General features: G+C 63.6%; 104 protein-coding genes, 1 pseudogene and 1 riboswitch (2 of these 106 cut by a window edge). Of the genes and pseudogenes, 33 read left to right on the plus strand and 72 right to left on the minus strand.

Annotated features, from left to right (window positions below; all coding sequences use genetic code 11):
* The 5 genes in view from ACN9MW_RS29145 to ACN9MW_RS29165 are tightly spaced (at most 4 nt apart) and all read left to right on the plus strand, a layout consistent with a single transcriptional unit that may run on beyond the window.
* A protein-coding gene (locus ACN9MW_RS29145; RefSeq protein ID WP_426165502.1) for a hypothetical protein crosses the window boundary here: on the plus strand, positions 1-622 show its 3' portion. The gene continues 449 nt to the left of window position 1, outside the view; the window shows 622 of its 1,071 coding nt (coding positions 450-1,071); its start codon lies off the left edge, out of view; the stop codon is at positions 620-622.
* On the plus strand, positions 612-1,835 hold the full coding sequence (locus ACN9MW_RS29150) for an AGE family epimerase/isomerase (protein ID WP_426165504.1): 1,224 nt from the start codon (positions 612-614) through the stop codon (positions 1,833-1,835). Before ACN9MW_RS29145 ends, ACN9MW_RS29150 begins: the two co-directional genes overlap by 11 nt.
* The gene (locus ACN9MW_RS29155; protein ID WP_426165506.1) at positions 1,832-2,797 is read left to right on the plus strand and encodes a carbohydrate kinase family protein; all 966 of its coding nucleotides are present in this window, start codon (positions 1,832-1,834) and stop codon (positions 2,795-2,797) included. The genes ACN9MW_RS29150 and ACN9MW_RS29155 overlap by 4 nt, the downstream gene beginning before the upstream one ends.
* 4 nt (positions 2,798-2,801) lie before the next feature.
* Positions 2,802-4,046, plus strand: coding sequence for an oligosaccharide MFS transporter (locus ACN9MW_RS29160; protein ID WP_426165508.1), 1,245 nt, complete (start codon positions 2,802-2,804; stop codon positions 4,044-4,046).
* Complete coding sequence (locus ACN9MW_RS29165) at positions 4,043-5,245, plus strand: glycoside hydrolase family 88 protein (protein WP_426165510.1); 1,203 nt, start codon at positions 4,043-4,045, stop codon at positions 5,243-5,245. Before ACN9MW_RS29160 ends, ACN9MW_RS29165 begins: the two co-directional genes overlap by 4 nt.
* Here ACN9MW_RS29165 and ACN9MW_RS29170 read toward each other — a convergent pair.
* Both ACN9MW_RS29170 and ACN9MW_RS29175 read right to left on the minus strand, forming a co-directional pair.
* On the minus strand, positions 5,236-6,303 hold the full coding sequence (locus tag ACN9MW_RS29170; RefSeq protein ID WP_426165512.1) for a LacI family DNA-binding transcriptional regulator: 1,068 nt from the start codon (positions 6,301-6,303) through the stop codon (positions 5,236-5,238). The genes ACN9MW_RS29165 and ACN9MW_RS29170 overlap by 10 nt on opposite strands.
* Before the next feature lie 20 nt (positions 6,304-6,323).
* Positions 6,324-7,781: a flavin-containing monooxygenase gene (locus ACN9MW_RS29175; protein ID WP_426165514.1), complete on the minus strand. Its 1,458-nt coding sequence runs from the start codon at positions 7,779-7,781 to the stop codon at positions 6,324-6,326.
* A gap of 68 nt (positions 7,782-7,849) precedes the next feature.
* On the opposite strand from ACN9MW_RS29175, the gene ACN9MW_RS29180 reads away from it, so the two are divergent.
* Positions 7,850-8,788, plus strand: a complete 939-nt coding sequence (locus tag ACN9MW_RS29180) for an alpha/beta fold hydrolase (protein WP_426165516.1) — start codon at positions 7,850-7,852, stop codon at positions 8,786-8,788.
* Here the strand turns inward: ACN9MW_RS29180 and ACN9MW_RS29185 are convergent.
* The 10 genes from ACN9MW_RS29185 to ACN9MW_RS29230 all read right to left on the minus strand — a co-directional run bounded on the left by ACN9MW_RS29185 (position 8,745) and on the right by ACN9MW_RS29230 (position 19,362).
* Positions 8,745-9,524 (minus strand): tetratricopeptide repeat protein, encoded by a 780-nt coding sequence (locus ACN9MW_RS29185; RefSeq protein ID WP_426165518.1) that lies wholly within the window; start codon positions 9,522-9,524, stop codon positions 8,745-8,747. The genes ACN9MW_RS29180 and ACN9MW_RS29185 overlap by 44 nt on opposite strands.
* A 31-nt stretch (positions 9,525-9,555) precedes the next feature.
* Complete coding sequence (locus ACN9MW_RS29190; RefSeq protein WP_426165520.1) at positions 9,556-10,212, minus strand: carbonic anhydrase; 657 nt, start codon at positions 10,210-10,212, stop codon at positions 9,556-9,558.
* A gap of 5 nt (positions 10,213-10,217) precedes the next feature.
* Entirely contained in the window at positions 10,218-11,336 is a 1,119-nt protein-coding gene (gene dnaJ, locus ACN9MW_RS29195; protein WP_426165522.1) for a molecular chaperone DnaJ, read from the minus strand.
* 85 nt (positions 11,337-11,421) lie between these two features.
* Positions 11,422-13,359, minus strand: coding sequence for a molecular chaperone DnaK (gene dnaK, locus ACN9MW_RS29200; RefSeq protein WP_426165524.1), 1,938 nt, complete (start codon positions 13,357-13,359; stop codon positions 11,422-11,424).
* A gap of 70 nt (positions 13,360-13,429) precedes the next feature.
* The gene (gene grpE / locus ACN9MW_RS29205) at positions 13,430-13,975 is read right to left on the minus strand and encodes a nucleotide exchange factor GrpE (protein ID WP_426165526.1); all 546 of its coding nucleotides are present in this window, start codon (positions 13,973-13,975) and stop codon (positions 13,430-13,432) included.
* Positions 13,976-14,363: 388 nt separating this feature from the next.
* Entirely contained in the window at positions 14,364-15,416 is a 1,053-nt protein-coding gene (hemH, locus tag ACN9MW_RS29210) for a ferrochelatase (protein WP_426165528.1), read from the minus strand.
* Between the two features lie 131 nt (positions 15,417-15,547).
* On the minus strand, positions 15,548-15,946 hold the full coding sequence (locus tag ACN9MW_RS29215; protein ID WP_426165530.1) for a VOC family protein: 399 nt from the start codon (positions 15,944-15,946) through the stop codon (positions 15,548-15,550).
* 83 nt (positions 15,947-16,029) lie between these two features.
* Positions 16,030-16,782, minus strand: a complete 753-nt coding sequence (locus ACN9MW_RS29220; RefSeq protein WP_426165532.1) for a hypothetical protein — start codon at positions 16,780-16,782, stop codon at positions 16,030-16,032.
* A gap of 34 nt (positions 16,783-16,816) precedes the next feature.
* Complete coding sequence (gene recN / locus ACN9MW_RS29225) at positions 16,817-18,463, minus strand: DNA repair protein RecN (RefSeq protein ID WP_426165534.1); 1,647 nt, start codon at positions 18,461-18,463, stop codon at positions 16,817-16,819.
* Positions 18,463-19,362 carry an NAD kinase gene (locus tag ACN9MW_RS29230; protein ID WP_426165536.1) on the minus strand — a complete coding sequence of 300 codons (900 nt, stop codon included), beginning with the start codon at positions 19,360-19,362 and terminating at the stop codon, positions 18,463-18,465. The genes recN and ACN9MW_RS29230 overlap by 1 nt, the downstream gene beginning before the upstream one ends.
* 139 nt (positions 19,363-19,501) lie before the next feature.
* Here ACN9MW_RS29230 and ACN9MW_RS29235 point away from each other — a divergent pair, with 139 nt between their 5' ends.
* From ACN9MW_RS29235 to ACN9MW_RS29250, 4 genes are all read left to right on the plus strand, one after another.
* Positions 19,502-19,879 carry a VOC family protein gene (locus ACN9MW_RS29235; RefSeq protein ID WP_426165538.1) on the plus strand — a complete coding sequence of 126 codons (378 nt, stop codon included), beginning with the start codon at positions 19,502-19,504 and terminating at the stop codon, positions 19,877-19,879.
* A gap of 196 nt (positions 19,880-20,075) precedes the next feature.
* On the plus strand, positions 20,076-20,480 hold the full coding sequence (locus tag ACN9MW_RS29240; RefSeq protein ID WP_426165540.1) for a hypothetical protein: 405 nt from the start codon (positions 20,076-20,078) through the stop codon (positions 20,478-20,480).
* Positions 20,481-20,486: 6 nt separating this feature from the next.
* Complete coding sequence (locus ACN9MW_RS29245; RefSeq protein WP_426165542.1) at positions 20,487-20,897, plus strand: hypothetical protein; 411 nt, start codon at positions 20,487-20,489, stop codon at positions 20,895-20,897.
* A gap of 34 nt (positions 20,898-20,931) precedes the next feature.
* The gene (locus ACN9MW_RS29250) at positions 20,932-21,576 is read left to right on the plus strand and encodes an alpha/beta fold hydrolase (RefSeq protein WP_426165544.1); all 645 of its coding nucleotides are present in this window, start codon (positions 20,932-20,934) and stop codon (positions 21,574-21,576) included.
* Here the strand turns inward: ACN9MW_RS29250 and ACN9MW_RS29255 are convergent.
* Positions 21,560-22,441 carry a DUF3667 domain-containing protein gene (locus ACN9MW_RS29255; RefSeq protein ID WP_426165546.1) on the minus strand — a complete coding sequence of 294 codons (882 nt, stop codon included), beginning with the start codon at positions 22,439-22,441 and terminating at the stop codon, positions 21,560-21,562. The two genes, ACN9MW_RS29250 and ACN9MW_RS29255, sit on opposite strands and share 17 nt — an antisense overlap.
* 89 nt (positions 22,442-22,530) lie before the next feature.
* Between ACN9MW_RS29255 and ACN9MW_RS29260 the strand changes: the two genes are divergently transcribed.
* From ACN9MW_RS29260 to gloA, 3 genes are read left to right on the plus strand one after another with little or no spacing between them, the layout of a single operon-like run.
* A complete protein-coding gene (locus ACN9MW_RS29260) occupies positions 22,531-22,791 on the plus strand; it encodes a hypothetical protein (RefSeq protein WP_426165548.1) in 261 nt (86 codons plus the stop codon).
* Positions 22,792-22,799: 8 nt separating this feature from the next.
* On the plus strand, positions 22,800-24,101 hold the full coding sequence (locus tag ACN9MW_RS29265; protein ID WP_426165550.1) for a PQQ-dependent sugar dehydrogenase: 1,302 nt from the start codon (positions 22,800-22,802) through the stop codon (positions 24,099-24,101).
* A 12-nt stretch (positions 24,102-24,113) separates the two neighbouring features.
* Entirely contained in the window at positions 24,114-24,524 is a 411-nt protein-coding gene (gene gloA, locus ACN9MW_RS29270) for a lactoylglutathione lyase (protein WP_082565302.1), read from the plus strand.
* A gap of 48 nt (positions 24,525-24,572) precedes the next feature.
* On the opposite strand, the gene ACN9MW_RS29275 is transcribed toward gloA, so the two are convergent.
* From ACN9MW_RS29275 to ACN9MW_RS29290, 4 genes are all read right to left on the minus strand, one after another.
* Entirely contained in the window at positions 24,573-25,886 is a 1,314-nt protein-coding gene (locus tag ACN9MW_RS29275) for a TolC family outer membrane protein (RefSeq protein ID WP_426165552.1), read from the minus strand.
* Between the two features lie 43 nt (positions 25,887-25,929).
* The gene (locus ACN9MW_RS29280; RefSeq protein ID WP_426165554.1) at positions 25,930-26,253 is read right to left on the minus strand and encodes a rhodanese-like domain-containing protein; all 324 of its coding nucleotides are present in this window, start codon (positions 26,251-26,253) and stop codon (positions 25,930-25,932) included.
* A 9-nt stretch (positions 26,254-26,262) separates the two neighbouring features.
* A complete protein-coding gene (locus ACN9MW_RS29285) occupies positions 26,263-26,916 on the minus strand; it encodes a protein-L-isoaspartate O-methyltransferase family protein (protein WP_426165556.1) in 654 nt (217 codons plus the stop codon).
* Between the two features lie 143 nt (positions 26,917-27,059).
* On the minus strand, positions 27,060-27,710 hold the full coding sequence (locus ACN9MW_RS29290) for a TetR/AcrR family transcriptional regulator (RefSeq protein ID WP_426165558.1): 651 nt from the start codon (positions 27,708-27,710) through the stop codon (positions 27,060-27,062).
* A gap of 141 nt (positions 27,711-27,851) precedes the next feature.
* Here ACN9MW_RS29290 and ACN9MW_RS29295 point away from each other — a divergent pair, with 141 nt between their 5' ends.
* On the plus strand, positions 27,852-28,583 hold the full coding sequence (locus tag ACN9MW_RS29295) for a substrate-binding periplasmic protein (protein ID WP_426165560.1): 732 nt from the start codon (positions 27,852-27,854) through the stop codon (positions 28,581-28,583).
* Here ACN9MW_RS29295 and ACN9MW_RS29300 read toward each other — a convergent pair.
* From ACN9MW_RS29300 to ACN9MW_RS29310, 3 genes are all read right to left on the minus strand, one after another.
* Positions 28,580-29,485 (minus strand): M28 family peptidase, encoded by a 906-nt coding sequence (locus ACN9MW_RS29300; protein ID WP_426165562.1) that lies wholly within the window; start codon positions 29,483-29,485, stop codon positions 28,580-28,582. The genes ACN9MW_RS29295 and ACN9MW_RS29300 overlap by 4 nt on opposite strands.
* Before the next feature lie 96 nt (positions 29,486-29,581).
* Positions 29,582-30,496, minus strand: coding sequence for a delta(1)-pyrroline-2-carboxylate reductase family protein (locus ACN9MW_RS29305; RefSeq protein ID WP_426165564.1), 915 nt, complete (start codon positions 30,494-30,496; stop codon positions 29,582-29,584).
* 4 nt (positions 30,497-30,500) lie between these two features.
* Entirely contained in the window at positions 30,501-31,511 is a 1,011-nt protein-coding gene (locus ACN9MW_RS29310; protein ID WP_426165566.1) for a proline racemase family protein, read from the minus strand.
* Between the two features lie 66 nt (positions 31,512-31,577).
* Between ACN9MW_RS29310 and ACN9MW_RS29315 the strand changes: the two genes are divergently transcribed.
* Positions 31,578-32,294 carry a FadR/GntR family transcriptional regulator gene (locus tag ACN9MW_RS29315; protein ID WP_426165568.1) on the plus strand — a complete coding sequence of 239 codons (717 nt, stop codon included), beginning with the start codon at positions 31,578-31,580 and terminating at the stop codon, positions 32,292-32,294.
* Here the strand turns inward: ACN9MW_RS29315 and ACN9MW_RS29320 are convergent.
* The 3 genes from ACN9MW_RS29320 to ACN9MW_RS29330 are packed head-to-tail and all read right to left on the minus strand — an operon-like array spanning position 32,291 to position 37,601.
* A complete protein-coding gene (locus tag ACN9MW_RS29320; protein ID WP_426165570.1) occupies positions 32,291-32,650 on the minus strand; it encodes a hypothetical protein in 360 nt (119 codons plus the stop codon). The genes ACN9MW_RS29315 and ACN9MW_RS29320 overlap by 4 nt on opposite strands.
* Positions 32,647-33,090, minus strand: a complete 444-nt coding sequence (locus ACN9MW_RS29325) for a MotA/TolQ/ExbB proton channel family protein (protein WP_426165572.1) — start codon at positions 33,088-33,090, stop codon at positions 32,647-32,649. The genes ACN9MW_RS29320 and ACN9MW_RS29325 overlap by 4 nt, the downstream gene beginning before the upstream one ends.
* The gene (locus tag ACN9MW_RS29330; RefSeq protein WP_426165574.1) at positions 33,087-37,601 is read right to left on the minus strand and encodes a cobaltochelatase subunit CobN; all 4,515 of its coding nucleotides are present in this window, start codon (positions 37,599-37,601) and stop codon (positions 33,087-33,089) included. Before ACN9MW_RS29330 ends, ACN9MW_RS29325 begins: the two co-directional genes overlap by 4 nt.
* 40 nt (positions 37,602-37,641) lie before the next feature.
* A riboswitch (cobalamin riboswitch) is annotated at positions 37,642-37,858 on the minus strand.
* Between the two features lie 150 nt (positions 37,859-38,008).
* Here ACN9MW_RS29330 and ACN9MW_RS29335 point away from each other — a divergent pair.
* The 3 genes from ACN9MW_RS29335 to ACN9MW_RS29345 are packed head-to-tail and all read left to right on the plus strand — an operon-like array spanning position 38,009 to position 38,871.
* Positions 38,009-38,314: a hypothetical protein gene (locus tag ACN9MW_RS29335; protein WP_426165576.1), complete on the plus strand. Its 306-nt coding sequence runs from the start codon at positions 38,009-38,011 to the stop codon at positions 38,312-38,314.
* Positions 38,315-38,353: 39 nt separating this feature from the next.
* The gene (locus ACN9MW_RS29340) at positions 38,354-38,596 is read left to right on the plus strand and encodes a YkgJ family cysteine cluster protein (protein ID WP_426172329.1); all 243 of its coding nucleotides are present in this window, start codon (positions 38,354-38,356) and stop codon (positions 38,594-38,596) included.
* A gap of 14 nt (positions 38,597-38,610) precedes the next feature.
* A complete protein-coding gene (locus ACN9MW_RS29345; RefSeq protein ID WP_426165578.1) occupies positions 38,611-38,871 on the plus strand; it encodes a YkgJ family cysteine cluster protein in 261 nt (86 codons plus the stop codon).
* 4 nt (positions 38,872-38,875) lie between these two features.
* Here ACN9MW_RS29345 and ACN9MW_RS29350 read toward each other — a convergent pair whose 3' ends face one another.
* A complete protein-coding gene (locus tag ACN9MW_RS29350) occupies positions 38,876-39,829 on the minus strand; it encodes a hypothetical protein (RefSeq protein ID WP_426165580.1) in 954 nt (317 codons plus the stop codon).
* A 95-nt stretch (positions 39,830-39,924) separates the two neighbouring features.
* On the opposite strand from ACN9MW_RS29350, the gene ACN9MW_RS29355 reads away from it, so the two are divergent.
* From ACN9MW_RS29355 to recQ, 3 genes are all read left to right on the plus strand, one after another.
* Positions 39,925-41,067, plus strand: a complete 1,143-nt coding sequence (locus ACN9MW_RS29355) for an MFS transporter (protein WP_426165582.1) — start codon at positions 39,925-39,927, stop codon at positions 41,065-41,067.
* 135 nt (positions 41,068-41,202) lie between these two features.
* On the plus strand, positions 41,203-42,036 hold the full coding sequence (locus tag ACN9MW_RS29360) for an undecaprenyl-diphosphate phosphatase (protein WP_426165584.1): 834 nt from the start codon (positions 41,203-41,205) through the stop codon (positions 42,034-42,036).
* Positions 42,037-42,040: 4 nt separating this feature from the next.
* A complete protein-coding gene (gene recQ / locus ACN9MW_RS29365) occupies positions 42,041-43,861 on the plus strand; it encodes a DNA helicase RecQ (RefSeq protein ID WP_426165586.1) in 1,821 nt (606 codons plus the stop codon).
* Here the strand turns inward: recQ and ACN9MW_RS29370 are convergent.
* The 3 genes from ACN9MW_RS29370 to ACN9MW_RS29380 form a co-directional block, all read right to left on the minus strand.
* Complete coding sequence (locus ACN9MW_RS29370) at positions 43,836-45,869, minus strand: PEP-CTERM sorting domain-containing protein (protein WP_426165588.1); 2,034 nt, start codon at positions 45,867-45,869, stop codon at positions 43,836-43,838. The genes recQ and ACN9MW_RS29370 overlap by 26 nt on opposite strands.
* Before the next feature lie 66 nt (positions 45,870-45,935).
* Positions 45,936-46,751 carry a hypothetical protein gene (locus ACN9MW_RS29375; RefSeq protein ID WP_426165590.1) on the minus strand — a complete coding sequence of 272 codons (816 nt, stop codon included), beginning with the start codon at positions 46,749-46,751 and terminating at the stop codon, positions 45,936-45,938.
* Positions 46,752-46,873: 122 nt separating this feature from the next.
* Entirely contained in the window at positions 46,874-47,749 is an 876-nt protein-coding gene (locus ACN9MW_RS29380; RefSeq protein ID WP_426172331.1) for a helix-turn-helix domain-containing protein, read from the minus strand.
* A 332-nt stretch (positions 47,750-48,081) separates the two neighbouring features.
* Here ACN9MW_RS29380 and ACN9MW_RS29385 point away from each other — a divergent pair, with 332 nt between their 5' ends.
* The 3 genes from ACN9MW_RS29385 to ACN9MW_RS29395 all read left to right on the plus strand — a co-directional run bounded on the left by ACN9MW_RS29385 (position 48,082) and on the right by ACN9MW_RS29395 (position 49,890).
* Positions 48,082-48,651 (plus strand): PEP-CTERM sorting domain-containing protein, encoded by a 570-nt coding sequence (locus ACN9MW_RS29385; RefSeq protein ID WP_426165592.1) that lies wholly within the window; start codon positions 48,082-48,084, stop codon positions 48,649-48,651.
* A 91-nt stretch (positions 48,652-48,742) separates the two neighbouring features.
* Positions 48,743-48,931: a DUF1737 domain-containing protein gene (locus ACN9MW_RS29390; RefSeq protein ID WP_426165594.1), complete on the plus strand. Its 189-nt coding sequence runs from the start codon at positions 48,743-48,745 to the stop codon at positions 48,929-48,931.
* A gap of 62 nt (positions 48,932-48,993) precedes the next feature.
* On the plus strand, positions 48,994-49,890 hold the full coding sequence (locus tag ACN9MW_RS29395) for a DMT family transporter (protein ID WP_426165596.1): 897 nt from the start codon (positions 48,994-48,996) through the stop codon (positions 49,888-49,890).
* A gap of 1 nt (position 49,891) precedes the next feature.
* Here ACN9MW_RS29395 and trmB read toward each other — a convergent pair whose 3' ends face one another.
* Positions 49,892-50,572 carry a tRNA (guanosine(46)-N7)-methyltransferase TrmB gene (gene trmB / locus ACN9MW_RS29400; protein WP_426172332.1) on the minus strand — a complete coding sequence of 227 codons (681 nt, stop codon included), beginning with the start codon at positions 50,570-50,572 and terminating at the stop codon, positions 49,892-49,894.
* A 126-nt stretch (positions 50,573-50,698) separates the two neighbouring features.
* Between trmB and ACN9MW_RS29405 the strand changes: the two genes are divergently transcribed.
* The 3 genes from ACN9MW_RS29405 (at position 50,699) to ACN9MW_RS29415 (ending at position 52,326) form a co-directional block, all read left to right on the plus strand.
* Positions 50,699-51,202, plus strand: coding sequence for a hypothetical protein (locus tag ACN9MW_RS29405; RefSeq protein WP_426165598.1), 504 nt, complete (start codon positions 50,699-50,701; stop codon positions 51,200-51,202).
* A 103-nt stretch (positions 51,203-51,305) separates the two neighbouring features.
* Positions 51,306-52,031 (plus strand): hypothetical protein, encoded by a 726-nt coding sequence (locus tag ACN9MW_RS29410; RefSeq protein ID WP_426165600.1) that lies wholly within the window; start codon positions 51,306-51,308, stop codon positions 52,029-52,031.
* A gap of 61 nt (positions 52,032-52,092) precedes the next feature.
* The gene (locus ACN9MW_RS29415) at positions 52,093-52,326 is read left to right on the plus strand and encodes a hypothetical protein (protein ID WP_426165602.1); all 234 of its coding nucleotides are present in this window, start codon (positions 52,093-52,095) and stop codon (positions 52,324-52,326) included.
* On the opposite strand, the gene ACN9MW_RS29420 is transcribed toward ACN9MW_RS29415, so the two are convergent.
* The 28 genes from ACN9MW_RS29420 to ACN9MW_RS29555 form a co-directional block, all read right to left on the minus strand.
* A complete protein-coding gene (locus ACN9MW_RS29420; RefSeq protein WP_426165604.1) occupies positions 52,319-53,008 on the minus strand; it encodes a DUF4197 domain-containing protein in 690 nt (229 codons plus the stop codon). The genes ACN9MW_RS29415 and ACN9MW_RS29420 overlap by 8 nt on opposite strands.
* A 17-nt stretch (positions 53,009-53,025) precedes the next feature.
* Entirely contained in the window at positions 53,026-55,053 is a 2,028-nt protein-coding gene (gene flhA / locus ACN9MW_RS29425; RefSeq protein WP_426165606.1) for a flagellar biosynthesis protein FlhA, read from the minus strand.
* Positions 55,053-56,138, minus strand: coding sequence for an EscU/YscU/HrcU family type III secretion system export apparatus switch protein (locus tag ACN9MW_RS29430; protein ID WP_426165608.1), 1,086 nt, complete (start codon positions 56,136-56,138; stop codon positions 55,053-55,055). Before ACN9MW_RS29430 ends, flhA begins: the two co-directional genes overlap by 1 nt.
* A complete protein-coding gene (locus ACN9MW_RS29435) occupies positions 56,138-56,899 on the minus strand; it encodes a flagellar biosynthetic protein FliR (RefSeq protein WP_426165610.1) in 762 nt (253 codons plus the stop codon). Before ACN9MW_RS29435 ends, ACN9MW_RS29430 begins: the two co-directional genes overlap by 1 nt.
* A gap of 8 nt (positions 56,900-56,907) precedes the next feature.
* Complete coding sequence (locus ACN9MW_RS29440; protein WP_426165612.1) at positions 56,908-57,174, minus strand: flagellar biosynthetic protein FliQ; 267 nt, start codon at positions 57,172-57,174, stop codon at positions 56,908-56,910.
* On the minus strand, positions 57,164-57,547 hold the full coding sequence (locus tag ACN9MW_RS29445; RefSeq protein WP_426165614.1) for a hypothetical protein: 384 nt from the start codon (positions 57,545-57,547) through the stop codon (positions 57,164-57,166). Before ACN9MW_RS29445 ends, ACN9MW_RS29440 begins: the two co-directional genes overlap by 11 nt.
* A gap of 12 nt (positions 57,548-57,559) precedes the next feature.
* Complete coding sequence (locus ACN9MW_RS29450) at positions 57,560-58,264, minus strand: sigma-70 family RNA polymerase sigma factor (protein WP_426165616.1); 705 nt, start codon at positions 58,262-58,264, stop codon at positions 57,560-57,562.
* An 11-nt stretch (positions 58,265-58,275) separates the two neighbouring features.
* Complete coding sequence (gene fliP / locus ACN9MW_RS29455; RefSeq protein WP_426165618.1) at positions 58,276-59,025, minus strand: flagellar type III secretion system pore protein FliP; 750 nt, start codon at positions 59,023-59,025, stop codon at positions 58,276-58,278.
* The gene (locus tag ACN9MW_RS29460; protein ID WP_426165620.1) at positions 59,022-59,378 is read right to left on the minus strand and encodes a flagellar biosynthetic protein FliO; all 357 of its coding nucleotides are present in this window, start codon (positions 59,376-59,378) and stop codon (positions 59,022-59,024) included. The genes fliP and ACN9MW_RS29460 overlap by 4 nt, the downstream gene beginning before the upstream one ends.
* Positions 59,371-59,715 (minus strand): FliM/FliN family flagellar motor switch protein, encoded by a 345-nt coding sequence (locus ACN9MW_RS29465; RefSeq protein WP_426165622.1) that lies wholly within the window; start codon positions 59,713-59,715, stop codon positions 59,371-59,373. Before ACN9MW_RS29465 ends, ACN9MW_RS29460 begins: the two co-directional genes overlap by 8 nt.
* Positions 59,716-59,734: 19 nt before the next feature.
* Positions 59,735-60,484: a FliM/FliN family flagellar motor switch protein gene (locus ACN9MW_RS29470; protein WP_426165624.1), complete on the minus strand. Its 750-nt coding sequence runs from the start codon at positions 60,482-60,484 to the stop codon at positions 59,735-59,737.
* Complete coding sequence (locus tag ACN9MW_RS29475) at positions 60,484-61,671, minus strand: flagellar hook protein FlgE (RefSeq protein WP_426165626.1); 1,188 nt, start codon at positions 61,669-61,671, stop codon at positions 60,484-60,486. Before ACN9MW_RS29475 ends, ACN9MW_RS29470 begins: the two co-directional genes overlap by 1 nt.
* A gap of 9 nt (positions 61,672-61,680) precedes the next feature.
* Positions 61,681-62,088: a flagellar hook assembly protein FlgD gene (locus ACN9MW_RS29480; protein WP_426165628.1), complete on the minus strand. Its 408-nt coding sequence runs from the start codon at positions 62,086-62,088 to the stop codon at positions 61,681-61,683.
* Between the two features lie 3 nt (positions 62,089-62,091).
* Positions 62,092-62,943 carry a hypothetical protein gene (locus tag ACN9MW_RS29485; RefSeq protein WP_426165630.1) on the minus strand — a complete coding sequence of 284 codons (852 nt, stop codon included), beginning with the start codon at positions 62,941-62,943 and terminating at the stop codon, positions 62,092-62,094.
* Entirely contained in the window at positions 62,933-63,403 is a 471-nt protein-coding gene (locus tag ACN9MW_RS29490; RefSeq protein ID WP_426165632.1) for a hypothetical protein, read from the minus strand. Before ACN9MW_RS29490 ends, ACN9MW_RS29485 begins: the two co-directional genes overlap by 11 nt.
* Positions 63,400-64,707 (minus strand): FliI/YscN family ATPase, encoded by a 1,308-nt coding sequence (locus tag ACN9MW_RS29495; RefSeq protein WP_426165634.1) that lies wholly within the window; start codon positions 64,705-64,707, stop codon positions 63,400-63,402. Before ACN9MW_RS29495 ends, ACN9MW_RS29490 begins: the two co-directional genes overlap by 4 nt.
* Entirely contained in the window at positions 64,707-65,621 is a 915-nt protein-coding gene (locus tag ACN9MW_RS29500) for a FliH/SctL family protein (protein ID WP_426165636.1), read from the minus strand. Before ACN9MW_RS29500 ends, ACN9MW_RS29495 begins: the two co-directional genes overlap by 1 nt.
* The gene (locus ACN9MW_RS29505; protein ID WP_426165638.1) at positions 65,609-66,082 is read right to left on the minus strand and encodes a hypothetical protein; all 474 of its coding nucleotides are present in this window, start codon (positions 66,080-66,082) and stop codon (positions 65,609-65,611) included. Before ACN9MW_RS29505 ends, ACN9MW_RS29500 begins: the two co-directional genes overlap by 13 nt.
* Entirely contained in the window at positions 66,079-67,497 is a 1,419-nt protein-coding gene (fliF, locus tag ACN9MW_RS29510; protein ID WP_426172334.1) for a flagellar basal-body MS-ring/collar protein FliF, read from the minus strand. The genes ACN9MW_RS29505 and fliF overlap by 4 nt, the downstream gene beginning before the upstream one ends.
* A gap of 18 nt (positions 67,498-67,515) precedes the next feature.
* The gene (fliE, locus tag ACN9MW_RS29515; RefSeq protein WP_426165640.1) at positions 67,516-67,821 is read right to left on the minus strand and encodes a flagellar hook-basal body complex protein FliE; all 306 of its coding nucleotides are present in this window, start codon (positions 67,819-67,821) and stop codon (positions 67,516-67,518) included.
* Positions 67,818-68,243 carry a flagellar basal body rod protein FlgC gene (gene flgC / locus ACN9MW_RS29520; RefSeq protein ID WP_426165642.1) on the minus strand — a complete coding sequence of 142 codons (426 nt, stop codon included), beginning with the start codon at positions 68,241-68,243 and terminating at the stop codon, positions 67,818-67,820. The genes fliE and flgC overlap by 4 nt, the downstream gene beginning before the upstream one ends.
* Complete coding sequence (locus tag ACN9MW_RS29525; RefSeq protein WP_426165644.1) at positions 68,243-68,623, minus strand: flagellar basal body rod protein FlgB; 381 nt, start codon at positions 68,621-68,623, stop codon at positions 68,243-68,245. Before ACN9MW_RS29525 ends, flgC begins: the two co-directional genes overlap by 1 nt.
* A 14-nt stretch (positions 68,624-68,637) precedes the next feature.
* Positions 68,638-69,756, minus strand: coding sequence for a flagellar basal body P-ring protein FlgI (locus ACN9MW_RS29530; protein ID WP_426165646.1), 1,119 nt, complete (start codon positions 69,754-69,756; stop codon positions 68,638-68,640).
* Between the two features lies 1 nt (position 69,757).
* Entirely contained in the window at positions 69,758-70,336 is a 579-nt protein-coding gene (locus tag ACN9MW_RS29535) for a flagellar basal body L-ring protein FlgH (protein WP_426165648.1), read from the minus strand.
* An 8-nt stretch (positions 70,337-70,344) separates the two neighbouring features.
* Entirely contained in the window at positions 70,345-71,265 is a 921-nt protein-coding gene (gene flgA, locus ACN9MW_RS29540; protein ID WP_426165650.1) for a flagellar basal body P-ring formation chaperone FlgA, read from the minus strand.
* A gap of 3 nt (positions 71,266-71,268) precedes the next feature.
* On the minus strand, positions 71,269-72,060 hold the full coding sequence (flgG, locus tag ACN9MW_RS29545; RefSeq protein ID WP_426165652.1) for a flagellar basal-body rod protein FlgG: 792 nt from the start codon (positions 72,058-72,060) through the stop codon (positions 71,269-71,271).
* 3 nt (positions 72,061-72,063) lie between these two features.
* Positions 72,064-72,789, minus strand: coding sequence for a flagellar hook-basal body protein (locus tag ACN9MW_RS29550; protein WP_426165654.1), 726 nt, complete (start codon positions 72,787-72,789; stop codon positions 72,064-72,066).
* 114 nt (positions 72,790-72,903) lie between these two features.
* Positions 72,904-74,085, minus strand: coding sequence for a glycosyltransferase (locus tag ACN9MW_RS29555; RefSeq protein WP_426165656.1), 1,182 nt, complete (start codon positions 74,083-74,085; stop codon positions 72,904-72,906).
* Positions 74,086-74,166: 81 nt separating this feature from the next.
* On the opposite strand from ACN9MW_RS29555, the gene ACN9MW_RS29560 reads away from it, so the two are divergent.
* Both ACN9MW_RS29560 and ACN9MW_RS29565 read left to right on the plus strand, forming a co-directional pair.
* Positions 74,167-75,318: a tetratricopeptide repeat protein gene (locus ACN9MW_RS29560; protein ID WP_426165658.1), complete on the plus strand. Its 1,152-nt coding sequence runs from the start codon at positions 74,167-74,169 to the stop codon at positions 75,316-75,318.
* Between the two features lie 15 nt (positions 75,319-75,333).
* Positions 75,334-75,909: a tetratricopeptide repeat protein gene (locus ACN9MW_RS29565; protein WP_426165660.1), complete on the plus strand. Its 576-nt coding sequence runs from the start codon at positions 75,334-75,336 to the stop codon at positions 75,907-75,909.
* Here the strand turns inward: ACN9MW_RS29565 and ACN9MW_RS29570 are convergent, their stop codons facing one another.
* Positions 75,910-76,530, minus strand: a complete 621-nt coding sequence (locus ACN9MW_RS29570) for a PEP-CTERM sorting domain-containing protein (RefSeq protein ID WP_426165662.1) — start codon at positions 76,528-76,530, stop codon at positions 75,910-75,912. It abuts the gene before it with no gap.
* A gap of 111 nt (positions 76,531-76,641) precedes the next feature.
* Between ACN9MW_RS29570 and ACN9MW_RS29575 the strand changes: the two genes are divergently transcribed.
* Together ACN9MW_RS29575 and ACN9MW_RS29580 are read left to right on the plus strand one after the other, a co-directional pair.
* Positions 76,642-77,127: a tetratricopeptide repeat protein gene (locus ACN9MW_RS29575; protein WP_426165664.1), complete on the plus strand. Its 486-nt coding sequence runs from the start codon at positions 76,642-76,644 to the stop codon at positions 77,125-77,127.
* Positions 77,124-77,864, plus strand: a complete 741-nt coding sequence (locus ACN9MW_RS29580; RefSeq protein WP_426165666.1) for a radical SAM protein — start codon at positions 77,124-77,126, stop codon at positions 77,862-77,864. Before ACN9MW_RS29575 ends, ACN9MW_RS29580 begins: the two co-directional genes overlap by 4 nt.
* 3 nt (positions 77,865-77,867) lie before the next feature.
* Here ACN9MW_RS29580 and ACN9MW_RS29585 read toward each other — a convergent pair whose 3' ends face one another.
* From ACN9MW_RS29585 to ACN9MW_RS29600, 4 genes are all read right to left on the minus strand, one after another.
* Positions 77,868-78,779, minus strand: coding sequence for a hypothetical protein (locus ACN9MW_RS29585; protein WP_426165668.1), 912 nt, complete (start codon positions 78,777-78,779; stop codon positions 77,868-77,870).
* Positions 78,780-78,837: 58 nt separating this feature from the next.
* A complete protein-coding gene (locus ACN9MW_RS29590; protein WP_426165670.1) occupies positions 78,838-79,671 on the minus strand; it encodes a hypothetical protein in 834 nt (277 codons plus the stop codon).
* A gap of 592 nt (positions 79,672-80,263) precedes the next feature.
* The gene (locus tag ACN9MW_RS29595; RefSeq protein ID WP_426165672.1) at positions 80,264-80,887 is read right to left on the minus strand and encodes a GAD-like domain-containing protein; all 624 of its coding nucleotides are present in this window, start codon (positions 80,885-80,887) and stop codon (positions 80,264-80,266) included.
* A 9-nt stretch (positions 80,888-80,896) separates the two neighbouring features.
* A complete protein-coding gene (locus tag ACN9MW_RS29600) occupies positions 80,897-82,831 on the minus strand; it encodes a polymorphic toxin type 15 domain-containing protein (protein ID WP_426165674.1) in 1,935 nt (644 codons plus the stop codon).
* A gap of 40 nt (positions 82,832-82,871) precedes the next feature.
* Between ACN9MW_RS29600 and ACN9MW_RS29605 the strand changes: the two genes are divergently transcribed.
* Both ACN9MW_RS29605 and ACN9MW_RS29610 read left to right on the plus strand, forming a co-directional pair.
* A complete protein-coding gene (locus ACN9MW_RS29605; RefSeq protein WP_426165676.1) occupies positions 82,872-83,786 on the plus strand; it encodes a DDE-type integrase/transposase/recombinase in 915 nt (304 codons plus the stop codon).
* The gene (locus tag ACN9MW_RS29610; protein ID WP_426165678.1) at positions 83,783-84,607 is read left to right on the plus strand and encodes an ExeA family protein; all 825 of its coding nucleotides are present in this window, start codon (positions 83,783-83,785) and stop codon (positions 84,605-84,607) included. The genes ACN9MW_RS29605 and ACN9MW_RS29610 overlap by 4 nt, the downstream gene beginning before the upstream one ends.
* Positions 84,608-84,772: 165 nt before the next feature.
* Here ACN9MW_RS29610 and tnpB read toward each other — a convergent pair whose 3' ends face one another.
* From tnpB to ACN9MW_RS29665, 11 genes and pseudogenes are all read right to left on the minus strand, one after another.
* The gene (gene tnpB, locus ACN9MW_RS29615) at positions 84,773-85,084 is read right to left on the minus strand and encodes an IS66 family insertion sequence element accessory protein TnpB (RefSeq protein ID WP_426165680.1); all 312 of its coding nucleotides are present in this window, start codon (positions 85,082-85,084) and stop codon (positions 84,773-84,775) included.
* 112 nt (positions 85,085-85,196) lie between these two features.
* A pseudogene (gene tnpA / locus ACN9MW_RS29620) lies at positions 85,197-85,376 on the minus strand (IS66 family insertion sequence element accessory protein TnpA); the annotation flags it as partial.
* Between the two features lie 562 nt (positions 85,377-85,938).
* Positions 85,939-86,400 (minus strand): hypothetical protein, encoded by a 462-nt coding sequence (locus ACN9MW_RS29625; RefSeq protein WP_426165682.1) that lies wholly within the window; start codon positions 86,398-86,400, stop codon positions 85,939-85,941.
* A 12-nt stretch (positions 86,401-86,412) separates the two neighbouring features.
* The gene (locus ACN9MW_RS29630) at positions 86,413-87,336 is read right to left on the minus strand and encodes an immunity protein Imm33 domain-containing protein (protein WP_426165684.1); all 924 of its coding nucleotides are present in this window, start codon (positions 87,334-87,336) and stop codon (positions 86,413-86,415) included.
* Between the two features lie 2 nt (positions 87,337-87,338).
* Positions 87,339-94,391 (minus strand): LysM peptidoglycan-binding domain-containing protein, encoded by a 7,053-nt coding sequence (locus tag ACN9MW_RS29635; protein ID WP_426165686.1) that lies wholly within the window; start codon positions 94,389-94,391, stop codon positions 87,339-87,341.
* 340 nt (positions 94,392-94,731) lie between these two features.
* A protein-coding gene (locus tag ACN9MW_RS29640) for an IS3 family transposase (RefSeq protein WP_426165688.1) occupies positions 94,732-96,299 on the minus strand; the annotation gives its coding sequence in 2 pieces (ribosomal slippage) (positions 94,732-95,861 and positions 95,861-96,299; 1,569 coding nt in all).
* 571 nt (positions 96,300-96,870) lie between these two features.
* Positions 96,871-97,308, minus strand: coding sequence for a tetratricopeptide repeat protein (locus tag ACN9MW_RS29645; RefSeq protein ID WP_426165690.1), 438 nt, complete (start codon positions 97,306-97,308; stop codon positions 96,871-96,873).
* 67 nt (positions 97,309-97,375) lie between these two features.
* Positions 97,376-97,807, minus strand: a complete 432-nt coding sequence (locus ACN9MW_RS29650) for a hypothetical protein (RefSeq protein ID WP_426165692.1) — start codon at positions 97,805-97,807, stop codon at positions 97,376-97,378.
* 104 nt (positions 97,808-97,911) lie between these two features.
* A complete protein-coding gene (locus ACN9MW_RS29655; RefSeq protein ID WP_426165694.1) occupies positions 97,912-98,940 on the minus strand; it encodes a hypothetical protein in 1,029 nt (342 codons plus the stop codon).
* Between the two features lie 140 nt (positions 98,941-99,080).
* The gene (locus ACN9MW_RS29660) at positions 99,081-99,488 is read right to left on the minus strand and encodes a hypothetical protein (protein ID WP_426165696.1); all 408 of its coding nucleotides are present in this window, start codon (positions 99,486-99,488) and stop codon (positions 99,081-99,083) included.
* A gap of 367 nt (positions 99,489-99,855) precedes the next feature.
* Positions 99,856-113,242, minus strand: partial view of a LysM peptidoglycan-binding domain-containing protein gene (locus ACN9MW_RS29665; protein ID WP_426165698.1) — the final stretch only. It continues 18,092 nt past the right edge of the window; 13,387 of the gene's 31,479 nt are visible here — the last part of the coding sequence; its start codon lies beyond the right edge, outside the window; its stop codon occupies positions 99,856-99,858.

Consider the following 113,242-nt stretch of genomic DNA (forward strand, 5'->3'; position numbering starts at 1 on the left):
TATCGGGCTGACGGTATGGGCGCGGCGCCCGGCCCGGCTGCCGCTCGGACTGCACCCCACATTCAGACTGCCGCCGGCGGCGCAGCGCGTACGCGTCATGCTGGGCCGCCACGACGGCATCCACAGCTACCCCGCCCTAGCCAGCGATTCGGTGACGCGGCTGCAGCCCGACACCTGTTCGGCGGACCTGTCGGCGCTGGCCGGCATCGACGGCCCGCTCGACCTGGCGCGATTGCCGGCACACGGCGTGTTTGAAGAATTGCTGCAGGCGCGTGCCGTGCAAAGCGCCAAGGAAGGCGCGCCGCCGTTCGCCCTGCATTACCTCGATTACGATGCCTGCGTCGGCCTGTGGTGGGACACCGCGCAATTGCCCGACCTGATGCTGTGGGTCAGCAACGGCGGGCGCCAGCGTTTTCCCTGGCAGGGCCGCCATCTGGCGCTCGGCGCGGAACCGGTCAACAGCCTGTTCGACCTGGGCCGCGTAGCCAAGGCGCCGCCCGGCCATCCGCTGGCCGACCGCACCGGCATTGCGCTCGATCCCGCCACGCCATGGCACACCCGTTACCGTATCGCCGCCTGGCAGCAGGCGGCCCATCCAGACGCCGACCACCATGCCTTATAAACCCGTGCCGTTCCGTTCGCGCCCAATGCTGCTGGCCCATATCCGCCACACCATGGGCTTCTACCATCCGCGCTGCATCGATCCGAGCGGCGGCTTCTATCATTTCTTCCTCGACGACGGCACGGTGTACGACCGCAGCACGCGCCACCTGGTCAGCAGCACCCGCTTCATCTTCAACTACGCCATGGCCTACCGCCACTTCGGCGACCCCGCATACCTGCAGGCGCTGCGCCATGGCCTGGCTTTCCTGCGCGACGTGCAGCGCGATCCGCAGACCGGCGGCTATGCCTGGCAGCTGGAATGGCAGGATGGCCGCAAGCGCATCATCGACAGCGACAACCATTGCTACGGCCTGGCCTTCGTGCTGCTGGCCTATGCCCATGCCAGCATGGCCGGCGTGGCGGAAGCGCGGCCCCATATCGAAGAGACTTTCGCGCTGATGGAGCGCCGCTTCTGGCAGCCGCAGCACGGCCTGTACGCCGACCAGGCCAGCGCCGACTGGTCGGTGCTCGATCCGTATCGCGGCCAGAACGCCAATATGCACGCGTGCGAGGCGCTGCTGGCGGCTTATTCGGCCACCGGCGAACTGCGCTACCTGCACCGCGCCGAAACCGTGGCGCGCAATATCACGCAGCGCCAGGCCGGCCTGGCCGGCGGCTTTATCTGGGAGCACTACCGCGAAGACTGGTCGGTGGACTGGGACTACAACCGCCACGACAAGAGCAATATCTTCCGCCCCTGGGGCTACCAGCCGGGTCACTTTACCGAGTGGGCCAAGCTGTTGTTGCTGCTGGAGCGCGAAGCGCCGCAACTGGCCGGCCCAGGCGACTGGCTGCTGCCGCGCGCCAGGCAATTGTTCCAGGTCGCGCTGGAGCGGGCCTGGGACACGCAGCATGGCGGCATCGTCTACGGTTTCGGCCCGGATGGCGAAATCTGCGACGGCGACAAGTACTTTTGGGTGCAGGCGGAAAGCCTGGCCGCAGCAGCAGTGCTGGGCGCCCGGACCGACGACACCAGCTACTGGGACTGGTACGACAGGATCTGGGACTACAGCTGGCGCCACATGGTCGACCACGAGCACGGCGCGTGGTACCGCTTGCTCAGCCGCGACAACGTCAAGCAAAGCACGGAAAAGAGCCCGGCCGGCAAGACCGATTACCACACCATGGGCGCCTGTTATGAAGTGCTGGGCGCACTGGAGGCGGCGCCATGAGCGCACTGCCCCACTTCGTCGCCGCCGGCGAAGCGCTGACCGACCTGCTGCGCAGCGGCCCTCACGGTTGGACCAGCCAGGTGGGCGGTTCGACCTGGAACGTGGCGCGCGTGGTGGCCCGCCTCGGCATGCCCAGCGCCTTTGCCGGTGCCGTCAGTCGCGACGTATTCGGCGCGGCGCTGGCCACAGCCAGTGAGGCGGCCGGCCTGGATCGCCGCTTCCTGCAGCAGCTGGACCGCTCGCCGCTGCTGGCCGTAGTGCACGAACTGGACCCGCCGCGCTATTTCTTCGTAGGCGACGACAGCGCCGACCTGCATTTCGACGCGGCGCAACTGCCGGCCGGATGGCAGGCCGCTGCACGCTGGGTGCATTTCGGCGGCATCAGCCTGGCGCGCGAACCGCTGGCCGGCAAGCTGGTGGCGCTGGCGGCCGAACTGAAGGCGCAGGGTGTGTCGATCAGCTACGACCCTAATTTCCGCAGCCTGATGGACCAGCGCTACGACGCCACGCTGCGCCGCATGACCACCCTGGCCGACGTGATCAAGGTATCCGACGAAGACCTGCACGGACTGTTCCGCCATAACGACAGCGCGGCCTCGCTGGCTGCCATGCGCACGCTCAATCCCGGCGCCACCATCCTGTACACCCAGGGTGCGCAAGGCGCCACCCTGCTCAAGAAAGACAGTAGCTGGCATGCCAAGCCGCCCGCCGTGACTGTGGCCGACACCGTCGGCGCCGGCGACGCAAGCATCGGGGCCCTGGTCTACAGCCTGCTGCGCCATCCCGAGCGCGATGGCGGCGAACACCTGCGTTTCGCCGTCGCTGCCGGCGCCGCAGCCTGCACCGCGCCAGGCGCCACGCCGCCCGCGCTGGAGCAGGTGGCGGGCCTGCTGGCGGCGACAGCGGTGCAGGAAACCGGCGCCCCGAACCGGCCAACCCAATCTTTTACCCCGGCAGGATGACACCATGAACAGCCAGCAGTCGCATTTCCGCTTCCTGTGCAGCTTTGTCTTCATCTTCTTCTTTGCGCAGGCGATGGCTATCTCGCTTCTGGCCCTGTGGCTGCGCAGCAGCCTGCAATTGAGCGGCACCGAAGCGGGCATCGTCTTTTCCGCCAACTTCATCGCGGCCATGTGCTCGCAGCCGGTGTACGGCTTCGTCTCCGACCGGGTCGGCATGCGCAAGCACGTTCTGTGGCTGGTGGCCGGCCTGGTCACCCTTTGCGGCCTGTTCTTCAGCTTCGTGTACGCCCCGCTGCTGAAGGCAAATATCGTGGCCGGCGCGGTGCTGGGCGGTGCCTACCTGGGCGTAACCTTCATCGCAGGCAGCTATGCGCTGGAATCGTATGTGGACCGCATCGGCCGCCGCCACGGCTTCGAATACAGCCGCGTAAGGCTGTTCGGATCGCTGGGCTTTGCCAGCGCCGCCCTGGTGAGCGGCCGCCTGTTCAATGTCGACCCGGCCATCAACTTCTTCCTGGCCTCGGCCGCCGGCCTGCTGCTGCTTGGCCTGCTCCTGTTCTGGCGCACAGATGCCGCCGCCGGCGCAACGGACGCGCAGGCGCCGGCGCACAAGGTGCATCTGGCGGAAGCGCTGGCCCTGCTGCGCAACGGCCAGTTCTGGCGCTTCATGGTGTTCATCCTCGGTGTCACCAACCTGTACCTGGTATTCGACCAGCAGTTTCCCAGCTATTTCACCAGCCTGTTCGCCGACAAGGAAACCGGCGCCGCCATGTTCGGCTACCTCAATTCGCTGCAGATCTTCATCGAAGCCGGCGGCCTGTTCCTGTCGCCACTGCTGGTCAAGCGCATCGGCGCCAAGCGCGGCCTGCTGCTGGCCGGCGGCATCATGCTGGTGCGCATTGCCGGCTCCGGCCTTGCGGTCGGCCCGCTCAGCATCTCGGCGATGAAGCTGCTGCATTCAGTGGAGCTGCCGATCCTGGTGGTGTCGGTGTTCCGCTATATCGCCTGCCACTTCGACAACCGCCTGGCCTCCACCATCTACATGGTCGGCGTCAGCTTCGGCCATTCGCTCGGCCTGGCGATCCTGTCGCCGATCGCCGGCAAAGGCTACGACCTGCTCGGCTTCCCTGCCACCTACCTGTTGATGGCAGCTTTGGGCCTGGTGTTCCTGCTGCTGTCGGCATGGCTGCTGTCGCCCACTGCGCCGGAAATCGCCACACGCAACAAGCCCCAAGGAGTTACCGCATGACCCAAGCCCTGAACAGCGCGCGCCTGGAAGCGCTGGACGTCGAACGCCTGCCGCCGCACTGGGACGGCAGCATCGACAGCGTGCTGCTGCAGCGCGCCACCGCCCAGGCCCTGCTGTCCATCGACCGCAACCTGCGCCACTTCGGCGACAACTTTCCCGCACCATCGAGCAGCGGCCTGCAATACCCGGCAATCGGCAATATCGAATGGACCAACGGCTTCTGGACAGGCATGCTGTGGCTGGCCTATGAGCTGACCGGCGCACCGCATTACCGCGCCGGCGCCGAACGCCAGGTGCGCAGTTTTCATGCGCGCCAAGCCGGGCGCCAGCACACCAGCCACCACGACCTGGGCTTCCTGTACAGCCTTTCCTGCGTGGCCTCGCATCGCGTGACCGGCGACCCACTGGCAGCGGAAGCGGCGCTGGGTGCGGCACGCCTGCTGCTGGAACGCTACCTGCCGCACGCCGGCATCATCCAGGCCTGGGGCGAGCTGTGCGACCCGGCGCAGCAGGGCCGCATGATCATCGACTGCAACCTGAACCTGCCCTTGCTGTACTGGGCCAGCGAGCATAGCGGCGAGGCGGCGTTCCGCATCGCCGCCGACAGCCATATCGAGGCAGCGGCGCGCCATATCGTGCGGCCGGATGGTTCCACCTTCCACACCTTCTTCTTCGATCCCGCCAGCGGCCGTCCGCTGCAGGGCAATACCCATCAGGGCTTTGCCGACGATTCGTGCTGGGCGCGCGGGCAGGCCTGGGGCATCTCGGGCTTCCCGCTGGTGTACCGCTACAACGGCAATGCGCGCCTGCTGGACCTGGCCAAGGTGCTGGCCAACTACTTCCTGAACCGGTTGCCCGCAGACGGCATCTGCTACTGGGACCTGGTGTTCACTTCCGGCAGCGAAGAGCGCGACAGTTCTGCTGCGGCCATCGCTGCCTGCGGCCTGCTGGAGCTGGAGGCGAGCCTGGCGGCCGACGACCCGCTGCGCCCGGCCTACCGGCGCGCCGCCATCGGCATCGTGCAGGAACTGTCGGCCAGCTACCTGGTCCGGGATACGGCGCCGGGCAGCGGCCTGCTGCAGCATGCGGTGTACCACAAGCCGCAAGGCATCGGCGTGGACGAATGCTGCATCTGGGGCGATTACTTCTACCTGGAGGCGCTCACCAGGCTGCAGCGCAACTGGCGGCCTTACTGGTAAGGAGCCGGGCTGCCGGCCGAGGATTCGCGCGTAACGAGGGTGTACGGCAGCAGGCGATGCGGCACGTGGCGCGACTCGCCCGCGCGGCGGCTGCGCACCTGGTCGACCAGCAGGTCGACCGCCAGGCGCGCCATGTCGCCGATCGGCTGGTGGATGGTGGTCAGTTCCGGCCAGACGGTGGTGGCCACCGGCGTATCGTCGAAACCGCACACCGTCAGGTCTTCCGGCACCTGCAGGTGCATGCCGTGGGCCACGGCGATCACGGCGGCCGCCATGTCGTCGTTGCTGGCGAAGATGGCTGTCGGCCGCGGCTCCTGCGCCAGCAGGCTGCGTGCCGCAGTCAAGCCGGAGCGGTAGGTGAACAGGCCCTGCGCCACGCGCTGCGGCGGCACCGCCAGGCCGGCTTCCTCCATTGTGTCCATGAAGGCCTGGTAGCGCAGTTGGGCCGGGGTGTGCTCAGGGTCGCCCTTGATGAAGGCGATGTTCTTGTGGCCCAGCGACAGCAGGTAGCGCGTCATGGTGCGAGCGCCTTCGTAGTCGTCGATGCGCACCGCTGCCACGCCGGTCAGCGGGCGCGCAGTGGCTACTGCCACCGTCGGGATGCCGATTTCATCGAGCTGGCGCAGCGCCTCTTCGGCGTCGCACAGGGGCGGCGGCACCAGGATGCCGTCGGCGCCTTCGGCGATCAGCCTTTCGATAGCCTTGCGCTGGCTGGACAGGCCGTCGCAGCGTTCCAGCAGCAACTGGGCGCCATTCTGGCCGCACTGGTCCATCGCGCCGACCAGCAGGGCGCTCAGGAAGGCGGCGCTGGGATTGCTGTACAGCAGGCCAACGCGCAGCGTACCGATGCGGGCCGCGCGTGCCGCATGGTTCACCTGGTATTTGAGCGAGGCGATGGCGGCCAGCACCTTGTCGCGCGTGGCCTCGCTGACATGGGAATTGCCGTTGATGACGCGCGAAACCGTCATGGCCGACACCCCGGCCGCGCGTGCCACGTCATATACGGTGGCGCCGCCAGTGGCGCGCGCCTGTTTGCTTACATCGTCCATTTTGTCCATGCCTGCTTCAACCCGACTGATTATCGCATCGAACGGCGCACGATGTAGCTGCCGATATCGAAGCGCCTGGTGATATGGCGGTAATGGAAGGTGAAGCCAGGCCAGATCACCAGATTGCGACCGCGCGAATCGAGGTACCAGCTCTTGCAGCCCGTATGCCATACGGTGCCCTTGAGCTTTTGCTGCAGCCGGCGGTTGTAGGCGCCCTGCACCTCCGGCTTCACCTCGACCGAGTGCAGGCCATCGCGCAGCACGCGCCGCACGCCATCCGCGGCGTAGCGCACGCCGGATTCGATCATGTAGAGCATTGAATTGTGGCCCAGCAGGGTATTCGGCCCGGTGATCATGAAGAAGTTCGGAAACCCTGCCACAGTGGCGCCTTTGTAAGCGCCTGCGCCATCCTCCAGCGCCTGGCCGAAACTGCGGCCGCCGCGCCCGCGCAGTTCGATCGGGCCGTAGGCATGTTCGACGTCGAAACCGGTGGCGTAGATGATCACATCGACCGGGCGCTCCTCACCGCTGCCGGTGACGATGCTGTGCTCACGCACTTCGCGGATGCCGTCTTTCAGCACGGCGACGTTGGGCTGCGCCAGCGCGGGATAGTAATCGTTGGTCAGCAGCACGCGCTTGCAGCCCAGCGTGTACTCCGGCGCCAGCTTGGCGCGCAGCTGCGGATCGGCAACCTGCTGCTTCAGGTGGCGCATGGCCTGCCATTGCATGAGCTTGGCCAGCGCGGGCAGGAAAATGAATAGCACGACACGCGATTCGAACTGCACATAGTGCTTGGCGCGGAACAGCAGCTGCAGCGGGCGCACGCGATCGAGCAGCCATCGCTCGACGCGGGTGACGGCACGGTCGGGGCGCGGCAGCACCCAGTGTGCCGTACGCTGGAAGTGGTCCAGCTGCCGCACCAGCGGCTGTATCTCCGGCACGAACTGCACCGCGCTGGCGCCGCTGCCGATCACGGCCACGCGCTTGCCGCGCAAGTCGATGCTGTGGTCCCATTGCGCGGAATGGAAGGCCTGGCCGCGGAAACGCTCGATGCCTGGAAAGTGCGGCACGCTTGGGCGTCCCAGCAGGCCGATGGCGAAGATCACCGTGCGGGCGGTCATGTCGCCTTTGCTGGTGGCGATGCGCCAAGTGCCCGTGGCCTCATCGAACTGCGCCGAACGCAGCGCAGTGCCGAGGCGCAGGTGCCGCTCCAGGTCGAATTCGCGCACGACGCGCAAGGTGTATTCGAGCAGTTCGTCCTGGCGCGGGAACAGGCGGCTCCAGTGCGCGTTCTGCGCAAAGGAAAACGAGTACAGGTGGCTGGGAATATCGCAGGCTGCGCCGGGATAGGTGTTGACGCGCCAGGTGCCGCCGAACACTTCATCCTTTTCCAGCATGACGAAGTTGTCGATGCCTGCTTCCTTCAGCTTGATTGCGCTGCATATGCCGCCAAAGCCGCTGCCCACGATCACAACGTCATAGTCCATTGCCGCCCCCCTGGATGGTTTGGCAGACTATAATTTTGCATTAATAACAAGTCAATACGGAGGCGGGGATGTTCTTCTTTTACGCGTTAGGCGGCGCGGTGCTGGCGCTGGCGGCGGCGGACCGGCTGCTGCCAGGACCCGTGGCGCGGGCCTCGCTGGCACTGGAGCGCAAGCGTTCCGGTCTCACGCTGCGGCGTGCTTCCCTGCCCTACCTCGACAGCCGCGCCGGCACGGAAGTACTGCTGCTGGTGCACGGCTTTGCCGGCGACAAGGACAACTTCACCCGCATCGCGCGCTTCCTCGCTCCCCACTACCGCGTCATCATTCCCGACCTGCCGGGCTTCGGCGATGCGCGCCGCGATCCCGGCGCGAGGCACGACATGGCAACGCAAGTCGAGAATCTTCGCGCCTTCATGGCCGAACTGGGCGTGCAGCGCTTCCACATGGGCGGTAATTCGATGGGCGGCTTTATCGCCGCCGAATACGCGGCGCGCTACCCTGAGCAGGTGGCGAGCCTCTGGCTGCTGGCGCCCGCCGGTACGGAAGCTGCGTACGACAACCCCACTTTCCGAACTTATCTGGCCAGTGGCGCAATGCCGCTGCTGGTGTCCGGCCCGCGCGACTTCGACACGCTGATGGCGAGCTGCATGGCCAAACCGCCGTTCTTCCCCTACTCGCTGAAGCACATGCTGGCGCGACGTGCTGTGGCGGATTACGGGCTGCACTGCGCCATCATGCGCGAACTGGTCGACTCGCCGACGTTGCGCGGCACAATTGAAACGCCTGCTCTGATCGTGTGGGGCACCGAAGACCGCATCCTCAGCCCCGAAGGCGCCGCCGCAACAAAGGCACTAATGCCGAACGCCCGGCTGACCATGATGGAGGGCGTCGGTCACCTGCCGATGCTGGAAGCGACGCGCCGTGCGGCGTACGATTTCCTTGAATTCCAGCGTGAATTGGCAACTAGGCGGGACGACCAGTCAGCGCAAAAGCGCGGGTGCGCTTGAGGAACTCGTTGAACTGGGAGGCGTGCTCGGGGAAGAGTTCCTGGCCTTCGGTGAAGATGGCCTCGGCCTCGTCAAGGTGACCCAGTTTGAGCAAGCATTCCCCCTTGGCGAAGAAGGCTGCCATGCCTTCTGGATTGAGGTAGATCGATTCGTCCAGGTCGCGCAAGGCTTGCTGGTGCAGGCCCAATTCCATGAAGGCGAAGGCCCGCTTGCCCAGCGCGTCGGTGTAGGCGGGATACAGTTCGATTGCCTTGCCATATTCGTTGATGGCGTCGATGCGGCGGCCTTCGGCGGCGTGCATTCCGGCGCGTTCGAAATGCTCGGTGGCAGTGCGCATGATCGTGTCGACATCCTGCCCGGTCAGGCGGACATAGAGTTCGAAGTCCATATACTTCAGGCCTTGCAATTCGCGCGCTGTGGCGGGCTGGTTGCCGGCCAGCTCCCATCCTTCCGCCAGTGAAGCCGCGGCGCGCGGCGCATGCGCCATGCGCACGGCGGCTTGTGCCAGCGATGCCAGCGCAGGCTTGCCGATACTCGTTTCGTAAGTCAGGCAGTGGGCGGTGGCGCCGTCGACAGCGAACACCTTGAGCGAGCTCCAGCCCTGGCCATCCGGCAGCGGCTGGACGAGCACATCTCCCGCCTTCACGGCGAGCTGGGAGTGGGGATGGAAATTTCCCGCCGCCCTGGCGCGCGAGGCGCCAAGGGAAGCGAGGAAGGCAGTGATGGTTTTAAGCATGCACAGGAGTGTACATGCTTTTTTAACAGGTTTACTGCTTGGCGTAGGATGCCAGGCGGGCGTCGATGGAAGGCTGCAGGTCTGCCGGAGAGCTGATGTTCATGCCCAGGTCGTTCAGCAGGCCGTCCTTCAGGCCATACACAAAGCCGTGCACGGTCAGTTCCTGGCCGCGGTCCCAGGCGTCCTGCACGATGGTTGTGGAGCAGACGTTCGCCACCTGTTCCACCACGTTCAGTTCGCACAGGCGCTCGCTCTGCTTGTTGACATCGTTCAGCGCGGTGCCCAGGTAGCGTTCGTGCTTAGTGGCGACGTCTTGCACATGGCGCAGCCAGTTGTCGACCAGGCCCACGCGGCCGCCGGTCAGGGCGGTGTGCACGCCCTTGCAGCCGTAGTGGCCCACGATGATCACGTGCTTGACCTTCAGCACTTCGATCGAGAACTGCAGCACCGACAGGGAATTCAGGTCCGAGTGCACCACCACGTTGGCGATATTACGGTGTACGAACACTTTGCCTGGGGGCAGGCCAAGCAGTTCGTTTGCCGGTACGCGCGAATCGGAGCAACCGATCCACAGGTATTCCGGTCCCACCATCGACAGGTCGCGGAAGTAGTCCGGGTCCTTGGCCAATTTGGCCTCGGCCCATTTGCGGTTGTTTTCCAGCAGGTGCTTCAGTACGTCGTCGCTCATGTCTCTCACTCGAAGAAGTCTTTGACCTTGTCCATGAAGGACTTGGTCTGTGGGCTATGCTTCGCACCACCCTCGGTGGTGGAACGCTCGAATTCGCGCAGCAGTTCCTTCTGCTTGTCGGTCAGCTTGACCGGGGTCTCAACGGCGACATGGCAGAACAGGTCGCCCGGATAACCGGAGCGCACGCCCTTGATGCCCTTGCCCTTGAGGCGGAAGGTCTTGCCGGACTGGGTGCCGTCCGGAATGGTGAACGATACTTTACCATCGAGCGTCGGCACTTCGATTTCGCCGCCCAGCGCCGCCTTGGCGAAGCTGATCGGCATTTCGCAATGCAGGTCGTCGCCTTCGCGCTGGAACACCGGGTGCGGCTTGATGTGGATTTCCACATACAGGTCGCCCGGCGGCCCGCCGTTGGTGCCCGGCTCGCCGTTGCCGGTGGAGCGGATGCGCATGCCGTTGTCGATACCGACCGGGATCTTCACTTCCAGCGTCTTGTTGCGCTTGATGCGGCCCGCGCCGGAGCACGATGGGCATGGTTCAGGAATGATCTTGCCGGTGCCGTGGCACTTCGGGCAGGTCTGCTGGATGCTGAAGAAGCCCTGCTGCATGCGCACCTGGCCGTGGCCGCCGCAAGTGGAGCAGGTGACCGGCTGGGTGCCCGGCTTGGCGCCGGAACCGTGGCAGGTGTCGCACTTGTCCCAGCTCGGCACGCGGATGGTGGTGTCGAAACCGTGGGCGGCCTGCTCCAGGGTGATTTCCAGGTTGTAGCGCAGGTCGGCGCCGCGGTAAACCTGCGGGCCGGACTGGCGGCTGCGGCCACCGCCGAAAATATCGCCAAAGATGTCGCCGAAGGCGTCGCCAAAGCCGCCGAAGCCGCCGCCGCCCGCACCCATGTTCGGGTCAACGCCGGCGTGACCGTAACGGTCATACGCTTCGCGCTTTTCAGGGTTGGTCAGCATCTCGTAGGCCTCTTTGACCTCCTTGAACTTCTCTTCGGCCTCTTTGTTATCCGGATTGCGGTCCGGATGGTATTTCATCGCGAGTTTGCGATAGGCCTTCTTGATTTCGTCTTCGGACGAGTTCTTAGCGACCCCGAGGATCTCGTAAAAATCACGCTTTGCCATGGTGTACCAATTTATGCGAAAAAGCCGAGCGAGCCCCTGTTGGATGCTCGGCTCGGCAGGTCATAGAGTTGACCGGATTTGAAGCTTACTTGCTGTCTTTGACTTCCTTGAAGTCAGCGTCGACCACGTCGTCCTGGGCTGGCTTGGATTCAGCCTGTGCACCGGCACCAGCTTCGGCACCGGCTGCGCCTTGCTGCGCCTGCATGTCAGCGTACATCTTCTCGCCCAGCTTCTGCGAAGCTTCGGACAGCGCTGCCACCTTGGCGTCGATCGCTGCCTTGTCGCCATCCTTGATGGAGGCTTCCAGGGCGGTGATTGCAGCTTCGATCTTCTCTTTCTCGCCGGCTTCCAGCTTGTCGCCGTACTCGGTCAGGGACTTCTTGGTCGAGTGCACCAGCGCGTCGGCCTGGTTGCGGGACTCGGCCAGTTCCTTCAGCTTCTTGTCTTCTTCCGCGTTCAGCTCGGCGTCCTTCACCATCTTCTGGATTTCCTCTTCGGACAGGCCGGAGTTCGCCTTGATGGTGATCTTGTTTTCCTTGCCGGTGGCCTTGTCTTTCGCGCCCACGTGCAGGATGCCGTTGGCGTCGATGTCGAAGGTCACTTCAATCTGCGGGGTGCCGCGTGCTGCCGGCGGGATGCCTTCCAGGTTGAATTCGCCCAGGCCCTTGTTGCCCGCTGCGATTTCACGCTCGCCCTGGTACACCTTGATGGTCACGGCCGGCTGGTTGTCGTCGGCGGTCGAGAACACTTGCGAGAACTTGGTAGGAATCGTGGTGTTCTTGTGGATCATCTTGGTCATCACGCCGCCCAGGGTTTCGATACCCAGGGACAGCGGGGTCACGTCCAGCAGCAGCAGGTCCTTGCGGTCGCCCGACAGGACTGCACCCTGGATCGCGGCGCCAACAGCCACTGCTTCGTCAGGGTTCACGTCCTTGCGTGGGTCCTTGCCGAAGAACTCTTTCACTTTTTCCTGCACCTTAGGCATACGGGTCATGCCGCCGACCAGGATGATGTCGTCGATGTCGGACACTTTCACGCCGGCGTCCTTGATCGCGGTGCGGCAAGGCTCGATGGTGGCGGTGATCAGTTCCTCCACCAGGGACTCCAGCTTGGCGCGGGTCATCTTCAGGTTCAGGTGGACTGGAGCGCCGTTCGCCATGGCGATGTAAGGCTCGTTGATTTCGGTCTGCTGCGAGGAAGACAGTTCGATCTTCGCGCGCTCGGCCGATGCCTTGATACGCTGCAGGGCGATTGGATCCTTTTTCAGGTCCAGGCCGTTGATCTTCTTGAATTCTTCGATGATGTAGTCGATCACGCGCTGGTCGAAGTCTTCGCCGCCCAGGAAGGTGTCGCCGTTGGTCGACAGCACTTCGAACTGCTTCTCGCCGTCCACGTCGGCGATTTCGATGATCGAGATGTCGAAGGTACCGCCACCCAGGTCATACACGGCGATCTTGCGGTCGCCCTTGTCGGTCTTGTCCAGGCCGAAAGCCAGTGCGGCTGCGGTAGGTTCGTTGATGATACGCTTGACGTCCAGGCCGGCGATACGGCCGGCGTCCTTGGTTGCCTGGCGCTGCGAGTCGTTGAAGTAGGCAGGCACGGTGATGACCGCTTCGGTCACTTCTTCGCCCAGGTAGTCTTCAGCGGTCTTCTTCATCTTGCGCAGCACTTCTGCGGAAATCTGAGGAGGAGCCAGTTTCTTGTCGCGCACGCCGATCCAGGCGTCGCCGTTGTCGGCCTTGGTGATTTCGTAAGGCATCAGGGAGATGTCCTTCTGGACTTCCTTCTCCTGGAACTTACGGCCGATCAGGCGCTTCACCGCGAACAGGGTGTTTTTTGGGTTGGTGACGGCCTGGCGCTTGGCAGGTGCGCCAACCAGGATTTCGCCGTCGTCTTGGTAGGCGATGATCGAAGGGGTGGTACGCGCGCCTTCTGCATTCTCGATGACCTTCGGCGAGCCATTTTCCATGATGGCGACGCAGGAATTGGTGGTGCCCAGGTCAATACCGATGATTTTGCCCATGATTTGTTCTTCCTTGTGTACTAAGTTTGATTACTTCTTATATGTGGAATTTGTGTTTCTTTTCAAGTGCTTACTTTGGCTGGGCAGCCGTCACGATGGCGGGGCGCAGCAAACGGTCCGCAATCATGTAACCCTTTTGCAGCACGGCGACAACGGTGTTCGCTTCCTGCTCGGCAGGCACCATGGCGACGGCCTGGTGCTTGTTCGGGTCCAGCTTGTCGCCAGCTGCAGGCATCACTTCGATCAGGCGGTTGCGCTCAAAGGCGGAATTCAGCTGCTTCAGGGTCATTTCGACGCCTTCTTTCAGCGATTCCAGGGTCGGATTTTCGACCTTGAGCGCCATTTCCAGGCTGTCTTTCACCGGCACCATGGCTTCGGCGAAGCTTTCAACAGCAAATTTGTGGGCCTTGGCAACGTCTTCCTGGGCGCGGCGGCGAATGTTTTCGCCTTCGGCCTTGGCACGCATGAAGGCATCATGCATTTCGGCCAGTTTCGCCTCGGTCGCGGACAGCTGCGCTTCCAGGTCGGACATCGCAGGGGCTTCAACTGGAGTCGTTTGCTCTTCTGCCTGTTCCACTTCCGGGTTCTGGCTTGGCTGGTTTTCCTGGTCTTGCATCTAAAAGACTCCTACAAAATCGTGTTTATCTGACATCTAATGCTTGTTGCACGTGCAAAAAATGGGGCTTGCCCCTATCTTTTCAAGGGGTATTCTGCGCCCCAGTGCAAAGGCCCGGCGCACGCCGGTGGGACTGTTGTTGTAACAGTAGAGTTACAAATTTTACAAAGCTCGCAGATACGTAAACCGAGGGTTTTGACTAAGATGAATCTATGCGGTGCCTGGACACTGCGTCCCCTCGGAGCGCATCATGAAGTTGCCATTCATTACAGCGTCGATCATCGCGTGGAGCTTCCTTGCTACAGCGGTGATCGTCTTCAGCGAACTCTTCCCCTAACCAGTTATTTTAGCAGGTTAGCACTCACCACCCGCAAGTGCTAACAACTGGCTAGCGGCGCAGCTTGCGCATGGACGACATGGTCGGCCAGCCGATCATGTGTTGCTCGGCAACCTCAGTCAGGGCAGCGATCCATGCGGGGTGGCTGTTCAGGCAAGGGATATAGTTGAACTCCTTGCCGCCATTGGACAGGAAGTCGTGGCGCACTTCCATTGCAATTTCTTCCAGGGTTTCCAGGCAGTCGCTGGTAAAGCCTGGACAAATTACATCCAGCTTGCGCACCCCGTCTTTTGCCAATTGCGCCACAGTCGGCGCGGTGTAAGGCTGCAGCCATTCGGCCTTGCCGAAGCGGGACTGGAAGGTGACCAGGTACTGGTTTTCGTTCAGGCGCAGCTTGTCGGCCAGCAGGCGGGCGGTTTCCATGCATTCGCGCTGGTAGGTGTCGCCCAGGTCGACGGTGCGTTTTGGCACGCCGTGGAAGCTCATGATGAGCTTTTCGCCGCGGCCATTGGTTTCCCAATGCGCCAGCACGGTCTTTTTCAGCGCATCGATATAGCCGTCGTGGTCGTGGTAGTCGCGCACGAACCGTAGCTCGGGAATATTGCGCACCTTCTTATAGTGGTCGAACACGGCGTCGCTGACCGAGGCAGTGGTGGTGCCGGAGTATTGCGGGTAGGCCGGCAGGATCAGGATGCGGTCGTGGCCGTCGGCTTTCAGCTTGCCCAGCACCTCAGGCAGGGATGGCGAGCCGTAGCGCATGGCCATCGCCACTGTCACGTCATTGTGGCCGCGCTCGCCGAGCAGGCCGCGCAGCAGCTTGGCTTGTGCTTGCGTGTGGTATTTCAGCGGCGAGCCGTCGCTGGTCCAGATCGAGGCATATTTTTCGGCTGACTGCCTGGAGCGGAAAGGCAGGATGATGCCGTTCAGGATGAACCACCAGACCGCCTTCGGGATTTCAACGACACGCGGGTCGGAAAGGAATTCCTTCAGATAGCGGCGCACCGCGCCAGGTGTCGGTTCGTCGGGAGTACCGAGGTTGACCAGTACCACGGCGGTCCTGGACACGGTGCCTTGTGCGAGTTGGGGTTCTTTGGCGAACGGCATCTTGGGTACTTTTTGTTATTCGTGGGCGCGCCATTATAAACCCGGTAACTCTGGGCCCATGAATAAGCAAGCTGTCTACAGCAGTCTGAAACTTTCCCCCAAGCGTCTAAAGGAGTCTACAAGTCAATGACTTATTCCTGAGGCGCCATCCAGACCAGGTTCCACAAATGGCCATCGAGATCCTCGAAGCCCTGGTCGTACATGAAGCCATGGTCCTCGGGCGGATGTGGTATGCGAGCACCTGCGGCAAGGGCTTTGGCAATCAGGCTGTCGACTTCTTCCCGGCTCTCGCAATTCAGGCAAATCACCACCTCGTTGGCTTCTTTGGCATGCACAACGGGTTTGTTGATGAGCGACTTGAAGAACGCTTCTGTCGTCAGCATGACATCAATCGCGCCCTCGACGATGGTAATAAAGGCCGCGTTCTCGTTGCTGAATTGTGGCTTGAGACTGAAACCGAGGGCGGAAAAGAAGGCCCTGGATTTGTCCAGGTCCTTGACTGGCAAGTTAAAGATGACCGATTTGTTCATAGCGCCTCCAAGAAAATTTGGATGAGGTAAAAGGTGATACCTCTCTACGACGAATGACGGCAAGTGAATTCGACAAGGGTGATTCAGAGTCCCGCATGGATTGTCAGCAGTCCGAGCCCGGATGTCGCCGCACGCTTGACGCGATCTACGAATAAGGGGTACAGGTCATACTCAACCGTGCTACAGCCTTCCCAATGCATCATTTCCGTCCACAGGCACTCCACCTCAATCGGTGAAAGGTAGCCAGCAAATGAAAGGTCGTCGTACCCTGGCCAAATCGGCGATTCGGACGGAAACCAAGTCCCAGGAATGACTCGCTGAAAAAGGAACAGCGACTCAAAAAGTTCCTGGAGTTGCGCGGACGTGCCTTTACTGCGGCGCGAGTATTCGTAGTGCTTCGTCTCCGCATTCCAGTTAACTTCGAAGGCTGCTTCGAGGAATCTGTACTGGTTCTTCGTTCCCGCGACCTGAATTTTCACGGAGCCGCCGTCTGTGCTCGCGAAATAACTTCCTGCATACGGATCGTCACCAATTAAATTAACTGACGCAGACTGTTTGATCGCAACTTCAAGCAGATATGAGATGGAATCCGGAGCTTGGCAATACCCCCGACAATCGGCAGTCTCGTGGAACTTGGCGCGACAGTACGGCGGATGCAGGGGTATGTCGAACAGGCGTAAGTACTTGGCGGGCGCAAAGTAATGATCTTCAAGCAAATCCCCATACATATCGCCGGCAGGCACGTAACGCGCGTAAAACTCAGCCGGCGTCGCTGCATTGGATAGAAGGGACAACCAGTTGGGAATTACCTCCTCCCACAGCAGTTTCCAATTCACGGGTACTACGCAGCTGTAGGAGGACATGTCGTATTTACGAAGCCAACAACTCGCGGGCGTGCTTGCGCGTGGTAGCGGTGATTTCGAGGCCGCCCAGCATGCGCGCCACTTCCTCGATGCGCGCCTTCTGGTCGAGCACTTCGATGCGCGAGGCTGTGCGGCCATTGTCCGACGTTCCCTTGGCGACCTGGAAGTGCTGATTGCCTTGGCTCGCGACTTGCGGCAAGTGCGTCACGCACAGGACTTGGCGCTCCTGGCCGAGGCGCTTGAGCAAGCGGCCCACGACTTCGGCCACGCCGCCGCCGATGCCGCTATCGACTTCATCGAAGATCAAGGTCGGTACCGTCGTCGCGTGCGAGGTGATCACGGAGATCGCCAGCGAGATGCGCGCCAGCTCGCCACCCGATGCCACCTTGGCTAGCGGACGCGGCGCCACGCCGGCATGACCGGCGACCAGGAACTCCACCTGTTCAACACCGTACGCCGTCGGCTCGCATGGGCGCAGTGCAATCTCGAAGCGGCCACCGGACATGCTCAGTTCCTGCATGCCTTGCGTAACGGCTGCGCCCAGCGCCTGCGCGGCTGCCGCGCGCGTTGCCGACAACTCTGCGGCTAACGCGAGATAGGACGCTTTCAGCTTTTCTTCCTGCTTGCGCAAGCCTTCCAGGTCGGCCGCATCGGCCAGTTGCGCCAGCTTTTCCGACAAGCGTTCGTGTTCGTCCGGCAAGTCATCGGCCTGCACGCGGAACTTGCGCGAGGCCGAATGCAGCGCTTCCATGCGCGCGTCGACCTGGCGCAGACGCTCCGGGTCGAGTTCCACGCGGTCCATGTAGTTGCTCAAGGCGTAGACCGACTCTTGCAACTGGATGCGCGCGGACTCCAGCATTTCCACCACGGGCTGCAACTCCGCATCAACCGATACCAGCTTGCCGAGACGCGTGCCGATGGCCGTGACTTGCGACAGCACCGGGTTCTCGTCCGATTCGGACAGCACGCCAAGCGCTTCCTGCGCGCCTTCCAGCAAACTGGCCGCGTGCGACAGGCGCGAATGCTCATTGCCGATTTCCGTCCACTCGCCCTTCTTCGGTGCCAGCTTGTCCAGCTCCGTCACCTGCCATTCCAGGCGTTCACGCTCGAACTGCAGGTTGGCCGCATTGGCCTCGTATTCTTCCAGCTGTTTCGACAAAGCGCGACAGGCACGGTAAGCCGCCGTGACGTCGCGCACATTGGCGCCGCACTGGTTATCCAGCAGCTCGCGCTGCGAATCGGTTTTCAACAGCGACTGGTGGGCGTGTTGGCCGTGGATGTCCACCAGCATGTCGCCCAATTCGCGCAGCTGGCCCGCCGTCGCGGCCACGCCGTTGATGAAGGCTTTCGAGCGGCCGGCATTGTCGATCACGCGGCGCAGCAACGCCCCGCCCTCTTCCACCGCAAACTCGTTCGCTGCCAGCCAGGCCTGCGCCTGCTCGGTCAGTGCGAAATCGGCGGTGATGTCGGCCTTGGCCGCGCCCTCGCGCACCATGCTGCCATCGCCCCGGCCACCCAGCGCCAGCGTCAGTGCATCAATCAGGATGGATTTACCGGCACCGGTTTCGCCGGTGAAGACTGTGAAGCCAGGGGAAAATTCCAGTTCAATCGAATCGACAATAACGAAATCGCGGATGGACAGGGTTCGAAGCATCAGATTTTGCCGTCAGTAGATGGGTATTCGTTCCAGTGCAGCTTTTCGCGCAGGGTGTTGTAGTAGCTCCAGCCTTCCGGATGCAGGAAGGTGATGGTGTGCGGCGACAGGCGGATGTGGATCTGGTCGCCGTTGGCCAGGCTGGCGAAGGTCTGCATGTCGAAGTTCACGGTGATGTCCTTGCCGCGCTTGATCTCGATCACGATCTCACTGGAATCGGGCAGCACGATCGGGCGGTTGGACAGCGCGTGCGGTGCGATCGGCACCATCACGATGCCGCCCAGTGTCGGATGCAGCAGGGGGCCGCCCGCCGACAGCGCATAGGCGGTGGAGCCGGTCGGCGTGGAGATGATCAGGCCGTCCGAGCGCTGGTTGTACATGAACTGGTTGTCGACGTCGACGCTCAGCTCCACCATGCCCGCGCCGGCACCGCGCGACACCACCACGTCGTTGACGGCGGTGCCGAAGAAGATCGCCTTCCCTTCGCGCATGACACGGCCGTCGAGCAAGGTGCGGCGCTCGGCCTTGTGGGTGCCGCCGAGGATGCGGCCCAGCACCGGCAGCATGTCTTCCTGGCGGATGTCGGTCATGAAGCCGAGGCGGCCCTGGTTGATGCCGATCAGCGGGGTGTCGTAGGAGGCGAGCTGGCGTGCGATGCCCAGCATGGTGCCGTCGCCGCCCATCACCACCACGGCATCGGCGCGCTCGCCAATGCCCTGCACGCTCATCGAGGGGATGTCCGAAATGGCGAGGTGCTCTGCCGTGTCCGACTCCAGCACCACGCTGTAACCGCCCTGCTTCAGGAAGTCCAGCACATCGCGCACCGGCTCTTCGATGCCGGTGGTATTGGGGCGGACAACCAGGGCAATCGTGTTGTACATCGGATGCGTAACGGACATATCAATCTCGGTCAAAATATGGGGGTGGCAACACGCAGCAGAGTAACCCATAATGCTTGCTCATGCCATGCATTGCGACGCTGGCCGATACGCTAATAAATACTGTATGTTTGCACAGTATATAACAAGGGAGACTGGAATGGCAAAAGCATTGGGCATCGGCGGGATTTTCTTCAAATCCAAAGACCCGCAAGCGCTGATGGCCTGGTACCAGGCCTGCCTTGGCTTGCCGGATGAGGCCAAGGAGTATGCCTCCTTCGCGCCGGCCACCATGCCAGCAAATGGCGCTACCGTATTCAGCCCTTTCAAGAGCACCACTTCCTACTTCGCCCCGTCCAAGCGCGAGTTCATGATCAATTTCATCGTGGATGACCTGGATGGCGCGCTGAAACAGGTGGCCGATGGTGGCGGCACGCTGGTGGGCGATGTCCAGTCTTTCGACTACGGCCGCTTTGGCTGGTTCATCGATCCGGACGGGAATAAGGTCGAATTGTGGCAGCCCACTGCTGCGGAGTGAGGAACTGACCGCGCCAGGCGCAAACTTTCGTGACTTCGATGCTGGCCGCGGCCCGCGTGCTGATCCACCTCAAATGCAGGCCAGCAGCGCCTTTCCAGGCGGCAAGGTTGAGGTAAAATTCAAGCTATTGCGAGATTTGCTCCTTTTTTGCCGCGCCATGGATTCCGTATCAGAAGCTCAATTTGAACTTGACCAAATGCGCCTCCAGGCCAAGCGGCAGTTGCTTGGGACGGTGGTATTGGGTGTCATGGCGGGCCTGCTGGCGTTTGTCGGCCAGAGTGCGCTGGGCCAGGCCCGGCCGCTGCTGGAAGGTTCTTTCGGATCTTGGCAATCGTTCTACACTTTCGTGCTATGGGCACTGGCGATTGCCTGGGTGGTGGCGCTGGCCCAGCAAGCCATCCACTTCCAGAACATCAGCGAACGCTTCGAATCGCAGCGCCGCCTCGACACGGTCTACGCCGAGCGCGCCGCCAAGGCGCAGGCCGCCGAAGAAGACCGCCAGCGCCAGCGTGCCGAGACGGAAGCCCGCCAGGCCGCCGAACGCACGCGCCGCCAGAACAAAAACGCCCGCAGCACCAAATTCGATTTCTGGCAGGAATAACGAGACGTGACCGACAACCTATACGCGTCGCCCCGTTCGGACTTGAGCGCTGGAGATCAGCACAAGCGTCCTATCCCTGTGTACCTGATCGCGGCCTTGTGCACGTTCCAGGTTGCTGCCTTGATTTACCTGGTATCCAGCGGCTGGCGACAAATCGATTTGGCCATTTCAGCCGGGGCCTTGTCCCCGGTTGCGTTCCTGGCGAAATTCCTCTTCCCATTGTTCCATTTCATCTCTGGCATGCTGCTCTTCTTCATGAGGAAAGCCGGCGCCTATGCGTTCGGGGCTTACCTCGCATGGAGTGCCATCAGGCTGTTCACCGATGCGCACACCCTAACGACGCTGGCGGATTTCACGCTAACCGTCGTGATTACTGTCTATAGCGCCTGGCTGTATCGCCGTGGGTCGCTCAAATAAAGAAACAAAGCCCGCCATTGTCATGTTGCCCGGCATGGACGGAACGGGCGAGCTTTTCGCGCCATTCATCGCAGCACTCGGCGGGGAATTCGAAATGCGCGTGGTGCGGTATCCGGGCGATCATTGCGGCGGGTACGAAGAGCTGGAGGCATTCGCCCGGGCGGCGATTCCACTAGACCGACCGTATGTTCTTCTGGGCGAGTCGTTTTCGGGGCCGATTGCAATCTCCATTGCGGCATCGGCGCCGGGCCGGTTGCAAGGATTGGCGTTGTGCTGCACTTTTGCGCGCAACCCGAGGCCACGGTTGGGAGTGTTGAAGGCGCTACTCAACGTTATCCCGCTGAAAGCGCTGCCGGCAAGGTGGCTGGCAGGTGCGCAGATGCGGGCGCCGCTCAAAGCGGCATTGGAACTTGTGAGCTCCGCTGCGCTTCGGGCGCGCATGCGCGCGGTGCTGGCGGTCGATGTCAGCGACCGGCTGGCGGCCTGTGATGCACCTATCCTTTATTTGCGCGCGACGCGCGACCGGCTGGTGCCGCGAACTGCGGCGGAACTGGTCGCAAAAATAAAGCCGTCAACCAAGGTGGTCGAACTCGACGCGCCGCACTTTCTGCTGCAAACGGAGCCCGCGCAGGCCGCGCGCGAAATCGCGGCCTTCGTCCGGCTTAATGTGCAGAGATAATCCCCAGCGCCATCACGCCCAGAACGGCAATCGCCAGCGATATGCCGTGCAAGACGCCAAGCAGTGCCCAGCGCCAGAACGTGCCCCACTTGCCCTTTTGATAGACGCGCTGCATGGCCCACGGCAGGTAGCCAGCTACCCAGCAGAACGCTATAAACTTCAGGAAGCCATCGGGCAGGAAGATGAACACGCCGAGCATCACGAAGGCAAACGCATTGGTGTGCAGCGCGAACAGCATGTGCTCACCGTACTTCTTGCCGGTGCCGAGATAGAGCACCTTCATCCATAGCGCAAAAATTGGCATCAGCAGGAAGATCGCATACGGCGCGTATTTGTAGAACCCAGCCTGCATCACCGCGCTCTTCTGGTGGTCGTCCATCTTCTCGAAGCGGTCGACGGCGTGGTAGATGGCAGGGTACTTTTGCTGCAGCGCCAGTTCCAGCTTGTCGTTCACGATCGGCGGATGATCTTCCTGGTTCGCCTTTACTTCGGCAATCGCGCGTTCGGCCTGCTGCTTGACGGCCGGCGGCGTCGGACGCGGATCGACTGTCGCCACATCGGCATCGCTGAATTTCAGGATGGCGAAAAAGATGATGCTGAGCGAGAGATACAGCCGCAGCGGTTCGACGTAACGCTTGCGGCGTCCCGCCAGGTATTCCGCGGTCAGCAAGCCGGGACGGAACAGCAGGCGCGTGATGGTGCCCCACAGGCGGCCCTCCAGGGCAACGTAGTGGCCAATGAACTCGTGCATGAATTCACTGAAGCTCGGTGCATGCAGGTGGGTCTCCTGCCCGCACATATGGCAGAAATTCCCGGAAGTGGTGGCGCCGCAGTTGCGGCAAGTATTGTCGGTGGCGATATCCATATTGCAATGCTACCGGCGGAATTGCTTCTGTTCAAGCTGGCGACCACCGCCGCTGGCCTTCGCTACCATGAATCGAGGAGGACGACACCATGGAACCGAACAGCAAGGACCGCAAGGTCAATACGCAGGCGCCCGTGGACCGCAGCGGCGGCAAGCGCCTGCCACACGAGCGCGACGAGTCGCCGCAAGGCGAAACCCAGCAGAAGACCCGCAGCGTGATCCGCCAGGCGGCCGAGGACATCGAGCAGGGCCTGGTCGACACCGACCTGCACGGCAAGCCGGGTCTGCAAAAGCCGCAGGCCGGCAACGAATCGAAAGCCCATCCCCTGCCCGGCACCAAGCGCGATTGAGGCCCACCATGCGAACCGCCATCCTTTCCCTCGCCGCCTGCATCGCCGCCGGCGCCGCCCTGGCGCAAACTTACCCCGCCGGCTGGGGTCCCAACCCAAGCCTGCCGGAGCCAAACAAGAAGCTGATCCCAACCATCAATGTCGCGCCAGTCGAGCGCTGGAAGGATGACGACAAGCCGGTGGCCGCCTCGGGCTTCAGCGTCAGCGCCTATGCACGCGAGCTCGAACATCCGCGCTGGTTGTACGTGCTGCCCAACGGCGACGTGCTGGTCGCCGAGACGGCCGCCCCGCCCAAGCCGGAAGACAGCAAGGGCATCAAGGGTGCGATCATGAAGCACGAGATGAAGAAGGCCGGCTCGGTCACGCCATCGGCCAACCGCATTACCCTGCTGCGCGATATCGACGAACGCGGCATGGCCAAGACGCGCGCCACCTTCATCAAGGACCTCAACTCGCCCTTCGGCATGGTACTGGTCGATAAGGACCTGTACGTCGCCAACACCGATGCAGTGGTGCGCTTCCCCTACGCCGAGGGTGCGACCTCGATCAGCGCCGCCGGCATCAAGGTGCTCGACCTGCCGGCCGGCCCGCTAAACCACCACTGGACCAAGAACATCACTGCCAGCCCCGACGGCCGCTTCCTGTACGTCACCGTCGGGTCGAACAGCAACGTCGCCGAGAACGGCATGGACAAGGAAGAAGGCCGCGCCGCCATCTGGGAATATGAGCGCGCCACGGGCAAATCGCGCCTGTTCGCAACCGGGCTGCGCAACGCCAACGGCATGGCATGGGAGCCCAGGACCAAGGCGCTGTGGACCGTGGTAAACGAGCGCGATGAACTGGGCGAGGACCTGGTGCCGGACTACCTGACGTCGGTGAAGGACGGCGCGTTCTATGGCTGGCCCTACAGCTATTACGGCCAGCGCGTCGACACGCGCGTCAAGGAGCCGCGCCCGGACCTGGTGGCGAAAGCAATCATGCCGGACTACGCGCTTGGCGGGCACACGGCCTCCCTCGGCCTCGCTTTCTACGATGCGAAACTGTTCCCCGCCAGCTGGCAGGGCGGCGCCTTCATCGGCCAGCACGGCTCCTGGAACCGCAGGCAATTCAGCGGCTACAAGGTGGCTTTCGTGCCGTTCGCGGAGGGGCGCCCTTCCGGGCCGCCGGTGGACTTCCTGTCCGGCTTCCTGACGCGCGATGGCAAGGCCAAGGGCCGCCCGGTAGGCGTGGCGGTGGACAAGGCGGGCGCCTTGCTGGTGGCGGACGACGTGGGCAACGTGGTGTGGCGTGTGACGCCGGCGGCGCGCTGATACAATAAACCCATGCGTATCCTACACACGATGCTGCGGGTTGGTGACCTGCAGCGATCCATCGACTTCTACACCAAGGTGCTGGGCATGAAACTCTTGCGCACCAGCGACAATCCCGAATACAAGTACACGCTGGCCTTCCTCGGCTACGGGCATAACCCGGAGCATGCGGAACTGGAGCTCACGTACAACTACGGCGTCGAAAAATACGATATGGGCAATGCCTACGGCCATATCGCGATCTCCGCAACCGACATCGTGTCGGCCTGCGAGGCCGTGCGCGCCAACGGCGGCAACGTCACGCGCGAGCCGGGCCCGGTCAAGGGCGGCACGACGGTGATCGCCTTCGTCACCGACCCGGATGGCTACAAGATTGAACTGATCGAGCGCAGCTTCGACGGCCAGGGCGCCGGCCTGCGCTGAAGGGAACCGGCCGCGGCGCCTTGACTGGCGCCGCAACCGTTCGAGGGCTTAGTGCTGCAGCAGGGCGTTGATCGGCTCCAGGTCTTCTTCCTTGAGCGAGCCGGCCGCCGACTTCAGGCGCAGGCCATTCATGATGGTGTCGTAGCGCGCCTTCGACAGGTCCTTCTGCGTGGTGTACAGCTGGCGCTGCGCATTCAGCACGTCGATATTGATGCGCACGCCCACCTGGTAACCCAGCTTGTTCGATTCCAGCGCGGACTTGGACGACACTTCCGCCGCCTCCAGCGCCTTGACCTGGGCCAGGCCGCTGTTCACGCCGAGGAAGGCCTGGCGCGCGGTCTGCGCAGCCTGGCGGCGCGATGCCTCCAGGTCGTTGCGGGCCTTGTCTTCCAGCGCGATCGATTCGCGCACCTTGCTGGTCACGGCGAAGCCGTTGAAGATCGGGATGTTCCAGGTCACGCCGATGGCATTGTTCTTGGTAATGCCGCCGGTAATAGGCCCGGTCGCGGTGGAACGCGACGAGTTGGCGATCAGGTCCAGCGTCGGCATGTGGCCTGCGCGTTGCTTGCTGATTTCACGTTTGGCGATTTCCACATTCAGCTTGGCGCCGGTGACGCCGTAGTTCTGCTCTTCAGCCGCCGACACCCATGGTTCCAGCGTTGCCGGCTGCGGGCTGGCGATGGTCACGCCGGTGCGCAGCGGCGCCAGCACGCCAGGCGCCTGGCCGATGATCTGTTGCAGCGCGGTGCGCTTCACTTCCAGGTCGTTCTGGGCGGCGAATTCCTGCGCCACGACCAGGTCGTAAGCCGCTTGCGCTTCATGCGTGTCGGTGATGGTCTGGGTACCGACTTCGAAATTGCGCTTGGCCGATGCCAGCTGCTCGGTGGTGGCAGCTTTCTGCGCTTGGGTCGCGGTCAGGTTGTCCTGCGCGGTCAGCACGTCGAAGTAAGCTTGCGCCACGCGCAGGATCACGTCTTGCTGCGACTGGGCGAACACGGCTTCCGAAGCAGCGGCAGACAGCTTGCCCTGCTGGTAGGTTTCCCAGTTAGCCCAGCGGAACAGCGGCTGGGTCAGTTGCACCTGCACCTGGCCGCTGTAGTTGTCGGTGTCGACAAAGCCCAGCTTGTTTTTCGAAGATTCGCTGTTGTTCTTCATGTGGGTGCCGCTGGCGGCAACCGTGGGCAGCAATTGCGAACGCCCCTGCACTTCGCGCTCCTGGCCGGCCAACAGCGCTGCGCGGGCGCTGGCGTAAGTGGCGTCGTTGGACAGCGCCTGTTTGTACACCTGGACCAGGTCGGCCGCTTGTGCATTCAGCGAGAACAGGGCGCTGGATACCAGCACGGCGAGGAGGGGTTTCTGCATTTGCATCTCCGTTGGAGTCGTCAAAAAGGATTAGTTTTCGTGCCTAGTACTGCGGCATTGAGCTGTCCACCTGCACAGCCCAGGCGTGGATCCCGCCTGTCAGATTGCTTACCTTGCTGAAACCGTGATGCTCGAGGAAGGCTGCCACATTGAGGCTGCGCGCCCCGTGGTGGCAGATGCAGACAATCTCTGCATCCTCGTCGAGATCGTCGATGCGGGCCGGGATGGTCTGCATCGGCAACAGGGTCGAGCCTGCGATATGGCAGGTCTCGAACTCCCAGTTCTCGCGCACGTCCAGCAGGAAAGGCTGGGCGCGGCTCTCGTCATTGAGCCAGCCTGCCAGTTCCGGTGCGGTCAAGTGCTGCATTGGCGTTCCTTAGAAAGTGAACGCCGAAGGTTTCACCGCCAGGTCGAGCGGCTTGACATCGGTCTCAAACAGTTTGACGGTGTCGTAGCCGTGGTCGCCGGTGCGGGTGATGCGGTGCGCGGACATCACTGGCGAATCGCCGATGATGGCCACGATGCGGCCGCCTACCTTCACTTGCTGCAGCACTGCTTCCGGCAGTACCGGCAGCGAGCCGGAGAACACGATCACGTCGAACGGCGCGCCGTTGGCCCAGCCCTGGGCGCCATTGCCCAGTTCCACGGTCACGTTGGCGATGCCGTTCGCCGCCAGGTTCTTTTCCGCCAGCGCCTTCATTTCAGGGGCGATCTCGACGGCGGTAACGTGGCGTGCACGGTGCGCCAGCAGCGCGGCCAGGTAGCCGGTGCCCGCGCCGACCAGCAGCACGTTTTCATGTTTCTTGATTTGCGCGTCTTGCACGATGCGCGCTTCCAGCTTCGGGGTCAGCATCTGCTCGCCACCCGGCAGCGGAATGAAAGTGTCGACAAAAGCCAGGTTCTTGTAGGCTTCTGGCACGAAATTCTCGCGTTTTACGACCAGCAAGAGATCGAGGATGTCCGTATCCAGCACGTCCCAAGGACGGATTTGCTGTTCGATCATATTGAAACGGGCTTGTTCGATATTCATCTTTGTTGACTCGGTGAGGGATAAATAATCCGTCATTTTATCGTTTGTCTGGTCAGGTGGGCATATTAACGATTAAGACAACGGACCGCGGGAAATTGCGACAGTCTGCAGATTTGGGGGGGTGAACGACCAAATTCGGCAATTTAAGCTGGTTTTTGCGGGGCCAGGCCCTGCTGCACGAGGCCGAGGAGGGTGTCCATGAAAGCGTCGGCATCGATGCCCTCGTGGGTTTCGCAGGGGAAGAAGCTGTGCTTCCACATCATCAGCGTCAGCACCGGGGCGACCAGGACGTTGGTCATCATGACAGGGTCGAGCGGCCGGAATTCGCCGCGTGCCACGCCGCGTTCCAGGATGCGCGTCAGCAGCGCGCTGCCGCGTTCGATGACTTCTTCGTTATAGAACAGTGCCAGTTCGGGGAAATTGCCCGATTCGGCCATCATCAGCTTGGCCAGGCCGGCGGCCTTGGTGGCGCCAACCTTGGTCCACCAGGTGCGCAGCATCTGGCGCAGCAGCTCGTCGCTCGGCATGTCGCGGGCGGCGGCGGCATCGGTTTCGGCCTGGCCGATGGTTTGCACGATGGTCTCGCGCACCACGGCCTTGAACAGTTCCTGCTTGTTTTCAAAATACAGGTAGAGCGTGCCCTTGGAGACGCCGGCGGCGCGCGCCACGTCTTCCAGGCGGGTGGCGGCAAAGCCGCGATCGACGAACAGCTCCAGCGCGGCGGCCAGCAATTCCTGCGGACGCGCGTCCTTGCGCCGTTCCCAGCGGGGCTTGGTATCAGTCGGGTCTTGCATACTTAAAGTTGCGTTTCGGTAACTTACTCGTGAGTCAGTTATCTTAGTGCCCGCGCCCGCCGGCGTCAAGTTTCAGGTCTTGACTTGGATTTGTAGCGGCGTAATAGTGAATGCGAACCTAACTCCGCACGACCCAGGATCATGGGACGCCTCTTTTACGCGATATGCCTTGTGATTGCCGCCTGGTGTGCGGACGTGCACGCCGACACGCTCAGGGTCGGCTTCTACAATTACCCGCCGATGATGATCGAAAGCGAGCAGGCGGGCATTTATCAGGAAATCCTGGACGAGCTGAGCAAAATTACCGGCCATCGCTTTCAGATCCGGTACTTTCCCTACGCGCGTCTGGCCAAAGAGTTCGACCTGGGGCAAATCGACCTCGAACCTGGCGTCTTCCCCGGCTGGGTAAAGCAGCAACGGGTTCCTGGCCAATTTTCAGTGCCATTTGGCAAAGTGGTTGACGTGCTCGTGTTCGCCCCGGGCAAGCATTTTCGAATCAACACGCCAAGAGACCTGAGTGGCAGGACGATCGGATTGGTCAGAGGCTACACCTACCCGGACTTGCGCGAATTGTTTGACAGTGGCCTGGTGCATCGCGCAGACGCCGTCAGCGAGGCGCAGCTCATGGCCATGCTCGCTGCCGGGCGGATGGACCAGATCCTGATCAACAAGGCGGTCGCGCAATACAACATGCTCGTGGTGCCCAAATACAGGGAATTCGTCCTCGGTGACGTTCTGGGCTCGTTTGATGTATCGATGCGCATCCACCCCAACAAGAAAGCCTTGTTGCCGGAACTGGATGAAGCCATCCTGGCAATGAAGCGCTCGGGGGCCATCGCCAGAATCTACGCCAAGTACGGCGTAACTCTTTAGTCCCGGCCAAGCACCGCGTAGACCGACTGCACAACCATCGCCATGCGCTTGTAATCGAGCTTGTCGAACGTATCGCCGGGGCGGTGGTAATTCCGATTGCGCATGAATGCCGTGTCGGTCACCATCAACGCCGGGAAGCCTTGCGCCCAGTAACTGCGATGGTCGGAAAAATCGACGCCTTGCACAAAGGCTGGCGCGTTAAGCGAATAGACCGGCAAGTCCGACGCTCCCGACATTGCCGCCTTCACTGAGCGGCTAAGGCCAAAGTCGCCAAACTGCCCTACCAGGGCAATGAAATTGCCGCGATCCGGGTAGGCAAGCTTCATCGCGGACAGGGGGTACGCCTGGCTTCCCGGACTATCGCTAAAGTAACCGATCATCTCCAGCGAGAGCATCAACTCCACATCACGCCCCGCTGCTTTCAGCGCGCGGGCATGCCACACGCTGCCCATGTGGGGCGAACGGAAGTGTGGCGGCTCTTCCAGGGTATATGCCACCAGTTCGACCGGGCGGCCTGGTGCGGATTTCCCCAGCAAGTGCGCCAGTTCCAGCAAGCCAGCGATGCCACTGGCATTGTCGTCGGCGCCCGGCGTGCCGCCGTGGCTGTCGTAGTGTGCGCCAATCACCAGCAGACGCCCGCGCTCGGGACCAAAGCGGGCGACGACGTTCTTGTACCGCATTTCATCGACGACCACGTCCTGGGTAGATACTTGTGCACCAGCTTCCTTGAATTGCTCTTCGATGTATGCCGCCGTGCGCGCCAGTATCGCGGCGTGGTCAAAAGAGCGCGGGTAGAAATCGACGCTCAGCTTTTTCACGTGCGCTTCGAGCCGGGCAGGATCGACGGAAGGTGGCGTTGAAGGCACCGGGGTCACCATGGGCTGGGCAACCAAGGCGGCCAACGTCAATATCCCCGCGCAGATGACAGCCGACGTAACAATGAGGCGGCGGGAGCTACTTGTGAAGGACTGCAAAAAAGCCATTCCTGTGCCTTGTTATCAAATCGCACATACTACCCGGGCGGCCGCCAGATCCCAAGCGGCCTGGCCGACCGTTTTGAAGACCGGGGCCAGCGGCCCGCGCGGCGCGGCGCCGGCGAGGATATCGGCAAGAGGCTGCACCCGATCCCAGGCGATGGCTGCTTGCAGCAGGTCGCCGGCTTCGTGCCGTGCACCGGCCAGGTCGTCCACCACGACCTGGCGGGCATGCAGCAATGCAGGCGGCAGTTCAGCCATGCCAGGGCGAAATGCGCCTACGCCGATAGCCAGTGTATGCGGCGGTAACGCAGCGGGAACGACCGGTTGCCGCGAGGTGGTCAGCGCAATGACCACGTCGGCCGCTGCGGCATACTGCGCCAACTCGCCCTCGCCGACCGGCACGATGTTCACGCCGGGATGGCGGGCGCGCAGCACGGCGGCAAACTGCATCGCTTTCGCCATGCTGCTGCCGGCGACATGCAGTTCTGCCACGCCGAAGTAGTCGGCCAGCGCCTCGGCGTGCGCCGCCGCCTGCGCCCTGGTGCCGATCAGCAGCACCGTTGCGGGCTTGCGCGGCGCCAGCGTGCGGATGCCAAGCAGGGACATGGCCGCTGTGCGGCGCTGGGTGACGGTGGGCCCATCCAGCAGCGCCAGGCGCTTTCCAGTCGCTGAATCGAACACCACCACTTCGCCCTGGATCGCCGGCAATCCGTGCCGCGCATTATCGGTATGGACGGTAACCAGCTTGGTGACGCCAAGATCGGGGGCAACGGCAGGCATGCAGAGCAGCGTGCTGTCCGCATCGATCCCGACCGCCAATCGTTCCGGCGCCTTGATGATGCCTGCGGCCAGTTCCCTGGCGGCTTGGGCCAGTGCGTCGACCAGGCGGTCGTAGGGCAAGGCCTGGGCGGTTTGCGTGGGATCGAAAATCTGCATGGCGTCAGCGGAAGAAGAAGCCGGTCGGGAACGGGTCGGCGTCTTCCAGCACCCATTGGTTGAAGCTGCTGATATGGGCGCTGCCCGTGACCTCCGTGATGGCGCCGTCGAAATCGCCCACCTGCACCTTTTCGGTCACACGCACGGTGAAGGCGCTGCCGACGATGCTGCCGTTCACATAGGGCTGTCCCAGCGGCAGTTGGCCGCGCAGGAACAACTGGGCCGCTCGGCCGGAGGTGCCGGTGCCGGTGGGCGAGCGGTCCACCTCGCGGTCGGCAAAGATGCAGACGTTCGACTGGTCGACGCCGGGGCGGTTCGGTGCGCCGTCGATGATGGTGCCGTACAGCTGGTCCAGGCCCGGCTCGAGGGGATGGCGAATGCGCGTCTTGGCGATGACGGCCGCCTTGGTTTCCGCGCCGAGCTGGATCAGCGCGCGCACCTGTTCCGGCCGCACTTCCAGGCCCGCTTGCGCGCCGTTGATGTAGTAGTAGAAAGCGCCACCGAACACGATGTCGCCGGTGATTCGGCCGAAGCCCGGCGTTTCCACTTCGAGGTCGCGCGCCAGGATGAAGGCAGGCACATTCCTGAAGGTCACCTCCCCTGCCCGCTGGCCGTCCCATGCCACGCGCGCTTCGATGCAGCCGGCCGGCGTATCGAAACCAATGCGGGTGACCGGGCTTTGGCGCTCGACGTGCCCCATTTCCACCAGCACCTTGCCGAGGGCGATGATGCCGTGGCCGCACATATCGCTATAGCCTTCATTGTGGATGAAGACGACGCCGAAATCCGCGTCCGCCGTGAGAGGCGGCAGCAGGTAGGCGCCGTACATGTCGGCATGGCCGCGCGGTTCATTCATCAGGAAGCGCCGCAGATCGTCGCGGTGCTCCTTCAACCACGCCCTTTTCTCGAGGATGGTCGCGCCGGGAATGGCGGGCAAGCCATTCATCAGGATGCGCAGCGGCTCGCCGCCGGTGTGGGCGTCGATAGTGTGGATCGTACGGGAAAAGGTCAGCATGGTTGGCAGCAGGCTTGGTAAAATTGGTTCAAATTATAACCACATTGGATTATTAAAAAGACCAAAATGAACAAACTCGCTTCCGCCCTGCAGGCGCCGCAACTGTACGAGATCGTCGCCGACCGCCTCCAGGGCATGGTGCTGGCCGGGGAATATGCAACGGGTACGCGCCTGCCGGCGGAACGCAGCCTTTCGCTCGCGCTGGGCGTTGGCCGCGCCACGGTGCGCGAGGCGATTGCGGCGCTGGTCAACCGCGGCATCCTCGAAACCCGGCCCAATTCCGGCACCTATGTGCTGCCGGGTGCGCTGGACGCGATCCGCGCGGCCGGCGCGCCGCTGGCGGCCGATACCAGCCCAAGCGCAACCTTGGCCGCGCGCCTGGCCATCGAACCGCTGATCGCCGAATTCGCGGCGGCAGTGGGCAAGCGCGATCGGGAAATGGAAACTTTGCTGGACCAGATGGAGGCCATCAGCGACTGGGCCGATGCCGGCGCGCGCCAGCAATGGAATGAACTCGACCGCCAGTTCCACCAGCGCATTGCCGCGATGAGCGGCAACCCGGTCATGATCGCCATCGCCGGCGTCGTCGCGGGCGCGGTCGATGAGCCGCTATGGCGCCAACTGCGCGATGCCGGCATCCACGATCCGGCCCGCGCCCGGCTGTACGTCTACGAACACCGGCTGATCTACGAAGCCATCGCCAGCGGCAACCAGGAGGCGGCGCGCTTTTATGTGCGCCAGCACCTGGAACGCGTGCAGAAGGACATCCTTACCTACGCTTAAGGGCGCGGGGCCGCTTCGGTCTTTGCGGGTTCGATCAGCACCAGTTGGCCGGTCTTGGGGTCGCGGAATACTTCGCCGACGCGGTCGTAGCCGCTGCCGGCTTGCGTCACGCCGTCGGCGGGGCGCTCGATCTGGCGGCCCTTCTCCACCGGCTTGTGCTGGAGCGCGCCCTGGCTGCCGGCGACGGCTGCGATCAGGCCGCAGGCAAACACCAGCATCACGTCGACCAGGTTGACCAGGCTGGCGCGCGGGTCTTCGTCGCTGTCGTCGAAGCGGGAGTCGAGGTGCCGGTACAGGCGCAGGCGCTTGCGGGCCGGGATGGCGGCATTGCCGGGGGATTGGAACTGGTCCCTCATGCCGCGTGCTCCATGGCGTCGAGCGTTTCTTCGTACCAGCGGCGGCGCAGCTTGCCGATCACCAGGCCGGCAATGCCGGCAACCAGCCCGAGGACTGTGGCGTCGAAAGCAACCGTCACGGCGCTGGCCAGTTGCGCAGGGTTGCCCTGTCCAAGGGCTGCCAGGCCTGGGCCAAGCGGGATGATGGTGGCCATCAGGCCCAGCATCGGGGGGATGCGGGCCAGCAGGTCGGCGCGCTCAAGGCGATGGCGGGCAAGGGCCTGGATGTGGGCGGCGTTGCCGGCTGCGCGGAGCTTTTTCAATCCGCTGAAACGTTCGCCGGCGGCGATGCCTGCTTCCACTGCCGCAATGGCGCACGCGACGAGGAGGGCCAGCAGCGCCGGCGCGAGGAGGTAGCTGACGCCGTCGTGCAGCCAGGCGTAGGTTTGGTTGTCGATCATTGGTGTGCTCCTTTGAGGATGGGTGTCTGGATGCCGCGATGCACGCCCAGCGCAAACAGGGCCAGGCCGGCGGCCAGGGCGGCCAACAGGGCAAGCAGGTGCATGGCGCGCTCGGCGGGGGATTGCGTGGGTTCGGCAAGATCGCGCAACTCGTAGGCACGCGGCTGCGCCGACTGGGCGTTTGCGCGCGCAACGGCGCCCATTTCGGCGGCGTCGTGCGTGGTGCGCCGTTGCTGCGCCGGGCGGGCTGCGTCGGGCGCAGCGCTGTTGCGCGCAGCTGCCTCGGACGCGGCTTCCGCTTGCGAGGCAGCGGCGCTGGCTGGCGCAGAGCCGGGTTGCGCGCCGGCGGCAGCGTTGGCGCCGGCCGGAACGGCAGTGGCGTACGCCTCGGCAGCCAGCGCATCGCCGCGCGCCTTGGCGAGGGTGCTGGCCAAAGCTTGCGCGTCGGCCGGATCGAGCTGCGGCGACAGCCATTGCCACATCGGGTGGTCAGGTGCAGTGTGGCCGCTGCCCGGCAAGCCGTTGCTGGCAACCAGGCGGGCCAGTTCGCCGCCCATTTTCTTGACGGTGGCATCGTCGGTTTTCCAGTAACCCTTCTCGGCCGCCACCATGAAGATTGCCAGCATATGCGCCTTGGCGTGCGCGTTGTGGCGCTGGCCGAGGAATTGCGGCAGGCCGAGCTTATGCGCATCGTCGAAGTAGACCGACTTCACTTCATCCCAGGCCCAGTTCTTCACCAGGTCCGGCCGCGTGACCTGCCAGCCCCACAGGTTCTCCAGGAACTCCTGCCCCATGGTGCGGGCGCCGGCATAACCATGCCCCATCAGGGGCTTGATCCACGCCGGGTTGAGGAAGCGGCCGCGCAGTTCGCCCAGCATGGTGGAAGCCAGCGGCTCAACGTCGGCGCGCCCCGGCTGTGCGTGCTGCAGGATCAGCGCTTCCGGCACGCGGCCGGTGCGGCTCTCGACGGCCAGCGACAGGCCGCCCAGGTAATCGAAGGCGTCATTGTTATCGAGCAGGCCGTACAGGTTGCTGGCGCGGCCGTGGTAGGTGCGCGTGATGCCGTCCAACGCCACGTCAAAGGCGGCATGGTTTGCCTCGCCGCTCGCATCGAGGCCGTAGGCATGCCCCATGCGGTTGCGGTAAGCCTTGCCGATCTCGTCGCGCTCGCGCCAGGCGCCGGAACGCTCGGTTAGGCGGTTGACGCCGGCGCCGTAAGCGCCAGGAGCGTCACCGAAGATGCGCTGGGCGGCGGCGCGGCCGGCATCGGCCAGCGGCATGCCGCCCGCTTGCAGCGCGCGCACGCGCACCAGCCATTCACGCGCCACGCGGTTGTTCGCTGTCGGCTCGCGGCCCCATGCAGCGCTGGCACTGGCGCCGGTGCTGCCGCTGCCGGCGCCTGCGCTGCTGCCCAGCGGCGCCAGCGCAGCCTCCAGTGCCTCGCGCAATGCAGGCTCCTGCTCGGCGATGCCCGCAGCGGAGGCGGCCAATGACATTCGACCGGCGCGGTCGATCAGGCGAATCAGGTTCGGGTACAGGTCGCGAAACAGGCCGGACGTGGTCACCAGCGCATCGCGCCGCACTGCGCCCGGCACCAGCCGCACATCGTTGACGATGCCGCGCGCATTCCATACCGGCTCGGCGCCCATCATCGCCAGCGCGAACGCCACCATCACGCCTTCATCGCGCACCGCATCGGATGCCCACAGCAGGATGCCTTCGCTGCCCGCATCGGAATGCTCACGCGCCGCAGCCTTGGCCGCCAGGCTGGAGCCCATCTGGTAGCCGATTCTGGTCGGCAGGATATCGCCATCGACCGCATGGAAATTGCGGCCGGTCGGCAGCGCTTCCGGCGAGCGCAGGGGATCGTTGCCCTTGCCCGGTTCGATGAAGCGGCCATCCAGGCCCGCCAGCAGCGCGCGCATTTCATTGAGCGGCGACGCAGCCAGCTTGCGCGCAACCTCAGGATCGTCGATGCCGCCCTTCTTCATCGATTCCAGCATCAGGTCGATGGAGTCCCGCTTCCACGGACGCCCGAAGATGTGCAGGCCGTGCGGCATGAACTTTTCCTGCAGCTTTGTCAGGTAGTGGCCCACTTCGTGCGCCAGCAGGTCGTCGTCGGCCGCGTCGAAGCCGATGCCGCGCACGGCCAGCACGTCGGCCATCGACGCTTCCAGTTCCGCCTTCAGGTTCAGGGCCACAACGCGCTCGCGCATCAGCTGCGCCGCCTTGGCCTTCAGCGTGTCGGAGCTGGCTGCCTCGTAGCTCTCCACAATCTGGCGCAGCGACAGCAGTTCGTCGTACAGCGGCGTGGACGCCAGCGGCGGCGTCAGGTGGTCAACCATCACCGCCAGGCCGCGCCGCTTGGCCTGCGTGCCTTCGCCGACGCCGTCCACGATATAGGGATAGATGCCGGGCAGGTCGCCCGCGATCAGGCTGGGAAAGTCGTCGGCCGAAAGTCCGACCGCCTTCCCCGGCAAGAACTCATAGGTCGAGTGGCGGCCGATATGCACCAGCGCATCGGCCTTGAAGCGGTCGCGCAGCCAGTGGTAGAAGGCCAGGTACTGGTGCGGGGGCGGCACGCTGGTATTCGCATGCAGCAGCTCTTCGTCCACTTCCCAGCCGCGCGGCGGCTGTGGTCCGATGAACACGTTGCCGAACTGGATGCCCGGCACCAGCAGCTTGCCGCTGTCGACCATGATCTTGCCCGGTGCAGGCCCCCAGCCCTTCAAGCCCTCGATGCCGTAGGACGCGACCCGGCGTCGCAGCGGCTCCAGCGCAGCGCAGCGGCGCGGCGCCTTCGCCTGCAGGCAGCCCGCATAGCCATCGGACAGCGCAGCCAGGTCGCGGATCGCCGCCTCGCGCTGCGGATGATCGGCGCCCTCCACCAGGTGCTGCAGTTCCTTGATCACGACTTCCGCCTGCTTGCGGCCGAGTGCCCATTCGCCGGCAGCTTCCGCTTCCAGCACGTCGGCGTGCAAGCGGCCCAGCAGGCCGCTGGTCATTTCTCCCTGCACGCGCGGCGACAGCGTCGCGAACCACTTCGCATAATCGGCGGCGCTGACGCTGTTCACGGAGCCCGCCAGTTCACGCAAGGCGCCGCGGTCCTCAGGCAGGTTGACGCCGTGCGCCATGATGCGGTCAAGCAGCGCTTCCGGCGTGGCCGGCAATTCGCCGACCGTGTAGCCGGCGTCCTTCAGGGCGTGCAGCATGTCGAACAGCGAAGCCGGCACATCAAGGTTGTCGGCGCCGATGTTCTGGCGGCCCGGCGGGTGATTGTAGTACACCAGCGCCACGCGCTTGTCGCGGTTGGATTTGGCGCGCAAGGCCAGCCAGCGCTCGACGCGCGCAGCCAGGCGCTCCGCTTCCGCCGCCAGTACTACCGGCGGGCGATTCTCGATGCCGGTCAGCTTGTCGCGCTGCGGCTCGCCCAGTGCCGCCACCACGATGGGCTGGCCGATGCCCTGCAGCTCGGGTAGCGCCACGCGGTACTGCACCGAATCAGGCGGCAAGCCGTCCGGCGACAAGCGCCATTGCATGGCGGTGCGGTCGGACAGCCGGATCGCCTTGAACAGCGGGATATCGAGCTTCTTGAATGCCTCGCTGACGGCTTCGCGCCCTTCGGCGGCGCCCACCACAAAGTCCTGCAGCACCACCATGGCGGCCGGCACGGCAGGCGCAATCAGTTCCGGCAAGCGCTCAAGCGCCTCGCGCGAGGCGCCGCCCCAGCGCGGCAGCACCTGCACGCATTGCTGGCCAATGCGTTCGACTTGCTTGCAGACGGCATCGGGCACCGTGCCATCCATGTTCGACAGGTCCAGCACTACCACGGTAGGACGCGCCTGCAGGCCTAGCTGCGCCGCCCTGCCCCATGCCGCCGCGTCGTGCAGTTCGCGCTGGCCGGCGCGCAGGCGCAGCGTCGGTTCCGGCTGCGGCTCGGCCAGGGCGCGCGAGGGGTCGAGCAGGTGCGCAAGCAGCGCTGCCGTGTTGTCGCGGCCACCGGCCTGCCAGACCTGGCGCGCAGCCAGCCACTGGCCTGCCGCCGGTCGCGCCCTGGCTGCCTGCAGTGCCGCTTCCGGCGGCTGCTCGGTCGAGAGCTGGCGCAGCGTTTCAGGCGAAAAGCCCTGCAAGCTGCCCTGCCGTCCGCGCGACAGCAGGCTAAGCGTGGCCTCGCCATTCATGGCCAGCACGCTGGCCTGCGGGCGGGCATGGCGCGGCAAGAATTCCTTCAGGCGCCGGGCCGGGTCGCCGAACAGCGATACGGCCAGGATGCTGTCCGCCTGCGCCAGCCACTGGGCGGCTTGCTTGTCGTCGGCCGCCATCCATTGCGCGGGCGTGCGCAACACGATACGGTCCTGGGGATGGCCGGCCAGGTGGCGATGGGCCGCCTCGATGGCGACAGGCGCAGCGCGTTCGGTCACGATGGCAAACAGCACGGCGGCGTTGGCACGCGCGCAAGCGAACGCACATAGCAGGACCACAATGGTCCGGGCAAAGGTAGTGGTAGGCACAGCAGGATTCCGAGCACGCAAAACCACACCCCGGGCTTCGCACAATCAAAAGTGACCGGCCGGTCTTCTGGCTCGCCTTCTTCCTCCGCTGGCCTGGCCTTCCCGTGCGATGCACAGTGGCGTTGGTCAGCTTCGTCCGGCTTACAGCAGCGGGGGCTGCGCCGGACTGGCGCAAGATGGCTATCCCGCGCGGCACCGGCTTCCCGTTTCACCTCCCGGCAGGCTTGCAGGAAGGCACCAATCACATAACGTGCGTCATTCTAACAGACTGCACTTGGCCAACAATCTAGCCAGAAGAGCAACGACTGTTGTTATAAAGATCCACTTCTTAGAAATGATTGGTAATTCGTGAGAATTAGGTATTTACTGCTAAGTACGCGTCAAAGAACGTGTCTGGGAGAGTAAAAATGCATAACAAGACAACATTACAAGTCCTGGCAGCCGCCTCCGGACTTGCGGATGAGCGCATCCAGGAACTCTGGGAAGGGGCCGATATGTATGCCCGTGCCCAGGCTGGGAATCCGGATTCGCCGCGCTACCAGCAAGTGCTGCATGAGCGCATGGCGGCCATGGTCGAACGTGAAGTGGCCAAGCGCCATGCCGCGGACGGCGAGCCCTGGGTGCTGGCTGACGCCCACCTGGGACAGATTGAAGTGTCGCTGTCCGACGCCCTCAAGGCCTTCGGCGGCCGCACGCACCACGTTATCCATTAGCAAGGCAAAGCCGCCCGCACGGCTGTGAACCGCACCCCGATCCCGTGCCGTCCACAATGCGGCGCCTGCTGTACGGCGCCCGCGATCTCCAGCCCGATTCCCGGCATGCCTGAAGGCAAACCGGCAGGCGTGCCCTGCATCCAGCTCGATTCACACATGCGCTGCAAGCTGTATGGCTTGCCCGAACGCCCCCTCGTGTGCGTGGAATTCAGGGCCGACGAAGCAGTGTGCGGTGAGTCGCGCGAGCAGGCCATGCGCTGGCTGGGTTGGCCGAAGCTGTAAAATACTGGCCCACCATGAGTTTCCAATGCCGCCCAGCCTGTGGCGCCTGCTGCACGGCGCCCTCGATTACGTCCCCGATTCCCGGAATGCCGAACGGCAAACCGGCCGGGGTGCGCTGCGTCCAATTGGGCGACGATAACCGTTGCAAGATCTTCGGCAAGCCGGAACGCCCGGCCTTCTGCGGCGGCCTGCAGCCTTCGGCCGAAATGTGCGGCGAGAGTCGGGAACAGGCGATGACGTGGCTCGCGGTGCTGGAACGCGAAACCTGTCCGTGAGCCGCTAGCGAACGTAGAGCGTTGCGAATGTCGAAGGAATTTCAGCCAGTTCCGCTTCCAGATATGGAACAGTCGCAATGCAAGTGACCCATTCCAGGAATCGATCTTCGCTGAAGTACGATCGAACCACGTCCAGCGTTGCCGTTCGGGCAGCCTCAGGGACAAGCGCCGCTACCGGCGGCGCGCCGCTGTCGTCTACAACCGTCAGCCTGGCCTCGAGACAATGACTCCATTCCCAACCGATGTATGGTCGGGCTTCCAGCGAAAATTCAGATGGCCACCGCATTGTGTCGTTCAGGATCCCATGCGCACCAACCAGCCAGACGACGACCTGCGCGCGCCAGTGCGGTGAGGGGATATCGAACACGGAACGCAGCCAAGGCTCGACTAAAGACTCAGGCAGATATTTCAGGCAGAAGAACATCGAAGCGGAGAAATCTCCACTGGCATCCCACCAGAGCCAGACACGGTTCGGGTTGTCGTTTGATTGACGCAGAATATTCCCGATAGCGATGTCGGTGCCGTTCCAGCACATGCCATCCATCATGCACCGTCCCAGGGTTAGCAGCACATCTTCCCGAAAGCCTTCGTATGGCTCCCGAGAGACGCCGTTCGGGTAAATGGCCATAAACCCAGTCATCAACGATTCCAGCAGGTAGGAAAAACATGCCTCATGGCTGCGCGGCAGGAGCGCCGCAAGCAGGTAGTGGTACCAGGTTTTCCATTCCTCCATCGGACCGAATGACCGGGTACCGCTGGCGATTTCAGCAAAACATTCCTGCAGTTCGCGCACTGCAATCTCGTCCAGGTTTCCCAGCAAGTCACTGAACATTCGCCTTTCGGCCCCCATGAACCAGGCCTCGCCCATCGGAGCGGCCGGCTTTGGAAAATGCGCCCGCAAGCGGCCTAAGGCCAGCGTGTCAATCCCGTTCCCACGCGTCCACAGAAACCGATCCATACCTCGTTCCTTGCGATAAGAGCAGTGCACATCATAATCGACTGCCAACGCTCAAGGACCATAATGGAAACGGTTCCATGCTAGAATCTTCAGCCATGAACCAAACCATCGACCACCGCCACCGCCTGTCCACCCGCCTGGCTTTCCTGACTGCGGGCCTTGCCATGTCTGCCTGGGCGCCGCTGGTGCCGTACGCGAAGGAGCGCCTGCAACTGGCGGAAGGTCCGCTTGGGTTGCTGCTGCTTTGCCTCGGCCTGGGCTCGCTGCTGGCGATGCCGCTGACCGGCGCGCTGGCGGCGCGCTTTGGCTGCCGCAAGGTGGTGCTGTGGTCGGCGCTGGTGGTCTGCCTGTCGCTGCCGGCCCTGGCGCTGGCGCCAACCCCGCTGCTGCTTGGCCTGGCGCTGTTTGTGTTCGGCGCCTCGCTCGGCACCATGGACGTGGCGATGAACGTGCAGGCGGTGATTGTCGAAAAGGCCAGCGGCGGCGCGCTGATGTCCGGTTTCCACGGCATGTTCAGCCTTGGCGGCTTCGCCGGCGCCGGCGGCATGGCCCTGTTGCTGTGGCGTGGCAGCGGCCCGCTGGGCGCGTGCCTGGCTATCGTCGCCGTGAGCGCCATCCTGCTGTGGCGCGCCAGTCCCGACTTGCTGCACGAGCCGGAAGCGCGCGACGGCAGTACGCCAACCTTCGTCATGCCGCACGGCGCCGTGATCTTTATCGGCGTCCTGTGCTTCATCGTCTTCCTGGCCGAAGGCGCGATGCTGGACTGGAGCGCCGTGTTCCTGACCGCCGAACGCGGCCTGCAGGAAGGCCGCGCCGGCCTCGGTTATGCCGCCTTTGCCGTCGCCATGACCGTCGGCCGCCTGACGGGCGACCGCGTGGTGCGCCGTTTCGGCGGGCGCCGCGTGCTGCTGGCGGGCGGCCTGTGCGCCGCCGCCGGCTTCTTCACGGCAGTCGCCTCGCCTTCGCCGGCCGCGGCCCTGGCCGGCTTCGTGCTGGTCGGCCTGGGCGCTTCGAATATCGTGCCCATCCTGTTCACTGCCGCCGGCAACCAGCGCACCATGCCCGCCAGCCTGGCGATCGCTGCCATCACCACCATCGGCTACGCCGGCGTCCTGGCCGGCCCAGCCCTGATCGGCTTCATGGCCCACCTGACCAGCCTGGAGCTGGCGTTTGCCGTCCTCGGCGGCGCCTTGTTGCTGGTCGCCGCCAGCAGCCGCCTGGTACGCGTTCACTCCTGACGCAGCGCAAACCGGCGCCTTGGCAAGGGCGCTACCCTTGACTCAAGTGCATCGGTGGGCCGCGCTCATGGTAAGCTTCGTGCCCGCGCAGCATCCCGCCCGCGTTCGCCTACCGACACACTTACCAAAATCACAATGGATATCGTTCTCGCGCTGAAGGCTCTGATCATGGGTCTGGTCGAAGGATTTACCGAATTCCTGCCGATTTCTTCCACCGGCCACCTCGTGCTGGCGGGCAGCCTGCTGAATTTCACCGGCGAGAAGGCTAAAGTGTTCGAGATTGCCATCCAGGGCGGCGCCATGGTTGCCGTTATCTGGGAGTTCCACAAAAAGATAGGCGAAGTGTTGTTCGGCATGTTCCGCGAAGCGCGCGCGCGCCGCTTTGCGCTCAATGTGGCAGTCGGCTTCCTTCCGGCCGCGGGGCTGGGCTTCCTGTTCGAACACAAGATCAAGGCGGTGCTGTTCGCGCCACTGCCGGTGGCGCTGGCCTTCATCATCGGCGGCCTGGTCATCCTGTGGGTCGAGCGCCGCGCCAGGGACAACCCGGTCGCCGTGCGCGTGCAGTCGGTGGACGACATGACGACACTGGATGCGCTGAAGGTCGGCTTCGCCCAGGTCTTCGCCCTGATTCCCGGCACCAGCCGCTCCGGCGCCACCATCATTGGCGGCATGATGTTCGGCCTGTCGCGCAAGGTGGCCACCGAGTTCTCCTTCTACCTCGCGATCCCGACCCTGCTGGCCGCGACATTTTACTCGCTGTGGAAAGCGCGCGACCAACTGACTGCCGGCGACCTGCCGCTATTCAGCATCGGCGCCGTGGTGGCTTTCGTGTCGGCGTTTGCCTGCATCCGCTGGCTGCTGCGCTACATTAGCAGCCATACCTTCACCCCTTTCGCCTGGTACCGCATCGTGTTCGGCATCGTGGTGATTGTTTCCGCCTATACCGGCGTCATCACCTGGGCCGAATAAGAGCATGACCGACCAGGACACCAGCCAGCGCGCCCTGCACCTGCTCCAGACCGTCTTCGGCTACCCAGCCTTCCGCGGCCAGCAGGGGCAGATTGTCGAGCATGTCGGCAACGGCGGCGATGCCCTGGTGCTGATGCCGACCGGCGGCGGCAAGTCGCTGTGCTACCAGATCCCGGCCATGCTGCGCGAAGGCGTGGGCGTGGTGGTGTCGCCGCTGATCGCGCTGATGCAGGACCAGGTCGACGCGCTGGCCGAGGTGGGCGTGCGCGCGGCCTTCCTGAACTCCACCCAGACGTATGAGGAAGCGGCGCGCATCGAACGTCTGGTGCGCACAAGCCAGATCGACCTGCTGTACGTGGCGCCGGAACGGCTGCTGACCCAGCGCTGCTTCGACCTGCTGCAGGATTCGCAGATCGCCCTGTTCGCCATTGACGAGGCGCACTGCGTTTCGCAATGGGGCCACGACTTCCGTCCTGAATACATCAAGCTCTCGGTGCTGCACGAGCAGTTCCCGAACGTGCCGCGCATTGCGCTGACTGCGACCGCCGACCAGCAGACGCGCGCCGAAATCATCCACCGCCTGGCGCTGACCGAAGCGGCGCAATTCGTGTCGTCTTTCGACCGCCCGAACATCCGCTACCAGATCGTTGAAAAGACCAACGGCCGCAAGCAGCTGCTGGACTTCATCACCGCCGAACATGCCGGCGATTGCGGCATCGTCTACTGCCTGTCGCGCAAGAAGGTGGAGGAGACGGCGGAGTTCCTGAACGAGCACGGCGTGCGCGCCCTGGCCTACCACGCCGGCATGGAGCACACGGTGCGCGCCGGGAACCAGGCGCGCTTCCTGCGCGAAGAGAACATCGTGATGGTGGCCACCATCGCCTTCGGCATGGGCATCGACAAGCCGGACGTGCGTTTCGTCTGCCACCTCGACCTGCCGAAATCGATCGAAGGCTATTACCAGGAAACCGGCCGCGCCGGCCGCGACGGCATGCCAGCCAGCGCCTGGATGTCCTACGGCCTGCAGGACGTGGTGCTGCAGCGGCGCATGATCGACGAGTCGGAAGCCGACGAGAATTTCAAGCGCGTCCTGTCGACCAAGCTTGATTCCATGCTGGGCCTGTGCGAGACACTGAGCTGCCGCCGCGTGCGCCTGCTGGAATACTTCGGCGAGCCGGCCACGCCTTGCGGCAATTGTGACACCTGCCTGATTCCGCCGGTATCCTTCGATGGCACGGTGCCGGTGCAGAAGCTGCTGTCGGCCATCTACCGCTGCGACCAGCGCTTCGCCGCTGGCCACGTGATCGACGTGCTGCGCGGCGCCGAGTCGGAACGCATCCAGACCTGGCACCACGATAAGCTGTCCGTGTTCGGCATCGGCGCCGACCGCAGCGAACAGGAATGGCGCGCCATCCTGCGCCAGGTCATCGCTCTGGGCCTGGTCACCGTCGACCACGAGCAATTCAGTTCGCTCAAGCTGACCGACGCCGCGCGCCCGGTGTTGAAAGGCGGCCAGAAAGTGCAGCTGCGCCAGTACCAGAAGCCGGTCAAGCAGAAACGCAGCTCGGCCCCCAAGGGCTACGAGGAAACCAGCCTCGATGGCGACGAGCAGCGCCTCTTCGACCGCCTGCGTTCGTGGCGCATGGGCGCGGCACGCGAACATGGCGTGCCGGCTTATGTGATCTTCAACGACGCCACCCTGCGCGAGATCGCCAAGGTCCGTCCTGCCACGCTGGGCGAGATGCGCGGCATCTCCGGCGTGGGCGAGAAGAAGCTGGTTTCCTACGGCGACGAGATCGTCAGGCTGCTCGCCGACCTGGCTTGAGGCGCAGGCTTCCCAGCAGCGCCAGCCCTGCCAGCAGCAACGCCCCTTGCGTCGGTTCCGGCACCGGCGACAGCAGGAACGTCCCTCGCGTATCCCACTCATTGACGCCCCTGGCAAGGATCTGGCCGCTGGCATTGATGTCCCAAGCGCCTTGCAGGAACCATCCCGCGTACTCTGTCTCGTTCCAAAGATGGTCCAGCACGTAGGGCCGGTCCCGGTACCAAAGCATGGCGCGCCTGTAATCGGTTTCGCCTACCACGCTGCCCGCGTCGTTGATGTCGTACGCATAATCGGACCACAGTTCCTGATAATCCCATTTGCTGCCATGTTCGAGCATGGTGAATGCGCTGGCGTTTTCCTGGTAGCCGGCGACCCGTCCTTCGCTGTTGACGGCAAGGAGGTAAAAGTCATAAGCCAGGTGATGATCGCCGAAGTTGCCGTTGTACCAGCTCCTGGCGCCAAACTCGCCGGTGTGGCCTCCAATAACGTAGCCGAGATCGTTGATCAAATAGGGGGCGTAGTCGTCAAACACTTGCGGTGCGCTGCCATCGCCCCATTGGATAAAGCCGATCGGTCCGGAAGTTCCCGGCAGGCGGTAGCCGACAACATCGCCGCGGTTGTTGATGCCGGCCGCATAACCGCCCATTCCCGCGAATTGCAGCAGTTCCATTTCGCCGCCATTGCGCCACCTGACCGGCTGCGACTGCGTGAAGCCCGGGATTGTAATGTTCCCGATAACCGTTCCCTGGTTATTGAAGCCGGTGAGTGTCAATTCTCCGGCGACACTAGGCAAATGCACCAGCGAACCGTCGCGGTTCCAGATCAGCGGTTTGCCGTCCGGGCCGAGGCCCGCGACCTGCCCGGCATCGTTCAGGAACTTCGGCGCAAACTGGCCGTCAAACCTGAATGCCCGATAGGCCGGCGCTTCCTGCGCATACGCGCTGCATGCAAGCAGCGCCAGCAAGGAAGAAGACGCCAGGCGCGCCGCCAGCTTTCTTTGCGCCAGCCAGCGCAGTGCCAGCAGCGCGAGCCCGGCCAGCAGCAGCGTAGCAATTTGCGGCTCCGGCACCGGCGACAGCAGGAATGTGGCGGTGCCACCCTGGGGGCCGAGGGCACTGGCAAGTATCGCCCCGTCGTTGTTGATGTCCCACGCGTTGAGCAAGGTCCAGCCCGAATACGCGGCTTCGTTCCACAAATGATCCAGGTTATACGCCCGGTCTTCAAACCACAGCATGGCATGCAAGCTGAGCTCGGTTTCGCCGACGACGCTGCCGGTATCGTTGAGGGCATGGGCAAAACCGGACCACAGGTCACGGATGTCGCGCTGCCCCTCCCTGTCGATCAGCGAGAAGGCGTGGTAATTGTCGTGCATGCCCGCCAGGCGCCCTTCGTTGTTGAGCGCACGGACAAACAGGCCGCTATAGGGCTCTTGCGCGAACACCCCATCCTGCCAGCCCCGAAGCCCCCAATCGCCGCCAAGCTGGCCAATAACCAGGCCGTGGTCGTTGATCATCTGCGGCAGGTAGTTGTCGAACAGTTGAGGCGTACTGCCGTCGCCCCACTGGACGAAGCCGACCTGCCCCGAGCCCGTACCGGATGCGCCGGCCATGTAGCCGATAATGTCGCCGCGATTATTGACGCCCGCCGTGAAACCGCCCAAACCCTGGAATGGCAGGCGCTCCACTGCCCCGCCGTCGCGCCATGCGACCGGTTGCGGCAGGCTGTAGCCCGGAATGACCGCATTGCCGACAACCGTGCCCCGATTATTGAAGCCGGTGATGGTGAGCTGGCTGACACTGCCAGCCAGTTGCTGCACCGAGCCATCGGGATTCCAGATGACCGGCCTGCCGTCCTGGCCGACGCCGGCGACCTGGCCCAGGTCGTTCAGTATCTGCGGCGTGAACTGGCCATCGAACTTGAAGGCACTATAGGCGGGTGCACCCTGCACGTGTGCGGACCATGCCAGCAACGCCAGCACGGAAAAGAACAAACGAAGGAACCTTGGCATGGCAATCTCCTGTGGGTAAGCAGGAGCCCATGCTGCGCCAACGCGGCAGGCTGCGCGCGCGCCGGCTCAAATCGTGCGCGACGGCGCGATAGCGTTGCGCGCCATAGCGCGATGCAAGCTGCCAAGCAGCAGCAGGCCGGCCAGCAGCATCAGGACCGGCGCCAACTCCGGCACCGGCGACAGCAGCGCCGCTTGCTGCGCGAAGGTTGCCGCATTGCTGGCAATCGCCACGATCTCGCCCGCATCGTTGATATCTTCCGTATAACGAAAGCTCCAGCCGTCCCAGCCGCTTCTGTCCCACAGCGTGTTCAGGTCGTATGTCTGCCCACCGGAAAACAGCATGCCGTGCTGCGTGCCTTCCCAATAGCCGACGGCCACGCCTGCGTTGTTGATGGCGGTGGCGTAGCCGGGGCCGTAGGTCTCCAGCACTTCGCCTTTCCAGATTGTGCCATGGGCCTCGGTAATATCGCTACCGCTGCCGCCGGCCGCCCAGCCCTTGTCGTTGATGTCGCGCGCCCACGAATAGCCCGCATCGGGCAGATCGTGATAAGCGCCGTCCTGCCAGACTCCGGCATGATCCCCTGCGCGCGAGAGGCCGACAACCTGCTCCTGGTCACCATTTTCACCATCCACTGCACGTGCCATCGCGACAATCGTGCCCTTGTTATTGATGGAAACCGCCGTTCCGCCATGAACGCCCGCGTCGAATGTGATGGGCTGCCGTCCCGATTGCCAGATCATCGGTTGGGCGCCGGATGATCCCACCAGCTGGCCAGCGTCATTCATATCGGTGAGGATCGCTTCTTCGCTGCTGTCCGTCAGGCATTCCAGTCCGCTGCCGCGGCGCCTGGGCAGCAGCGAGTAATGGCTAGGCAAGGACAAGACCGCACAATCGGGCAACCGGTTTCATGGCATCCTCCAGCCAAGGCACAGGAGCCAATGGTGGACTTGCCCCGTCAGCGGCGCGCGCTGAGCTTCTAATCGTGCGCGGCACAGCGATAGGGTCAGGACTTGAGTCCGCTCACAAGCTGGCGGTAGCGGCCGGGCGGCGCCCCGACGGCTTCGCTGAAACGGTGGCTGAAATGGCGAAGGTCGGCGTAGCCGCACGCTTCGGCGACTTGCTGCAGCGGCAGGCGCCCTGCGCGCAACAGGCCGCGCGCACGCTCGATGCGGCGTGCTGCAATCCAGGCCGACGGCGGCATGCCGAAGCTGATGCGGAACATGCGGGCCAGATGGAATTCCGACATGCACGCCAGTTGCGCCAGCATGCCGAGGGTGATGTTCTGGTCGAAGTGGGTTTCGATGTATTCGTGCAAGCGGCGGCGCACCAGCGGCGCCAGCCCTCCGCGCAAGCGCAGGCCAGGCCTGGTCATCGATTGCGATTGCAGCAGCTCGCTCAAGGCCTCGTGCGTGATTTCATTGGCGCGCAGCAGCTGGTCGGCGTCGTCCCACGGCTGCTGCAGCAACTCGCCGCATAGTTGCACCAGGCGCTGGTTCTCGAAATAGGTCTTGTCCTGCAAGGTGAGTTCGCGCGGCTCGCGATCCAGCTCCGCCACGGCGCGCTGCGTGAAATGCTCCGGCATGAAGTACACGTGCAGCATGCGCAACTGGCCGCGCACCACCCACTCCGATTCGTGCCAGTCCGGCAGGGAGCACAGGCGCTGTGGCGCGCCATACTGCCCCGGCAAGCCTTCGCGCTCGACTTCGTAGCCGCCGCCCAGGTAGCAGGACAAGGTGTGGTGGCCCGGCTGGCGATACTCGGTGAACGCCTCCGGCGTGCTGCGATGCCAGACCGCAGCCGCCAGCCCGTCGCCCAGCCACGCAAAACGCTCCAGCGTGGCATCGGTGCCGGACATGGTGCGGAACACGGCGTGCGACATCGCATCGCCCGGCTTGCCCGCCAGCGCCGCGCGCGCCGCCGCCCCCACGCGCTTGCGCGGAGCGGCATCCTCAAGTTGTCCAGTCAGTGGCTTCACGCCGAAAAGTCTAGCACGGCCATTCCCATCCGGCCGGCCGCCCCTCCGATTTGCGCAAGATCAGACAAGGGGACCTGGGCTCGCCGCCGCTAGTGTCGGGAAAATTTACAGCGTCGACCAGCCGTGAAACCACTTATCGATAAGAATCAGTTATTTGCTGGCGCAGGGTATAAAAATTGCTTATTGCATTTGAAGCAATGCTGTCAACTTTCCTACTGTTTTGAAAGGAATTATCGATGAAGAAGTTCGCTTGCCTGGCAGCCCTGTCACTCGCTATCTCCGCAGCACAAGCAGCGCCGATCCAGCTTGACCTGACCAGCGGCGCCTTCGCCAACAACAATGGCTCGGCTGTTGTCGACACTTATACGGAAGACGGCTTTCGCCTCCGCACGGTGCGTGCCGGCGACCATTTCGATCCCTTGTTTATCGGCGATATCGGCATCCACAACGGCTTCCAGAACGCCGACGACGTGAGTTGGGTCATCGACTTCTTCGGGGCCAGCTTCAACCTGGTCAACATCAATATCGCCGCCTATGCCGATGGCGCGTCGTCGATCACGGTGAGCGGTTCCAACGGCGCGACGCAAACCTTGTCCGGCACCGGCACCCTGGCCATCGCCGGCATGGGCAACGTGACCTCGGTCGTTTTCAATATCGACCAGGACGGCGGGACGCAAGGCTTTGGCTTTTCCGAGATTAACGTCGACACCACGCCTGTGCAACAAGTGCCCGTGCCGGGCACGCTGATGCTGCTTGGCCTCGGCTTGTCCGCACTGGGCGTTTCGCGCCGCCGCACTTCGAAGTAGGCAGGAAGAACCAGCCAGCGTGCGGCATTCCGCGCGCTGGTTCATAATACCTGGCACCAGAACTGTTACCGCCTAGTGAAGTGCCTGCCCCATGAATACACCTCCAGACGACCTGCCAATTTACCGAGTCCTGACTGGCCCCGACGATTCGAAGTTTTGCCGGCGAGTCAGCGAAGCGCTCGCACTTGGCTATCAACTTTACGGTTCGCCTTCCTTGACCTTTAACGGCGAGACGGTCATCGTGGCCCAGGCCGTCCTTTGGCCCACGGCCAAGTCTTAGCCGGAACAAACAGCAAGTTCAGACAACTGCCGGTGCGCGGCAAGCGGCACACTGGCAGGACGATGAATACTGCCCTCTACCTCACCACGGTGCTCATCTGGGGCACCACCTGGATCGCGATCAAATTCCAGCTCGGCGTCGTCGCAGCGCCGGTGTCGATCGCCTATCGTTTCTGGATCGCGGCGCTGGTGCTGATGCTGATCCTGCTCGCGCGCAGGCAGCAAGTCCTGCCGCCGCGTTCCGCCTGGCGCTACCTGCTCGCGCAGGGGCTTGCGCTGTTCTGCTGTAACTTCCTGTGCTTTTACTACGCCACGATGTGGGTGCCGAGCGGCCTGGTGGCGGTGGTGTTTTCGACCGCGCCGATCTGGAATGCGATCAATGGCCGTCTCTTCATGAAGCGGCCGATCCGGCCGCAAGTCATGGGCGGCGCGGTGCTGGGACTGGCAGGCATCGTGCTGCTGTTCCTGCCTTCCATGCAGGGGCACTGGAACGATGCCGGCATGCTGGCCGGCCTGGGACTGGCCCTGCTTGGCACGCTGTGCTTCTCGACCGGCAACCTGCTCTCGAGCCGCATGCAGGCGCTGGGCATGCAGCCCTGGCTGACCAACACCTGGGCCATGCTGTGCGGCGCCGCCATCCTGACGCTTGGCGCGCTGGCGCTCGGCATGCCGTTCAACTTCGACCCAAGCCCGCGCTATGTCGGCGCATTGCTCTACCTGGCCGTGCCGGGATCGGTGATTGCCTTCACGGCTTACCTGCTGCTGGTGGGGAGAATCGGTCCGGACCGCGCGGCTTACTGCACGGTGCTGTTCCCCGTGGTGGCGCTGACGGTGTCCACCGTCTTCGAGGGATACCAGTGGAGCAGCATGGCCCTGGCCGGGCTGCTGCTGGTCATCGGGGGGAATTTGCTGGCCTTTATGCCGGCGCGTGCCAAAGCACAGGCGCCGGCGGCAGCCTAGATCATTTCTTGGTGAATACCAGGTCCCAGACGCCGTGGCCCAGTTTCAGGCCGCGGTTTTCGAACTTGGTCAGCGGGCGGTAGGCCGGCTGCGGCGCGTAGCCTGCAGCGGTGTTCTGCAGCGCCGGCTCGGCGCTCAGCACTTCCAGCATCTGCACCGCGTAATCTTCCCAGTCGGTCGCCAGGTGGATATAGCCTCCCGGCGCCAGGTGCTCGCACAGGGTTTTCACGAATGGGGCCTGGATCAGGCGGCGCTTGTTGTGGCGCGCCTTGTGCCATGGGTCAGGGAAGTAGATATGCACGCCCGCCAGCGAACCGGCCGGGATCATGTCGCGCAATACTTCCACCGCATCGTGCTGGATCACGCGCAGGTTGGTCAGGCCTTCCTCGCCGATCAGCTTGAGCAGGCTGCCCACGCCCGGGGTGTGCACTTCCACGCCGATGAAATCCTTCTCCGGCATCAGCTTGGCGATGTGGGCGGTGGTGCCGCCCATGCCGAAGCCGATCTCCAGGATCAGCGGCGCCTTGCGGCCGAAAGTCTTCTCGAAGTCCAGCGCTTCTTTCTTGTGCTCGACCATGAATTGCGGACCGAGATCGCTCAGCGCACGCTCTTGTGCCGTAGACAGGCGTCCCGCGCGCGTGACGAAGCTGCGGATGCGGTGTTCGGTCGGGTCGTAGAGCATTTTGCCCTTTGGCGTGGATTCGGAAGACATGGCTAAACGTGCAAGGAAAAGGGGCGATTATACCATTCCGGTTTTGCCGCCCGGCCTGCGATAATAGCGGGTCTTGTCCCTAAGGAAGCCCAAGTAATGGCCCTCGCACTGAACATCCTGATCATCGTCCTGGCACTGGTAACGCTGTACTTCCTGCTGAAAGGCGGCCCGAAAGCCGCGCCTGCGCCAACGGGCAAGCCGGCCGGCGGTTCCTACACACCGCTGCCGCAGGGCGAACCGGTGCACCACTGGAGCGACGAAGGCCGCTTCCAGCTTGAAGTGCTGGGCGAATCGCGCTATTCCGACGCCATCCGCGCCCTGGCCGGCGAGCATGGCGAGGCCGCGGCCGACGCCCGCCACAAGGCGCTGCTGCTGGCGGACGACAACAACCCATATGAAGACAAGGCGGTCGCCGTCTTCCTCAACAGCGAGATGGTCGGCTACCTGGCCCCGAAAGACGCCGTGGCCTTCCGCGCCATGCTGGCGCGCCAGGAAATCAGCGGCCAGCTCACCTCGACCGACGCCGTGATCCGCGGCGGCCAGATGTACGAAGGCAAGCGCCTGGCCTATGCCGTGCTGCTCGACGTGAATGTTGCGTAAATATCACTTGGTAACTTACTAAACCCCGCGCACGATTGAATGCAGCGCGGGTTTGTGACATCATCGGCGGCTTGCTGTTTTGATAATCAATAAGGGAGCCGTCATGAAGACAAAATACGCCTTGCTGTTACCCGCCCTGCTGCTCGCAGCCTGCGCCAAGAAGGCGCCTGCGCCGGCACCGACCTCTGAAGCGACCCCAGCGCCCGCCGCTGCACCAGCCGCGCCGGCTCCAGCCCCTGCGGCGCCTGCCGCCCCTGCCGCCAGCACTGCGGCCACCGGCAATGCCCCCCTGGCAACTCCGCAGATGGACATGGAGAACATGAGCACCGAGCAGAAGGAAATGGCCAAGCGCCAGGCCAAGCTCGATTACTCCAATATGGAAGACGGCTACATCAACGACACCAACGCGCAGTGGGCCAGCACCGCCAGCGCGACGTCCGAATACGGCGGCAGCAGCTACGAGCCGGCCAACGCAACCGGCAAGGTCGACGGCAAGAATTTTGCAACCAAGGGCAGCGATGTTGGTTTCGATTCGCTCGAAGTCGGCTTCCAGAATCCGGTCAATGCCACCCAACTGCGCGTAGCGATCAGCGATGGCTACGGCCTGGAAGGCATCACCAAGGTTGAGCTGCAGGACACCGACGGCAAATGGAATACTGTATGGAGCGGCATCAACACCGTGAAGGTCGACCGGCGCGGCACCCGCACCTGGTTTGTGCAGCCGATCGAAAAGACGCCCTACAAGGCCAAGGCGGCGCGCATCACCAAATCCAATAACCTGAGTACCGACCGCCTGTATGTGGATGCGGTACAACTGGTAGGTTCCTGACCGGGCGCCCCGCCTTGCCCGACAGGCGTATCATGGCTGCAGCAGCTTGCAGGAGGCAGCCATGGAACGCGAACGGGCAAAGGCGGGAGATGCGGTGCGGCCGATCGGCTGGCACCATAAGATGCTGGTGATTCGCACCACGCCGGGCCGCACGGGCCGGAACGATGACGAGGATGTGCTGTGCCGCTGGCACGATGCCGACGGCGAGCACCAGCAAACCTTCAAATCAGGACAGCTTGAAATCCTGAACTCAGCCGCGCAAGCGCGCAACCCGCGCGGCCGGACGCTTATTTGAGCAGGCCGAAGACTTTGGAAATCGCCTTGCTGCCGTAGGAGATCGGGTTCTCGCGGATCTTCTTCTCTTCCTCCCCGATCATCAGGAACAGGCCATCGAGCGCGCGCTGGGTGACGTAGCTTTCCACCGACGCCTGCTCTTCAGTGGCCAGGCCGAACTTGGTCGCCTGCGCCATCGCGCTGTTGAACTGGCCGGACAGCTTGGACCGGTCGGTCACGCCCTTCACGATCGGCTTGAATTTCACCGCCAGCGGCGCTGCGGTTTTCTCCTTGAAGAAATCGGTGACCGAGGTGTCGCCGCCGGTCAGGATCGCCTTGGCGTCGCTCAGCGTCATCGACTTGACCGCATTCACCAGCAGCGGCTTGGCCAGCGGCACGGCTTGCTCGGCAGCGCGGTTCATCGCGGTTTCCAGCTCATCGAGCTGTTCGCCGCGGCCGGTCATTTCCAGGATCGGACGGGCTTTTTCCAGCACGCGCGGCAGCTTGATGCGCACCGCATCGTTGTTCATGAAACCGCCCTCGACGCCAAGCTTGCCCACGGCGGCCACCGAACCGGCTTCCAGCGCGGCTTTCAGGCCGCCGCCAGCCTCCTTCTCGGTCAAGGCGTCCAGGGGATTGGCCAGTGCGCCGGCGGCCAGCACCAGGCCGGCCAGCGTGGCGGCGATACGATTCATCGTTGTCATATTTATTTCTCCAGAAGTTACAGACTGACCGTAGTGTACGCCTTCAGGTTGACACTGTTGGGTACTTCCGCCATCGACAGCACCCGCAGGTGCGGCAGCACGCGCTCGCTCAGGGCGCGCACATGGCGCCGCAAGTCCGGCGCGCACAGCAGCACCGGCAGCATATTCGCCTTCATCATGCGGTCGGCCTGGCTGGCCAGGCGCGCCAGCAGCTGGTCGGCGAACTTGGGCTCGACCACGATGCCGCCGCCGTCGGCCTGGCGCACGCTTTGCATCAGCACCTGTTCGATGGCCGGGTCCAGGGTCAGCACGTGCAGGGCGCTGTGATCGCCCAGCAGGTCCTGGCAGATGGCCGTGCCCAGCTTCTGGCGCACCACTTCGGTCAGGTAGCCCAGGTCCTTGCTGTTGCGGCCGGCGTCGGCCAGGGTTTCCAGGATCGCTTCCAGGTGGCGCACCGAGACTTTTTCGCGCAGCAGGTTCTGCAGGATCTTCTGGATGTCGCTGACCGACACCACGGTCGGCACCAGTTCTTCCACAAGCCCGGGCTGGCTGTCGCGGATGCGCTGCAGCAGCTTGTCGGTCTCGCCGCGCGTCAGCAGCATGGCCGACTGCTGCTTCAGCACTTCAGAAAGGTGGGTGATGAACACCGTGCCCGGGTCGACCAGGGTGTAGCGCGCCGAGCGCGCCAGTTCCTTTTCGCTGTCGGCGATCCAGATCGCCGGCAAGCCGTAGGTCGGCTCGCGCGTCTCGATCCCCTTCAACGGCCGCTGCTCGCCGCCGCTGTGGATGGCCAGCGTGTGGTCGAGCATGATGTCGCCCTTGCCGGCCAGCGCGCCGAACACGCGCAGCTCGTAGGCGGTGGCGGCCAGCTGCGGCGCGTCGCGGAAGCGCACGCGCGGCAGCACCATGCCGGATTCCAGCGCGAACTGCTTGCGCAGCGCGGCAATCCGTTCGGTCAGCAGGCTTTGCTCGCCGTTCACCAGCGGCAGCAGGGTCGCCCCCATCAGCACTTCGATCGGTTCCACTTTCAGCAGGTCGTAGGTGTCTTCCTCGCCATCCTTGGCGTCGGCGTCCTGGTCGTCTTCCGGCTTGCCGCCGACCTTGCGGCGCAGCAGCAGGCCGACGCCGAACAGCGTGCCGCCCACCACCAGTACCGACAGCGGCGGAATGCCCGGCAGGAAGAACAGCGCCGCCATGGCGCCGGCCACGATGAACAGGGTCTTGGGGAAGGAGGTCAGCTGGCGCAGCACCTGGCTGCTCAGGTTGCCGTCCGAGGCGGAGCGCGTCACGATGATGCCGGTGCCCACCGAAATCACCAGCGCCGGCACCTGGGTCACGATGCCGTCGCCCACGGTCAGCAGGGTAAAGGTGTGCAGCGCCTGGTCCCAGCGCATGCCCATCTGCATGATGCCGATCACCAGGCCGCCGACGATGTTGATCAGCATGATCAGGATGCCGGCAATGGCATCGCCCTTGACGAATTTGCTGGCGCCGTCCATCGCGCCGTAGAAACCCGATTCCTTTTCCAGCAGCTTGCGGCGGCGCTTGGCTTCTTCCTGGTCGATGAAGCCCATGTTCAGGTCGGCGTCAATGCTCATCTGCTGGCCCGGCATGCTGTCCAGCGTGAAGCGGGCCGCCACTTCGGACACGCGCTGCGCGCCGCTGGTCACCACCACGTACTGCACCACCACCAGGATCAGGAACACGATCATGCCGATCACGTAGTTGCCGCCCACCACATAGGAGCCGATGGCGCCGATCACGCGTCCGGCGTCGGCATCGCTGAGGATCAGGCGGGTGGCCGCCACGTTGAGCGACAGCCGGAACAGGGTGGCGATCAGCAGCAGCGAGGGAAAAGTGGAAAACTCCACCGGCCGCGGGATATAGAAGGTCAGCAGCAGGATGGTCAGGGCGAAGCTGATATTGCACAGGATCAGGAAATCCAGCATGGCCGACGGGATCGGCACGAACAGCACGCACAGGATGCCGACCACCAGCAGCACCATGACCAGGTCGGCGTTCTCGCCAAAATAACGACGTAACATCAATTCTTCCTTCCAGACTGACGGCGGGCCTCGCGCATGGCGTAGACCCAGACCATGATTTTTGCAAGCTGCGGATACAGCTTTTCCGGCACGTAGCCGTCGTAATCGACTTCGCGGAACAAGGTGCGCGCCAGCGGCTTGTTCTGCACGATCGGGATATTCTTGCGCCCGGCCAGTGCGCGCATGCGCGCCGCCAGGTCGCCGGCGCCCTTGGCCACCACCTTGGGCGCGGCCGCGCTGCCATGCTCGTAGCGCAGCGCCACGGCCAGGCGGGTCGGGTTGGTGACCAGCACGTCGGCGCTGGCCATGCGCCGCATCGACTGGCTGCGCTTGAGCATGTCCTTGCGCAGTTCGCGGATGCGGGCGCGGATGCGCGGATCGCCTTCGCGGTTCTTGTGCTCGTCCTTGATGTCGCGCTTGCTCATGCGCATGCGCTTGGCGTAATCCCAGCGCACAAAGCCCATGTCGGCCAGCGCAATCAACAGCAGCGCCAACGCCAGCTTGCCCAGCAGGCCGCCCACCAGCTCGAGCAGGATGCGCGGATAGGCGGCCGGCGCCGCCGTCGGCAAGGCCATCAGGCCCGGCAGCGCCGCGCTCACGGCGGCCCACGCCACCCCGGCCAGCACCACCAGCTTGACGATGCTCTTGCCGGCCTCGAACAGGGTGCGCATCGAAAAGATGCGCTTGAAACCATCGACCGGGTTGAGGCGCTTGAAGTCCGGCTTGACCGGGTGCACGCTGAATATCGGGCCGGTCTGCGCCAGGTTGGTCAGCAGCGCGGCAATCACCAGCGCCATCAGCAGGGGCGCCAGCAACAGCAGCACCGCCAACAGCAGCTGGCCGCACCAGGCCGCCAGGTTGGCCACGCTCCACTCCAGCCCCGGCGCCCGCGCCAGGGTGCGCTGCGCCATGCTGAGCAGCTTGCCCAGGCCGTCCCAGCCGCTAGCCTGCACCACCACCGTCAGCACGGCAATGGCCGCGCACGACAGGAAGTCCACGCTCTTCGCCACCTGGCCCTTTTTGCGCGCGTCCTCCAGCCGGTGCGGCGTGGCCTGTTCCGAACGGTCGCTATCCTGTTCCGCCATCAGCGCAGCACGCTTTCCCAGTAGGTGAAGATGGAGCGGTAGACGCGCTGCATGGCCGGCCCCAGCGTCGGTGCGCTGACGGCAAAGATGGTCAGCGCCGCCACCAGCTTGAGCGGGATGCTGACCACGAACACGTTCATCTGCGGCAGCGTGCGCGAGGCCACGGCCAGCGCCAGCTCCAGCAGCAGCAGGCACAGGATGACCGGAATCACCAGCGCGATGCCGTAGGAGAACACCAGCCCGAACTGCGCCACGGCCGCATCGGCCGACAGTTCCAGCCCGGCGCCCGGCGCCGCCCGCTGCAGCGAGAAGGCCAGGCCGCGCAGCAGCGCATGGTGGCCGTCAAGGGCGAAGAACAGCGCCACCCCGGTCATGTTGAGGATGGTGGCAAACATCGGCGCGCCCGAGCGCGTCACCGGGTCATACACTACGCCCAGGCCGAAACCGCTCTGCACGTCGAGGATCTTGCCGGCCATGGCAAACGCGCCGAAGGCGGCAAACACGCCGAAGGCCAGCGTGATGCCGACCACCACTTCGCCGATCGCTCCCAACAGCACCTGGCCCGGGCCGAAGCTGGCCAGCGCCGGCCGCACGCCGCCGCCGGACACCAGCAGCGCCGCCAGCGCCAGCGTAAACAGCACGCGCACCACCACCGGCGTGCCCTGCACCATGGGTACCGGCGCCAGCAGGAACACGCAGCCCAGGCGCAGCCACACGTAAAACACTGCCAGGGCCCATGCCGCATCGACGTTGATCTGCATCGCTCGCCTTAGAATTGCTGCGGTATCGACGCGATCAGGCCGGCGCCGAAGGCCACCAGGCGCTTCAGCATCCACGGCCCGCACACCACCAGCACCACCACGGCCGCCACCAGCTTGGGCACGAAACTGAGCGAGGCTTCCTGGATCTGCGTCACCACCTGCAGCACGCTGACCAGCAAGCCCACCAGCAAGGTCACGGCCAGCAGCGGCGCCGCGATCAGCAAGCCGGTCCACAGCAGCTCGGACAGCATGCGCAGGGCCATGTCACTGCCCATCCTGACCTCCCGTCGCCAGCAGCTGCGCCATCGCCTGTTCCAGCAGGGGTTGGCAGGAATCATCCTGCTCCAGCGCTTCCTGCACCTCGTCGACCATGCGGAAAAAACGCGGATCGGCCAGCAGGTGCTGGCCCAGCTCGTCCAGCAGCACCGCTTCCAGGAACACGCGCAAGGCCTTGCGCCCGCGCTGCGGGTCGTCGCGGCCGATGGCGCGCACCCGCTGTTCCACCAGGCGCGCCAGCGTGCCGTCCGGCGTTGCCGCCGCGCGCCCGTCCGCACTGGGGGCGCGCCGGCCGGCGGCCGCGCCATGCGGCGCCAGCTGGCTGCGGATCATCCGCACCAGGGCCGTCACGCCGCTTACCGAAGTCACCATTCCATGCTCTCCCTACAGGCTGACGTCCAGCCCGCGTCCGCGCAATTGACGGCGCAGCGCCGTCATTGCCTCTTTGTGTAATTGGGTCACCCGCCCGGCCGACAGCTCGCAGTCCTGCGCAATCTCGCCGAACGGCTGCTGCTGCAGGTAGTGCGCATGCACGATGCGGCGCTGCAGCGGCGGCAGCTGCTCCAGCGCCGCCATCAGGGTATTGCGCAGCTGGCGCAGCTCGACGCCATGATAACTGTTGTCGGCATACTCCCTTTCGCCGGCGGCATACAGGCCGGTTTCCTCCAGCAGGAAGCCGACCGCGAGCCCGATGGCCAGTTCGGCCAGCTGGCCGAAGACATCGGCGTCCCGCCGGTCCGCCAGCGCGCCCACCCGCTGCGACACGATGCGCTTGCGCGCGGCCACCTGCTCGCGCAGGTCGCTGGCCGAATCGATGCCGTTCAGGATGGCGCCGCTGACCCGCGACGAGGCGAACGTCTCGAACTTGGCGCCGCGGCTGTCCTGGTAGCGGTCGATCGCTTCCAGCAGGCCGACCCGGGCGTACTGCAGGTAATCGTCGAACTCCAGGTCGTCCTGCACGCGGCGCGCGTACATGCGCGCCGCGTGCATGCGTGCATACGCATCGTAGGCTTGCGCCAGCGCGGCGCGCGCCTCGGCCTCGCCCCCGTGAAAGCGCTGCCATACCGTTTCCAGGACGTCCTCCGACACCGGCATTGCCCTCAGACGAAAGTACCCAGCAGGGCGCGCACCACCAGGTTCCAGCCGTCCATCAGCACGAACAGCAGGATCTTCACCGGCAGCGAGATCGAGGCCGGCGGCACCATCATCATGCCCAGCGCCATCAGCGCCGACGACACCACCAGGTCCACCAGCAGGAAAGGCAGGAAGATCACGAAGCCGATCTGGAAGGCAGCGCGCAGCTCGGACAGCATGAAGGCAGGAATCAGCTGCAGCATGCTGATGTCTTCCATGCTGGCCGGGCGTTCGGCGTGCGCCAATTCCACCATCAGCGCCAGGTCCGCTTCGCGCGTCTGGCGCACCATGAACTCGCGCAGCGGCGCCAGCGCCTTGGGGATGGCCTTTTCAGCAGTGAGCTTGCCCGCCACATAGGGCTGCAGGGCCTGGGTATTGGCCTGCTGCAGCGCCGGCGCCATGGTGAACATGGTCAGGAACAGCGACAGGCTGATGATGACGGCATTGGGCGGCGTCTCCTGCATGCCCAGCGCATGGCGCAGCATCGACAGCACGATCACGATGCGGATGAAGGAAGTCATCGACATCAGGATGGCCGGCGCCAGCGACAGCACGGTCAGGCCGAGCAGGATGCGCACCGCCGCCGAAGTGTCGGCGCGGCTGGCCCCGCCCAGGTTAAGCTGGATGGCCGGTGCGCTGTCCGGCGCGGCCCAGGCCACGCCCACCCACAGCAGCAGCGCCAGTACGGCGCCGGCCTGGCACAGGCGGCGCATCATGGCGCCACCGGCGCTACGGCTGCCGGCGCGGCAGCCGCTGCCACCTGCGCCACGCCGTGTTCGGTATGCGCCAGCAGCAGGCGCTGGCCCTCGAATTCCACCACCACCAGCTGGGCGCGCGGGCCCAGCGGCTGGCGTTCCAGCACGCGCAGCAGGCGGCCGCCGCTGCCGCCGCCCGCCTGCGGCAGGCGGCGCCGCAGGAACAGCACGGCAACGATCACCAGCAGCGACAGCAGCAGCACCGCCACGGCGCCGCCGCCGACCGGCGCGGCGCCCAGCGGCGTGTCCTGCTTGAAGGGGATGGCCGGCGCGCTGACGACGGCGCTGGCCGTTGCGGCAACTGCTTCAGCCATGGCTGCGCGGCGCCACTTCCGTTACCCGCACGCCGAACTGGTCGCCCACCACCACCAGTTCGCCGCGCCCCACCACCTGGCCGTTGACCACCAGGTCGAGCGGCGCATCGACCGCGCGGTCCAGCGTGAACACGGCGCCGGCCTGCAGCTCCATCAGCTGCGCCAGGCTGGCCTGGGCCTGCCCGACCTGCACTGTCAGGCCGACCTGCACCCCTTGCAGCAAAGCGCCCTGGCCCAGGGCCAGCGGGGCGCCGCCGCCATGGCCGCGCAGTTCGGCCAGCTCGACGCGCTCGGCCAGTTCAACGGATGCGGCCTGGCCGCTTGCATGACTGCTCATTACGATCTTCCTTACAAAATTAAACAGGGGCCGGCGCGGCTTGCACCGCGAGGGCCTGGCCCACCTTGCCGAGGTGGGCGTGGAACAGGGTGCTGGCGCCATCCGGGGCCAGCACGGGCAGCGGCTGCTCGGCGCTGCGGCCAAGGCGGATCACGTCGCCCACGCGCACCGCCATCAGGTCGGCCAGGTCGAGCTCAATGCTGCCCAGCTGCACCGGCAGCGCCAGCGTGGCAGCGCCGACTGCCGCCTGCAGCTCGCAGGGCGCCAGCGGCGCCAGGGCTGCCGGAGCGGCCGGGGCCAGGGCAGCCACGGCGGCATGGTCGAGCAGGATGGCCAGCGCCTGGCGGCCGAAGTGCAGCTGCACCAGGGCCGCGCCGGAGCCGGCCGCATACAGTTCGCGCGCGGGCGCCAGCGCGCCGACGCGCTGGCCTGCCGGCAGCGCCGTCCCCAGCGCCTGCAGCAGCGCTTCCTGTGCGCGCCCGGCCAGCGCCTGCGCCAGGCCGGTGCCCGGCGCCGCGCCGCACAGCGCGCGCTCCAGCGCGCCGCCCAGTTCATCCGGCCAGGCCAGCCAGGCCCTGGCGCCGCCAGCGCCTTCGAAGGCGGCGCGCGGCGTCCACAGCGCGGCAGCGCCGGCCCGCAGCGCCACGCACTCGATGCGCTCGGGCGCCAGGCCCCAGGCCTGCTGCCATGGACGCAGCGCCGCTTCCAGCGCTGCGCGCAACGCCGCCAGGCGGCTGTCGCTCAATAAGATGTAAGGCCTGGTGTGCATCAGCGCTTCATTTCAAACAGTTGCTGGATCATTTCGTTGGCCGTGCTGACCACGTGCGAGGCGGCCTGGTAGCCGCGCTGCATCAGGATCAGGTTGGAAAATTCCTCGGCCAGGTCGACGTTGGAACCTTCGCGGTGGCCGGCCTGCAGCTTGCCGAAGGTGGCGCTGCCGGCATAGCCATAGCTGGCCACCACGTCGGCGTTGCGGCGGAAGGCGCTGCCGCCCGCTTCGCTCAGGTCGCGCACGCTGTCGAAGTCGGCCAGCGCCAGGCGCGGCCCGGTGCTGGTCTGGCCATTGCTGTACTTGATGGTCACCAGCCCGTCGCTGCCGATGGTCTGGTCCGACTTGGAACCGGCCGCGTAGCCGTCCTGGCTGGCGAAGGCGATGGTGGAAGCGCCGGGCTGCGCCATCACGTCGCTGGCGAAGTCGAACTTCAGGCTGGTGGCCGTCAGGCCGGCCGGGGTCCAGTCCACCGTCACCGCATTAAAGCCCGGCACCGGGTAGGCGCCGGCAAACTTCAGCGTGCCGGTGCCCACCGTGGTGGCGCCTTCGCTGATGGTCAGCGCATACTCGCTGTTGCCGTTGTGGTGGATTTTCATGCTCAGGCTATGGCTGGTGCCGTTGGCGTCCACCGCGGTGATGCTGGGCACGGTGACATCGGCCAGCGCCGCCGTGCTGCCGGCTGCCGGCGACGGGATCGCGCCGGCGAACTTGAGGGTGGTGGTGGCCTTGGCCGGGCTGCGCAGCTGCTTGTCCAGCACCAGGTCGGACAGCGTCCCGCCCTCGCCCATGGCCTGCACCGCGTCGCCGGCCGAGTTGACCAGCGCGCCTTTGTCGTTGAACGAGAAGTCGCCGGCGCGGGTGTACAGGTATTCGTTGTCGCGCTTGATGACGAAGAAGCCGTTGCCGTTGATGCGCAGGTCGGTCGGGTTGCCGGTCGACTGGTCCTGGCCGGCCTGGAAGTTGACCACCGTGCCGCCGACCGCCATGCCGCTGCCGCCGCTGCCGGCGTTGCTGCCGGCAGCGCCCTGGCCGCCGCCGGCCTGCTGGTCGAACAGGGCCGTGAAGCCCAGCTGCGAGGACTTGAAGCCGGCCGTGTTGACGTTGGCCAGGTTGTTGCCGACCGTGCGCAAGCCTTTTTCGTGGCCCAGCAAGGCGGAAGTGCCGATAGTGATCGATTCGAACATGCTGCCCCCTTAGCGGATATTGATGATCTGCGACAGGTTGATATTGGACTGCGAGCGGGCGCCGGCAGTGACGGTCATCAGCGGCTGGCCGCTGGCCAGCGACAGCGCCGACACGGTGCCGGTAAATGGCGCGCCGTTGACGTTGATGTCGACCGTCTTGCCCAGCAGGCCCAGGGCCTGGGTCGAAGCCTGGTTGGACAGCATGCCGTCCAGCTTTTCGTTGAGCTGGCGGGTCTGTTCCAGGTTGGCGAACTGGGCGATCTGCGCCACGAATTCCTGGTTGTCGACCGGCTTCAGCGGGTCCTGGTTGTTCAGCTGGGCGGTCAGGATCTTCAGGAAGTCCTCGATGCTGACGTTGGCCGAATTGGAGGTGCCGCGCGCGCTGCTGCTGACGGCCGATGCGCTACTGATGGTCATGTCCTATCCTTTCCCGTTGTGGACCGGCGGCAGCTGCGCCGCGGCGGTATACGCGTTGAATGCGTTGCGGCGCGCGTGGTCGCTGGCGGCGCGCAGGGCGCCGTCCGGCAGGCGCTTGCCGTTGATGCTGAGGGCGGCCAGGGGCTGGCCCTGGGCTGCCAGTTCGCCGGCCAGGGCTGCCGCCACGGCCGCTACCTGGCCCGGCTGCAGGCTGGCATCGCGCAGCCAGGCTTGCATGCCCTGGCCCTGCGCCGCCAGGCGCAGCAGGCGCGGCGCGTAATCTTCCTGCGGCGCGGCGGCCGGCTGTCCCGGCTCCGGCTGCGCTTCGGCCGCGCCCTGCGGCTGTTCCGCTGCGCCGTTGCCGTCCTGCGCCAGCGCGCCGACTGCGAAGCCGAACCCGGCGCGCGCGGCGGCCAGGCCCGGCAGCGCTGCGGCAGCCACGCCAGCCGCCGGGGCCGCAGCGCCCGCGCTGCCCGGCCTGGCGCCCACTGCCGCCATGCCGGCAACGGCTGCATGCCCGACGGGCGCGGCGCCGGCTGGCCCGCCGTCCATCGGCACGCCAGCCGCCGGCGCCGCGCTGCCGCCCGCCTGGCGCATAGCGGCCTGCCCTGCCTTGCGGCCGGATGCCGGATTTTCAGCTTGCTCTGCCGGTTCGCCGCGCTGTGCCTGGTGCTGGCCCTGCGTGCTCTCTTGCGGCGCATTGCCGCCATGCTGGCCCGGCGCATGCGCGCCGCCGCCTGCAAACAGCGCATCCTGCAATTGCGCCAGCCAGCGTTCCTGGCGCGCCTGCGCGTTTTGCCGGTTCATGCGCTGCGGCACGCCGCCAGCCGCCGCCGTTTCCAGCTCAATTGCCATCGCCGTCCCTCCCCGCCTGCAATACGCCCCACAAATCGTCGGTCTCGCGCGCCTGCGCCTGCAGCCGTGCGCGCACGAATTCGCGCCGCAGTTCGCTGCGGTGCTTTTCCAGGCCGTCCAGCGCGCGCCGCGCGCCCGCCAGCTGCGCCACCTGTTCGGCATGCGCATCCTGCCGCTCGGCCAGCGCACGGCTGGCCGCTTGCGCCGACTGCGCCAGCGACGCCAGGTAGCGCCCGTGTTGCAGGCATTGCTGCGCCGCCAGCAACTGGCCCGAGCCGCTGATGGCCGCCCATTGCGCACAGCCGTCGGCCAAGCGCGCCTGGGCGCCGCCGGCCACCGCCTCGGCTTCGGCCAGCAGCGCATTCTGTTCCGCCAGCGCCTGGCGCGCCTCGTCCAGCGCCCATTCGCGCAGCAGGCGCGCCGGCTCCAGCGGATAACGGAAGCGTCCGCGCCCGCTCATGGCGCCGCTCCGATGGCGCGCCGCAGCCGCGCCAGCGCATCGGCGCGCGGGCTCGATTCGTGCACGCTCTGGCACAGCACCGTACGCAGCGCCGGGTAGGCGTGCAGCGCGCGGTCGATGGCGGCATTGCTGCCGGCGCGGTAGGCGCCCATGTCCACCATCTGGCGGTTGCGCTGGTAGGTGGCCAACTGTTCGACCACGCTGCCCATCAGGGCCAGCTCCTCGCGCGTGGCCAGGTCGCCGGCCAGGCGGCTGGTGCTCTGCAGCACGTCGATGGCCGGGAAATGGCCTTCGTGCGCCAGCTCGCGCGACAGCATCACGTGGCCGTCCAGCGTGGCGCGCACGATGTCGGAGATCGGCTCGTTGAAATCGTCGCCCTCCACCAGCACGGTGTACAGCGCGGTGATCGAACCGCCGCTGGCAGCGGTGCCGCAGCGCTCGCACAGCGCCGGGATGTCGGCAAACACCGACGGCGTGTAGCCGCGCGCGGTGGGCGGCTCGCCCGCCGCCAGGCCGATCTCGCGCCGCGCCATGGCAAAGCGCGTGATCGAATCCATCATCAGGAGCACCTGCCTGCCCTGGTCGCGGAAGTACTCGGCCACCACCGTTGCGGCCTGGGCGGCGCGGGTGCGCGCCAGCGCCGGCTGGTCGGAGGTAGCCACCAGCACCACGCTCTTTTTCAGGCCTTCGGGGCCAAGGTGCTTTTCCACGAATTCGCGCACTTCGCGCCCGCGTTCGCCGATCAGGGCAATCACGTTGATGTCGGCCTGCACGTCGCGCGCCAGCATGCCCAGCAAGGTGCTCTTGCCGACGCCGCTGCCGGCAAAGATGCCGATGCGCTGGCCGCGTCCCAGCGGCAGCAGGCCGTCGATGGCGCGCACCCCGGTTTCCAGCACCTTGTCGATGCGCGGCCGGCTCAGGGGATTCATGGGCGGGGCCTGCAGCGGACGCTGCTCCGTGGCCTGCGGCACGGCGCCGCCGTCCAGCGGCTGGCCGAAGGCATCGATCACGCGCCCCAAGAGCGCCGGGCCGACCGGCATGCCGGCCTGCACGCCGGTGGCGCGCACGGTGTCGCCGATGCCCACGCCGCGCAGCGCGCCGTAGGGCATCAGCACCACGCGGCCGCGCTGCAGGCCGACCGCTTCGGCCGCCAGCGGCGGCGCATCCTGCGGCGTGATCTCGCACACTTCGCCGATGGTGACGTCGGGGCCGAGCGCTTCCAGGCTGTAGCCGGCAATGGCAGCCACCGTGCCGAGACGCGCTGTCAGCGGCACATTGCGGGCGGCGTCCAGGTACTGGCGCATCAGGCTTCTCCTGCGCGTGCCGCTGCCAGCGCCTGGCGCAACTGGCCAAGCTGGTATTCAAGGCGCGCGTCGAGCGTGCCGGCCGGGCTGTCGATCAGGCAGCCGCCCAGCTCGATGCCGGCGTCCGGCACGTAGCGCAGCGCGGCGCCGCCGTCCACTTCAGCGGCCGCCATCAGGGCGCAGTCGGCCGGATGCAGGCGCACCGTCAGGTCGCGCCGTTCGCGCAGCGCGGCCAGCTGCACCTGCAGCATGGCGTGGATGCCGGCGCGCGTGGCAGCCTGCTCGCCCAGCAAGCGGCAGACGATGGTGAAGGCCAGTTCCACGACGTCTTCCTGCAGCGAAGGCGCCAGCGTGCCCTGGGCTTGCAGCAGTGCGCCGGCGGCGGCCTGCAGGCGCGCCACCTGGGCTTGCACCAGGTCTTCGGCCACGCGCTGCGCCTGGGCGGCGCCGTCTTCCAGGCCGCGCCGTTCGGCTTCGCCATAGGCGGCGCGCAATTCCTGTTCGGCCTGTTCGCGCCAGGCGCTGCGCTGGGCTTCGGCCTGCGCCAGCCAGTCGCGCTGGGCCTGTTCGGCGGCGGCGATCCAGGCTTGCTGCTCGGCCTGCAATGCGGCGCGCAGGCGTGCGCTTTCCGCGGCGATGGCTTGCGCCAGCACGGCGTCCGGCTGCACGGCAGCAGCCGGGCTGGCCGCTGGCGCCGGCGAGCTGGCGGGACGCTGTTCTTGCGGCGCGGCGGCTGCCGGCGATGCGGCCGGGCTGCGCTCTTGCGCGACGGGCGCAGCGTGGCCGCCGGCTGCGGCGCCGTGCGGGTCGGCGCCGTGCGGGTCGGCGGCAGGCGCCACCAGGTGCGGCGCGCCGGGCGCGCGCAGGCGGCGCGGGCGGGCGGCAACGGCGGCGGCGCGGATTATCGGGTCCATCGGAATACCTTTGCCGGGGCCGCGCGCCAGCCCGGCGCCGCCGCGGCGGCCGGCAGGCGGCCGGCCACCAGCTCCACCAGGGTACGGGCAACGGCAGGCGCCACCGGCCCCTGCGCCGCCTGCGCGGCAGAGATGCGCTCGCGCTGCGGCCCCGGGAACAGCGCCAGCAGGGCTGCGCCGGCGGGCCAGGCTTCCAGCGCCAGGAATTGCGCCACCAGGCCGGCCGGCTCCTGCGCCAGCACGGCAAACAGCGCTTCGGCGCTGGCGTTGCGCAGCACGCTGGCGGCCGGCCGCGCGGCAGCGGCAACAGCCGGGGCGCGCGCGAAACCGAGCGCGCTCAATTCGGCCAGGTAGCCGCGCAGGATGTCCTGGTCGGCTGGCGGCAGTTCAGCCAGCACCTTGTCCTGGTCGGCCGTGCTCAGGCCATGCAGCGCGGCGGCGGCCTGCTTGTGACCGTTCATGGCTGCTCCGTCGGCAAGCGCTCGCCGGCGGCAGGCGCCGCGATCCAGCTGCGGATATCCAGCACCAGGCGCTCGCGCGCGGCATCATCCAGCGGCGCGGCATCGGCATCGCGGCGGCGGGCCAGCAGCAGGACGGAGGCCGGCACGGCCGCGCCCAGCAGCAGGGCTGCCAGCATCCACACCAGGTTGCGGCCGGCCGGCGCCGCTGCCTTGCCGGCGGCTGCTGCCGGCGTAGCGTCGGCCGGGCTGGCATCGGCATGGCCGGCGATCGGGGTCGGCAAGCTGTCCGGCAGGCTGCCGAACTGCTGCATCGAATACAGCACCAGGGCATCGCCCCGTTCCTGGTTCAGGCCGACGGCCGATGCCACCACTTCCTTGAGTTTTTCGATCTGGTCTTCGTTCAGCGACTGGCGCACCAGTACCGCCACCGTCATGCGCTTGACCGCGCCGCTGGCCACGTTCAGCTGCTCGGTGCGGCGGCCCACCTGGTAGTCGGCTTCGGTGGTGCTGCTGCCCGGATTGCGCGCCACGGCGTCGTTCTGGCCGCCGCTGGCGTCGCTGACCACCTTGCGCTCGCGCACCACGGCCTGCGCCGGCAGCACCTGCTCCAGCGTGACGCGGCTCTGGTCCATGTTCAGCGAGAGGTCGATGCTCGCGACAGCCGTGCCGGCGCCAAAGGTCTGGTCCAGCACGCGGTTGACCTTCTTCAGCAGGTAGTCTTCGCCGCCGCGCTTGGCGTCCAGCTGGCCGCTGGCCGCCGCTTCCGCCGCGTCGCTGCCGCCGGCGCGCGTCAGCGCCACGCCATGCTGGTCCAGCACCGTCACGTCGGCCGCGGTCAGTTCCGGCACCGAGGCTGCCACCAGGCGCTGGATGCCCAGCACCTGCTCGGCGCCCAGGGTATGGCCCTGCTTCATGGTGACCGTGACCGAAGCCTTGGCCTTGGCCGCCTGGCGCTTGAACAGGCCCTGCTCCGGCACCGCCAGGTGCACGCGCGCCGTCTGCACCTCGTCGATGGCCAGGATGGTGCGCTGCAGTTCGCCTTGGATGGCGCGCTGGTAGTTCACCTTCTGCACGAAGTCGGTCATGCCGAAATCGGCATTGTTGAACACTTCGAAGCCGACCGCGCCGTGCAGCGGCACTTCCTTGCCCATCAGCTTGAGGCGGGTCTTGTACACCATGTCCTGCGGCACCAGGATGGTGCGGCCCTCCCCGCCCAGCTGATACGGGGTTTTCGACTTGTCCAGTTCCGCCGTCATTGCCGCCGCATCGGCCGGCGACAGGTCGGCAAACAGCACCTGGTAATCGGCGCGGTAGATCCACCACGCCAGGCCGCCCATGACCGCCACGATCAGCAGCAGGCCCACCGCGATGCCGTTACGCGCGCCGCGGCCCAGGCCGCGCCAGCTTTCCATCATTCCATTCACTTACGACTCCTAGACTTGCATCCGCATCACTTCCTGGTATGCATCCAGCAAGCGGTTACGTACTTGTGCCAGCAACTGGAAGGACAGCTTGGCTTCTTCCATGTGGATCATCACTTCGTGCAGGTTCTGCACCTGGCCGGTGGCCAGCCGGCGCAGGTCGTTTTCCGACGTCGCCAGCGTGGCGTCGACCTGGCCCACTTCACGCGCAATCCAGTCGGCGAAACCGGGCGCCGCCACCGGCGCGGCAGGCACGCCCAGGGCCGCAGGTTCGACCGCATCCACGGCGCCGATCGCGCCGATCGCTTCGATGCTCATTGGTTGCCCCCGATTTCCAGCGTGCGCGCGGCCATGGTGCGGGCGGCGGTGAAGGCCGCCAGGTTGGCTTCGTAGCTGCGCAGCGCCAGGTTGACGTTCAACATTTCCGCCGTATGGTCGACGCCCGGATAGGCCACCATGCCCTTGGCATCGGCATAGGGATGGCCCGGTTCGTACACCAGGCGCGGCGCCACGGCCTGCGGCACCACGGCCTTGACTTCGGCGCCGCCGCCGGCCAGGGCGAACTGCTGGGCAAAGGCCAGCGGGCGCGCCTGGCTCACCAGGCGCAGCGGCTGATAGGCTGCCGCCGCCGACGGCGCGGCCTGGTTCATGTTGGCCAGGTTGGCCGCGGTCAGGTCCAGCCGCAGCTTTTCCACTGCCATGCCGGTGGCGCTGATTTGAAATGCCGCCTGGTAGCTCATTAGCGTTTCCCTTCGTTGATGGCCGTGCCCAGCACGGACAGGTGTTTGTTCAAGGCCTTCAGCAAGGCCTGGTGCTGCAGCGTGGTCTGCGACAGCTGCGCCAGTTCCATGTCCAGCGCCACTTCCTGGTTGGCATTGCTGGGCGCCAGCGTTTCCAGGCGCGGACGGTAGGCGGCCAGTTCGGACAGCGACGGCGCGCGCACCTGGCCGGCAGCGTCCATCAGGCCGGCCACGCGGCTTTCGAAGCTGACGCCGATGCGCTGGTAGCCCGGCGTGTTGGCGTTGGCGATGTTCTGCGCGATCGCCTGCTGGCGCATCACGGCCGCGTCCAGGGCCATGCCGAGCAGGCGGGTGGTGCTTTCTTCAATCATCGGTACCATGGGCTTCCTCGGGTTTATTGCACGACCAGGTCGGCGTGCAGCGCGCCAGCGGCCTTCACCGCGCGCAGGATGGAAATGATGTCGCGGGTATTGGTGTGCATGCGCGCCAGCGCGTCCACCAGCTCGGCCACCGTGGTGGCGCGCGGCGCCAGGTAGCCGGTGCCGCCCTGCTCCTTCACGTCGACGCGGCTGTTGCTGACGGCCACCGTCTGCACGTCCGGCCCGGTGCGGCTCACCAGCAACGGCTGCGACACCGTGTTGTCGGTCACGATCGACACCTTCAGCTCGCCCTGCGAGACAGCGACCTTGTCGATGCGCACGTCGCCGCCGGCCACCAGGGTGCCGGTGCGTTCGTTGATCACCACGCGCGCGCGGCGGTCCGGTTCCACCGTCACGTTTTCCAGCGCCGCCAGGAAATCGGCCAGGCGCGTACGGCGGCTGGGCGGCACGTTGACTTCGACGCCGGCGGCATCCTGGGCCTGCGCCAGGCCGGCGCCCAGGCGCGCATTGATGGCGTCGGCCACGCGGGTGGCGGTGGTGTAGTCCGATTCGGCCAGCACGAAGGTCACCGTATTGCGCTCGCTCAGCATGGTGCTGCGCACGCCGGCCTCGATGGTGGCGCCGCCGGGAATGGAAGCGACCGTCGGATGGTTCTTCTGGATCACATTGCCGTTCATGTCGTACTTGTAGCCGCCCACCGACAGCGCGCCCTGCGCCAGCGCATACAGCTGGCCGTCGGCGCCTTTCAGCGGCGCCAGCATCAGGGTGCCGCCCACCAGGCTGCGCGCATCGCCCAGCGAGGTGACGGTGACGTCCAGCGCGTCGCCGGGACGGCCGAACGGCGACAGCGAGGCCGTCACCATCACGGCCGCCACGTTGCGGCTCTGCACGTCGTCGGCCGCCACTTGCAGGTCGAAGCGCGCCAGCATATTGGCGATCGACTGGCGGGTGGCCTTGTTGCGCGGCGAGTCGCCGGTGCCGGCCAGGCCGGTCACCAGGCCGTAGCCGGACAGCGGGTTCTCGCGCCAGCCTTCCATCTTGCCCAGGTCCTTGATACGCACCTGTTGCGCGCCGGCCGGCAGGCTCAGCGCCAGTGCTGCCAGCGGCAGCAGGATCCAGCTCCACTTCTTCACGTCACACTCCGAACAGGGTCAACAGGCGCTGCCACCAGGCCGGGCGCTGGCGCTCGGAGATATCGCCCTGGCCGGCGTAGCTGATGCGCGCTTCCGCCACGCGGGTCGACAGCACCACATTGGTGTCGGACACGTCCTGCTGGCGCACCCGGCCCTCCAGCGTGATGGTCTGGCGCTCGTTATTGATGTCGACCTGCTGCGTGCCCTGCACCAGCAAGTCGCCGTTGGCGGCGATCTCGCGGATGCCGACCGTGATCTGGGCCAGCACGCGCCCGGCGCGCTGGGTGGTGCCATGGCCGTCGCTGTCGTTCTGGCTGCGGATGGCGGCGCCGTGCGTCAGGCCGTTCGGCGTGCGCACGTCCAGCCCGACCTGGGCGCTGCGGCCGGCATTGGTGCCGGCGCTGCTGGTGGCGCTGGAATTTTCATAGACCATGACCGTGATCAGGTCGCCCACCTTGCGCGGACGCAGGTCCGAGGTCAAGGGCTGGTAGTTTTGCGGGCGATACAGGCTGTCGGCCATGGCCGGCAGGCTGGCGGCCATGGCCAGCCAGATCAACCCTTTTAAGACTGCACGCAACATGTTCTCCTTCACTGCAGGTCCGCCTGGACCGTTCCATCCTGTTGCAGGCGGCCGGCCAACACGGCCCCGCCCGACATCCTCAATTGCACCGGCTCGCCCGGCGCCGCATCGCCCAGGGCGATGCCTTCGCGCTCCAGCTGCAGCGCGCCGCTCTGCCAGCGCAGCACGGCCCGTTCGCCGCGGCGCAGGAAACCGGCCGGCGCCAGCTGGCTCGCCGCCAGCGCCTGCCCCGCGCGCAGCGGCTGGCGCAGACGGGCGCCGTTGGGCAAGCTGTCCGCCGCCAGGCCGCCCGCCAGTGCCGCGTTGCCGGGGCGGGCTTCAAAATCGGCGGCCACTAGCACCTCGCCGGCAGCCAGGTCGCGGCGCGCGACATACAGCTGGCGCGGCAGCTCCAGGGCCAGTTCCACCCGCAGCGAGCGGTACACCGCGTCCTGCCACAGCACGTCCAGCCACACTTCAAAGCGCGGCGCCAGCGGGCGTCCCGCCAGCGGCCGCACGGCCAGGCGCGCGTCCTGCGGTGCTTCCACTTCAGCCGGCACGCGCAGCGGCGTCGCCTGCAAGCTGCCGTCGGCGCCGAACGCGGCCTGCACCGCCTGCGTCGCCAGCGCCAGCTGTTCGGCCGAAGCCACCAGCCGCGACGCCATGCGCACCTGCACCTGCTGCGCTCCTGTCACTTCCACGCTGCGCCCGGTCCGGCGCAGCACCAGTTCCTGCAATTGCGCGCGCGTCCAGCGCGCCACATAGCCGATGCGCGGTGCGCTGCCCAGGTCCAGGCTAGCCAGCGCCGCGGCGCCTTCGCCGCTGACTTCGGCCACATCGGCCAGGTGCAGGCGCGGCTGCATGGCCATCACCGTTTCCCGCAGCGCCAATTCGGCGCCTTGCGCCGCCGGCAGCCACGCGAGGGCGGCCGCACACAGCAGCGCACGCATGGCTTATTTGCGCAGGTTGTTGCTCATGGCCAGCATCTCGTCCGACGCCTGGATCACCTTGACGCTGCTTTCGTAGGCGCGCTGCGCCACCATCAGGCTGACCATTTCATCCACCAGGTTGACGTTGGAGCCTTCCAGCCAGCCCTGCGCCACCGTGCCCATGCCGCCTTCCCCGGCCGCGCCGTAGATGGCGTCGCCGGAAGCCGCGCTGGGCCGGTACATATTGCCGCCCATGGCCTGCAGGCCGCTGGTGTCGGCAAAGCGCGCCAGTTCAATGCGGCCCAGTTCGCTGGGCGAACTCTGGCCGGCCAGCTTGGCCGTCACGACGCCGGCGGCCGACACCGACAGCTCGCTGGCGTCGTTGCCGACCTGGATGGCCGGGCGCAGCTGGTAACCGTCGCTGGTGGCCAGGTAGCCTTCCTTGTCGACCACCAGGCTGCCGCCGCGGGTAAAGGCCGGCGTGCCGTCGGCTGCCGTCACTTCGAAGAAGCCGTCGCCGCGCACGGCGAAATCGAGGGCCTGGCCGGTCTGTTTCAGCTCGCCGCCGGCAAAGGCCTTGACGATGCCGGCCATGCCGACCCCGCTGCCCTGCCACAGCGAAGGCGCAGCGCCCTGGGTGGCCTGGCTGGCGGCGGCGCGGGCACCGCCCATGTCGCGGTAGACCAGGTCCTGGAAGCTCACGCGCGAGCGCTTGAAGCCGGGCGTGCCGACGTTGGCCAGGTTGTTGGCAATGGTGTCCACGCTGGCCTGCTGCATCTGCATGCCGGTGGCGGCGATGTACATCGAATCGTTCATGGCTTAAAAATCTCCAAGCTTGCGGATGGTCTTTTCCAGGTTGTCGTCATAGCCCTGCACTACGCGCGCCAGGGCTTCGAAATGGCGCACCGTCATGCTCATGCGCACCATCTCGGTGGTGGTGTCGACGTTGGACGCTTCCTGGAAGCCCAGCTTGACCGGCGCGCTGCTGTTCGGGTCGGCCACCGTGGCGCCGCCCAGCGCATACATGCCGCCGCCCAGCGGCTGCAGGCGGCCAGCCTGCTCGAAGCGCACCCGCTTCAGGCGGCCGACCACGCGGCCGTCCTGTTGCACGTCGCCGTTGCCGTCGATGGTGAAGGGGGCGTTGCTGAGGGTGAGCGGACCGGCGCTGCTGACCACCGGGTGGCCCTGGTCGCCGACCAGGCGGCCGTCGACGTCCACCCGCAGCTTGCCCTGGCGGGTGTAGGCCGAGCCGTCCGGCGTGGCCAGCTCCAGGAAATCGGTGCCGTCGACCGCGACGTCATGGGCGTCGCCGGTGGCGCGCAGGCGCCCGGCGCCTGCATCGATCACGCTGCTTTGCAGGGACGGCAGGGTCAGCGGCAATGGCTGCGCCAGTGCTGCCTGGCTCAGTTGAGCCTGGAAGGTGGTGCCCAGCGCCAGCTGCTTCTTGTAACCGGGCGTCACGGCATTGGCCAGGTTCTGGCTGATGCTCTCCATTTGCCGGACATCGTTCTGCAGGCCCAGGCCGGCAATTGCATTTACATCCACTGTTACCTCGGCAACTAACAATATAACAATTGAAAGTCGGCAATACTATCATGATGTAAATGCTAATTGCAGAAAATGGTAGAGTTTTTATTTATGGAAACTTAAAAAGTGTCACTAATTTGAGGGGTTTTGTAGTAGTGCCGAGAGACGATCGGCCAGCGCCGGCGCTGCCATCGCTGTGTGGCTGCCACGCCACGCTTTGGCCGCCGCGCGCATGCCGGCATCGGCCAGGGCGTCCTCTACCTGGGCCAGCGGCGCCGCATCGTCCTGGTAGACGCGGGCCACGCCCAGTTCAGCCACGCGGCGCGCCAGCATGGCTTGCTCCGGCTGCTGCGGCAGCAGCAGCATCGGCACCCCGGCCGCCAGGCAGGCGCAGATCGTGGCATGGCTGGCATACAGGATGGCCAGGTCGCACTGCCCGGCCAGGCTGCGCAACTGCGTCAGCTCTTGCGTGAAGCGCATATTGCTGTTGGCAAAGCGCGCCGCCTGCTGCGCTGTCAGCCCCGGCGCGTAGATCAGCGCGTCGCAAGGCGCCATACGCAACTGGCTGAGCAGGCGGTCCACGCCGCGCTGCCCCGGGCGCAGGTAGGCGAACACGCGCGGCCGCCCGGTGTCGGGCCAGCTGGCCGGCACCCCGGCCTCATCGAGATAGAAGCCGCCGCAGTATTCCTCTTCCGGCCGGGCGCCGAAGTGGTCCAGTTCGGGATGGGTGTCGAGCAGGCGCAAGTCGGCGTCGAACAGTTCAGGAAGCGTCGCCAGCGGCGCCATGCCGATGCGCTCCTGTGCTGCCTGGATCGCCGCCAGTGCCGCCGTGTCGCACGCCAGCAAATTTTCCTGCGCCACCGCCTGCGGCAGGATGGGCGGGAACGGCGTCTGCCGCGGCGGCAGGAAAAAGCCGGGCGACAGCAGCACGCGCCGCATGGCGCGCCCGCGGCTGGCCAGCAGCGCCGTCGGGCTGTGGTCGAACACCGTCAGCGCCGGCTGCACCAATTCGAAGATCTGTTGCCAGGCGCGCAGCATGCCCGCCAGGCGCACCGGGCTGGCGTAGCCGCAGCGCAGCAGGATGTCGGCATAGTTCAGGGCCGGCCCGGCGGCGCCGCCCTGGCCGATTGCCACCGGCGCCTGCAGCCAAGGCATGCCGTGCGGCCCCAGCACCACTTCAGCCGAATGGGTGTCGCGCACCGCAAACACGGGACGGTAACCGCGTTCGCGCAAGGCCAGCGCCAGCGGCAGGAATTTCGAGACATGGCCCAGGTGTTCGCCCAATTCCCACGCGAACAGGATGTTTGCATTCATCTTTGAAAGAAATATTGCGTTGTTTACACGTTCATCATATTGTAGGATGATCTTGCATTGCTAAATTTGCCAAGCTTTACCATGTCGACCGCAACAGACCTCACCGCCAAGATCCAGCGCTTCACCACGTTCCTGCAAGCCGATCCGGACAACACCAGCCTGCTGCTCGACCTGGGCGACCTGCAGCACCAGGCAGGCCAGTTCGATGCCGCCCTGGCCAGCTATGGCCGTGCCGCCGCCCTGCTGCCGGATGCCTCGGCCGCCACCGCGCGCATCGCCGCCGTCTACCTGTCGCAGCACCGCTTCAGCGATGCGGCCGCGCTGTTCCAGGGCTTGCTGGCGCAAGGCGAACCGGTACCGGCGCTGCAGCACAACCTGGGTATCGCCCTGTTCTACCAGGATCGCTTCGAGGAAGCGGCGCAGCAGTTCAGCGCCGCCGCAGCGGGCGGCCTGGATGTGCCGGCCAATGCGCGCTACCTGGCCAACTGCCTGCACCACACCGGGCAGATGGATGAAGCGCTGCAAGCGGCCCGGCAATGGCATGCCCAGACCGAATCGCCCGACAGCCAGGCCTATCTTTCCCTGCTCTATTTCGACCAGGGCGACCGCGAACAGGCGCGCGCCGCCGCCGAGGCGGCCCTGGCCGTCCAGCCCGACAGCGTGGAAGCCAACGCCGTGCGCGGTTCGCTGGCACTGGAAGACCAGGACATCGCCACCGCGCGCGCCAGCTTCGACACGGTGCTGGCGCAGCGCCCGGACAACGGGCGCGCCTGGCTGGGCAAGGGCCTGAGCCAGCTCTACACCGAAGAACAGGACGACGCGCTGGCCTCGCTGGCCAAAGCCGAAGCCTGCATGCCCGAGCATTCCGGCACCATCGTCGCGCTGGGCTGGGCCCAGCTGACCACCGGCCGCCACGCCGAAGCGGAACAGAGTTTCCGCCGCGCCGTGGAAGCCGACCGCGGCTTCGCCGAAGCCCACGGCGGCCTGGCTGCCGCGCTGGTGCACCTGAACCGCCTGGATGAAGCGCGCCAGGCCGTGACCGTGGCCAACCGCCTCGACCCGGCCAACTTCGGCGCCGTCTACGCCAAGGCCGCCCTGCTCAAGCTGGACGGCCATGGCCAGCTGGCCGACCGCCTGATCTCGCGCGCATTGCAACAGCGCCCGACGGCGGATGCCCCGAGCCTGCAGGAATACCTGACCACTTTTGTGGCGCAACGCGCGCCGAAACACTGAGAACGGATTACGAAAATGAGCAACCCCACCCTCGCCATGCTTGACCAGGCCGAGCTGCTCCAGCTGTCGCTGGAAGCCGACCGTAACGGCGATTCCGCCACCTCGCTGGCCTACCTGAAAGAAGCGGGCAGCCGCCCCGATGCCAGCGCCGAAGCGCTGCTGATGCTGGGCGCCAGCTACGCTTCGCTGCGCATGTATGACCGCGCCGCAACCGCGATGGAAGCGGCCATTGCCGCCAATCCGGAACTGGCCATCGCGCGCTTCCAGCTGGGCCTGCTGTACCTGTCTTCAGGCGACGGCCCGCGCGCCAACGACGTGCTGGTGGCGCTGGACGACCTGGACGAAGGCAAATGCCTGTTCCACTTCGGCCGCGGCCTGCGCCACCTGCTGGCGGATGAATTTGCCGATGCGCTGCGCTACCTGCAACGCGGCATTGAACTGAACCTGGACAACCCGGCCCTGAACGCCGACATGCAGCGCATCATCGACGACGTCAACAAGCTGCCGGAAGAACAGCGCCAGCAAAGCGCCGGCACCGACAGCAGCCAGCACGTGATGCTGTCGGCCTATACCGGCCGCAGCACGCACTGATCAGGAACGCCGGCGGCGTGCCAGGGCCAGCAGGCCCAGACCGCCGGCCATCAGCGGCAACGTCGCCGGTTCCGGCACGTCGCCAGGCGGGTCGACCTGGTCGACGCTCCACTGGATCTGGTCAAGCACCAGTTGCGGGCCGGCGCCGTCCTGCGAGCCGGCATCGATACCACCGGTGCCCAGGAAGCTCACCGCGTCCACGCCCTTGAAGCCGAAATCGAAGTAGTAAGGGCCGTTGAAGGAGGTCTGCAGGGTCTTGGTGTACAGCAGCTGGCCATTGCGCCAGCCTTGTACCAGGACATCCTCATCCATGCTCCAGGCGGCCGTGATGGCAGCGCGGTCGAAATTGAACTTGGTCGCACGCGAGAACGAAATTATGCCGTCCCAGCCGATCAAGCCAACATTGCCCACCGTGCCCAATTGGTAGCCGCGGGACTGGATGTAGTCCTTGAAAACAACGGCTGGGTCATTGCCCCATTCAAAGCCGCCATAGCCCGCCTCCAGCGGCGCCACCCAGTCGCCAGGATCCTGGTCTTCAAACGTCAGCAAGCCCGCTTGCGCAGACGCCGACATCAATAAAGCCACGGCCAGCAAGCCGCAGCGCTTCCAGCTGCTGAACATACTTTTTCCTTTTTAGAAATAGATGCTGCAATACATTAAACATTGTATGGTAGCATGTTGACATTCAAATTACTTAACTTTTCTTTCGCCACTATGACGTCCAGCAACAATTTGTCCGTATTTGCGCCCGATGAACTGGTCGCCCTGGCCCGCCATCACATCGACAGCAACCGGCTCGACCTCGCACTGGAAAAGTTGAAACTGGTCCTGGCCGGCAATGCTCCCGAGCCGGAAGCGATCGCCATGACGGCCCGCCTGTACGCCCAGCTGGGCCTGCCGCGCCGCGCCCAGGAGCTGTTCCAGCACTACCTGGCACTGCATCCGGATGCGCCGACCGAACAATTCCAGTTGGCGATGGCCTACTTCAACGACGGCCAGGCCGAACAGGCGCAAGTGCTGTGGGAGGCCATCCTGGAGCGCGATCCCGTGCACCCGCCGGCGCTGTATTTCAGCGCCTTGCATCAGGCGCGCCAAGGCAAGGCGCAAGACGCGCGCCGTCACCTGGACGTGCTGCTGCAGTCGGCCGCCTCCAGTAACCTGTATGCCGAACGCGGCCGGGAATTGCTGCAATCGCTGGACAGCGCGACCCAGCAATGATGGATGTGCAGGTCGAAGTCAGCACACGTTGTAACTTCGACTGCTTCTACTGCGCCGGGCGCGACATGGTCCAGGGCGACATGCCGCTGGAACGCTTCCGCGCCATCGTCGACAGCCACGTCGCGCGCTACGGCGTGCCACGCCGCCTGTCGCTGCAAGGCGAAGGCGAACCGACGCTGAACCGCGACTTCTTCGCCATGGCCGCCTACGCGCGCACCATCGGCGCCGAGCCGTTCACCATCACCAACGGCACGTACAAATATCCCGAACACTTCCTGGCCGACTTCCGCCAGGTCGGCGTCAGCATCGACACGCTGGATGCAGGCGAAGCGGCCAGCATCGGCCGCCACAACCTGGAACGCGTCATCGAGTTTGTCGAGAACCTGCGCGGCAAACTCGACATCACGATCTTCTCCGTCGCCGTTTCCGCCTCGGTTCAGCCAGTGCGCGAATGGTGCCGCAAGCGCGGCTTGCGCCACATGATTCAGCCGCTGCAGGGCAAGGACGACTACAGCCGCCGTTACCCACAGCGCATCCAGCTGCACCGCCAACCGACCGAGTACCGTTGCCACCTTCTGGAGAATGACGGCATGCGCTACTACGACCTGAGCGGCGGCGAGATGCCATGCTGCTTCATCAAGGACGCCAGCCGCTTCGAGTCAATCGCCGCGCTGCGCAGCATCCTCGAAGAGCGCAAGGTGCCGCTCCCCTGCGCTGGCTGTGCTCACTTGCGCTAACGCCTATGCGGTGGCCTTCACGCCATACTGCTCCACCAGGATCCTCAGGTAGCTCAGGGCACTCTTTTGCGCATAATCGGGCGCATCATTGCCGCTCAGGTTCAATTTCTTGAGGTCTTCCACCAAAGCGAAATAGCGCGCCGTCAAATACTGCGGCAAATCCGCCCGGTTCAACCGAATATTGCTTAAGCCGTCTTCCTCGTTCACCACTTGCATGTAGTAGCACTGGATGGCGCAGAAAACGCCCAGCGCATCACTTGCGGCGACGCGCAAGGCCAAGTCAAGTTCGCGCTCTGCAAACTTGACGTTGTACTTCTCGGCGATCGGATAAATCGCCTTGACCAGCAACTCGTTGTGATCGGTCGGCAGCAAGTCGGCATTAATGTAGGACGGCGTGCGAAACACGCCTTCCTCGCCACGGATTACCTTGAACAGATGATGAGATTTGATCTGCTGGTAAATTTCGTCGACTGTTGGAGTCATTTCTGGATTCACAATTCGTCCGAAGTCAGGCTTGCATAATTCGTTCAAGCCTTCGGACATAATCTGCAGCACCGTTTCACGGTCGCCGCCCAGAAGAGGTGTTTGACCATAAAAGAAGCGGAACCTGAAGCGCCCGTTCCACAGGACTGTCAAGCGTACGCCCGTCCATTTCTCGCCATGCTGGACAGCCTCTTGATATAGGGCCTTGACCGTATCGTATGTCTGAATCGTGTTGCCGAGGTCGTAGCTATCCAGGTGGATATCGAAATTTTCGCCGCCCAACGCCCTCGCAGTGCACTTATTTCTCAGCCCGAGTTGCTCATCCTCTAAGAACTCAAAATAGAAAGTAATCACTCTCCAATCCGGCGGCGCGCTATCGGCGAGCGCCTGCACCGTCTGGTTCAACAGTTCCGGGTCAGCCTGAAATGCCACAATTTTCCTCCTGTACTCTCAATCGTCACGAGCTTCCAAGTACCATTTTTGTCCACTACTAATAGCCAACGCCATATTGTTCGTGCGGCAAGGACAGCCATGCCTCGACCATTGCGTGAAAATTGTCGACTTCCGAGTGGTGCGCCAATTTCGTCAATGCGGCCCGAGCAGCGGCAAAGTTCCAGCCGCTTGAATTTAACGTGAACCACGCCGATGTCAGGTCTCCCGCACTCAAATAGGTCTGGAATAAGTGCTGTTTGTCCGTAGTCTTCAACCATGGGGGACAATCAGGACTGGCCAGAAACGCACGCGCGGTGGTTTCATTTAACTCAAAAGAGGACGCCTGTTTATTAGCAGAACCATTGGCGTTGCTAACGGTTGGAAAACCACCGTCATAACCTTTCGACCCAGAACAGCTTTCCAGTGGCGTGCGTACTGCAAATTCTGGCAGCAAATATAACTGTGTTGGGTCGTCGCCATGAGTTTCGGCAAATTGCTCAATCTGGCCTAAATCAACCCCTAGTTTGGCTGCAAAGTCGGCAACTTCCGGGGTGGATTCATCCGCGAATACAAGCTCATTCAAGACTTCGTATGCTTTGAACTGTTCGCAGGTCCGCGCTATTTCAGATACCACGTAGCCCAACTTGACGTACATCTTGACAAAGCTGGCGTCACGATCAGCGAACCAGTGACTCCAGTAGCCCGTGTAAATCATCGCATCTGGCGCACTCCAAAACGGAATGAGTGCCGGCGGAAAGCCGTAGCACCGTGCAGGCTGTTCGTTTATTCCATTAGGCAGTTGGAGCCTGCCCGTTGCTAGCGCAATCAATTCCTCCGGCATGCCAAGCCCGCCCAATACCTTTTCATACTGTTTCATCTTCCATTCCTTCATCTGCTCGCTGCTAGAATTTTCGGAAGTTCAATGGTCGCAGTCAGGCGCAGGGGATAAAAGCTCGGCATGTGCACACGTTCTGAACCAAGCGGATTTTGCTCAAGCTATCCTCCTGCATGTAATAGCACTTGATGGCACAGAAACATCGTGCGCATCGCTGGCCGCAAGGCGAAGGGCCGCTCGCCCTCGGCAAACCTGGAGTTGTACGACTGGGCAGTGGGATAGATACCGTTGACCAGCAGATGATTATGAGGTCGACAGCAGGCCCGCGCTGATAGGCAGAGGTGCGGAAGACGGCTGACTCGCCGCCATCACATTGAACAGATTGAGCCTCAATATCCGCAAATGGTGCAGCAAGCACGGCTTGCGCCGCATGAGCAACCGCTATTGTGAAGTCGCCGTTGAAAGTTGAGCTTGCTGCGCCGATTGCTCCCTGGCGCAGACGCAGGTACTTGTCTGCGATCGTGGACAGCAGACAGCACAACTCAGCGTCCGCAGACCCGGTGTTCGGAACAAAGGACTTCGCGCTTTACACTTCTTCCAACTGTCAAATCCGTTTGCATCCTATTCGAGATTCTCAACTCTCCTTAGCTTAGTCCGTCATCAATTGTACGCCTGCAAACTGTTTGATAATGTCAATATGAACTCCAAGCTTCAACTTCTGCAAGTTCGCAACATTTGCTTCGCCGCCCAGAGGAAGTACCGGCACAAAGCCGTATACCTCGTCTGGTCCCAGTACTCCAAGCGCGTCCCGAGCTGCTTCAAACATTGGATTATCGTCGTCGTCATCGAAATCAAAGTCTTCCAGACGCATCCCACCGAAAAACATGTCAATTGCATCCTCCATGTTGCCTGAGGCAAGTGCCGAGCTACGGGCCATCACGGCGGCAATTGGGCAACATATCGTGATTACTCGCGGACCATTCTCCCGCGCGCAAAAGAACTCGCCGAAAGCCGAACGCGCAATTATGAAATAGCGGTCCTCAGGCAGCTCGTTCAGCGGCTTTATCCAGCCATCGACTAACCACCCATATTCTTCTGGATTGACAGTCCAGAACATACCTCCGCCATACGAGCACCAGCCTTGGCTTTGCCAAATTTCAAGCAACGAATCTGGCAATATCCCACGGTACTTCTCCAATATCTGGTCAGGAACAGTCGCATATTGCGCTCCGCGGCCGGAGGCCGCCAAGAAAGCGGAATATTCTCTTTTCATTTGCATCCTTTAAATTCGGCCATTATTAATCAGCCCTGTTTCTAGGAACAGGCGTACGTTCATTTGGTGACCGCCATAGCCGGCCTCTTTTGCCTTGGCAGCCCAAGAATCCAAAGCTTCAACGCGGCTGTTCCAAGAAGGACCGATCGACGAGTTGACATTAGCATTTCCCATACGAGTTGGGTCGGCCGAAGTATAACCTCCTGCGACGTTATCCGGCTCATGTAATGCTGCGAGGCCTTTACGAGCTGCCGTTGCCTGCTGCGCCGCCATCTTGTCTATCGCATCATCGCTGAGTTGCGGATTTTCGCGCCTCATACGCTCAGCAATACTTTGCTTAACCTCCCGCTCAAAATCTTTCGTGAACTGTTTCTGCGCCCGTTTCGCATTCGGATTGCGTCCCAGCTTATCGAAGGAATCTCGTGCTTTCATGAATTGATCAACTGTCAAGCTATTCAAAGCATCTTCCTGACCTCGGATCTGCCGTGCGTACTCTGTCAAGAACTCTCGACGTTCCGCGGCAGTCTGCAATGCGCGGAATTTGTCGCCGCCCATTGGATCGAAGACTACTCGCGCTGCATCCCCAGGCACAACCGGACGTGTCGGACCTTCCGCGGCTACACGGCGTCGTGTGTTCTGCACAATTTCCACTTCACCGCAGTCGGCATTGTGAACGAAGATGCGCAACTCACCAACGAAGTAGGTGTGGAACTCGTCAACTTCAATGTTGTGGACGGTTTCCAGCCCTTCTTCTTCCACCAGCGACACCACCACGCGATGTTCGCCGGACGGCGTCAGCAATGGATCGCCTTCACGCAGATCGGCTGCACGTACCCAGCCGTGGCCTGCGATCCAGAACGGGTGTTCATCGGTGGTGCGGATCGTTTCGCGGTTGCCTGCCTCGTCCGCTACGACCAGACGATAAATCTGCTTGTCCTCGATGACGATCGTACGGACCACGGTACGATAGGCAATCTCACCCGTCTCCTCGTGACGCGACAGAACTTGGTCGCCAATGGCCAGGCGGTCGATCGCGCGCAACCCGTCGCGGGTTTCCACAGGCGTACCGGCCACGAAGCAGGCACGGCGCAGGTTACGCACGTCCACGCCATTGACCATCACCGGCCGGCCGGTTTTCGAGACTCCACCAAGTTCGGCGGCGGAAGCTTCACCGTTCATGACAGCTCGGCGTTCTGCCCGATTCAGGCCGGCATCCTGCAGTGCGCGGTTGTGCTCCTTCATGGACAGCTCGAACTTCTGCGGCGCATTGCCTGCCGTCGGAGTTGAACGTGGAGCCTGCGGCGCTTGTGGCGCATGCACCTCAGCACCGCGCGGTGCCGGCGTGCTTGGCGCAGATGCCGGCGTCGGCTCCTGCACTGGCGGACGATACGGCTCTGGTGCGCGTGGAGCGGGGCCTTGCTCGGCGCGCGGCACCTCACGCTCTACCTTTGCCGCATTGGAGCCTGCACGAACTTCACCCAGGGCATTGCGCACTACAGCAGGCGCATCCGCCGCCACGCCACTGCCATTGGCTACCTTTGGCATCTCCGACGCGGCGCGTCCCGGTACAGCCTCGGCGACCTTCCCTCCTGTCACCTCAGTCTGCTCCCACGGATTGCGTGGTGCTGCGCGGTCCGCAATGTTTGCGCGGCTTGCGGCGCTGGCATCGCCAGTGATCGCGGTTGCCGGATTCGGCTCGCCGTTGAGGCGCCCACGGGTTGTGGCGGCCTCACCTACGGCGCCCGACCTGGCTTCCGATGCAGCTGTGCGTACAGCCCCGGTCTCACCTGCGACTTCGCCCGCAGCGGCGCGCGCACCGTTGGCATTGCCAACCGCGCCACGTCCTGCAACAACAGCATCAGCCGCGCCAGCCTCCCCAACCGCCGAGCGCAGGGCGTTTGCCGCTGCGGCGGCTTCCGCACCTTCGCCGGCAATCAAGCCCATCCGGCCGGCCAACGATACCGCCGTTTTTCTGCCCAAGAGCGTGCTATACCGCGTGCTCCTGCAGCGCAACCTGTTCACGCGCTCGCAGCTGGCGCCCACCACCTTTTACCGCATGCTGCGCAAAAACCAGCTGCTCGATGAACCAACCATGCACAAGCAGCGCCTCTCCTTCGCCATGCAGTTCGCCAATGAGTTGTGGCAAGCCGACACGCTGCACGGCCCCAGCATCAAACAGGCCGACGGCCAGTGGAAAAAAACCTTCCTGATCGCCTTCCTCGACGACGCCTCGCGCGTCATTACGCACGCCGAGTTCTTTTACCGCGACAATACGGAGAATATGGTGCAGGCCTTCCGTTCTGCCTTGTACAAGCGCGGCAAGCCGCAGCGCCTCTACTTCGATAACGGCAGCAACTACAGCGCCCGCGAAATCGCCCAAGCCTGCCTGCGGCTCGACATCCACCTGTCGCACGCGCCCATCCGCGACGGCGCCGCCAAGGGCAAGATCGAACGTTTCTTCCGGGGTTTTCGCGACCGCTTCCTGACTTTGCATACCCACTTCGCTTCGCTGGAAGAACTTAACCGCCTGACTCACCAGTGGGTGGAGCAGGAATACAACGCGCAATTCCACAGCGGCATCCAGATGGCGCCCGTCGACCGTTTCAACCTGGACCGCAACCGCATCACCTTCCTGGCCGACGACGCCTTTTCGGCCGAGGTGTTTTATGTCGAAGAGGAACGCAAGGTCAGCAAGACCAATGTCTTCTCGATCAATTCGCAACGCTACGAATGCCCGGTCGACCTGCGTGGCAAGGCGGTGCAAGTGCGTTATGACCGCCAGCGGCGCGACAGCTTCATCGTCTACTTCGCCGGCCAGCGCATGGGCCAAGCCAATGCGCTCGACCTGCACGCCAATGCACGCCTTCGCATGCCGGCGGCAACGGGAGAGCGCACATGATCAAGTCCACATTCGGCCTGACGCAGGAACCCTTCTACCGCAAGGATCCGCCCCTGCTGCCGCAACAAAGCGAAGCGCTGGAGATGGTGCAGATCCATGCCCAGCATGGCGGCTTCTGCGTCGTAGTCGGCGATCCCGGCGTCGGCAAATCCGTTATCCGCCAGCACCTGGAACAACTAGGCAAGGCACGTGATTGCGTGGTGGCCAGCTTCACCCAAACCATGCATACCTATCTTCCGATCCTCAAGCAGTTGGGTGAATCGCTGCAGATCAAAGCCGCGCCCAAGGACATTGAAAAGGAGCTGGTGCAGGCGGCCTGGCGCCATGTACAATCGCAGAAGAACCTGTACCTCGTGATCGACGATGCGCACTTGCTCGATGTGCTTATTTTGCGCAAGCTGCGCCTGTTGTTCGAGCGATTCCCGAGCAAGCATAACCTGGTGTTGCTTGGCCAGCCGGAGCTGCTGCATCGTCTCTCGCTGATGTGCAACGAAGACATCAAGAGCCGCATCAGTTATTCAAAGCAGCTGCTGCCGCTCAATGACGAACAGCTGGCCGCGTTCATCGTGGCCGAACTGGCGGCGGTCGGACTGGGCGCCAACACCTTCGACGAGGCGGCGCTGAACGTCGTATTGCGCGCAGTACAAGGCAACCTGAGGTTGGCACGCAATCTGTGCTACGCCAGCCTGGTGGCCGCTTGCATGGATCGACAGCGTATTTGCACAGTCACCCACGTCAACGCAGCGCTGCAGCAACCGCACTGGCGCTCGCACGAAGCGTTACTCAAGCAGCAGCAAGCGCGCAGCGGGGAGAAAGCGTAGCGCATCCTGCCGGCGCCATCACGCAGCGGGAATCCATTGAAGATGATGGGGGCCAGCCGCGCATATCGTAGCGCGGGGAACTTCGGGTCCCCTTTTTTTTTCAGCGCAGCTACGACACCAAAACGGCAGACGATACGATCTAAGCGTGGCCAGGCAGGGAAAATTCTACGACGTCAAAGTGGAAAAACGCCGCCAATCTCGCCGAAATCGCTCGACGATAATTTGGCTCGCGATACGATGAAAGCGCGGCGCGCAACACTGGCCGCGATGCAGGCGGCGCACGCACATCCACACGCCATTGCCGTCCCAGCACACGACCTTCAGGCGAGTGTGGCGCCGGTTGCTGAACACGTAGGCTGTGCCATCGCATGGTGGGCGGCCCAGCGCTTGCTGCACATGCAGTGACAGGCGATCGCCCCCAGCGCGAATGTCTACTGGCTGGGTTGCAAGCCAAACTGTCGTTGCCTGCAGCTGCATTACAGACCGCGCAGCAGATCGGCCACCCAAGCTGCCGAGGCGCCTGCTGGAACTCGACGGACCAGCTATGCGGTCCGCGCAAGATCAATGCCGGTGCGCTAACTTCCGCCTTAATCACAACAGGCACCAAGGCCGCTACCGCAGGCTCGCTACGACTCAAACGCCGAACCCAGTAGCCGACTTGGCGGATAGGGTAGCCATGCTTCTGCGCAAAGGCCCGCTGCGACATGCCGCTCTCACGCCATAACGCGATACGCTCCAACCACCGCTGCTCTCGTTCTTGATTTGCCATCCGGTTCTCCAAAGTGAAAACCGAAGTTTGACCAGGCCTTGCCAACTTTCATATGTGGTCGCGTTGAGCGCTTACAGGCAATCTGCGATTGGCGCGCAACCTGTGTTATGCCAGTCTGGTGGAGGCTTGCCGGAATAGTCAGCGTATCTGCACCGTCACCCATGTCAACATGGCGCTGCAGCAACCGCATTGGCGTTCGCACGAAGCACTGCTCAAGCAGCAGCAAGCGCGCGGCGGGGGCAAGGCGTAGGGCATCTTCCCGACTTCATCACGCAGCGGGAACACATCGAAGATGAGGGCGGCCAGCCGCGTACGTCGTAGCGCCAGAGGGACTTCGCGTCCCCATACTTTTTCACTGACGCTACGACGCCAAAGCGGCAGGCGATACGATCCAAGCGTGGCCGGCCAGGGAAAATGCTACGACGTCAACGTGGTAAAACGCCGCCAATCTTGCCAAAATCGCTCGACGATAATTTGGTTCACGATACGATGAAAGCGCGGCGCGCAACAACTGGTCAATTCATATCAGCGCCTTTCGATTACACATATCGCTGACCAAGCATCAACGTAGTTCTCGCACCACTTTGACCGCTCCGCTATTTATCTCTAGCTCAAGCAGGAACTGCTGATCAGCCGTCTCAAACACAACTCCGAATCGATGTTCCGGATCCGTATCAGAGGGTTCAAACCAAAGGAAGCTGCCGTACCTCATAACGCCAGCGATTTCCTGAGCGCTTCCCAAAACATAACATTCCCGTCCTTGCGCATCCATGACAGTCAGTTTTGGAGAACCAGCGGCACCACCAATCTGTGGAATTACCGCGACATGCCCCCTGCCTGGCAAAACTTTGGCCAATACGCCATCTGGGTAATCCAGCGCTAACTGCCTTTGGCCAGCCAGCCAAGACACCCTAACAATTTTGCTCGGTGCCCAGCCGAGTTGGCTGAGCGTCTGGAAGGTCATTCCTGGAACGATCTCTTTGCCGTCCTGGCGGAGTTCGATAAATGCGTCAATCAGATCCACGCTCACACTACCTCACTTGGAAACGCCGGCTGCAATGGGAGCCGGCAAAATCTCAATCGCTTGATTGTGTTCATTGGCGACATCCATGATCTGGTTGCCTTCAATAAAAACCATGAAGCCAGCAGGAAGTGCCAGCACCTCCAACAAAGCCGGACGAAGTTGAATTAGCTGGAACGCGTAAATCGCCTCCAATTCAAATTCAGCATTGCTATTACGAATGCCTATAAACCATCCAGAATCATGCTTTTCCGGATTCGGAGCACTTCTTTCCAAATAAATGGATGGCGCCTGAAGCGCTCCGCGAGCCAGCACGATCTTGTCCTGGAACGAAATCTCTGCCGAAGCACAATTGGCGCGCCGTATAAATCCGGTTTGCTGAGACAACAATGCCAAAGTCACGTCCACACCTTCACGCAAATCCACGAAAGGGTTGCGCTCAAAGTCAGGTTCCCATAACGTTAGCGTGCCGTTCGGAGACTGGCCAACCGTAAGCATGGAGAATCCCAACTGAATGCGTTGACCCGCCACTATCGGTCGACCTTGCGCGTGCATGTCTTGAAACAACGAGATTAACCAGGCGACCTGCCCCTTTAACGAAGGCGCCGCCTTCACAGCAAAGGGCTGCTGGCCGATGTAAGCCTGCGTGATTTCTGCTGCTGTTCGCGATTCAAATTGCTGGCGTGCGCCGGCACCAGTAGTTTTAATTGATTCAACACCACCCAGCCTTACGATTCGCACGCCCAGGCCCTTCAGTCGTGTCAACACCGCTGCGGCGAGTTGCGCATCATTAATCTGCAGATCGAAATCACGTCCGTTTGCGTCTCGATAACAAAGCATTTCAGACACGGGGGTCTGTTCAATGTAATAGTCCGCGAGCGTAAGTCCACGTCCGAAAAGATAATCATCGACGTTAGGTAACGGCGTCTGATGTTCCATAGTTAGCCTCCTTTGCCAGAATGCGGATCTTTGCCGTAACCTGGGTAGAAAATCGTGTTGTCCGTATCGCCCGGTCCCCAGAAAATGCGCGACGGTGTTGGTCGCGCAGTAGGTTCGACCTCAACTTCCCTGAAATAACGAGCATTAACAGTATTCATGTCTTGCGTTGACGGCCATTGCTGGGTCGGTGTTTCATTCGGGTGGACATGGCCAATTAAACGCGAATCACGCGGCACGGCGCTAGTCCAAGCATCACCGCTATACAGTTTCTTAACTAGCTTTCCGTCTACGCGCTCCGTCGTCAGGGAGAATTCTACCTTGCGGCCACCTAACGTGCCCAGTTCATAAATATCGCCAAAGCGAACCGTGCGATCGGTAACAATTACGCCTTCTGTTCCCGGCAGGGCACCAGAGGCGCGCAGATCTGCGATCGAAGCATGGCTCCCGAGGCCTTCCGTGCGTTCAAAGTGCGTACCAGGCCGGCCTCCAGCTTGTGCTGTCAGATCGGGGCCGACAGTTCCCCGGTATGCCGCAAGGCGAGACGAGATAGCGTCGTCAATTGCTGTGCTAGCCGCGGCTTCCCGCGCCAACATCGCACTTCGGACGTCGTCAGGAACCGGCCCCAGCCTCGAATGCCCTGGCCACTCACCCCAAGTCTTATCCTGCTTCGACGTATTGGTCGACGCTCCAAGTCCCATCAAGTTCTCTTTAAGGTTAATAACCTCAAGAACCTGTGCAGGCGGCAGTTCTGACAATCCCGGCCTACGAATAATACTGTCGAATGCAATGATATGGTCGGCCTGGAAGCGAGTTACTGGGTAACCATAAACCGGATCAACTTTCGGCCCGGTTCCTGTATTTACATAATCGCGTCCCGCATCGTTGGGTGACTTTTTGCGGTAATACGCTATCTCGTCCTCCGTAAATGCAGTCTTGCGAGGACCAACGAAAGTATCGTCGCCATGTCCTTGCGCCAATAGATCCATTTCCCTGTTGCCAGCACCGGACCGCGGAGGTTCCACTGGCGAGTGCACTGGCAACTCACGCGAACTAAGTACTTTGAAATTCTTCTCTCCCAAGAACTGAACCTGTCCAGCACCACCAGGCGCTCTTTCGAGTGGCCCCACTACACCGTCGCGGACGTGATGGGGCTGTGTCGACTCGTAGGTCATTTCAATAGACACATCGTCCTTGAACTGTTTAAGAATAGCCAAGTCGTTACGCGCAAATTCTTGACTTGGAATTGGATCGCGGGTGGCCCACTTGCCCGCAGCCGGCACGCCACGTTGCAATGCATCGGCTTGACCCTGGCTTACAACCTGGCGGTACTGGGTACCGGCCGGATCGATTCGCTCGACTACTTCTGTGCCCTTCATCCACGCCGGCTGCATGCCCGCCGCTTCCATCTCGGCATTCACCGTTTCGGCGGTCGTGCGGCGTACAATTTCTGCTTCGTGCTTAGCCATGTTGTTCACTGAAGCACCATGCTCCGCTACACGTGGCAACGACTCACTGCTCGAACCAGACAATTTCACCGACTCCTGAACAGCGACTGCCTCACGACGTCCTGCGATACCGGCCTGACGTTCGATCAATTGACGCTGAGGCAACGCCGACAACAAATCGTCGGACGAAACGCGGGATGGCATCGTCGGCTCTATACGTGGCGCAGAGCCGACAGGAATATCTGCCTCCGCCGATTGCGAACGTCCTACATAGACATCCGGCGCAGCATCCGCATGCGCGGTCCGTGGTGCAGGACCTTCCGGTACATGCAGCCCGCGGCGACCAGCCAAGATGGTTCCCAGGGCATTGAAGCCCGCACTGGCCGCCACGTCGTTTGCCGTCAGTTCATCCTTCGCTCCCATAGCGGCTACATCCACCCCCAGTCCTGCCAGGGCCTGGACTTTATCCCCGGAGAGAGCATTCAGCGAGCTGGCAAGTCGGCCTTCGCCCTCCATCAGGCGGCCAATGGCCTGTTCTGCGCGGCCAATAGCGCCGCCGAGCGGAGCACCTTGCCGCGCCATCCTGCCGGCAGCCGTGGCGTTCAAGCCACCACCAATAGCGATGGCAGCCAGATCGATACCGACGCTAGCCAGGGCGCTTTCAGTCGACGCGCCATGCTCGATCTTGGTGCTGGCGGAATTGACTGACTGCAGGGCACCAAAGCCGATGCCTCCAATACCTGTCGGAATCGTCGCCACGGTGACCGCAATACTGCCGGCCATATGAACTCCTTTTGCGTAACTATCCTGGCGGATCGGCTGGAACCGCTCGTCATTGCGCAAATCGGTGGCTGCGCCGAAGATGTTGTCGGCCATCTCCGTATTGCCGGTTGCGGCAACGACGCCGCCGGCCAGGACCATCGCGCCGCTGGCTGCATTGTTCACCGCAGTACGCACGCCCTGAACAAACAGGTGCGTCGTGGACTGCACCGCTTCCAGCTTCTCGAACTGCTCCACTTTCTCATGGCGGTAATCGCCATCGACGGCCAGGCGTGCACTGCCGATCGTGGCGTCGCTTGCCACGTCAGTCACCTTGGCTAACGTGTAGATCGCAGTACCCAGCAAAGGCGACTTGTCGCCCGCCTGATCAGCCCATGTGTACAACTGTTTGACGCCTGCATCCCTCGCATCGCTGAGGTTTTGCATCAGGTCGGCCACTGGGCTCTTCGATTTTTCCGCATAATCAGCCACCTGCTTCATGCTGCTCGAGAGGTCGCTGCCGATCACCGCATCGATCGCCCGCGTGACATCCAGAGCGGCGCGGGTGCTGCTCTTGATCGAGTAGTCCAGGCCTTCCTGCACCTTGGTCAAGCCGGCCTCAAGTATTTGCGGTGCGGCATTCGTCAACAGGACGCTACGATCGTTGCCAGATTTCACCAGCAACGTATCGACAAACTGGTCCAGCATGGCGCTGCCGCGACGTTCGGCTTTCTCGCCGTTCCATGCTGCGACTGCGGTTTCACCTGCATGTACCACTTTGGAAGCGACGTCGACATAGTTGGCGGCGGCCAGCGTGGCCGTATCGCCGACATATCGTTTCGCCACCTCCACTTTCTGCGCGCCGTCGGCATACGCCGTCTGCGCGGTGCCTTTGACGGTGTAGGCCGCATCGACTACCTTCGCTTTCAGGCCGTAATACAGGTAGGAGCCGAAGTTAGTGGCATTGTCCTGCTCGCGCAGCGCGCCGTTCACGGCCGCGTTATGCTCGACAGCCGTGGCATCGGCAGCGCTGTAGTCTGCCCGGATTTCGGCGCGCGGCTGTGCGACCGGAGCCTGAGACTGCGCTTGCTGAGCAGGGGCTGCCTGCTGCACTTGCTGGGTTTTCGTTGCGTTCAGGTCACGCTGTCGCTTCTCCTCGGCCAGGATCTGGGCTTGAATGCGAATTGCACTTTCGCCGGCGATCATCTGGCCGGCATAGCGGCTAAATTGCTTGCGAGTGTCTTCATCGCTAAACAGCGATTCCGCAACATCACGCGCCATCATCAGCGTGTCCTTGCCTTCCTTCAGCTCCCAGGCCTGCTTGCCGCGGGCACCGTTCAGCACGGTATCGAGGGCGTAACCGGCACGGGTATTTTCCTTGCCATAAGCTTCGCCAGCCAAGCCGAGCGCCGTGTCGCCGCGCTCAACCTTGTGCACCGTGAACAGGTCGTCTTCTCGTTTGAGGACCTCCCTGCCCCATGCATTTGCTGCTTCGGCAACTTGTGCAGGTGTCCAGTTCGGATGCTCTTTTCGAAGCGAGAGCGCTTTTTTCAAAGCATCATCGCCCATCTTGCTCTTGTCGACTTCTTGCGCTGCCGCTTGTGGCGTGCCTTCCGCGTCTGGGCCCTGTGGCGCCTGCTGATCCACGCCAGGTGTTACCACGTCCGCAGCCGGGACGCCATTGAGACCGGCGCCGGGCTTCATATAGCCAGGCAGCCCAGCCAAGCCCAACTGACCGAGCTCCAACTCTTCCTGGGTAGGACCGTACAGGGCCGCCTTATTGTTATAGACCGTCGGTTTGGCAGGTTTCGCCGCTTGCGTCGCCGCATCTTTCTTCGCTTTGTCAGCCGCGACTAGCTTATCAAACGCAGCTGCAGTCCCCTCCTTGATGTCCGTCTGGTAGGCGCGCGATGCCGCACCACCACCTGCGGAGGCTGCTGCGCGGGTATCGCGACCCGCCCATTGCGCGAACGCGCTGCCCAGGCCGGAACCGACTGCTGTAACAATGTTCTCCAGGATGTTGCTGCTGCTGAAGCCCTGGCCGGTGAAAATGCTGTTGTGGAGGTTGTTGCTGTCCAGGCGTTGGCCGTCTGGGCCGGCGACCTCCCAAGGCAACTTGATGTCGGTGCCTGCGATCTTGCCGTCTGCATTGACCACGCCGCGCGAGCTGGCGAATTGTCCCTCGGCCGTAACCTCTTCGGCGTTGATGCCCACCGCAGCAAATGCGCTGCGCGACATCTGGCCGACGATGCTGCCCACCGCGCCGCCGATGGCGCCAGCCAGCGGATCCTGATGGCGCAGCCTTGCCAGGCCGGCGCCCACTACGGACTCGGCCAGCACATTCGACAGGCCGGTACTCCATTTCTCGTTGACCTTCGAATTGATGTAGTTGCCCACCTCGGTGATTGCCACCGAACGCCAGTCAACCTTGCCGGTTTCGACCAGTTGGGTGGTCACGCTGGATGTCACAGACTTGGCAGTCTTACGCAGGAACTCGTTGGCGGCATCGCTGCCGGCGATATCAACGTTCTTCAGCAGGTCGCCGACCGCCGAGCTGGCGGCCGCTGCGACGCCGGATGCAGCCACCGAGCGCCAGTTGAAGTTCTTCTGCTGGCCGAAGGCGATGCTGATGCCCTGCGTTGCCACGTTCGATGCCATTGCCGTCAGGCCGGTATTGATCGCGGTGGACGGCGTCAGGTTGAACACGCCTGTGCCGCCGATGCCGGCTGCCACGCCGGAGCCGATAGCGCTCATGGCCACGCTCTTCCAGCTGAAGTGTTCCTGAATGCCGACCGCCATGCCAACGCCCTGGCTGACGATGGAGCCGATGGCGCCACCGATCATGGCCGCGCCCAGGCCGGCCATGCCGCCAGCACCGCCCAGCACGGCCAGGCCGGCGCTGAAGGTGGTTGCGCTGGCAGTCGCCGACAGCGACGCGCCCATCAGGCCAGCTGCCGCACCCGCGGTGTAGATCGTCACCACGATGGCAACGATGATCACCAGGATCTGCAGGAAGCCGCCGCACTTCTTGCCTTTCGGCGGTGGCGACTTCAGGTTCGGCAGCTTGCTGCCGACGATCTCGTTCTCGTTGTAGGTCTTGTGGGTCTGCGAGGTGATCGGCTCGGACTTGCCGTTGGACGGCACCACCAGCACCTGGCCAGCCTTCAGCTCCTCGGTGCCGGACAGGCCGTTGGCCTCGGCCAGCACGTACCACTGGCTCGGATTGCCCCACAGGGTGTTGGCAATGCCCTGCAGCGTCTCGCCGCCCTTGACGGTGTAGCTGGAGGTCGTGCCGCCCGGGAAGTCCTTGCCGTAGTTCTCGAACAGTGCGTAGTTCTTGGTATCGATCGCGGTGTACGCGCCGCCCTGGATCGCGGTGCCGGTTTCGGCCACCGGATTGCCCTGGGCGTAGACATAGTCGATGCGGTCGCGCGCGCCGTCCTTGCCGTTGTCGTGCCACTTGGCGACGATGTGGTCGTCGTTGTCGTAGACGTAACGGGAGATCTCGTCACGGTCCTGGCCATCGCCGCGGCCCTGGTTCATCATCACCAGCTTGTCGTTGGCGTTGTAGGTGAAGGTCGCGTTGCCGCTGGCATCGCCGAAGGCGCGGATCGACCGCTCGCGGCCATCGCCGTAGTAGTCGTAGGTGTACTGGTAAGTCTTGGTCGACTTCGGCGTCACCGTGCGCATGGTGGTCTTGCTGACCTTTCCCGCCGCGTTGTACTGCTGCGAGAGTTCCTGGCTTTCGCTCTCGGTCTTGACCCATCCGGCCGGGCTGTAGCCCTTGTGGATGGCTTCCGCTGCGCTCATGCGGCGCAGGTCGAACAGGTGGCCGGTGATCGGCAGCGCGTTCGGATCGAAGTCGAGCTTCTTGAGCGTGTTGGTGTTGCTGGTCAGGTTGCCGTTCGACTGGTCGTAGGTCTTGGTTGCAGTGGACCAGGTCACGCCATCGCGCTTCTCGATGAACAGCGTGTTGTTGCCTGCAACGTCGTATTGCCAGATCAGCTCTTCGTCGCGCGACAGCTGCAGGGTACGGCCGCTCAGGGTCGCAAAGGCATCGGCATCGAAATCGACAATGCCGTTGTCCTGCGCGATCTTGGCCCAGCGGTTCGCATCGCGGTACTGGACGATGGCAATCGCCTGCAGCGCCTCGCGTACCGTCACGCTGGTGTAGACCGGATTGCCCATGTCGTCTTCGTGATCGGTGAAGCGCAGGTCGCTTTCGCTCACGGCGTAGGCATCGGGCTGCTTGACGCTGAGCGCCGTGGCAGGACGGTTATGGTCGTCGTAGGTGTAGGTGGTCACCACACCGCCGGCCGTGTAGGTGCTGCGGCGGCCTGCGGCGTCGTAGGTGTAATGGCCCACCACGGCATTGCTGTTGCGCAGCGCGATGACGCGGCCTGCACCATCGAAGTCGGTGCCATGGTCGACGCTGGTGCCGCCGCCATTGCCTTGCACCCGCACCTGGTTGCCCACTTCGTCGTAGCTGATGGTTTCTTCCAGGCCGGTGACGCTGTCCTTCCAGTACGTCATGCGGCCCAGTTCATCGAAGCGGTAGGCCAGCATGCGGTTATGGGTGGCGCTTTCGAAGTCGACCACGCCGGTGGTCTCCTCTTTCACGCGCTGGCCCATGATGTCGTAGCCGTAAGTGGTGCGCACGCCGGTGGCCAGGTCGAGGATCTCGACCAGGTGGCCTGCCTCGTCGTAGGCGCGGCGGATGTTCTTGCCGCTGACGCTGGTCTGCGACGTTTCGCGGCCGAAGTCGTCGTAGGTGTAGCTGGTGACGCGGCCGTCTTCGTCGATGGCGCGGCGCAGCTGGGCAAAGCCGCCGAACTGGCTTTGCTTGGTCACGATGCAGTGGCCGGACGGGTTGTTCAAGTCGTACGAGGCGGTGCGATTGCCGTGGCCGTCGTAGCCGAACTGGTTGAAGCCCTGGCGCGACCCTGTGTTTGTCGTGACCGCACACCTTCCAGCGCATGCAGCTCGCGCGACCAGCTAAGACGACTCCCTGGGCATTGAAGCTCACACTGGCCGCCACGTTGTTTGCCGTCAGTTCACCCTTCGTCCCCACGGGGCCACATCCACACCCAGTCCTGCTAGGGCCTGGACTTTGCCCCCGGAATGCGCCTTCGGTGTGCTGGCTAGTCGGCCTCACCTGAACCGGCGCGTGTCAAGGTAGTTGTCGCCTGAATCAAGCAGCAATTTGCTGAGTTTGAATCTCCTTCGCAGCGACGGAAACGACGAGATCCCGTTCGGGGTTCAACGTGACCGCGTCGCATGGCGTCCAGTTGCGGGTATGGCCCGACCAGCGAGCCGGGTGGCGAGCCTGGGCGGACAGATACAGGCGATGCCGCGCTGCCAGAATGGCAGTATCCAGTCCCGCATGTCGCTGCGCCGGACTAACATAGCGAATGCCACTATGCCGGTGGTCGAAGTTGTACCACTGCACAAAGCGGGCTGCCCAGTCTCGTGTGTCGGCCAGATCTGCGAAGCCACTGGAAGGGAATTCCGGACGGTACTTCGCGGTACGGAACAACGCTTCGGCGAAGGCGTTGTCGTCGCTCACACGTGGGCGCGAGTACGATGGCTTAATGCCCAGCCAATGCAGCATGGCCAGCACCGTGGTCGCCTTCAGCGTGGCGCCGTTATCGCCATGCAGCACCGGCTTGTTGTGGCGCATAGCGACACCCTCGACCAAAGCCGTGCGCCGCACCAGATGACTGGCGTGGTCGGCATCATCCTCGGCATGCACCTCCCAGCCGATGATCTTGCGGCTATAGAGATCCAAGATCAGGTAAAGGTAGAACCAGCGGCCCGCCACTACAGCCGGCAAGTAGGTCATGTCCCAGCACCACATCTGGCCGGGTGCAGTAGCGACATGGGTGGTCGGCGGCCGTTGTTGACGAGGTGCTTTGGCACGGCCGCGATGACGCACTTGGCCATGGGCACGCAAGATGCGGCTGAACGTCGATTCGCTGGCCAGATAGATGCCCTCATCGGCCAACATGGGAACAATGCGCGCCGGCGGCATGTCGGCAAAGCGTGGTTCATTCGCAGCTGCCAACACCGCCGCGCGCTCATCATCCGTCAGCGCATGCGATGGCATGGGGCGTACCGCCGTCGGGCGACGATCGCCGCTTACCAATCCACCGCTTGCCTGCCAGCGCTGCAGCGTGCGAGCGCTCAGCCCGACCGCCGCGCATGCCTCGCTCAAGCGGGCACCGGCTTGGCAAGCTTGTTGGATTTCCAGGGCCAGAGCCTGGCGATCTTCGAGGCCGATCATTCGTCCTCGGCCTTGTACTTGCTGAAGATCGCCTCGGCTTTTTTTGATAGCACCAGCAAGGCTGCAGTTTCGGCCAATGCCCTGTCCTTACGGCGCACCTCGCGCTCAAGCTCCTTGATGCGGCGCTTGTCCTGCTTGGCTTCCGCTGCGCTCAAACGTTTTTCTCCCGGCTGGCCCAGCGCATTGATCGCCTGCTCGCGCCATACCGCCAGCTCGTGCGGATATACGCCGTTGCTGCGGCACCAGGCACCCTTGCTGGCCTCGTCCATGGCAGATGTCGCCAGCACCGCTTCAAACCGCGCGGCGGGCGTCCATTCGCGGCGTTGCGCTGGATTCGCCAACGCCTCGCTGCGCCAGCGCTCCAAAGTCGATTCGCTCACGCCCACCGACAAGGCCGCATCCTTGATCGATGCACTTTCCGGTGGCAGCAATCGCGCCACCGCTTTGTCTTTGAATTCTTGTCCGTACCGTGCCACTTCTCACTCCTGTTATCGCCCCCATTTTCTCAGATCTATCGGAGCGACAACTATTTTGACACCGGGGGGAACTAGCGAACGGTACAGTTCAGCGGAGCGCGGAGCCGGCGCCTGCTCAGGCGCACGACACTTCACATTTTATTCACTAGCAATGATCCAGGCAGCCCGCTGAAGTCTAGCTTCTGGATGCGTAAATAACGTACGACGTTTGAGTGATCGTAGCAAGCACCGTATAACGGCTTCCAACAGCATCTCGTTTATCAGGTGCCCCCAACAACGTATGAATGTCGTTATCACTCATACGCCACTTAATTCCAAATGGAAGCTCATCACTGAAATTGCATCGAATCGGAGTCTTGAACGAAAATCTGGATATCTAATATCTTCTCGTCATCGAAGAGCAATTCAACTCCCTTATCCTCCGACCCAACATAACGTCGGAACGGAGGATCGACGTAGACATCAACGCACATAAGTTTACATCTTCGACCTCGTTTTCCTACTAGCTACTTGTTGACTGATCTGAGCTGATCAGTCATCCATTTCAATCACGTGGAGATCGAACAAGGCATCAAATCTCGATCCTTGTTTCCAAGAAATCTAAATACTTCGGATCATCCTCCATGAATATCTTCAAGCCGGCGCCCATATAAGCTCGAGTTAACTCATCAGCTGCTTTATCTAAAGATCCCTGGTCAAAATAAATTTGTCCAAGCCTTAAGTGAATATACGGGTTACCAAGTCCGTTCGGGCATTGGACAGCGTTGAAAAAGCATCGAAATGCCCTTTCAATATCTTTCATTTTTAGATTCACATCACCAATTGCGACGTAAATCCACGTAGCCGCATCCCATTCACGATGATTCTCCGGGAGCAAGTCGAGCGCAGAAATATACTTTCTCTTTGCTGCCGGAAGCTCCCCAGTTTTCACTAAATCGTCGCCTTCTTTGCATAGGGCAACAATCTCAGCATGAACCTCATCTGATAATTGTTTCATCGCATTTTCCATTAAATATCCGATTTACCAAAGAACTGACTCTTCTCTTCCTCAGTTGCAGGGTTCGCGTATCGCTTTTTCATCGATGCGCCATTACTTCTATTAGTGCTGGATGGCCCATGATGTCGTAGCCGTAAGTGGTGCGTACGCCGGTGGCCAGGTCAAGGATCTCGACCAGGTGGCCGGCCTCGTCGTAGGCGCGGCGGATATTCTTGCCGCTGACGCTGGTCTGCGACGTTTCGCGGCCGAAGTCGTCGTAGGTGTAGCTGGTGACGCGGCCGTCTTCGTCGATGGCACGGCGCAGCTGGGCAAAGCCGCCGAACTGGCTTTGCTTGGTCTTGCCGTTGCCGTCGGTTTCCGCGATCAGGTTGCCGAACACGTCGTAGCTGCGGTAGCTGGTGGTGGCGACGTCCACGGAGCTGCCGTTGACACGGCGCCACTGGGTCACGGACTGCACGCGGCCCAGGCCGTCGTAACGCATTTCGATGCGGTGGCCGGACGGGTTGTTCAAGTCGTACGAGGCGGTGCGGTTGCCGCGGCCGTCGTAGCCGAACTGGTTGAAGCCCTGGCGCGCCCCGTGTTTGCCGTGCCGCGCGCCTTCGGGCGCATATAGGTTTACTCCACTGTCTTTACTTCCGCTCTTTGCATGGCACCAGAGTCCAGATTAAGGGTATAAATAACCGTCTTATGGGCCACTTCCCCCATCACTTCCCACAACACCAAATTGTTTCTTGGCAAATAGACGGCTTGGTTAGCGCCCTTGGTCGCAAATACCGCGGGCAGTGAATACACCCGGGGAGCCTGTTGATCATTTTCAATCGACAGCTGCGCAGTTTTTTCCTGAAGTTGGGTCAGTTGGTAAATACGCAAACCATCTGCCACACCAATCAAGCTCTTTGCAGACCTTCTTTTGGGTCCATAAGAATCATATTCGATGTTTTCAATTTTCGCGGCCTTATTGTTTGATCCAATCTCTACTTCATATGCCCCGCGATTCACATTGACAAATATCTTCTTTTGCCCCGGCGCGGAAAAAAAACCTGGCATGTCGTCCGACGGCAAACCGGCCACGGCACCCAGCGGAATGGCTACCGCATTCATCGACGGTAATTCGATTCGATAGGCGATCTCTTTTCTTTTGCAATACAAATACAGGACGCGGGAATCTTGGTGATCATAAAGGATATTGCGAATTTCGCTCTTAGAACAATCGACGCCTTCGGCCTGCAACAGCCTGTCTTTTAACTCCTTATTTCCCCATAGGACCGGTAGAGTACCGTTCTCAAGCTCAATATATTCATAGTAGCCAAACGCCTGATTTAGATGATCCTTGCCTACCGGGTGCGCAGGTTGTAATCGATGAATGGTCGAAGCCGGATTTTTCTTCTCGCCGGTCAAGTCAATCGCCACCACATGGTATTCTCTTTCCAAAACTCTCGTCCCACCGCGCTCTGGAATTGGGATATTTGGCGCAAGAGTACTCACCATCTTAACGGCGTAAAGCGTATCCCTGACTATCGGATAGCCTTGCCACCGATATTCCGTCTCGTGGGGAAAAAAAAGAGAACCTAATAACATTGCCATCGCACCTGCATTCATTTTCACCTGTCCCGACTTAAACAAATAAACGGCCAGCCAGTCCATTCCACCGCTGGCCTACCTCCCCCAAAGCTCCCCAATGCATTGCAGGATGCATTAAGCGATTTAAAGTGCGCATCGTCTGTCCAAATGACAGACGTGCACCGAACCACAACCTGCGCCACACAAACCTATCAACTCAGCCATCAGTCTTCCTTCTGACGCTGCTGGATAGCCTCAAGGACCATCTTCTTGGACTCGCGAAGAAAAAGGCCGGCCTCAAACACAGGACCATCAAAGTCCGATTCTATAAATCTGAAAATCAGGTCGTCAGGAAAGCGAGCCTCCAAATCGACAATAATTGGATTTGTGGAATCCCTTAAGTCGTAACGATCAATTACTTCCGCATACCAAGTCCACGAAGCATGGGAATTAATAAACAGTTCAGAAAGCTCTTTTCGCCGCGCTTCGCTTAGGCTCCGAACAAATTCAATAACCGCACTTTCGAACGCTCCCATTCTACTTTTTTTCAAATCATCAATTGTGCACAAATACGTGATATACAGCCCTTCCGCCCTCAATTGATGATCAGTGGTGCCAGCTACTTTCGTCAATTAATTCAGTAGGGGCTGCCGAGGGCAAAACTCGCCATACACCTTCTCATCAATTACGACTTCATAAGTATGACTATCTCTCGGAATTAGCGGAGATATCGTACGAATCAGCTTAAATTCCACGGGCTTGCCGCATAAGTTTATTCTCACCGGATCGTACGCAGTGGGGTCCTCCATGTCCTTCGTCGATCTCGCATGATAGAACTTTTTGGCCTTTTCCCCGCTTTTTATTTCAAGTTTGCACTCGGGCAGTTCATAGCTATCGCAGTAGCTGACAGCCACCTGCAAATCATTTCTGATCTCGAGCACGTAAAAAAAATCGGACTCGGTGCTGCAGCCGGCTACGGCTGCAGCAGCCAATATCAGCTTAAGGGCCATTGCGTTTGGATTTGAAAATAAGATTCCTGACATCTTCTTCACTCGCTTTAGCTCGATTGTATTCAGTGCGGGAATCAAGACCCTTGTAATACTTCATCAGGTCCAACTCCCCTGTGGGTGGAACGGCCGGTCGACCACCGTTTTCTCCGCCCCAGGTCCCAGAGGTACCTTTATGTCCCCAGGAGTACTCCTTTCCTTCCGCATCCAACAACAAAGGATGGCCAATCTCGTGTGCTGCCACCACCATGAAATTCATATCGGTAAGCTCAGCATCTTTGAAAACACCTGGTTGATGGTAGATGTTTGAGCCAACAGCCGCGCGCTCATACCAACTACCGCCGATAGTATTCGATGACCGCGCGTAATCCTTGTAACTCTGTGCGTCGCTGATCTTAAGCGAAATTTCCATCCCCGTCTTGTCTTCAAGAATGTAGGAGTAGACATCATATTTGTCGCCATCGAGAGTGATTGGGCGACTCCAGAATCTCTGGACACCCTTATCCGCTAGGGAACTCAACCTCAGTGCATCATCAGAGGACAATGAACTGGTATCAAAATTCGCCTTAATCCCAACAGAAATGATTTTGTTGACTTTATCGATAGTTGTCTCGGACCAGTTCGATGGCGTAGAGCTACCGGCAAAGACCTGTGCATCGGTAAGGCCCTTGGATGCCGTTTGTGGACCAGCAGTACTGGAACTGCTTGCCGAGGCGCTAGCTCCGACTGTGGATGAATACCCGGCTTGCAGTCCGAGTAGCTCTTCCATTGATGGGAAGGAGAATCTGGCTTCCGACTCTGGCAGTAGACCAATTGATTGCATGGATTCGGCACGAGCTTTCGCGCGGGCAGTGCTTTGCTCATCGAGCTTGCTTAGCCTGTTTTCCGAATTTGTTTGATCTGCCGGGCTGGAACCCTGCATATTGCCAACAGAGATCATATTTGCACTCAGTTGTAAGACATTCGACGGACGAGTGCCATTCGAACTCAACTCATTTGCTGCCTCGAGGTCAATGCCGCCATTGTTACCAGTGCTGGGCGAACCGCCACCCAACACGTCGCGGAGGGTGAATACGGGATCACTCGACTGCGGTCCAGTTCGACGTGGAGCGCCCGGCAGGACAGCTACAGGATTTAGGCCCATTGTCAAATCCACGGGGACATTCGCCGACAGAGCTGGCGCCGTGGAGCGATACTCATCCACAAAGTTGTCCGTCCCGAGTCCTTGATCAGTCCGAAGCCAAGCTTCAGCCTTTTTCCTGAATTCTGCTTGAGTAGAGTTGTTATCAAACAGCTCGTTCCATTTCCCCATAGCCTGGTCAGCAACATCATTCACGTCCGTCGCCCCCATGCCCGCGGCTAAGGTTTTTGCCAGATCGTTCGCGTATGTGCGGGTCCAGTCCGGGCGGGCATAAATATCATCAGGATCTTTACCAATGCCAAGGAGCGCGAGCGCGGAAGGCAGTCCGTGACCATGCGGAACCACAAACGCCAGTTCATTCTTTTCACCGTGGGTATGCGCATAAGTATCGCCAAACGTATGAATCGCAAATCCAGCGTCCGCAAAGTCTTCATTGGCGATGCCATTGACGATTCTTTCACGCGCCTTTGCCCGCATGTCCGTAATCCACTCCGGCCCAGGATTAGAACCAGCCGGTGCCAGCGCATGGACGGCGGTAAATGTTTCTTCCATCTTCCGCTTCTCGCTCTCGGAGAATCCGACGCCATCGCCAAAGAGTGCCTTGACGTACTGGGACTTCGCATCGATGTCATCCAGCATGTCCGGCATCTGTGCCCACAGCGCCAGGCGTCCAGCCATCAAACGTGCGTCAGTTGGATTTTTTCCCGTGGCATCTGCCACGCCACGAGAGAGAACCGCAGCTGTGAGGTAATGTCCTTCCGGTCCGTAATGCTCGGTCCCCGTTGCTTCATCCCGGTTTTCCGACACAATGCGTCCGGAATAGATCGCGTCTACTGCAACCCCTTTCAGGACCGCCATATTGGTCGACACATTCAATTCCATGCCATTGCCGAAGTCATTTTTGAATGTGAAATTCGAGACGTCCGGCGACACCGACTTGGCAAATTGCTGGGTCATCAACACAGAGAAAATGGCCCCTTCATCGTGCGGACTAACGTCGCCAATGTTGGCGCCTTGACGGTTTGCAGCCTGCCGAGCCATGTCATCCATCGCATGACCTTGCTCTTCCCAAACAGCGGCTTGCAAATGGGCGCCGGCCAGTTGGCCGAGTACGCCACCTTTTTCCATGCGTGCATAGAGATCGGAATTCAAACGAATCGTGCCGCCATCCTCACCCCGGGTATAGCTTCCGTACTCATCCATCTTCTCAAGCTGGACATTGAACTTGATATTGCCGGACTTGTAATCCGACCACATCTGCCGCAAGGTCTCTGCAGGGATGTCCTTACCAAATGCAACCATGAGCAGATTATCCTTGTCGCCTTCCGCCAGTTCCGCGCGGCGTGCTGAGATATTCTGCAGAAGACCCTTTACCTCTTCCTTTGTCTTGCCGGTTGCCTTGCCAAGCCCATCCATGATTTGCCGCTTGCTGACCTCGGCATTGATCGGGTCGCGCATCGCTGTAGCGTACGAACGCGCAGCAGCGCCACTCGCGGTCGAGCCCGCTACGGCAGCATCGCGGCCAGCCCATTGTGCAAATGCGCTGCCAAGGCCGGAGCCCACTGTGCTGACAATGCTGTCCAGGATATTGCTGGAGGAGAAGGCCGGAACTTCGGAGTCGGCGACACTCCACGGCAACGTAATGCCGGTGCGTCCTTCCACTCCACCCGAGTTGAACATCCTGCGTGCGCCTGCACTTTGGCCGTCAACCGCAACTTCCTCCGCATTAATATCAAACGCGGCGAACGTGCTGCGCGACATCTGGCCAACAATGCTGCCAACCGCGCCGCCAATTGCGCCCGCCAGCGGATCCTGGTGGCGCAACCTTGCAAGGCCGGCGCCGACCAGGCTCTCGGCGATGACGTTCTGCACGCCAGAGCCCCACTTTTCGCTGACCGTCGAATTGATATAGCTGGCGGCCTGGTTCACGGCAACGCCGCGCCAGTCCACCTTGCCAGTCGACACCAACTGGCTGGTGACGTCGGACGTCACCGATTTGGCAGTCTTCACCAGGAATTCGTCTATCCCCTTATTGCCAGTGATATTGGCGTTCTGCAGCAAATCGCCTACTTTCGAGCTGGCGGCGGCAGCGATGCCGGAAGCCGCAACGGCACGCCAGTTGAAGCTCTTTTGTTGGCCGAAGGCGATGCTGATGCCCTGCGTTGCCACGTTCGATGCCATTGCCGTCAGCCCGGTGTTGATCGCCGTGGACGGAGTTAGGTTGAACATGCCTGTGCCGCCGATGCCGGCTGCCACGCCGGAGCCGATAGCGCTCATGGCCACGCTCTTCCAGCTGAAGTGTTCCTGGATGCCGACGGCCATGCCGACGCCCTGGCTGACGATGGAGCCGATGGCGCCACCGATCATCGCCGCGCCCAGGCCGGCCATGCCACCAGCGCCGCCCAGCACGGCCAGGCCGGCGCTGAAGGTGGTTGCGCTGGCGGTCGCCGACAGCGAAGCGCCCATCAGGCCAGCTGCCGCACCCGCGGTGTAGATCGTCACCACGATGGCAACGATGATCACCAGGATCTGCAGGAAGCCGCCGCACTTCTTGCCTTTCGGCGGTGGCGACTTCAGGTTCGGCAGCTTGCTGCCGACGATTTCGTTCTCGTTGTAGGTCTTGTGGGTCTGCGAGGTGATCGGCTCGGACTTGCCGTTGGACGGCACCACCAGCACCTGGCCAGCCTTCAGCTCCTCGGTGCCGGACAGGCCGTTGGCCTCGGCCAGCACATACCACTGGCCTGGGTTGCCCCACAGGGTGTTGGCAATGCCCTGCAGCGTCTCGCCGCCCTTGACGGTGTAGCTGGAGGTCGTGCCGCCCGGGAAGTCCTTGCCGTAGTTCTCGAACAGGGCGTAGTTCTTGGTGTCGATCGCGGTGTACGCGCCGCCCTGGATCGCGGTTCCGGTTTCGGCCACCGGATTGCCCTGGGCGTAGACATAGTCGATGCGGTCGCGCGCGCCGTCCTTGCCGTTGTCGTGCCACTTGGCGACGATGTGGTCGTCGTTGTCGTAGGCGTAACGGGAGATCTCGTCACGGTCCTGGCCATCGCCGCGGCCCTGGTTCATCATCACCAGCTTGTCGTTGGCGTTGTAGGTGAAGGTCGCGTTGCCGCTGGCATCGCCGAAGGCGCGGATCGACCGCTCGCGGCCATCGCCGTAGTAGTCGTAGGTGTACTGGTAAGTCTTGGTCGACTTCGGCGTCACCGTGCGCATGGTGGTCTTGCTGACCTTGCCCGCCGCGTTGTACTGCTGCGAGAGTTCCTGGCTTTCGCTCTCGGTCTTGACCCAGCCGGCCGGGCTGTAGCCCTTGTGGATGGCTTCCGCTGCGCTCATGCGGCGCAGGTCGAACAGGTGGCCGGTGATCGGCAGCGCGTTCGGATCGAAGTCGAGCTTCTTGAGCGTGTTGGTGTTGCTGGTCAGGTTGCCGTTCGACTGGTCGTAGGTCTTGGTTGCAGTGGACCAGGTCACGCCATCGCGCTTCTCGATGAACAGCGTGTTGTTGCCTGCAACGTCGTATTGCCAGATCAGCTCTTCGTCGCGCGACAGCTGCAGGGTACGGCCGTTCAGGGTCGCAAAGGCATCGGCATCGAAATCGACAATGCCGTTGTCCTGCGCGATCTTGGCCCAGCGGTTCGCATCGCGGTACTGGACGATGGCAATCGCCTGCAGCGCCTCGCGTACCGTCACGCTGGTGTAGACCGGATTGCCCATGTCGTCTTCGTGATCGGTGAAGCGCAGGTCGCTTTCGCTCACGGCGTAGGCATCGGGCTGCTTGACGCTGAGCGCCGTGGCAGGACGGTTATGGTCGTCGTAGGTGTAGGTGGTCGCCACACCGCCGGCCGTGTAGGTGCTGCGGCGGCCTGCGGCGTCGTAGGTGTAATGGCCCACCACGGCATTGCTGTTGCGCAGCGCGATGACGCGGCCTGCACCGTCGAAGTCGGTGCCATGGTCGACGCTGGTGCCGCCGCCATTGCCTTGCACCCGCACCTGGTTGCCCACTTCGTCGTAGCTGATGGTTTCATCCAGGCCGGTGACGCTGTCCTTCCAGTACGTCATGCGGCCCAGTTCATCGAAGCGGTAGGCCAGCATGCGGTTATGGGTGGCGCCTTCGAAGTCGACCACGCCGGTGGTCTCCTCTTTCACGCGCTGGCCCATGATGTCGTAGCCGTAGGTCGTGCGCACGCCGGTGGCCAGGTCGAGGATCTCGACCAGGTGGCCGGCCTCGTCGTAGGCGCGGCGGATATTCTTGCCGCTGACGCTGGTCTGCGACGTTTCGCGGCCGAAGTCGTCGTAGGTGTAGCTGGTGACGCGGCCGTCTTCGTCGATGGCGCGGCGCAGCTGGGCAAAGCCGCCGAACTGGCTCTGCTTGGTCTTGCCGTTGCCGTCGGTTTCCGCGATCAGGTTGCCGAATACGTCGTAGCTGCGGTAGCTGGTGGTGGCGACGTCCACGGAGCTGCCGTTGACACGGCGCCACTGGGTCACGGACTGCACGCGGCCCAGGCCGTCGTAACGCATCTCGATGCGGTGGCCGGACGGGTTGTTCAAGTCGTACGAGGCGGTGCGGTTGCCGCGGCCGTCGTAGCCGAACTGGTTGAAGCCCTGGCGCACCACGCGGCCCTGCGCGTCGTAGACGATAGGCGTGGTCTGGCCCACGCCGTCGGTCAGGGACGTGATGCGGCCCAGTGCATCGTAGCCGTACCTGGTCACCACGCCGCCGCCGTCGGTCTGCTCGACGCGGTTGCCATGGCTGTCATAGCGCGACGTGCTGGTGAAGCCGCGTTCATCGGTGACCGCAATTTCGCGGCCCAGGTTGTCGTAGCTGAAGGACTTGCTGTGGCCCAGCGCGTCGGTCTGGCGCAGCAGGGTGCCCTGCACGTCGTATTCGCGGGTGCTGGTATTGCCTGCAGCATCGGTGCGCGACACCAGGTTGTTCAGGAAGTCGTAGCTGGAACGGGTGACCGGACGGCGTGCGCTGCCCTCGCCGGATACCACGAAGGCGACATCCCACTTGGTCAGCTCGTTGCCGCGCAGGTCGTACTGCGCGTACGACACGGTCCCGTTGACGTTGCCCTTCTTGCCCAGGGTATGGGTGGCAACCGCATGGCCGGCGGCATCCACGTCGTACTCGCGCCAGATGCCATCGTTCTCGGTCGAGGCGATCTTGGCATTGAGCGCGTTGTAGCGCGTTTCGCTGAAGTAGCCGCTGTCGCTGGCCACCGCATCGAGCGCGCCGCCGGCCAGGCCGGTTTCCTCGCTGGCCAGCTGCATGCCCTGCAGGAAGTCGGCATTGCTCAATGGGCCGACGTAGGTGCCGGCGCTCATGGTGGCGCCGCTGATGCTGCCGCCGTCTTCGCCCGCCAGGACGATGTAGGACTCGCCGCTATGCAGGGTGTTGGCGTCGTCCGCCGCACGGTTCCAGTCGACGATCACTTCGCGGCCTTGCGCGTCCAGGTACCAGACCTTGTAGTCCAGCGACTTGGCCGGCAGCGGAATCTTCGCCACGGTGTGGTTGTACTGGACGTTGCCCAGGTCCTGCATCAACTCGTCGTTGTCGAAGGCCACGCCGTTGCCGCTGCCGGTGCTGCGCCACGACAGGTGCAGGCCGCCCGTCACCAGCGCTGCTTCGCTCGGATGCAGCGTGGTGTTGAAGGCCAGGTTGTAGCCGCGTTGTTCCCAATGGCTGGTGTCCTTGCCTTGCGCGTCGGCCGAGACCACCCATTCCTTCCATTCGCTGGAAGTGGTGGAGGTGGTGTGGCTGGCCAGCACGCGGTTGGCGTAGTAGACCGCGGTGGCGCCGCTTGGGCTGCCGCTGGTGTGCACCAGCATGCGGCCTGCGTAGCGCTCCGCCACGACCGGCTGGCCCTGCACGATGACCAGCTGGTCGGTGCCGGCCGCCGGCGCCTCCCAGGTGGAGGCGTTGTACTGGCTGGACTTGCCCGCTTCGCCGGTCGGGGTGTAGACCAGGTGCTCGAGCACGACCTCGCGGCCGTCGGCGGTAATGCCGGTGATCTCGATCTCGTAAGCCTGGCCCACGGCCAGCGGCGCATCGGCGCCAATGGCCATCGCGCCGTTGGTGGAACCGTTCTGCGAGAACGGACGGTCGCTGCCCTGCACGCGCCACTTGGCCACGTACAGGTTGAACGCCAGGCCGCCGCCGTTGACTGACAGGCCCATGTTCAGCATCACGCCGCCCGGCTGCACGGATTCGTTCAGCGAAGTGCTGGTGCCCACGCGCTGGCCCGGCGCCTGGAAGGATTTCTCGCCGGTGCTGAACTGCACGCCGGCGGCATCCTGCCATTGCAGGCGGAAGCCCAGCTGGCCAGGGTCGCCGTTGACCGGCAGGGTGGTTTCGTAATAGCCGTCGCCAGCCAGCACCATCGGGCTGGCCGTGTTGGCGCCGCCATGCGGGCCGTAGAACAGGGTCGGCGACTGGCTGCCGGCGCCGAACTTGACGCGCACGCGCATGGTATTGGCATCAGGACGGCTGACCTGCACGTCGTCCACGGCAGGCGGCATCACCACCTTGCTCTCGCCGGTGTACACGCAGTTGCCCGCCACGTCCTGCGTGACGACGCGGTAGTACAGCGTGGTGCCCGCTGCCGGGCGTGGCAGCGCGGCGTGGCCGGAGCCCGCTTGCAGGTTGGTGCTGGTCTCGGTGCGGTTGGCGTAGCTGGCCGCATCGGCGTGCGAGACGGTGTCCCACACCACGTAGGACGCCATGCCGCTGGCGCCGGTGTTGTAGTCCAGCGCCAGGTCGTTGCCATCGACGCTGAGCTTGATGTCGCTGGCCGGAATCGCCTGGTTCTTCATTTCGCCGGTGTAGCGGAACACCACATTGCCGGCGGCATCGTAGAACTGGCGGCTGCCGCTGCCGTCCGGCTGCTGCACCTGCACGGTGCGGCCCATGCCGTCGAAGGCGCTCTTGACGGCGAAGCCGTCCTGGTCCTGCACCCAGCTGCGGTTGCCCACTGCATCGTACTGGTAGCTGCGGCGGGTATAGCCGTTGTAGCCCACGTTCAGCGTGTCGCCGGTGGCGCTGACCGAGACGCCGCCCAGGGCGTCGTCCTGGGTCGCCAGGCGGCCGCGCGCATCGTAGGAATACAGCGAAGCCTGGTCGGCCGGGTCGCTGGAGACCACGCCCAGCAGGGCGCCGTAGTTGTTGGCCAGGGCGCTGGCGTTGACGCCGTCCGCCACAGGGCGCGCGAAGTGCACGCTGCGCGTCATGCGGCCCTGGGCGTCGTAGTTGAACAGCGACAGGCCGCGATGGCTGTCGATGCTGCCGATCATGCGGTTGCGGCTGTCGTAGTAGTAGTACTCGACCGCTTGCTGCGCCGTGCCGGCTGCCATGGTCTTGGCCAGCACATTGCCGGCCTTGTCATAGGTGTAGCTGGTCACGCGCGCCTGCAGCGACACGGTGTTGGTGGCCGGGTCGGTCACTTCCACGGCCGGATCGCGCTGTTCGAGCAGGCGGTTGGCCAGGTCGTATTTGTAGCTGGTCACGGCCACCTTGCCGGCCGGCGCCGCCGGGACGCTGGCGGCGCTCAGGCCCGCCGTCGCCAGCGGGGTGGCGTAGACGCGCTTCTGCAGCACGTTGCCGCTCTTGTCGTAGTCGAACTGGGTCAGGTAGCCCATGGAGTCGACTTGCGCCGTCAGGCGGCCCAGCGCGTCGCGGTAGCTGAAGGTGTGGCCGCCGTCGATGCCGTCGTTCTGCACCAGGTTGCCCCAGGCGTCATAGGCGTTATGTTCTTCCGGCGTCACCATGGCCGTATTCACGGTCGGGTCGTTGCCGGCCGTGTTGGACAGGCTGCCCAGGCTGACCTGCGGGTAGACGGTGCGCAGTACGCGGCCGTTGATGTCGTGCTCGTACTTGTAGAGGCGCACTTCGCCTGCCGGCGCGGCCGGACGCTGCGCCGGGTTGTGGGCGGCGGCGGCCAGGCGCGTCATGTACAGGCGCTCGGCAACCTGGTTGCCGAAGCCGTCGTACTCGAATTCATGCAGCACGTTGTCGCCGTCGATCTGGGCCACCATGCGGCCCTTGGCGTCGTAATAGCTGGTGGTCGGCAGGCCGTTGGCATCCGTCACCTGTACCACGTTGCCCAGCGAGTCGTAGCGCACGGTGGACTGTGCGGTGCCGAAGCTGCTGCCGTTGGCGATGGAGAACTGCTGGGTCGCCGCCACGGTTGCAGTGATGCGGCGGTTGTTGCGGTCATAGGTGTAGGTCTTGAGGCCTTCCTTGCCCGATTCGGTGGCCACGTTGCCGGCCGCGTCGTAGGTATAGGACTGCACGACTCCGCCCATGCCGTCGCGCACGAAGGCCAGGCGGCCATTGCCGTTGTACTCGTAGCTGCTGCGGCGGCCTTCGCCGTCGGTGGTTTCGATCACGTTGCCCAGGTCGTCGTACTTGCTGGACTGGGCCACGCGCAGGCCGTTCGGGTCGAACACGGTGCTGGTGCGGCGGTTGTCCAGGTCGTAGCCGTAATTGGTCACGCGCACCGGCTCGCCGGCATAGGCCAGCGACTGCTGCACCTGGTTGCCCACGATGTCGTAGGCATAGGTGGTCACGCCGCCGTCGAAGCCGGCCTGGCGCAGCAGGCGGTTGCCCTTGTCGTAGGCGTAGTCGGTGGTGCGCGCCGAAGCAGTGCCGGCATGCTCCACCTGCTGCAGGCGGTTGCCCGCGGCATCCAGCACGTAGCTGGTGCGGAAACCGTCCGGCGTGGCCAGCAGGGTCTGGCGGTTCGCCAGGTCGTACTCGGCCAGCTGCACGCGGTCCATGGCGCTGGCCGCCACGGCCGGCGGCTGGGCCGGATCGAGGGCGCCGTGCCAGGCGTTGGCGAACTGGGTCACCGCCAGGCGGTTGCCCGCGAGGTCGTAGGTGATCTTGCTCAGGTAGCCCATGGCGTCGACCGTGGCCACCAGGCGGTTGCCCTGGTCGTACCAGTTGGTGGTGACGTTGCCCAGGCCATCCTTGGCGCTGATGCGGTTGCCCACCTTGTCATAGGTGTACTCGGTGCGGTTGCCTTCGCCGTCAATGAGGGCCGTTTCGCGGCCGTCCAGGTCGAACTCATGGCGCACGCCGGCGCCGCCGGCGCTGGTGGCGGCTTCGTTGCCCGCTGCATCGTAGGTATGGCTGGTGGTGACGCCGCCTTCCGTTTCGCTGATGACGCGGCCGTTGCCGTCGTAGGCATACAGCTTGGTGGTCGCGGCGCCGAAGCGGTTTTCGTGGGTTTCCTGGGTTGGCTTGTCCAGCTGGGCGCTGCCATACTCGTAGGTCACCACGGCGCCTTCCGGCGATTCGGTGCGGCGCAGGCGGCCTTCGGAATCGTAGCTGTAAAGCGTGGTGCGCGCGGCAGCAGTGCCGGCGCCCGCCGTGACAGCGCGGCGGTTGCCGAAATGGTCGTAGGCCGTGGTGGTCACCATGCCCATGGCGTCGGTCGCCGCCACCACGCGGTTCAGCGCGTCGTAGGCCAGCTTGACTTCGGCCGGACGGGCATGTGCCGCCAGCGCTGCGTCGTAGCCGGCATCGCCAGGCTGCAGCAGGTATTGGCCGCTGACGGCGGCAATGCGGTTGCCGAACAGGTCGTAGCTGGCCGTGGCGGTATAGCCCAACTGGTCGGTGCTGGACACCAGGCGGCCCATGATGTCGTACTGGCTGCGGGTGCTGCGCGCGTCGCTGCCATCGGCACGCGACAGCGTGCTGGAGGTCAGCTTGCCGTCGATGTTCCAGGCCTGGGTGGTCAGCGCGCCGGCCGCGTCGAGCGCGGTCAGCAGGCGATCCTTGACGTCGAAGGTCTGCACGGTGCTGCGGCCTTCGGCGTCGGTGATGCGCACGCGGTTGCCGTAGCCGTCCAGCTGGTAGCTGGTGGTGAAGCCCATCGGGTCGGTGACGCTGGTCAGGCGGCCGTCCAGGTCGTAGGCGTAGCGGGTATGGCGTTCGCTGCCGGCGACACCGGCCGCTTCCACCGTCTCCACCAGGTTGCCGGCGCCGTCGTAGCGGAACTGCGTGACGTTGCCGCTGCCGTCGGTGCTGCTGTCGACGCGCTTGTCCGCATCGTAGTGGTACTGCGTGCTGTGCGACTGGCCGGCGTTGCTGGTAGTGATCCTGTTACGGTTGCCGAAGGCATCGTACTCCATGGTCGTCGACTCATCGCGGAAGCCGTCGTTGGAGGTCCTGATCAGCTGGCGGTTGCCGTCGTACTGGAAGTGCCTGGTCCGCGCCTGCGTCAGGTCGTCCGACACGGTGCTTTCCACCACCAGGTTGCCGACCGCATCATAGCCGCGCTGCGTGCGCTGGCCCAAAGGATTGACCTCCAGCGCCAGGCGGTGCATGAAGTCGTACTCGTAGCGCGTGACGCGCACCTCCGGCGTGCCGGCGCCTTCGCTGGCGCTCAGCAGGTTGCCCATGCTGTCGTAGGCGAACTCGGTGCGCTTGCCAATCGCGTCGGTTTCGGAGGTCTTGCGGCCCAGCAGGTCGTAGCTGTAGCTGGTGGCGCGCTCGTTCGCCGTTCCGGCGAATTCCGCCACCTGGACGCGGTGGCCCAGCAGGTCATAGGCGAAACTGGTCACGCTGCCATCGACGCCAGTGCTGGACAGCATGCGGCCCATGATGTCGAACGAAGCGGACGTGGTGCGGCCGGCGTCGCCCGCCGCCGCTTGCGGCAGCGCGCCGTTGGCCGGCAGCGCTACGGCCTGGCCGTAGCGCGTCGAGGACACCACGTTGCCGGCCGCGTCGTAACGCTGCGTGCTCAGTTGGCCGGCAGCGCTGCGCTCGGCCACTTGCCGGTTCAGCGCATCGTAGTAATAGCTGGTCTTGGCCGTGGTGCCGGCCAGGTCGATCTGCTGGTGCTGCTCCAGCACGTTGCCGACCGCGTCGTTGACGAAATCGGTGCGCCAGCCGTTGCCGTCCACCGTCGACACCACGCGGTTGGCCGCGTCGTAGGCGCTGGTGGTGGTGAAGCCGCCGCGCGCCACGCTGATCTGGTTGCCGACCGCGTCGTAGCCGTAGCTGGTGGCAAAGCCGTTGGCGTCGGTGTGTTCCACCAGGCGGCCGTCGGCATCGTAGCGGTACTGGTTGTGCTTGCCGAGTTCATCCGACTTGTCGGTCAGGTTGCCCGCGGCGTCATAAGTGTAATTGACGGACTGGGTCCAGATCACGTACTCGCGCTTCAGGCGGTTGGCGTAATCGTATTCGTAGTTGCGTTCCAGGCCGAGCGCATCGGTCTTCTTGCTGACATTGCCGACCTCGTCGAACTCATAGCGCGTGGTGCCGCCGAGCGCGTCGGTCTCGCTGGTACGGCGGTTGTTTTCGTCGTAGGTCCAGCTGGTCTTCACAGCCAGCGCGGTGCCGGCGCCGAGCACGCGCTCGGTCTCGTTGCCCACCGCATCGTAGGCATGGGTGGTGCGCACGCCGTCGGCGTCCTTCTGCAGCACCAGGCGGCGGTTGCCGTCGTATTCGAAGACGGTGGTGGCGCCGGCGGTGCTGGTGGCGGTCAGGCGGTTGCCCACTGCATCGTAGCTGAAGCTGGTCTTTTGGCCCAGCGCGTCGGTCTGCTGCAGCAGGTCGCCGCGCGCATTGTAGGCGTAGCCGGTACGGCGGCCCAGCGCGTCGACCGTGGCGGTGCGGCGGCCCAGCACGTCGTACTCGTAGCTGGTGGCCTGGCCCAGGGCGTTGGTGCTGGACAGCTGGCGGCGCAGGCCGTCAAAGGTGGCGGTGCTGGTATGGCCGTTGGCGTCGGTGACCGAAGTCTGGTTGCCGACTGCGTCGTAGCCGTAGCTGGTGACGTTGGACAGCGGATCGGTGCTGGTGGCCAGGCGGTTCAGCGCGTCGTAGCTGTAGTTCCAGGTACCGATGCCGTCCGCGTGCGTCAGCGTGTTGCCGACCTTGTCGTAGGTCCAGCGCTGGGAGTAGCCGCTGCTGTCCTGCTGGGTGAGACGGCCGAGGCCGTCGTAGTAGTAATAGGTGGTGAAGCCGCGCGCATTCCTCATGGAAGCACGGTTGCCCAGCTTGTCGTACGTGAACCAGGTGGTGTGGCCCAGGGCATCGGTGACGCTGGCCACGCGGTTGTCGGCGTCGTAGGCGTAGCTGGTGGTGTGGCCGTTGGCATCGGTCACGCCGACGCGGTTGCCCACGCCGTCGTAGCTGAAGCGGGTTACATTGCCCAAGGCGTCGGTGCTGCTGTCCTGGCGGTTCAGCGCATCGTAGCTGGCCAGCGTTGCGAAGCCGGCCGCGTCGACCGTGCGC

Source organism: Pseudoduganella sp. R-34 (assembly GCF_049904655.1).
Lineage (GTDB): Bacteria > Pseudomonadota > Gammaproteobacteria > Burkholderiales > Burkholderiaceae_D > Rugamonas.

Excerpts from the sequence above, each read along its gene's own strand:
- ACN9MW_RS29415 (WP_426165602.1), top strand. The coding sequence starts at position 52,093 with ATGGAACGCGAACGGGCAAAGGCGGGAGATGCGGTGCGGCCGATCGGC.
- ACN9MW_RS29645 (WP_426165690.1), bottom strand. The coding sequence starts at position 97,308 with ATGGAAAATGCGATGAAACAATTATCAGATGAGGTTCATGCTGAGATT.
- flhA (WP_426165606.1), bottom strand. The coding sequence starts at position 55,053 with ATGTTACGTCGTTATTTTGGCGAGAACGCCGACCTGGTCATGGTGCTG.
- ACN9MW_RS29505 (WP_426165638.1), bottom strand. The coding sequence starts at position 66,082 with ATGAACGGTCACAAGCAGGCCGCCGCCGCGCTGCATGGCCTGAGCACG.
- ACN9MW_RS29380 (WP_426172331.1), bottom strand. The coding sequence starts at position 47,749 with ATGTCGCACGCCGTGTTCCGCACCATGTCCGGCACCGATGCCACGCTG.
- ACN9MW_RS29435 (WP_426165610.1), bottom strand. The coding sequence starts at position 56,899 with ATGCAGATCAACGTCGATGCGGCATGGGCCCTGGCAGTGTTTTACGTG.
- ACN9MW_RS29260 (WP_426165548.1), top strand. The coding sequence starts at position 22,531 with ATGGAACCGAACAGCAAGGACCGCAAGGTCAATACGCAGGCGCCCGTG.
- ACN9MW_RS29465 (WP_426165622.1), bottom strand. The coding sequence starts at position 59,715 with ATGAGCAGTCATGCAAGCGGCCAGGCCGCATCCGTTGAACTGGCCGAG.
- ACN9MW_RS29325 (WP_426165572.1), bottom strand. The coding sequence starts at position 33,090 with ATGATCGACAACCAAACCTACGCCTGGCTGCACGACGGCGTCAGCTAC.
- ACN9MW_RS29165 (WP_426165510.1), top strand. The coding sequence starts at position 4,043 with ATGACCCAAGCCCTGAACAGCGCGCGCCTGGAAGCGCTGGACGTCGAA.
- recQ (WP_426165586.1), top strand. The coding sequence starts at position 42,041 with ATGACCGACCAGGACACCAGCCAGCGCGCCCTGCACCTGCTCCAGACC.
- ACN9MW_RS29490 (WP_426165632.1), bottom strand. The coding sequence starts at position 63,403 with ATGAGCGGGCGCGGACGCTTCCGTTATCCGCTGGAGCCGGCGCGCCTG.
- ACN9MW_RS29535 (WP_426165648.1), bottom strand. The coding sequence starts at position 70,336 with ATGTTGCGTGCAGTCTTAAAAGGGTTGATCTGGCTGGCCATGGCCGCC.
- recN (WP_426165534.1), bottom strand. The coding sequence starts at position 18,463 with ATGCTTCGAACCCTGTCCATCCGCGATTTCGTTATTGTCGATTCGATT.
- ACN9MW_RS29430 (WP_426165608.1), bottom strand. The coding sequence starts at position 56,138 with ATGGCGGAACAGGATAGCGACCGTTCGGAACAGGCCACGCCGCACCGG.
- ACN9MW_RS29360 (WP_426165584.1), top strand. The coding sequence starts at position 41,203 with ATGGATATCGTTCTCGCGCTGAAGGCTCTGATCATGGGTCTGGTCGAA.
- ACN9MW_RS29560 (WP_426165658.1), top strand. The coding sequence starts at position 74,167 with ATGTCGACCGCAACAGACCTCACCGCCAAGATCCAGCGCTTCACCACG.
- ACN9MW_RS29350 (WP_426165580.1), bottom strand. The coding sequence starts at position 39,829 with ATGGATCGGTTTCTGTGGACGCGTGGGAACGGGATTGACACGCTGGCC.
- ACN9MW_RS29320 (WP_426165570.1), bottom strand. The coding sequence starts at position 32,650 with ATGAGGGACCAGTTCCAATCCCCCGGCAATGCCGCCATCCCGGCCCGC.
- ACN9MW_RS29230 (WP_426165536.1), bottom strand. The coding sequence starts at position 19,362 with ATGTCCGTTACGCATCCGATGTACAACACGATTGCCCTGGTTGTCCGC.
- ACN9MW_RS29155 (WP_426165506.1), top strand. The coding sequence starts at position 1,832 with ATGAGCGCACTGCCCCACTTCGTCGCCGCCGGCGAAGCGCTGACCGAC.
- ACN9MW_RS29295 (WP_426165560.1), top strand. The coding sequence starts at position 27,852 with ATGGGACGCCTCTTTTACGCGATATGCCTTGTGATTGCCGCCTGGTGT.
- ACN9MW_RS29655 (WP_426165694.1), bottom strand. The coding sequence starts at position 98,940 with ATGGACTGGCTGGCCGTTTATTTGTTTAAGTCGGGACAGGTGAAAATG.
- ACN9MW_RS29170 (WP_426165512.1), bottom strand. The coding sequence starts at position 6,303 with ATGGACAAAATGGACGATGTAAGCAAACAGGCGCGCGCCACTGGCGGC.
- ACN9MW_RS29385 (WP_426165592.1), top strand. The coding sequence starts at position 48,082 with ATGAAGAAGTTCGCTTGCCTGGCAGCCCTGTCACTCGCTATCTCCGCA.
- ACN9MW_RS29485 (WP_426165630.1), bottom strand. The coding sequence starts at position 62,943 with ATGGCAATTGAGCTGGAAACGGCGGCGGCTGGCGGCGTGCCGCAGCGC.
- ACN9MW_RS29495 (WP_426165634.1), bottom strand. The coding sequence starts at position 64,707 with ATGCGCCAGTACCTGGACGCCGCCCGCAATGTGCCGCTGACAGCGCGT.
- ACN9MW_RS29370 (WP_426165588.1), bottom strand. The coding sequence starts at position 45,869 with ATGCCAAGGTTCCTTCGTTTGTTCTTTTCCGTGCTGGCGTTGCTGGCA.
- ACN9MW_RS29275 (WP_426165552.1), bottom strand. The coding sequence starts at position 25,886 with ATGCAGAAACCCCTCCTCGCCGTGCTGGTATCCAGCGCCCTGTTCTCG.
- ACN9MW_RS29565 (WP_426165660.1), top strand. The coding sequence starts at position 75,334 with ATGAGCAACCCCACCCTCGCCATGCTTGACCAGGCCGAGCTGCTCCAG.
- ACN9MW_RS29580 (WP_426165666.1), top strand. The coding sequence starts at position 77,124 with ATGATGGATGTGCAGGTCGAAGTCAGCACACGTTGTAACTTCGACTGC.
- ACN9MW_RS29405 (WP_426165598.1), top strand. The coding sequence starts at position 50,699 with ATGGCCCTCGCACTGAACATCCTGATCATCGTCCTGGCACTGGTAACG.
- ACN9MW_RS29420 (WP_426165604.1), bottom strand. The coding sequence starts at position 53,008 with ATGACAACGATGAATCGTATCGCCGCCACGCTGGCCGGCCTGGTGCTG.
- ACN9MW_RS29395 (WP_426165596.1), top strand. The coding sequence starts at position 48,994 with ATGAATACTGCCCTCTACCTCACCACGGTGCTCATCTGGGGCACCACC.
- ACN9MW_RS29460 (WP_426165620.1), bottom strand. The coding sequence starts at position 59,378 with ATGGCTGAAGCAGTTGCCGCAACGGCCAGCGCCGTCGTCAGCGCGCCG.
- ACN9MW_RS29470 (WP_426165624.1), bottom strand. The coding sequence starts at position 60,484 with ATGCACACCAGGCCTTACATCTTATTGAGCGACAGCCGCCTGGCGGCG.
- fliF (WP_426172334.1), bottom strand. The coding sequence starts at position 67,497 with ATGATGGAAAGCTGGCGCGGCCTGGGCCGCGGCGCGCGTAACGGCATC.
- ACN9MW_RS29255 (WP_426165546.1), bottom strand. The coding sequence starts at position 22,441 with ATGGATATCGCCACCGACAATACTTGCCGCAACTGCGGCGCCACCACT.
- ACN9MW_RS29590 (WP_426165670.1), bottom strand. The coding sequence starts at position 79,671 with ATGAAGGAATGGAAGATGAAACAGTATGAAAAGGTATTGGGCGGGCTT.
- ACN9MW_RS29250 (WP_426165544.1), top strand. The coding sequence starts at position 20,932 with ATGGACGGAACGGGCGAGCTTTTCGCGCCATTCATCGCAGCACTCGGC.
- dnaJ (WP_426165522.1), bottom strand. The coding sequence starts at position 11,336 with ATGGCAAAGCGTGATTTTTACGAGATCCTCGGGGTCGCTAAGAACTCG.
- ACN9MW_RS29285 (WP_426165556.1), bottom strand. The coding sequence starts at position 26,916 with ATGAATATCGAACAAGCCCGTTTCAATATGATCGAACAGCAAATCCGT.
- ACN9MW_RS29305 (WP_426165564.1), bottom strand. The coding sequence starts at position 30,496 with ATGCAGATTTTCGATCCCACGCAAACCGCCCAGGCCTTGCCCTACGAC.
- ACN9MW_RS29410 (WP_426165600.1), top strand. The coding sequence starts at position 51,306 with ATGAAGACAAAATACGCCTTGCTGTTACCCGCCCTGCTGCTCGCAGCC.
- flgC (WP_426165642.1), bottom strand. The coding sequence starts at position 68,243 with ATGAGCTACCAGGCGGCATTTCAAATCAGCGCCACCGGCATGGCAGTG.
- ACN9MW_RS29630 (WP_426165684.1), bottom strand. The coding sequence starts at position 87,336 with ATGGAACATCAGACGCCGTTACCTAACGTCGATGATTATCTTTTCGGA.
- ACN9MW_RS29555 (WP_426165656.1), bottom strand. The coding sequence starts at position 74,085 with ATGAATGCAAACATCCTGTTCGCGTGGGAATTGGGCGAACACCTGGGC.
- ACN9MW_RS29280 (WP_426165554.1), bottom strand. The coding sequence starts at position 26,253 with ATGCAGCACTTGACCGCACCGGAACTGGCAGGCTGGCTCAATGACGAG.
- ACN9MW_RS29150 (WP_426165504.1), top strand. The coding sequence starts at position 612 with ATGCCTTATAAACCCGTGCCGTTCCGTTCGCGCCCAATGCTGCTGGCC.
- ACN9MW_RS29390 (WP_426165594.1), top strand. The coding sequence starts at position 48,743 with ATGAATACACCTCCAGACGACCTGCCAATTTACCGAGTCCTGACTGGC.
- ACN9MW_RS29355 (WP_426165582.1), top strand. The coding sequence starts at position 39,925 with ATGAACCAAACCATCGACCACCGCCACCGCCTGTCCACCCGCCTGGCT.
- ACN9MW_RS29600 (WP_426165674.1), bottom strand. The coding sequence starts at position 82,831 with ATGGGCTTGATTGCCGGCGAAGGTGCGGAAGCCGCCGCAGCGGCAAAC.
- flgA (WP_426165650.1), bottom strand. The coding sequence starts at position 71,265 with ATGCGTGCGCTGCTGTGTGCGGCCGCCCTCGCGTGGCTGCCGGCGGCG.
- ACN9MW_RS29570 (WP_426165662.1), bottom strand. The coding sequence starts at position 76,530 with ATGTTCAGCAGCTGGAAGCGCTGCGGCTTGCTGGCCGTGGCTTTATTG.
- ACN9MW_RS29215 (WP_426165530.1), bottom strand. The coding sequence starts at position 15,946 with ATGAACAAATCGGTCATCTTTAACTTGCCAGTCAAGGACCTGGACAAA.
- ACN9MW_RS29180 (WP_426165516.1), top strand. The coding sequence starts at position 7,850 with ATGTTCTTCTTTTACGCGTTAGGCGGCGCGGTGCTGGCGCTGGCGGCG.
- ACN9MW_RS29335 (WP_426165576.1), top strand. The coding sequence starts at position 38,009 with ATGCATAACAAGACAACATTACAAGTCCTGGCAGCCGCCTCCGGACTT.
- grpE (WP_426165526.1), bottom strand. The coding sequence starts at position 13,975 with ATGCAAGACCAGGAAAACCAGCCAAGCCAGAACCCGGAAGTGGAACAG.
- ACN9MW_RS29525 (WP_426165644.1), bottom strand. The coding sequence starts at position 68,623 with ATGGTACCGATGATTGAAGAAAGCACCACCCGCCTGCTCGGCATGGCC.
- gloA (WP_082565302.1), top strand. The coding sequence starts at position 24,114 with ATGCGTATCCTACACACGATGCTGCGGGTTGGTGACCTGCAGCGATCC.
- ACN9MW_RS29440 (WP_426165612.1), bottom strand. The coding sequence starts at position 57,174 with ATGGGCAGTGACATGGCCCTGCGCATGCTGTCCGAGCTGCTGTGGACC.
- ACN9MW_RS29595 (WP_426165672.1), bottom strand. The coding sequence starts at position 80,887 with ATGAAAAGAGAATATTCCGCTTTCTTGGCGGCCTCCGGCCGCGGAGCG.
- tnpB (WP_426165680.1), bottom strand. The coding sequence starts at position 85,084 with ATGCAGCTGCAGGCAACGACAGTTTGGCTTGCAACCCAGCCAGTAGAC.
- ACN9MW_RS29290 (WP_426165558.1), bottom strand. The coding sequence starts at position 27,710 with ATGCAAGACCCGACTGATACCAAGCCCCGCTGGGAACGGCGCAAGGAC.
- ACN9MW_RS29265 (WP_426165550.1), top strand. The coding sequence starts at position 22,800 with ATGCGAACCGCCATCCTTTCCCTCGCCGCCTGCATCGCCGCCGGCGCC.
- ACN9MW_RS29235 (WP_426165538.1), top strand. The coding sequence starts at position 19,502 with ATGGCAAAAGCATTGGGCATCGGCGGGATTTTCTTCAAATCCAAAGAC.
- ACN9MW_RS29160 (WP_426165508.1), top strand. The coding sequence starts at position 2,802 with ATGAACAGCCAGCAGTCGCATTTCCGCTTCCTGTGCAGCTTTGTCTTC.
- ACN9MW_RS29610 (WP_426165678.1), top strand. The coding sequence starts at position 83,783 with ATGATCAAGTCCACATTCGGCCTGACGCAGGAACCCTTCTACCGCAAG.
- fliE (WP_426165640.1), bottom strand. The coding sequence starts at position 67,821 with ATGAGCATCGAAGCGATCGGCGCGATCGGCGCCGTGGATGCGGTCGAA.
- ACN9MW_RS29500 (WP_426165636.1), bottom strand. The coding sequence starts at position 65,621 with ATGGACCCGATAATCCGCGCCGCCGCCGTTGCCGCCCGCCCGCGCCGC.
- ACN9MW_RS29190 (WP_426165520.1), bottom strand. The coding sequence starts at position 10,212 with ATGAGCGACGACGTACTGAAGCACCTGCTGGAAAACAACCGCAAATGG.
- ACN9MW_RS29185 (WP_426165518.1), bottom strand. The coding sequence starts at position 9,524 with ATGCTTAAAACCATCACTGCCTTCCTCGCTTCCCTTGGCGCCTCGCGC.
- ACN9MW_RS29240 (WP_426165540.1), top strand. The coding sequence starts at position 20,076 with ATGCGCCTCCAGGCCAAGCGGCAGTTGCTTGGGACGGTGGTATTGGGT.
- ACN9MW_RS29175 (WP_426165514.1), bottom strand. The coding sequence starts at position 7,781 with ATGGACTATGACGTTGTGATCGTGGGCAGCGGCTTTGGCGGCATATGC.
- ACN9MW_RS29310 (WP_426165566.1), bottom strand. The coding sequence starts at position 31,511 with ATGCTGACCTTTTCCCGTACGATCCACACTATCGACGCCCACACCGGC.
- hemH (WP_426165528.1), bottom strand. The coding sequence starts at position 15,416 with ATGCCGTTCGCCAAAGAACCCCAACTCGCACAAGGCACCGTGTCCAGG.
- ACN9MW_RS29475 (WP_426165626.1), bottom strand. The coding sequence starts at position 61,671 with ATGTTCGAATCGATCACTATCGGCACTTCCGCCTTGCTGGGCCACGAA.
- ACN9MW_RS29315 (WP_426165568.1), top strand. The coding sequence starts at position 31,578 with ATGAACAAACTCGCTTCCGCCCTGCAGGCGCCGCAACTGTACGAGATC.
- fliP (WP_426165618.1), bottom strand. The coding sequence starts at position 59,025 with ATGATGCGCCGCCTGTGCCAGGCCGGCGCCGTACTGGCGCTGCTGCTG.
- ACN9MW_RS29445 (WP_426165614.1), bottom strand. The coding sequence starts at position 57,547 with ATGGTGACTTCGGTAAGCGGCGTGACGGCCCTGGTGCGGATGATCCGC.
- trmB (WP_426172332.1), bottom strand. The coding sequence starts at position 50,572 with ATGCTCTACGACCCGACCGAACACCGCATCCGCAGCTTCGTCACGCGC.
- ACN9MW_RS29480 (WP_426165628.1), bottom strand. The coding sequence starts at position 62,088 with ATGACCATCAGTAGCGCATCGGCCGTCAGCAGCAGCGCGCGCGGCACC.
- flgG (WP_426165652.1), bottom strand. The coding sequence starts at position 72,060 with ATGAACGATTCGATGTACATCGCCGCCACCGGCATGCAGATGCAGCAG.
- dnaK (WP_426165524.1), bottom strand. The coding sequence starts at position 13,359 with ATGGGCAAAATCATCGGTATTGACCTGGGCACCACCAATTCCTGCGTC.
- ACN9MW_RS29345 (WP_426165578.1), top strand. The coding sequence starts at position 38,611 with ATGAGTTTCCAATGCCGCCCAGCCTGTGGCGCCTGCTGCACGGCGCCC.